The 114525-nt window shown below is 63.9% G+C and carries 106 protein-coding genes, 1 pseudogene and 1 riboswitch (1 of these 108 only partly in view); of the genes and pseudogenes, 63 read left to right on the forward strand and 44 right to left on the reverse strand.

Going from position 1 to position 114525, the window contains the following annotated elements; genetic code table 11:
* Positions 1-262: group II intron maturase-specific domain-containing protein (locus tag IQ26_RS02855; RefSeq protein WP_276316400.1), on the forward strand; the 262-nt coding region annotated here is incomplete at its 5' end.
* An 82-nt stretch (positions 263-344) separates the two neighbouring features.
* Here the strand turns inward: IQ26_RS02855 and IQ26_RS02860 are convergent.
* The 8 genes from IQ26_RS02860 to IQ26_RS02895 all read right to left on the reverse strand — a co-directional run bounded on the left by IQ26_RS02860 (position 345) and on the right by IQ26_RS02895 (position 7682).
* On the reverse strand, positions 345-824 hold the full coding sequence (locus IQ26_RS02860; protein ID WP_145713028.1) for a MaoC/PaaZ C-terminal domain-containing protein: 480 nt from the start codon (positions 822-824) through the stop codon (positions 345-347).
* 1 nt (position 825) lies between these two features.
* Positions 826-1902: a Gfo/Idh/MocA family protein gene (locus tag IQ26_RS02865; RefSeq protein ID WP_145713034.1), complete on the reverse strand. Its 1077-nt coding sequence runs from the start codon at positions 1900-1902 to the stop codon at positions 826-828.
* The gene (locus IQ26_RS02870; protein WP_145713039.1) at positions 1895-2224 is read right to left on the reverse strand and encodes an L-rhamnose mutarotase; all 330 of its coding nucleotides are present in this window, start codon (positions 2222-2224) and stop codon (positions 1895-1897) included. The genes IQ26_RS02865 and IQ26_RS02870 overlap by 8 nt, the downstream gene beginning before the upstream one ends.
* A 10-nt stretch (positions 2225-2234) precedes the next feature.
* Positions 2235-3347 (reverse strand): mandelate racemase/muconate lactonizing enzyme family protein, encoded by a 1113-nt coding sequence (locus IQ26_RS02875; protein WP_145713042.1) that lies wholly within the window; start codon positions 3345-3347, stop codon positions 2235-2237.
* Positions 3348-3351: 4 nt separating this feature from the next.
* Positions 3352-4449 (reverse strand): ABC transporter ATP-binding protein, encoded by a 1098-nt coding sequence (locus tag IQ26_RS02880; protein ID WP_145713045.1) that lies wholly within the window; start codon positions 4447-4449, stop codon positions 3352-3354.
* Position 4450: 1 nt separating this feature from the next.
* A complete protein-coding gene (locus tag IQ26_RS02885) occupies positions 4451-5317 on the reverse strand; it encodes a carbohydrate ABC transporter permease (RefSeq protein WP_145713049.1) in 867 nt (288 codons plus the stop codon).
* 2 nt (positions 5318-5319) lie between these two features.
* Positions 5320-6216, reverse strand: a complete 897-nt coding sequence (locus tag IQ26_RS02890) for a carbohydrate ABC transporter permease (protein WP_145713052.1) — start codon at positions 6214-6216, stop codon at positions 5320-5322.
* A 146-nt stretch (positions 6217-6362) separates the two neighbouring features.
* Entirely contained in the window at positions 6363-7682 is a 1320-nt protein-coding gene (locus IQ26_RS02895) for a type 2 periplasmic-binding domain-containing protein (RefSeq protein ID WP_145713054.1), read from the reverse strand.
* A 163-nt stretch (positions 7683-7845) separates the two neighbouring features.
* Between IQ26_RS02895 and IQ26_RS02900 the strand changes: the two genes are divergently transcribed.
* Positions 7846-8634 carry an IclR family transcriptional regulator gene (locus tag IQ26_RS02900; protein ID WP_145713056.1) on the forward strand — a complete coding sequence of 263 codons (789 nt, stop codon included), beginning with the start codon at positions 7846-7848 and terminating at the stop codon, positions 8632-8634.
* A 68-nt stretch (positions 8635-8702) separates the two neighbouring features.
* On the forward strand, positions 8703-9539 hold the full coding sequence (locus IQ26_RS02905) for an amidohydrolase family protein (protein ID WP_145713058.1): 837 nt from the start codon (positions 8703-8705) through the stop codon (positions 9537-9539).
* Here IQ26_RS02905 and IQ26_RS02910 read toward each other — a convergent pair.
* From IQ26_RS02910 to IQ26_RS02920, 3 genes are read right to left on the reverse strand one after another with little or no spacing between them, the layout of a single operon-like run.
* Positions 9525-10682: an extracellular solute-binding protein gene (locus IQ26_RS02910; protein WP_208760097.1), complete on the reverse strand. Its 1158-nt coding sequence runs from the start codon at positions 10680-10682 to the stop codon at positions 9525-9527. The two genes, IQ26_RS02905 and IQ26_RS02910, sit on opposite strands and share 15 nt — an antisense overlap.
* Before the next feature lie 20 nt (positions 10683-10702).
* Positions 10703-11863: a CaiB/BaiF CoA transferase family protein gene (locus IQ26_RS02915; protein ID WP_145713064.1), complete on the reverse strand. Its 1161-nt coding sequence runs from the start codon at positions 11861-11863 to the stop codon at positions 10703-10705.
* A gap of 3 nt (positions 11864-11866) precedes the next feature.
* Positions 11867-12418: a MaoC family dehydratase gene (locus IQ26_RS02920; protein ID WP_145713067.1), complete on the reverse strand. Its 552-nt coding sequence runs from the start codon at positions 12416-12418 to the stop codon at positions 11867-11869.
* Positions 12419-12609: 191 nt separating this feature from the next.
* On the opposite strand from IQ26_RS02920, the gene IQ26_RS02925 reads away from it, so the two are divergent.
* Complete coding sequence (locus tag IQ26_RS02925) at positions 12610-13707, forward strand: lactonase family protein (protein WP_145713070.1); 1098 nt, start codon at positions 12610-12612, stop codon at positions 13705-13707.
* 70 nt (positions 13708-13777) lie between these two features.
* On the opposite strand, the gene IQ26_RS02930 is transcribed toward IQ26_RS02925, so the two are convergent.
* The 4 genes from IQ26_RS02930 to IQ26_RS02945 form a co-directional block, all read right to left on the reverse strand.
* Entirely contained in the window at positions 13778-15250 is a 1473-nt protein-coding gene (locus IQ26_RS02930; protein ID WP_145713073.1) for an HlyD family type I secretion periplasmic adaptor subunit, read from the reverse strand.
* Between the two features lie 3 nt (positions 15251-15253).
* Positions 15254-16999, reverse strand: a complete 1746-nt coding sequence (locus tag IQ26_RS02935; RefSeq protein WP_240546975.1) for a type I secretion system permease/ATPase — start codon at positions 16997-16999, stop codon at positions 15254-15256.
* Between the two features lie 72 nt (positions 17000-17071).
* Positions 17072-20677 carry a DUF5801 repeats-in-toxin domain-containing protein gene (locus IQ26_RS02940; protein ID WP_145713076.1) on the reverse strand — a complete coding sequence of 1202 codons (3606 nt, stop codon included), beginning with the start codon at positions 20675-20677 and terminating at the stop codon, positions 17072-17074.
* A 340-nt stretch (positions 20678-21017) separates the two neighbouring features.
* Positions 21018-21665 (reverse strand): response regulator transcription factor, encoded by a 648-nt coding sequence (locus IQ26_RS02945; protein ID WP_145713079.1) that lies wholly within the window; start codon positions 21663-21665, stop codon positions 21018-21020.
* Between the two features lie 105 nt (positions 21666-21770).
* Here IQ26_RS02945 and IQ26_RS02950 point away from each other — a divergent pair, with 105 nt between their 5' ends.
* The 6 genes from IQ26_RS02950 (at position 21771) to IQ26_RS02975 (ending at position 28037) form a co-directional block, all read left to right on the forward strand.
* A complete protein-coding gene (locus IQ26_RS02950) occupies positions 21771-22055 on the forward strand; it encodes a beta-propeller fold lactonase family protein (protein WP_145713082.1) in 285 nt (94 codons plus the stop codon).
* Positions 22056-22155: 100 nt separating this feature from the next.
* Positions 22156-23673 carry a S10 family peptidase gene (locus IQ26_RS02955; RefSeq protein ID WP_145713086.1) on the forward strand — a complete coding sequence of 506 codons (1518 nt, stop codon included), beginning with the start codon at positions 22156-22158 and terminating at the stop codon, positions 23671-23673.
* Between the two features lie 121 nt (positions 23674-23794).
* Entirely contained in the window at positions 23795-24376 is a 582-nt protein-coding gene (locus tag IQ26_RS02960) for a DUF1349 domain-containing protein (RefSeq protein ID WP_145713110.1), read from the forward strand.
* The gene (locus IQ26_RS02965) at positions 24369-24674 is read left to right on the forward strand and encodes a TOBE domain-containing protein (protein WP_240546977.1); all 306 of its coding nucleotides are present in this window, start codon (positions 24369-24371) and stop codon (positions 24672-24674) included. Before IQ26_RS02960 ends, IQ26_RS02965 begins: the two co-directional genes overlap by 8 nt.
* A 156-nt stretch (positions 24675-24830) precedes the next feature.
* The gene (locus IQ26_RS02970) at positions 24831-27509 is read left to right on the forward strand and encodes an ATP-binding protein (protein ID WP_145713112.1); all 2679 of its coding nucleotides are present in this window, start codon (positions 24831-24833) and stop codon (positions 27507-27509) included.
* A 147-nt stretch (positions 27510-27656) separates the two neighbouring features.
* Positions 27657-28037: a hypothetical protein gene (locus IQ26_RS02975; protein ID WP_145713113.1), complete on the forward strand. Its 381-nt coding sequence runs from the start codon at positions 27657-27659 to the stop codon at positions 28035-28037.
* Positions 28038-28525: 488 nt separating this feature from the next.
* Here IQ26_RS02975 and IQ26_RS02980 read toward each other — a convergent pair whose 3' ends face one another.
* Positions 28526-28747 carry a nucleoside hydrolase gene (locus IQ26_RS02980; protein ID WP_240546987.1) on the reverse strand — a complete coding sequence of 74 codons (222 nt, stop codon included), beginning with the start codon at positions 28745-28747 and terminating at the stop codon, positions 28526-28528.
* On the opposite strand from IQ26_RS02980, the gene IQ26_RS02985 reads away from it, so the two are divergent.
* Positions 28676-29368, forward strand: a complete 693-nt coding sequence (locus IQ26_RS02985; protein WP_145713114.1) for an SDR family NAD(P)-dependent oxidoreductase — start codon at positions 28676-28678, stop codon at positions 29366-29368. The genes IQ26_RS02980 and IQ26_RS02985 overlap by 72 nt on opposite strands.
* 129 nt (positions 29369-29497) lie before the next feature.
* On the opposite strand, the gene IQ26_RS02990 is transcribed toward IQ26_RS02985, so the two are convergent.
* A complete protein-coding gene (locus IQ26_RS02990) occupies positions 29498-30661 on the reverse strand; it encodes an acetyl-CoA C-acetyltransferase (protein WP_145713116.1) in 1164 nt (387 codons plus the stop codon).
* A 136-nt stretch (positions 30662-30797) separates the two neighbouring features.
* Between IQ26_RS02990 and IQ26_RS02995 the strand changes: the two genes are divergently transcribed.
* The 16 genes from IQ26_RS02995 (at position 30798) to IQ26_RS03075 (ending at position 47806) form a co-directional block, all read left to right on the forward strand.
* Positions 30798-32744 (forward strand): acetoacetate--CoA ligase, encoded by a 1947-nt coding sequence (locus tag IQ26_RS02995; RefSeq protein WP_145713118.1) that lies wholly within the window; start codon positions 30798-30800, stop codon positions 32742-32744.
* The gene (locus tag IQ26_RS03000) at positions 32741-33901 is read left to right on the forward strand and encodes a thiolase family protein (RefSeq protein ID WP_145713120.1); all 1161 of its coding nucleotides are present in this window, start codon (positions 32741-32743) and stop codon (positions 33899-33901) included. Before IQ26_RS02995 ends, IQ26_RS03000 begins: the two co-directional genes overlap by 4 nt.
* On the forward strand, positions 33898-34806 hold the full coding sequence (locus tag IQ26_RS40245; RefSeq protein ID WP_240546978.1) for a MaoC/PaaZ C-terminal domain-containing protein: 909 nt from the start codon (positions 33898-33900) through the stop codon (positions 34804-34806). The genes IQ26_RS03000 and IQ26_RS40245 overlap by 4 nt, the downstream gene beginning before the upstream one ends.
* 9 nt (positions 34807-34815) lie before the next feature.
* Complete coding sequence (locus tag IQ26_RS03015; RefSeq protein ID WP_240546979.1) at positions 34816-36072, forward strand: MFS transporter; 1257 nt, start codon at positions 34816-34818, stop codon at positions 36070-36072.
* Positions 36073-36198: 126 nt separating this feature from the next.
* Positions 36199-37029 carry a GntR family transcriptional regulator gene (locus IQ26_RS03020; protein ID WP_145713122.1) on the forward strand — a complete coding sequence of 277 codons (831 nt, stop codon included), beginning with the start codon at positions 36199-36201 and terminating at the stop codon, positions 37027-37029.
* Between the two features lie 290 nt (positions 37030-37319).
* Positions 37320-38096, forward strand: a complete 777-nt coding sequence (locus tag IQ26_RS03025; protein ID WP_145713124.1) for an SDR family NAD(P)-dependent oxidoreductase — start codon at positions 37320-37322, stop codon at positions 38094-38096.
* Positions 38097-38121: 25 nt separating this feature from the next.
* Positions 38122-38781 carry an L-fuculose-phosphate aldolase gene (locus IQ26_RS03030; protein ID WP_145713126.1) on the forward strand — a complete coding sequence of 220 codons (660 nt, stop codon included), beginning with the start codon at positions 38122-38124 and terminating at the stop codon, positions 38779-38781.
* A 141-nt stretch (positions 38782-38922) separates the two neighbouring features.
* Positions 38923-39936 (forward strand): sugar ABC transporter substrate-binding protein, encoded by a 1014-nt coding sequence (locus tag IQ26_RS03035; RefSeq protein WP_145713128.1) that lies wholly within the window; start codon positions 38923-38925, stop codon positions 39934-39936.
* A gap of 209 nt (positions 39937-40145) precedes the next feature.
* On the forward strand, positions 40146-41678 hold the full coding sequence (locus IQ26_RS03040; RefSeq protein ID WP_240546980.1) for a sugar ABC transporter ATP-binding protein: 1533 nt from the start codon (positions 40146-40148) through the stop codon (positions 41676-41678).
* A gap of 11 nt (positions 41679-41689) precedes the next feature.
* Positions 41690-42724 carry an ABC transporter permease gene (locus IQ26_RS03045; protein ID WP_162457856.1) on the forward strand — a complete coding sequence of 345 codons (1035 nt, stop codon included), beginning with the start codon at positions 41690-41692 and terminating at the stop codon, positions 42722-42724.
* Positions 42721-43710 carry an ABC transporter permease gene (locus IQ26_RS03050; RefSeq protein WP_145713137.1) on the forward strand — a complete coding sequence of 330 codons (990 nt, stop codon included), beginning with the start codon at positions 42721-42723 and terminating at the stop codon, positions 43708-43710. Before IQ26_RS03045 ends, IQ26_RS03050 begins: the two co-directional genes overlap by 4 nt.
* A 33-nt stretch (positions 43711-43743) precedes the next feature.
* A complete protein-coding gene (locus IQ26_RS03055) occupies positions 43744-44715 on the forward strand; it encodes a carbohydrate kinase family protein (RefSeq protein WP_145713140.1) in 972 nt (323 codons plus the stop codon).
* 25 nt (positions 44716-44740) lie between these two features.
* Complete coding sequence (locus IQ26_RS03060) at positions 44741-45502, forward strand: SDR family NAD(P)-dependent oxidoreductase (RefSeq protein ID WP_145713144.1); 762 nt, start codon at positions 44741-44743, stop codon at positions 45500-45502.
* Positions 45503-45594: 92 nt separating this feature from the next.
* Entirely contained in the window at positions 45595-45906 is a 312-nt protein-coding gene (locus tag IQ26_RS03065) for a GFA family protein (protein WP_167522655.1), read from the forward strand.
* A 12-nt stretch (positions 45907-45918) separates the two neighbouring features.
* Positions 45919-46614, forward strand: a complete 696-nt coding sequence (locus IQ26_RS03070; protein ID WP_145713147.1) for an SDR family NAD(P)-dependent oxidoreductase — start codon at positions 45919-45921, stop codon at positions 46612-46614.
* 178 nt (positions 46615-46792) lie between these two features.
* A complete protein-coding gene (locus IQ26_RS03075) occupies positions 46793-47806 on the forward strand; it encodes an isopenicillin N synthase family dioxygenase (RefSeq protein ID WP_145713150.1) in 1014 nt (337 codons plus the stop codon).
* Positions 47807-48127: 321 nt separating this feature from the next.
* On the opposite strand, the gene atzF is transcribed toward IQ26_RS03075, so the two are convergent.
* Genes atzF through IQ26_RS03115 form a run of 8 tightly spaced genes read right to left on the reverse strand, consistent with a single transcriptional unit; the run spans position 48128 to position 56443 of the window.
* Complete coding sequence (atzF, locus tag IQ26_RS03080) at positions 48128-49933, reverse strand: allophanate hydrolase (RefSeq protein WP_145713153.1); 1806 nt, start codon at positions 49931-49933, stop codon at positions 48128-48130.
* Positions 49930-50280, reverse strand: a complete 351-nt coding sequence (locus tag IQ26_RS03085; protein ID WP_145713155.1) for a cupin domain-containing protein — start codon at positions 50278-50280, stop codon at positions 49930-49932. The genes atzF and IQ26_RS03085 overlap by 4 nt, the downstream gene beginning before the upstream one ends.
* Entirely contained in the window at positions 50273-50941 is a 669-nt protein-coding gene (locus tag IQ26_RS03090) for a cysteine hydrolase family protein (RefSeq protein WP_145713158.1), read from the reverse strand. The genes IQ26_RS03085 and IQ26_RS03090 overlap by 8 nt, the downstream gene beginning before the upstream one ends.
* Complete coding sequence (locus tag IQ26_RS03095) at positions 50941-52470, reverse strand: ABC transporter ATP-binding protein (RefSeq protein WP_145713162.1); 1530 nt, start codon at positions 52468-52470, stop codon at positions 50941-50943. The genes IQ26_RS03090 and IQ26_RS03095 overlap by 1 nt, the downstream gene beginning before the upstream one ends.
* 9 nt (positions 52471-52479) lie before the next feature.
* Entirely contained in the window at positions 52480-53181 is a 702-nt protein-coding gene (gene biuH / locus IQ26_RS03100; RefSeq protein ID WP_145713176.1) for a biuret amidohydrolase, read from the reverse strand.
* Positions 53182-53207: 26 nt separating this feature from the next.
* On the reverse strand, positions 53208-54134 hold the full coding sequence (locus tag IQ26_RS03105; protein ID WP_145713189.1) for an ABC transporter permease: 927 nt from the start codon (positions 54132-54134) through the stop codon (positions 53208-53210).
* Positions 54134-55258, reverse strand: a complete 1125-nt coding sequence (locus IQ26_RS03110; RefSeq protein ID WP_240546985.1) for an ABC transporter permease — start codon at positions 55256-55258, stop codon at positions 54134-54136. The genes IQ26_RS03105 and IQ26_RS03110 overlap by 1 nt, the downstream gene beginning before the upstream one ends.
* 57 nt (positions 55259-55315) lie before the next feature.
* Positions 55316-56443 (reverse strand): BMP family ABC transporter substrate-binding protein, encoded by a 1128-nt coding sequence (locus IQ26_RS03115; RefSeq protein ID WP_145713222.1) that lies wholly within the window; start codon positions 56441-56443, stop codon positions 55316-55318.
* Positions 56444-56741: 298 nt separating this feature from the next.
* Here IQ26_RS03115 and IQ26_RS03120 point away from each other — a divergent pair, with 298 nt between their 5' ends.
* From IQ26_RS03120 to IQ26_RS03150, 7 genes are all read left to right on the forward strand, one after another.
* Positions 56742-57428 (forward strand): GntR family transcriptional regulator, encoded by a 687-nt coding sequence (locus IQ26_RS03120; RefSeq protein ID WP_208760094.1) that lies wholly within the window; start codon positions 56742-56744, stop codon positions 57426-57428.
* Between the two features lie 184 nt (positions 57429-57612).
* A riboswitch (guanidine-I (ykkC/yxkD leader) is annotated at positions 57613-57727 on the forward strand.
* Between the two features lie 98 nt (positions 57728-57825).
* Entirely contained in the window at positions 57826-58890 is a 1065-nt protein-coding gene (locus IQ26_RS03125) for a putative urea ABC transporter substrate-binding protein (RefSeq protein WP_145713235.1), read from the forward strand.
* 108 nt (positions 58891-58998) lie between these two features.
* Complete coding sequence (locus IQ26_RS03130; RefSeq protein ID WP_167522656.1) at positions 58999-59811, forward strand: ABC transporter permease; 813 nt, start codon at positions 58999-59001, stop codon at positions 59809-59811.
* Complete coding sequence (locus IQ26_RS03135; RefSeq protein ID WP_145713241.1) at positions 59808-60629, forward strand: ATP-binding cassette domain-containing protein; 822 nt, start codon at positions 59808-59810, stop codon at positions 60627-60629. Before IQ26_RS03130 ends, IQ26_RS03135 begins: the two co-directional genes overlap by 4 nt.
* Positions 60630-61838, forward strand: coding sequence for an agmatinase family protein (locus IQ26_RS03140; protein ID WP_145713244.1), 1209 nt, complete (start codon positions 60630-60632; stop codon positions 61836-61838). It abuts the gene before it with no gap.
* A gap of 2 nt (positions 61839-61840) precedes the next feature.
* On the forward strand, positions 61841-62368 hold the full coding sequence (locus tag IQ26_RS03145) for a hypothetical protein (protein ID WP_145713246.1): 528 nt from the start codon (positions 61841-61843) through the stop codon (positions 62366-62368).
* Positions 62369-62428: 60 nt separating this feature from the next.
* Entirely contained in the window at positions 62429-63013 is a 585-nt protein-coding gene (locus IQ26_RS03150) for a HupE/UreJ family protein (protein ID WP_162457853.1), read from the forward strand.
* 182 nt (positions 63014-63195) lie between these two features.
* Here the strand turns inward: IQ26_RS03150 and IQ26_RS03155 are convergent, their stop codons facing one another.
* A complete protein-coding gene (locus IQ26_RS03155) occupies positions 63196-63909 on the reverse strand; it encodes a GntR family transcriptional regulator (RefSeq protein WP_145713252.1) in 714 nt (237 codons plus the stop codon).
* A gap of 260 nt (positions 63910-64169) precedes the next feature.
* On the opposite strand from IQ26_RS03155, the gene IQ26_RS03160 reads away from it, so the two are divergent.
* The 6 genes from IQ26_RS03160 (at position 64170) to IQ26_RS03185 (ending at position 70112) form a co-directional block, all read left to right on the forward strand.
* A complete protein-coding gene (locus IQ26_RS03160) occupies positions 64170-65258 on the forward strand; it encodes an ABC transporter ATP-binding protein (protein ID WP_145713257.1) in 1089 nt (362 codons plus the stop codon).
* A 32-nt stretch (positions 65259-65290) separates the two neighbouring features.
* Positions 65291-66580: an ABC transporter substrate-binding protein gene (locus IQ26_RS03165; protein WP_145713271.1), complete on the forward strand. Its 1290-nt coding sequence runs from the start codon at positions 65291-65293 to the stop codon at positions 66578-66580.
* A gap of 200 nt (positions 66581-66780) precedes the next feature.
* Positions 66781-67692: an ABC transporter permease gene (locus IQ26_RS03170; protein ID WP_145713284.1), complete on the forward strand. Its 912-nt coding sequence runs from the start codon at positions 66781-66783 to the stop codon at positions 67690-67692.
* Positions 67693-67696: 4 nt separating this feature from the next.
* Positions 67697-68515, forward strand: a complete 819-nt coding sequence (locus IQ26_RS03175) for an ABC transporter permease (protein ID WP_145713305.1) — start codon at positions 67697-67699, stop codon at positions 68513-68515.
* 8 nt (positions 68516-68523) lie between these two features.
* Positions 68524-69270, forward strand: coding sequence for an aspartate/glutamate racemase family protein (locus IQ26_RS03180; RefSeq protein WP_167522657.1), 747 nt, complete (start codon positions 68524-68526; stop codon positions 69268-69270).
* Between the two features lie 5 nt (positions 69271-69275).
* Positions 69276-70112 carry a GNAT family N-acetyltransferase gene (locus IQ26_RS03185; RefSeq protein ID WP_145713326.1) on the forward strand — a complete coding sequence of 279 codons (837 nt, stop codon included), beginning with the start codon at positions 69276-69278 and terminating at the stop codon, positions 70110-70112.
* 67 nt (positions 70113-70179) lie between these two features.
* On the opposite strand, the gene IQ26_RS03190 is transcribed toward IQ26_RS03185, so the two are convergent.
* From IQ26_RS03190 to IQ26_RS03210, 5 genes are read right to left on the reverse strand one after another with little or no spacing between them, the layout of a single operon-like run.
* Positions 70180-71478 carry an NAD(P)/FAD-dependent oxidoreductase gene (locus IQ26_RS03190; protein WP_145713330.1) on the reverse strand — a complete coding sequence of 433 codons (1299 nt, stop codon included), beginning with the start codon at positions 71476-71478 and terminating at the stop codon, positions 70180-70182.
* Positions 71475-72458 (reverse strand): branched-chain amino acid ABC transporter permease, encoded by a 984-nt coding sequence (locus IQ26_RS03195; protein WP_162457857.1) that lies wholly within the window; start codon positions 72456-72458, stop codon positions 71475-71477. The genes IQ26_RS03190 and IQ26_RS03195 overlap by 4 nt, the downstream gene beginning before the upstream one ends.
* Positions 72455-73363 (reverse strand): branched-chain amino acid ABC transporter permease, encoded by a 909-nt coding sequence (locus tag IQ26_RS03200; protein ID WP_145713343.1) that lies wholly within the window; start codon positions 73361-73363, stop codon positions 72455-72457. The genes IQ26_RS03195 and IQ26_RS03200 overlap by 4 nt, the downstream gene beginning before the upstream one ends.
* Positions 73360-74127 carry an ABC transporter ATP-binding protein gene (locus tag IQ26_RS03205; RefSeq protein WP_145713351.1) on the reverse strand — a complete coding sequence of 256 codons (768 nt, stop codon included), beginning with the start codon at positions 74125-74127 and terminating at the stop codon, positions 73360-73362. Before IQ26_RS03205 ends, IQ26_RS03200 begins: the two co-directional genes overlap by 4 nt.
* Positions 74124-74924, reverse strand: a complete 801-nt coding sequence (locus IQ26_RS03210) for an ABC transporter ATP-binding protein (RefSeq protein WP_145713367.1) — start codon at positions 74922-74924, stop codon at positions 74124-74126. Before IQ26_RS03210 ends, IQ26_RS03205 begins: the two co-directional genes overlap by 4 nt.
* Positions 74925-75050: 126 nt before the next feature.
* Here IQ26_RS03210 and IQ26_RS03215 point away from each other — a divergent pair, with 126 nt between their 5' ends.
* Genes IQ26_RS03215 through IQ26_RS03240 form a run of 6 tightly spaced genes read left to right on the forward strand, consistent with a single transcriptional unit; the run spans position 75051 to position 79421 of the window.
* Positions 75051-75779, forward strand: a complete 729-nt coding sequence (locus IQ26_RS03215) for a GntR family transcriptional regulator (protein WP_145713381.1) — start codon at positions 75051-75053, stop codon at positions 75777-75779.
* 4 nt (positions 75780-75783) lie between these two features.
* Positions 75784-76272, forward strand: coding sequence for a DUF3830 family protein (locus IQ26_RS03220; protein ID WP_145713391.1), 489 nt, complete (start codon positions 75784-75786; stop codon positions 76270-76272).
* Positions 76273-76632: a TIGR04076 family protein gene (locus IQ26_RS03225; RefSeq protein ID WP_145713394.1), complete on the forward strand. Its 360-nt coding sequence runs from the start codon at positions 76273-76275 to the stop codon at positions 76630-76632. It abuts the gene before it with no gap.
* The gene (locus tag IQ26_RS03230) at positions 76629-77684 is read left to right on the forward strand and encodes an aldo/keto reductase (RefSeq protein ID WP_145713405.1); all 1056 of its coding nucleotides are present in this window, start codon (positions 76629-76631) and stop codon (positions 77682-77684) included. The genes IQ26_RS03225 and IQ26_RS03230 overlap by 4 nt, the downstream gene beginning before the upstream one ends.
* Positions 77681-78130, forward strand: coding sequence for a DUF4440 domain-containing protein (locus IQ26_RS03235; RefSeq protein ID WP_145713408.1), 450 nt, complete (start codon positions 77681-77683; stop codon positions 78128-78130). The genes IQ26_RS03230 and IQ26_RS03235 overlap by 4 nt, the downstream gene beginning before the upstream one ends.
* Positions 78131-78161: 31 nt before the next feature.
* Entirely contained in the window at positions 78162-79421 is a 1260-nt protein-coding gene (locus IQ26_RS03240) for an ABC transporter substrate-binding protein (RefSeq protein WP_145713411.1), read from the forward strand.
* Positions 79422-79489: 68 nt separating this feature from the next.
* Here IQ26_RS03240 and IQ26_RS03245 read toward each other — a convergent pair whose 3' ends face one another.
* The gene (locus IQ26_RS03245; protein WP_145713414.1) at positions 79490-80029 is read right to left on the reverse strand and encodes an Lrp/AsnC family transcriptional regulator; all 540 of its coding nucleotides are present in this window, start codon (positions 80027-80029) and stop codon (positions 79490-79492) included.
* Between the two features lie 48 nt (positions 80030-80077).
* Here IQ26_RS03245 and IQ26_RS03250 point away from each other — a divergent pair, with 48 nt between their 5' ends.
* Complete coding sequence (locus IQ26_RS03250; protein WP_145713423.1) at positions 80078-81262, forward strand: MFS transporter; 1185 nt, start codon at positions 80078-80080, stop codon at positions 81260-81262.
* 156 nt (positions 81263-81418) lie between these two features.
* The gene (locus IQ26_RS03255; protein WP_145713426.1) at positions 81419-81844 is read left to right on the forward strand and encodes a GNAT family N-acetyltransferase; all 426 of its coding nucleotides are present in this window, start codon (positions 81419-81421) and stop codon (positions 81842-81844) included.
* Between the two features lie 52 nt (positions 81845-81896).
* Here IQ26_RS03255 and IQ26_RS03260 read toward each other — a convergent pair whose 3' ends face one another.
* The 4 genes and pseudogenes from IQ26_RS03260 to IQ26_RS03275 all read right to left on the reverse strand — a co-directional run bounded on the left by IQ26_RS03260 (position 81897) and on the right by IQ26_RS03275 (position 85067).
* Positions 81897-83012 (reverse strand): anhydro-N-acetylmuramic acid kinase, encoded by a 1116-nt coding sequence (locus tag IQ26_RS03260; protein ID WP_145713429.1) that lies wholly within the window; start codon positions 83010-83012, stop codon positions 81897-81899.
* Positions 83013-83022: 10 nt separating this feature from the next.
* Positions 83023-83225: pseudogene (locus IQ26_RS40250) on the reverse strand (esterase); the annotation flags it as partial.
* A 10-nt stretch (positions 83226-83235) separates the two neighbouring features.
* Positions 83236-84159 carry an N-acetylmuramic acid 6-phosphate etherase gene (gene murQ / locus IQ26_RS03270; protein WP_145713432.1) on the reverse strand — a complete coding sequence of 308 codons (924 nt, stop codon included), beginning with the start codon at positions 84157-84159 and terminating at the stop codon, positions 83236-83238.
* 236 nt (positions 84160-84395) lie between these two features.
* Positions 84396-85067: a FadR/GntR family transcriptional regulator gene (locus tag IQ26_RS03275; RefSeq protein WP_145713435.1), complete on the reverse strand. Its 672-nt coding sequence runs from the start codon at positions 85065-85067 to the stop codon at positions 84396-84398.
* Positions 85068-85274: 207 nt separating this feature from the next.
* Here IQ26_RS03275 and IQ26_RS03280 point away from each other — a divergent pair, with 207 nt between their 5' ends.
* The 11 genes from IQ26_RS03280 to IQ26_RS03330 all read left to right on the forward strand — a co-directional run bounded on the left by IQ26_RS03280 (position 85275) and on the right by IQ26_RS03330 (position 99053).
* Positions 85275-86153 carry a fumarylacetoacetate hydrolase family protein gene (locus IQ26_RS03280; protein ID WP_145713438.1) on the forward strand — a complete coding sequence of 293 codons (879 nt, stop codon included), beginning with the start codon at positions 85275-85277 and terminating at the stop codon, positions 86151-86153.
* On the forward strand, positions 86150-86929 hold the full coding sequence (locus IQ26_RS03285; protein ID WP_145713441.1) for an alpha/beta fold hydrolase: 780 nt from the start codon (positions 86150-86152) through the stop codon (positions 86927-86929). Before IQ26_RS03280 ends, IQ26_RS03285 begins: the two co-directional genes overlap by 4 nt.
* Before the next feature lie 54 nt (positions 86930-86983).
* A complete protein-coding gene (locus tag IQ26_RS03290) occupies positions 86984-88324 on the forward strand; it encodes a metal-dependent hydrolase family protein (RefSeq protein WP_145713444.1) in 1341 nt (446 codons plus the stop codon).
* Between the two features lie 47 nt (positions 88325-88371).
* On the forward strand, positions 88372-89388 hold the full coding sequence (locus IQ26_RS03295; protein WP_208760098.1) for a branched-chain amino acid ABC transporter permease: 1017 nt from the start codon (positions 88372-88374) through the stop codon (positions 89386-89388).
* Complete coding sequence (locus tag IQ26_RS03300) at positions 89385-90413, forward strand: branched-chain amino acid ABC transporter permease (RefSeq protein ID WP_145713450.1); 1029 nt, start codon at positions 89385-89387, stop codon at positions 90411-90413. Before IQ26_RS03295 ends, IQ26_RS03300 begins: the two co-directional genes overlap by 4 nt.
* A gap of 53 nt (positions 90414-90466) precedes the next feature.
* Positions 90467-91714 (forward strand): ABC transporter substrate-binding protein, encoded by a 1248-nt coding sequence (locus tag IQ26_RS03305; RefSeq protein ID WP_145713453.1) that lies wholly within the window; start codon positions 90467-90469, stop codon positions 91712-91714.
* A gap of 26 nt (positions 91715-91740) precedes the next feature.
* On the forward strand, positions 91741-92526 hold the full coding sequence (locus IQ26_RS03310) for an ABC transporter ATP-binding protein (protein ID WP_145713456.1): 786 nt from the start codon (positions 91741-91743) through the stop codon (positions 92524-92526).
* Positions 92519-94747 carry an ABC transporter permease gene (locus tag IQ26_RS03315; protein ID WP_145713461.1) on the forward strand — a complete coding sequence of 743 codons (2229 nt, stop codon included), beginning with the start codon at positions 92519-92521 and terminating at the stop codon, positions 94745-94747. The genes IQ26_RS03310 and IQ26_RS03315 overlap by 8 nt, the downstream gene beginning before the upstream one ends.
* Positions 94748-94826: 79 nt before the next feature.
* Complete coding sequence (locus IQ26_RS03320; RefSeq protein ID WP_145713463.1) at positions 94827-97013, forward strand: flotillin family protein; 2187 nt, start codon at positions 94827-94829, stop codon at positions 97011-97013.
* Between the two features lie 78 nt (positions 97014-97091).
* Positions 97092-97529 (forward strand): SRPBCC family protein, encoded by a 438-nt coding sequence (locus IQ26_RS03325; protein WP_145713466.1) that lies wholly within the window; start codon positions 97092-97094, stop codon positions 97527-97529.
* Between the two features lie 9 nt (positions 97530-97538).
* Positions 97539-99053 (forward strand): SRPBCC family protein, encoded by a 1515-nt coding sequence (locus IQ26_RS03330; RefSeq protein ID WP_145713469.1) that lies wholly within the window; start codon positions 97539-97541, stop codon positions 99051-99053.
* Between the two features lie 4 nt (positions 99054-99057).
* Here IQ26_RS03330 and IQ26_RS03335 read toward each other — a convergent pair whose 3' ends face one another.
* The 5 genes from IQ26_RS03335 to IQ26_RS03355 all read right to left on the reverse strand — a co-directional run bounded on the left by IQ26_RS03335 (position 99058) and on the right by IQ26_RS03355 (position 103934).
* Entirely contained in the window at positions 99058-99840 is a 783-nt protein-coding gene (locus IQ26_RS03335) for an ABC transporter permease (protein ID WP_145713473.1), read from the reverse strand.
* Positions 99837-100703, reverse strand: coding sequence for an ABC transporter permease (locus IQ26_RS03340; RefSeq protein ID WP_145713476.1), 867 nt, complete (start codon positions 100701-100703; stop codon positions 99837-99839). Before IQ26_RS03340 ends, IQ26_RS03335 begins: the two co-directional genes overlap by 4 nt.
* Positions 100700-101761, reverse strand: coding sequence for an ABC transporter ATP-binding protein (locus tag IQ26_RS03345; RefSeq protein WP_145713479.1), 1062 nt, complete (start codon positions 101759-101761; stop codon positions 100700-100702). The genes IQ26_RS03340 and IQ26_RS03345 overlap by 4 nt, the downstream gene beginning before the upstream one ends.
* Positions 101762-101865: 104 nt before the next feature.
* Entirely contained in the window at positions 101866-102903 is a 1038-nt protein-coding gene (locus IQ26_RS03350) for an ABC transporter substrate-binding protein (protein ID WP_145713484.1), read from the reverse strand.
* A gap of 65 nt (positions 102904-102968) precedes the next feature.
* Entirely contained in the window at positions 102969-103934 is a 966-nt protein-coding gene (locus IQ26_RS03355) for an isopenicillin N synthase family dioxygenase (protein WP_145713487.1), read from the reverse strand.
* Between the two features lie 109 nt (positions 103935-104043).
* Between IQ26_RS03355 and IQ26_RS03360 the strand changes: the two genes are divergently transcribed.
* Genes IQ26_RS03360 through IQ26_RS03375 form a run of 4 tightly spaced genes read left to right on the forward strand, consistent with a single transcriptional unit; the run spans position 104044 to position 109137 of the window.
* Positions 104044-105204 carry a carbohydrate kinase gene (locus IQ26_RS03360; protein ID WP_240546981.1) on the forward strand — a complete coding sequence of 387 codons (1161 nt, stop codon included), beginning with the start codon at positions 104044-104046 and terminating at the stop codon, positions 105202-105204.
* Positions 105205-105234: 30 nt separating this feature from the next.
* A complete protein-coding gene (locus IQ26_RS03365; RefSeq protein WP_145713490.1) occupies positions 105235-106164 on the forward strand; it encodes a pseudouridine-5'-phosphate glycosidase in 930 nt (309 codons plus the stop codon).
* Positions 106165-106185: 21 nt separating this feature from the next.
* On the forward strand, positions 106186-107007 hold the full coding sequence (locus IQ26_RS03370) for an enoyl-CoA hydratase/isomerase family protein (RefSeq protein WP_145713493.1): 822 nt from the start codon (positions 106186-106188) through the stop codon (positions 107005-107007).
* A 3-nt stretch (positions 107008-107010) separates the two neighbouring features.
* Positions 107011-109137 (forward strand): acetate--CoA ligase family protein, encoded by a 2127-nt coding sequence (locus tag IQ26_RS03375; RefSeq protein WP_145713496.1) that lies wholly within the window; start codon positions 107011-107013, stop codon positions 109135-109137.
* Positions 109138-109434: 297 nt separating this feature from the next.
* On the opposite strand, the gene IQ26_RS03385 is transcribed toward IQ26_RS03375, so the two are convergent.
* From IQ26_RS03385 to IQ26_RS03400, 3 genes are all read right to left on the reverse strand, one after another.
* Positions 109435-112908, reverse strand: a complete 3474-nt coding sequence (locus IQ26_RS03385) for an indolepyruvate ferredoxin oxidoreductase family protein (protein ID WP_145713498.1) — start codon at positions 112906-112908, stop codon at positions 109435-109437.
* A gap of 11 nt (positions 112909-112919) precedes the next feature.
* Positions 112920-114320 (reverse strand): FAD-binding oxidoreductase, encoded by a 1401-nt coding sequence (locus IQ26_RS03390; RefSeq protein ID WP_145713501.1) that lies wholly within the window; start codon positions 114318-114320, stop codon positions 112920-112922.
* Between the two features lie 192 nt (positions 114321-114512).
* Positions 114513-114525 carry the 3' end of a VWA domain-containing protein gene (locus IQ26_RS03400; protein ID WP_145713507.1) on the reverse strand. Its footprint extends 1241 nt past the window's final position, so the window shows 13 of its 1254 coding nt (coding positions 1242-1254); its start codon lies beyond the right edge, outside the window — the gene reads right to left on this strand; its stop codon occupies positions 114513-114515.

Below are 114525 nucleotides of genomic sequence, written 5' to 3' on the forward strand. Positions count from 1 at the left end.
AACCCCGTCGGTGTTGCGCAGCCTCGACCAGTGGATCAGGCGAAGGCTTCGATCCATTGCATGGAAGCAATGGAAGCGCGGGCGCACCCGCTTTGCGGAGCTGCGTCGCCGGGGCGTCGGGCACGAGCTGGCGGCACAAACCGCCGGCAGCGCGCATGGTCCCTGGCGCATCAGCAACAGCCCAGCGCTCGCCATTGCCCTGCCGAACGCTTTCCTCGCAAGCATCGGCCTCGCTTTCCTCGCCCCTGCCAATGCCGCATAACCAACCGAACCGCCTTGTACGGGCCCGTACGCAGGGTGGTGTGGGAGGGGAGGAACCGCAAGGTTCCCCCCTATCCCGATTTTCAGGTTTTGGCGCCATCGGTCGAAGCGCCGCCCGGCTTGTCGCGGCGCTCGACGATGTAGATGTGGTCGGCCGCCAGCACCACATCGCCATGCTGGTTGATCACCTCGCAGCGCTCGATGACGCGGCCGCAATCCGGCCGCTTCGGGTCGTCTTCCTTGGCCGAGATGGTGGTGCGGGTCTTGATCGTATCGCCGATGAACACCGGCTTGATGAAGCGCAGCCTGTCGTAGCCATAGGAGAAGGCGACCGGGTTGATGATGCTCGCCGTCAGCCCGACGCCGACCGAAAACACCAGCGTGCCATGGGCTATGCGCTGGCCGAACGGCGTCGTCTTCATGAACTCGGCGTCCATGTGATGGGGAAAGAAATCACCGGTGTGGCCGGCATGCACGACGAAGTCGGTCTCGGTGATGGTGCGCCCGCTGGTCGTGCGCGACGAGCCGATCTGGTAGTCCTCGAAATAGACGGTCTGCTCCATGTCAGGGCCTCGCCGCGATCGGCGTCGCTGGCGCCGCGCTCGATCGGTAGGCGGCTTCGACCAGCGCCATGGTGTTCCAGGCGTCCTCGACGGAACTGACAAGTTCGGTGTCTTCGCCTGATGCATAGCGCTGGACATTGGCCATACGGCCGACGAAGGCGTCCGGAAACCATTCGCCGACGAGTGGCACCGTAACCCAGTCGGAGCCGCCCTTCGGATGGATTTCTAGAATATCAGGCTCGCCGCGCGGATAGTCGAGATTGAGCCCCAGTTTGAGATAGGCGGCGCCCTCGGTGCCGCAGATGCGGAACTCGCAGGCCTGGTGTTTTCGGCCGAATTTGTGATCGTGGTTGATCGACAGCGCGCAGCGCACCGTGTCGCCATAGTCGAGGATGGCACTGGTGCGAGTCTGCGCAACGTTATGGTTGGGATGGCCGAGCGTCTTGGCGTGAACGCCATGCGGATCGCCAAGCAACTGCCGGATCAGGTCGAGATAATGGATCGAATGCATGGCGATCTCGACGCGCGGCGCCTTCATGAGAAACGCCCACAGCTGCCACGGTGTCGCCAGCGCCAGCCACGCGTCGAAATCGACCACCTCGCCCAGCCAGCCCTTGGCGATCGCATCCTTCAGCGCCAGCATCATCGGCGCGAAACGGAGCTGGAAATTCACTGCCGCCTTCAGGTTTTTGGTACGGCAGATTGCGAGGATATCGGTCGCCTCGGTGAGGTCGCTGCCCATCGGCTTCTGAATCAGCGCCACGGCATTGTCGGGCAGCGCCCTGAGCACGCCGGCATGATGGGCCGGCGGCGTCGCCAGATCGAAGATGACGTCCTCGATTGACGCGGCTTCCTCGACCGATCGGTAAGCGGTGACGCCCCATTTTGCCGCCAGTCTTTGCGCCTTGTCATGATCGGGATCGAAAAGCCCGGCGACCGGAAAGCTGGCTTTCGCATAGGCGGGGAAATGCGCGTCGCTGACGATGGAGCCTGCGCCGAAAATCACGATCGGCCTGGGTTTCGACGGCTGCGCCCAGGCTTGAGAGAGCGAGGCGGGATCGAAAACGCCATCAGTCATGATGGAAGACTTCGTCCATCGACGCCCACCACTCGCCCTCCTTACGGGTCGGCAACGGCTCCTGGCAAGGCATGCAGAGCGCCCACCATTCCTGCGTTTTGGGATCGGCGGCCATCTTGGCCATGTCGGCGGCATAGTCGGTGCCGTGGTACTCGAACGTGCTGAACAAAAGGTGCTCCGGCTCCTTGAGATAGATCGAATAGTTCTTGATGTTGCAGGCGGAGATCATGGCAAGCACATCAGGCCAGACGGCAGCGTGAAGCCGCACATACTCGGCGACCTTTTCCGGCTTGAGGCCGAGCACCATTCCCATCCGCTGCATGTCCGCCTCCCTATTTCGTTATCTCTGTGGTGAACTCCGCGATGCTCTTCGCCTTGACCGCATCCCAATCCCAGTCGATGCCGATGCCGGGTTCGTCCGGCGCCAGCGCATGCCCGTCCTCGATGCGCATTTTCTTGCCGGTCAGATCGTCGAGCTGGGGAATATACTCGACATATCTGCCGTTCTGAACCGCGCAGGTCAGGCTGACATGCAGTTCCATCAGGAAATGCGGGCAGACCAGTATGTCGAACGCCTCGGCCGCATGCGCGACCTTCAGCCAGGGCGTGATGCCGCCGATGCGGCCGACATCGACCTGCACGATCGAGCAGCCGCCCTTTTGCATATATTCGCGGAAATGCCGGATCGAATAGAGCGACTCGCCGATGGCGATCGGCGTCGACGTCGCATTCGACAGCCGCACATGGCCATCAATGTCGTCGGCCGGCAGCGGTTCTTCGATCCAGGCGAGGTCGAGCTCGCGCAGCCGCTCCGCCCGGCGGATCGCCTCGTCGACCGAAAAGCCCTGGTTGCAGTCGGTCATGATCTCGTAGGATGAGCCGACCGCCTGGCGCACCGCCGTCAGCCGGGCGAGATCCTCGGAGCCGTGCGGCTTGCCGATCTTGACCTTCGAGCCGCGAAAACCCTTGGCCTTGGCGGCCAGCGCATCCTCGACCAGCGCCTCGGTCTCGATATGCAGCCAGCCGCCTTCGGTCGTGTAGAGCGGGCAGCGGTCCTTGGCGCCGCCGGCCAGCTTCCACAGCGGCAGGCCCTGCTTCTTTGCCCGCAGATCCCACAGCGCGGTATCGATGGCCGCCAGCGCGATCGCCGTGATCGCGCCGATCGTCGTGGCGTGGGTGGCGAATTCGAGCTCGTGCCAGATCGCCTCGATCATGTCGGCGTCGCGGCCGATCAGCCGCGGCGCGAGATGATCGGCCAACAGCCGCATCACCGACGAGCCGCCGGTGCCGATCGTGTAGCTGTAGCCGGTGCCGACCGCGCCGTCGGCGTCGGTGATGGTGACGATCGGCGTTTCCTGCGACACAAAACTCTGGATCGCATCGGTGCGCTTGACCTTCGGCACCAGGTCGACCATGCGCAGTTCGACTTTTTCAATCCTTGCCATGACGCTAACCTCGCAATGTCTTGCCCGTTTCAGCAGAAAACAGATGGGCCTGCGACAGGTCCAGGCTCATTTTCACCCGGTCGCCGGCCTTGAGCGGCTTTGGATTGAGCATACGCGATACCCAGTCGCTGCCGTTGAATTCGGCGAACACCAGCGTCTCGTTGCCGAGCGGTTCGGTGACCGTCACCGGCAATTCCATCTGGTGCACATCGGCGTCTTCGCCGGAGCTGATGCCGTGACCCGTCGGATAGATATCGTCGGGCCTGAGACCGAACACCACCTTGTCGCCGGTCGCGACATTCGCCTTGAACTGGCTGGGCAAAGGCAATCTCTCGCCGCTTTGGAACAGCAGCTGTCCGTCATCGACGGCCGCCTCATGCAGGTTCATCGGCGGCGAGCCGATGAAGCCCGCCACGAAGCGCGTCTGCGGCCGGCGGAAGACTTCGTCGGGCGTGCCGACCTGCTCGATGAAGCCGTCGCGCATGATGACGATGCGGTCGGCGAGCGTCATCGCCTCGACCTGGTCATGGGTGACGTAGATCACCGTCGACTGGACCTTGGCGTGCAGCTTCTTGATCTCGGTGCGCATCTGCGTCCGAAGCTTCGCATCGAGGTTGGAAAGCGGCTCGTCGAACAGGAAGACATCGGGATCGCGCACGATGGCGCGGCCCATGGCGACGCGCTGGCGCTGTCCGCCCGACAGCTGCGACGGCCGGCGGTCGAGCAACTGGTCGAGGCCGAGAATGCTCGATGCCTCGGCGACGCGGCGGTCCATTTCCTCTTTCTCGGCCCCGGCGATCTTCAACGAGAAGCCGAGGTTCTCGCGCACCGTCATATGCGGGTAGAGCGCATAGGACTGGAACACCATCGAGATGTTGCGCGAGCGCGGCGGCAGGTCGTTGACCTTGCGGCCGCCGATCTCGATGAGGCCGTCGCTGATGTCCTCGAGGCCGGCGATCATGCGCAAGGTGGTCGACTTGCCGCAGCCGGACGGCCCGACCAGCGCGATGAACTCGCGGTCGGCGACCTCGAGGTCGATCCCTTGCACGACCGCGACGGGGCCATAGCTTTTGGTGAGTTTCTTCAGGGATACGGTTGCCATGTCAGCCTTTCACCGCGCCGGAGGTAAGGCCGCCGACGAGGTGTTTCTGGACGATGAAGGTAAGCGTGAGCGCCGGTATGATCATGACCACGGCCAGCGCGCACATGCCGCGCCAGTCGATGGTGAATTCGGCCGTATAGTCGAGCAGGCCGACCGGCAGCGTCTTGGAGTTGATCGAGCGCGTCAGCTGCGAGGCCAGCGCGAACTCGTTCCACGAGGTGAGGAAGGCAAAGATGCCGGCCGAGGCGATGCCGGGCCCGGCGAGCGGGAACTCGACCTGCCAGAAAGCCTGCCAGCGCGTGCAACCGTCGATCTGCGCCGCCTCGGCGAGGTCTTTCGGAACCTGGCGGAAAAAGCCGTCGATCAGCCAGATGGTGAAAGGTACGTTGAGCGCGACATAGACGAGGATCAGCCCGAAATGCGTGTCGATGATGCCGAGCCGCGCAAAGACGAAGAACAGCGGCAGCGACAGCGCGATGCCGGGCACCGTGCGCGTCAGCATCAGGCCGAGGAACATCGCCGACTTGGCGCGGAAGCGATAGCGGGCAAAGGCATAGCCGCCGGCCATGCCGATGACGATGGCGATCACGGTCGAGGTCACCGAGATGATCAGCGAATTGCGGAAATAGTCGAGCACCGGAATGCCGCCCTTGCCGATGCCGCTGAACATGGCGACGTAGGCGTCGAGCGAAAGCTCCCGCGGGATCCACACCGGCGGCTTGGCCATGATCTCGACGGTCGGCCGCAGCGACGACAGCACGATCCAGATGCCGGGCAGGCAGATGACCAGCATGGCCAGGAACAATCCGACGCCGTGGGCGATGCCGAGCGCCCTGTTGCGGGCGCGATGCAGACTGTTCTGGTCCATCCTCACCACTCCGCCGCGATCTGCGTGCGCGCCGCGGCGAGCTTGCGATAGAAATAGACGGTGAACAGGATCGACAGCAGGATCGAGAAATAGGCCATGGCGTTGGCCAGGCCCATCCTGGCGTCGCTGTAGGCGGTGCGAGCGACGAGCGTCCAGACAAGCTCGGTGCGGCCAGCGGGACCGCCGTCAGTCATGATCTTGACGATGTCATAGGCGCGCGCGACGTCGAGCGAGCGGATGGTCATGGCGATGAAGGCAAACGGCATGATGAACGGCCAGGTGACATAGCGGAATGTCTGCCACGGCGTGCAGCCGTCGACGCGCGCCGCCTCGACCGGCTCACGCGGCATGGCCAGCAACCCGGCCAGGATCAGGATCGCGAATACCGAGGTCGATGACCAGATTTCGGCGGTGAGGATGGCGATGAAGGCGAGATTGCCGTCGATCAGCCACGGGATGGCGCGGTCGGTCAGGCCGAGCGCTTGCAAGGCGTTGTTCACCAGGCCGATATTGTCGTTGAACATGAATTTGAACTGGAAGCCGACGAGGATCGGCGAAAACATCATCGGGAACATCATGATGGTGCGCAAGATCCGCTGTCCGCGCGACGCTTTCTCCACCAGCAGCGCCAGCCCGAGCCCGATCAGCATTTCCAGATTGAGCGCCACCGTCAGCAGCACCACGGTGCGGGCGAAGGCGATCCAGAAATCCCCGTTGGTCAGGAGGTTGACGTAGTTGCGCGCGCCGATGAAGACCCAGAGTGTCTCCGGCTTGGTCAACCGGAACGGCGTGAAGCTGGAATAGAGCGAAAGCAGCAGCGGCAAGACCACCACCGCCGCCAGCACGATGACCGCCGGCAGCAGAAGCAGCAATGGCGGCGAGGGTCTCCAGCCTTTCATATCGATCCGGTTCTGGTTGGTGCCCGGATGCCGAAGGCCGCGATCGGCGAACGGTGATCAAGACAAGGCGTATTGCGCATGGTCGGTCTGGAAACGGTTCGGGGACGCCGCTGTTCGATAAGCGCGGCGCCCCCGCCGGGAGGATGTCAAAGCTTGCCGGCGTCCTCGAGGATTTGGGTCGCCTTGGCGGCAGCGTCGTCCAGCGCCTGCTTGGACGTCTTGTCGCCGAGGATGGCGGCCTGCAATTCGGGATAGACGGCGTTGGATATTTCGATCCATTCGGGCGTCTGCGGCACGGCGAAAGCGTGCTTTGCCTCTTCCTGGAAAGCCGCAAGCACTTCCGCCTTGTAAGGATCGCCGGCCGCCTGCTGGATATCCCAGTCCCAAACGGCCGTGCGGGTCGGCAGCGGTCCGCCTGCGGCTTCAAGCTTCTGGCTGTCCTCGTTGGTCAGGAACCAGGCCAGCGACGCGGCTGCTTCCTTGCTGGCGCAGTTTTCGGTGACCGAAAACCCATGATGTCCCGACCAGCCGGTGCGAATGCCGGCCGAGCCCTTCGGCGCCACCTTCACCCCGACATTGCCGGCGACCTTCGACGACTTCGGATCGTTGAAGAACCCTGCCCAGCCCGGCCAGTCGAGGTTGATGGCGACCGTGCCCGAGGCAAAGCCCTGGCCGAGATCGTCCCAGAGATAGTTGGTGGTGCCGGCCGGCACTGCCTTGACCTTGTAGAGATTGACGAACCAGTCGAGCGCGTGCACGCCGGCCTCCGAGTTGAAGGCGGGCTTGCCGTCCTTGTCGAGATACTCGCCGCCGTCGGCAATGAGCATTTCGTAGAAGCGGCCGTTGATCGCCTCTTCCTTGCCTGCGAACTGGGTGCCGTAGAAATCCGGCGGGCTGGCGAAGAATTCCGCCTGCTGGGCGACCTCGTCCCAGGTGTCGGGCGGCACCAGCTCCGTGCCGTACTTGGCCTTGTAGGCGGCCTTCTTGGCCTCGTCCTGATAGAGGCTCTTCTGGTAGTAGAGCGCCGAGACGTCGAACTGCGCGCGCGGCAGCATCACCAGCTTTTCGTCGAGCGTCGAGGCCTTGATCGTCGACGGCACGAAAGCGTCGATCTCCTCCTTGGGCAGCAGCGCGTTGAGATCGGTGTAGATATCAGGATATTGCGGCGCGAAGGACGAGTGGTTCGAGCCGACGCACCAGTTGATGCTGCCGGACGCGATGTCCGACTTGATTTCCTTGTCGAGCTCGAAGTGGTTCTTCTTCGAGATCACGTTGACCTTGGCGCCGGTCAGCTTTTCCCATTCGCCGATGCGCGCGTAGAGCCCTTCATATTGCTGGCCGCCGATCAGCTTGGCGTCGATGGCGACGCCGTCGAACTTGCCTGGCAGTTCGGCAGAAAAAGCAGCGCCCGTGCCAAGTGCAAGCAGCGCCACGCCGGCCGATAGGCCGTAAAACAGTCTGGTCATTTGATTCCTCCCAAAGGCCTGCGTCGGCGAACTCGTATCGCTCCGATTTGCAGCGCTTCATTCATATACAAACAAAACATTTATGCATCCGTCAAGCTTGAATGTTCTTTCCGATGCGGATCATTGTGCGTATATGAAAGCAGAAATTCGCTGGGGAGTGACTATGGCGGAGGACGAGGACGATGACCGTTATCGTGCCCCGGCGCTGGACAAGGGGCTCGACATCCTCGAGCTTCTGGCCGGCGTCGATGGCGGCCTGACGCAGGCGGAAATCGCCAAGAAGCTCGACCGCAGCCCCAATGAATTCTACCGCATGCTGGACCGGCTGGTGCGGCGCGGCTACGTCACGCGGCCCGACGGCGACCGTTATTCGCTGACGCTCAAGCTGTTTGGCCTGGCGCAACTGCACGCGCCGGTGCGGCGGCTGGTTTCCTATGCGACGCCGCTGATGCGGGAGCTTGCTGAAACCTCGCAGCAGGCGAATCAGCTTGTCGTCCTCGACCGCGGTTCCGCCGTGGTGATCGCGCAACAGGAGGCTCCCGACTACTGGGGCATCTCGATTCGCGTCGGCTCGCATATCAGCCTATTCGACACCGGCTCGGGGCATGTGCTGCTGGCTTTCCGCTCGCCGGAAGAGCGGCAGATGATGATCTCCGAGCATCTGCGCAGCACCGACAAGCCACCTCAATCGCCGGAGTTCTTTGCCCGCCTCGACCAGATTCGTGAACGCGGCTACGAGATGATGGCATCGATGCAGACGGCAGGCGTGTTCAACCTTTCGACACCTGTCCTGGGGTCGGACGGCAAGGCGATCGCCGCGCTGTCGATCCCCTACATAACCCTGGTAAACGCACCCAAGGCGCCCGATATCACCAAGACGATAGAACTGTTGCTGGCAGCGACCGAAAAGCTTTCGCAACTGGCGGGATCGGCGGTCAGTCAGTCAAAGTAGAATTCTTATTTGAATAAAGAATTTCTCCGTGAGATGATTTTGTAACGCCGGTGGAGGAACGCGCCGTCATGATCTTCGATACCCATCTGCACCTGATCGACCTTTCAGCGCTGCGCTATCCCTGGCTCTCCGGCGTGCCGGCGCTCAACCGCGATTTTTCCCACGACGACTATGCAGTCCAGGCGCGCCGCGTCGGCATAGAGGGCGCGTTTCACATGGAGGTCGATGTCGATCCGGCCGACATCGAGGCCGAAACCGGGCATGTAAAGGCGCTGTCGCACCGGAAAGACAGTTTGCTGCGCGGCGCCATCGCCTCTTGCCGTCCGGAAGAGCCGAGCTTTGCCGCCTATCTGGAGGCGCAGCGCGCCGATCCTTTCGTAAAAGGGTTTCGCCGTGTGCTTCACGTCATGCCGGACGAGCTTTCGGAAGGCGCGCTGTTTCGCGAAAACATCAAGCGGCTTGCCGGCACCGGCCTGACCTTCGATCTCGTCGTTCTGCCGCATCAGATCCCCAAGGCGATCGCACTCGCCGATCTCTCACCGGACGTGCAGTTCGTCCTCGACCATTGCGGCGTGCCCGACATCAAGGGCGGCAGTGAGCATCCCTGGCGCGAGCACATGGCGGAGATCGCGCGGCGTCCGAACGTCACGGCCAAGATTTCCGGCGTGGTCGCCTATGCGGACGCCGGCTCCTGGACCGTCGACACCCTGCGCCCCTACGTCGAACACACGATCGGCTGTTTCGGTTGGGACCGCGTCGTCTGGGGCAGCGACTGGCCGGTCTGCACGCTTGGCGGCGGGCTGGCGACCTGGGTGGCGGCCACACATACGCTGCTTGAAGGCGTAAGTGCCGACGAACGGACAAGGCTGCTGTCGGCCAATGCCAAGCGGCTATGGAATTTCTGACGCCGCTCCTCCGCCGGCAGCGCCGGCCACCCGCGTCGGGAGACTCTCCAGAAACAGGCGATTGAGATCGGCAACGACGCGACCGGCATCGTGCTTTTCGGCCAGGCCGAGATCGATGCGATCGGACGCGGCCTGTTGGAAGGCCATGTAGCCATCGTGCCGTGGCCTGACCCAGGCGCCTTCGAGCGTGGCGCGCGTGTCCTTGTAGAAATTGCCGGCGGCCGCGTTGACGGCGGCATCGCCCCAAGCTGCGGCGTGGCCGGGCTGGCCGCCGGCCGAGGCATAGGGGCCGCGCTGCACCTCGCCGCCGGCGATCCAATAGGCAAAGTCGATGGCCGCCTGCCTGGCCTTCGAAAAGGCCGAAACGGCAATGCCGGTTCCGCCGAGCGCCGAGCCGACCGGACCGGCATTGCCGGCGACCGGAATATCCGTGAAGGCAAGGCGGTTGGTCCGGAATCCGGCAATGGAATACGAGACATAGCCATAGATCAGCGGCGCGCAGGCGATCCGCGAGCCGGACCTGGCCATTTCCTCCAGCACGTCGATCGGGTCCATGCCGAGGCAGGCCGGATCGACGAGAGCCGCGATCTCGCGCATCATCTCGAACACGCGGCTGCCCATCTCAGGGTTTACGTGGTCGCCAGGCTCTTCGACGGCGGGCCGGCCGAGATTGCCGGCAAGCGTGTAGAACATCATCAGCGAATGCGGCGGCCTGAGCGGCAGTAGCACGCGGCCTCGCCGCGCCAGATCGAGCACGTCGGACCAGTTCGCCGGCGCGGCAGAAAGCATATCAGGCCGCCACGCCTGCACCTGGCTCGCTGTGTCGATCGGAAACGCCCACTGCCTGCCTTGCCATGTGTAGCTCGGATAGGATTGGCCGACGCTGCCCGCAGCCAGCGCCGCGCGTTCCGCTTCCCGGCCCGCGACATCGAGCGGCGCCAGGCAGTTCTCGGCGGTGATCTGGCCGACATGCGGATGATCGATGACGATCAAATCATAGGCACGGGCCAGTTCCTCGACCGGGAAGGATTCGAAATCCTGCAGTGAGCGCTTGTCCCATTCGATAGTGATGCCGGTCCGCTGCTCCCACAGCGCCGAACAGGCGACCATCGGGTCGTAGCCGCGCGGATGGCTCCAGGTCATGCCTTTGAGCATCACGTCGCTCACAGCCCGAATTCCTTGCGGATTTTTGCGCTGTGCTCGCCGATGCGCGGCGCGGCCCGCTCGACCTTGGCGCGGACACCATTAACCCGGAGCGGCGAGCGTGTGGTGAGGATCGAGACGTCATCCTCGCGCGTCACCGTCTGCAGCATGTCGAGAACCTGAAAGCCCTCGCTTGCCATCATTTCCGGCCAGGTCAGCACCTTGGCGCACCAGATGTCGGCAGGCTCGAGGATGGCCAGCCATTCGTCGACCGTCTTCGTCGCGATACGCTGGGCGATGATCGCCTTGATCTCGTCGCGGGCACTGAACCATGTCGACGGCTGGTCGCGATAGGGCGCAAGCTGTTCTAGCCCCAGGAGGTCGGCAAGCTTCGGGATCGGCGTCATGGCGATCGCCAGATAGCCGTCCTTCGCCGGATAGACGCCGTAGGGTGCCGACAGATAAGCATGGGCGCTGCGGAAGCTTGATCGCCGCGGCAGGCGGCGTCCGTCATTGAGATGCGTGGTCAGCACCTCGAACTGAAAATCGACCAGCGCTTCCAGCAAGCTGGTTTCGACATGGCTGCCCTTGCCGGTCACGCCGCGCCGCACCAGCGCGGCAAGGATGCCTTGCGCGGCGGCGGAGCCCGCCAGCATGTCGGCGATCGCCAGCCCGAAGGGCACCGGCCCCTGGTCCTCGTCGCCGTTCAGCCACATGACGCCGGAGCGTGCTTGCGCCAGCAGATCCTGCCCGGGCCGCTTGACCCAGGGACCTTCCTCGCCATAGCCGCTGATCGAGGCATAGACCAGACGCGGATTGATCTTGCGCACCGCCTCGTAGTCGAGGCCCAGGCGCTCGATGACGCCGGGCCGGAAGTTCTGGATCATCACGTCGGCCTTGGCCAGCAGGCCGCGCAGCGCCGCAAGATCCGTCTCGTCTTTGAGGTCGATGGCGAGACTTTCCTTGGCGCGATTGATGGCATGGAAGATGGTGGAATCGCCGCCGATCTCGGTATCGCTGAGATAGAGCCGGCGCGACAGGTCGCCGCCATCCGGCCGCTCGATCTTGATGACGCGGGCGCCGAGGTCGAGCAGCCGCAGCGAGCAGTAGGGCCCGGACAGGAACTGGCTCATGTCGACGACGACGAGCCCGGTCAGCGGCAGTTCGGCAATGGCGGCCATCGCCTATCTCTCCGTCTTGCCGGCGAAGTCGGCCGGATTGCGGTACTTCACCGTCTGCAGGTGCTCGCAATAGAGCACAAGCTCTCCTTCACCCTTGAAGACTTCATAGCTGGCGCGGATCAGCCCCATCTCCTTGTATCGGGGTTTCTTGTCGAGGTTGGAGCGGATCGAATAGATCGTGTCGCCGATGAACACCGGCTTGATGAAGCGCAATTTGTCGTAGCCGTAGGAAAAGGCGTTGACGCAATTGGTGGCGACGAGGCCAAGCCCGGCCGAGAACACGAAGGCGCCGGCGACCAGACGCTTGCCGAAGATGCCTTCCGTTTCGGCGAACATCTGGTCCTGCACGTAAGGATGGATATCGAGCACCAGTGCGTTGAACAGGTGGCTGTCGCTCTCGGCCATGGTCCTGCGCAGCGAGCGGATTTTCTGGCCGACCGGCCAGTCCTCGTAGAACCAGTTCTCCGCGTTCCAGACGGGGAGATCGGCGTGATCCTTCGGCATGTTGGCGGGGTGCGTCGAAGCCACGCCCACGGTCGGCGCGAAACCTGTCATGGCAACATCCATTGGAAGCAAGGATCATCCGTCCGGGTGCGCCGCGGACCAGCGAACTGCATGATCGATCCTCCCGTCAATCTTCTTTTGTGAATACTATTTTCACATATGGGGTTGTGTTGCAAGCGTGAACAGGCGAAATTTTGCTGCGATCCGCGGCGGCCAGAGCCGGCGGAACAAGGGAGGATTTGATGCAGAACGCCTGTCTGGTCTTCGTCGGCAACCTCAACCGTGAGGCGCCTTATTTTCAGGGCGCGCGCGGCGTCGGGCTGGGCGTCTACAGTTTCGACGAAGAGACGCTGGAGACGAGGAAACTGACCGAGACGGGTGAAGTCGACAATCCGACCTTCCTCTCGGTGACGCCGGACGGCTCCCACATCTATGCCAACTCCGAAGTGTTCGCCTGGCGCGAGGGCGTCGTCTCGGCCTATCGTTTCGACAGGCAAACCGCCGCGCTTTCCTACTTCAACATGCAGCCGAGCCTCGGCAGCATCACGGCGCACAATACGATCACGCGCGACGGAACGAAGCTGCTGGTGGCCAATTACGGCATGGGCGAAAGCGGTCCCGATCGCTCGATCGTCGTCTATGGGCTGCGTGAGGATGGCGGCCTGACCGCGCCGCTGTCGAGCGTCGCCCATGCCGGAACGGGTCCCGACGCAGCTCGTCAGGAACGTCCCCATGCTCACAGCGTCACCGAGACGATTGCCGGCGGCGTGGCGATCGTCGCCGATCTCGGCATCGATCGGCTTGTCTCGTATCGCATCGGGCCTGACGGCAGCCTGACCGGACTGGCCGAGTCGGCGCTTGCGCCGGGCGCCGGCCCGCGCCACGTGGCGCTGCATCCGGGCGGTCGCTTCGTGTTCGTCATGAACGAACTGGATTCGACGGTCGTCTCGCTTGCGCTCGACGATACGTCAGGGAAGCTCACCGTCATCGACGCGAAGCCGGCCGTGCCGGCGGAGGCGCGCGACGGCAATCACTGCGCCGACATCCAGATCTCGCCCGACGGCCGCTTCCTTTACGGTTCCAACCGCGGCCACGACAGTGTCGCGGTGTTTTCGGTCGACCAGCAAACCGGCATGCTTGCGCTCGTCGACTATGCGCCGTGCGGCGGCGCCACGCCGCGCAACCTGGCACTGACGCCCTCCGGCGGTCACCTCTTCTCGGCCAACCAGAATGCCGACCGCATCTCGATTTTCGCGCGCGACGCTGCAACGGGCCGGCTGACCGACACCGGACGGTCTATCGACGTCGGCACGCCGATGTGCGTGAAGATCGTGCGTTGACCGCTTGCGGTTGCGCGTTGGCCGAAATAGCAGGAGCGAAGGGCTGCGGCCGCAAATGGAACCCCTCCCGCTAATTCTCCCTGAATCCGCGATTGAGCGAGTCGCGAACCGGCGCGAGCATATAGTCGAGCAACGTGTGCTCGCCGGTTAGTATCATGACTTCTGCTGGCATGCCGGGAGACAGTCGAACCTCATGGAGCTTTCCCAGCTCGGCGGCATCGACTTTGACCTTGGCGAGGAAATAGGGCTCTCCGGTCCTCTCGTCGGTGAGCCGGTCGGCCGATACGGATGTGAGCAAGCCATGGATTTGCGGAAGATGTCGGCTGGGATAGCCGGACAGCACCACGCGTGCCGGCATATCAGGGTGCACCACGTCGATGTCAGTCGGCCTGATCCGCGAATCGATGACCAGGTTAGGCTCGTCCGGAACGATATCGAGAAGGGGCTGGCCGCTGGAAATCACACCGGATTCGGTGGTGACACGCACGTTCATCACCGTTCCTGCAATCGGCGCGAGGATGGCGGTCCTGGCCAGCACATCCTGACGCGAGGGCAACTGGCTGCGCAGTTCGGCCAACTCGCCGCGCACCTTGCCAAGATACTCGTTTGCCGTCTCACCATCCTGCTGTCGCAGATTGAGAAGCTGCAGCTCGGTCTCGCCGATCTGCTGTTCGTTGCGCGCAACCTGCGAGCGGTTCGTTGCCTGGTTTGCCCGGATATCGGCCTGGGCACGCTGCAGCGCCAGGATCCGCGGCAGGCGCTCCAGTCCCTGTTTGTACATCTCCTGCGCCGAAGCGATCTCGAGGTCGATCAGTTCCAGTTGCTCGCCTTGGGCTGCGATCACTTCCCTGGACCCTTGGATTTGCTCCTCTATCTGCCGGATGCGCTTGTGGAGGATCTGCTCGCGCCCCTCGCGGGTTGCAAGGCGGCTGCGCAGCAGTCCCTGCTCTTCGGCGGCCACTTTCTGCGCGGCCTCGTTGCCAGCCGATGTCAATTCCCTGGGAAAAATGATCTGGTCTTCTCCGGCAAGCTCCGCACCCAGGCGTGCTTCGACCGCCAGCAAGCGAATGTAGCGCTCATGCAGCTCGTCGTAGCGGCCCTGTGCATCGGTCGTCTTCATCCTTATCAGAACCTGGCCGGCGGTGACCTTGTCGCCTTCCCGGACATGGATTGTCCCGATGATACCGCCTTCCAGATGTTGGACGGTCTTCCGGTAACCTTCGGGGCTGACGACGCCGTGGGCCACGACGGCGTTTGCCAGGAGGGCCATATTTGCCCAGGCCACGGTACCGCCGACAAAGAACATGGCGGAGAAATAGCCGAGCATGCGCGCTGGCCGCGTCCGGCGTTTCAGGTCGCGTCTGCTCGCGCGGGACGCGCGCGATCGCCGTCGGACAAGCCAGGCGAGTACGAGCAGAAGCAGCGCTGTGGCGGCTGCCGCCAGTGCGGCGCGCACCAGCATGTCCATCATGTCCAGCACGTCGTGCACGTTGGCCACCAGCATGTTCAGCATCCTTGACAGGTCGCCAAATTGATCGCTCATGGCTCACTCCACTGCCTTCAGCGTTGCCGGCGCATTGGCGGCAATCTTGTCCTGGCCCTGTGCCGGCACCGCGATGCGATGACCGGCCAGCGCGCCCAGCACCTCGCCGCGCGTGCCGAACATCTTGACGGCGCCATCGTGTATGAGAACAACATGGTCCGCCGTGCGCAAAAGGTTCGTCTGGTGGCTGACGAGAACGACGGTGCAGCCTCGTTCCTTCAAATGCCGAAGCACATTGAACAGTGCCATTTCACCGTCGCCGTCGAGGCCGGTGTTCGGTTCGTCGAGCACGACAAGCGAGGGATTGCCGAACAGGGCCCGGGCGAGGGCGATGCGCTGACGTTGGCCACGCGAGATTCGTGCCCCGTGCGACCCCACCTCGGTTTGATAACCGTTCGGCATCCGCAATATCATCTCGTGGATACCCGCCGCCTGCGCCGCGGCGATGACCGCGGCACTGTCGACATCGCGCAGGCGCGCAATGTTCTCGGCTATCGTCCCGGGAAACAGCTCGACCTGCTGCGGCAGATAGCCGATGTGCATCCCCAACTGGTCGCAGGGCCAATTGGCGACCTCCGCTTCGTCCAGCCTTACATGGCCGAGCGACGGGCGCAGCGTCCCCACCATGAGGCGGCAGAGCGTGGTTTTGCCGGAGCCCGACGGACCGATCACGCCACAGGTCTCGCCGGCCACGACGTTGAAGGATACTTTGTTCATCAGCGCCTGCTGTGTACCCGGCGCATGGTAGTGCACGTCCTCAAGCTTCAGCCGGCCTTGCGGGCGCGGCAAGGTTACGCCACCGCTCTGCCTGGACCCGGTGTCGGCGAAGAGGCGCATGAGGTTGCGACGCGCAGTGCGAGCGGCAACCAGGCTGCGCCAGGCACCGATCGAGCGTTCTATCGGCGCCAGCGCGCGGCTCAGCAGGATCGATGCCGCGATCATCGATCCAGCCGTCAGTTCGCCACGCAGGACAAAATAGGCGCCAAGCCCCAGCACGGCTACCTGCAGGGCCATGCGGAGCGAGCGCGACAGGTTGCCGATCATGGTCGTGCGGCCGAGAATCTGCGCCTGGATGGTCATGAACGACTGCTGCTTTTCTTCCCAACGCTGCAGCGCCGGCTCCGACATGCCGAGCGAGCGCAGCGTCTCGGCGCCATCGATGTATTGGCCGGCCGCGACCTGGTTACGGCGCAGCCCTGCCGCCGCTTCCTGGCTCTTGCGGCGGGTGAGGAAATCATTGGCGAGCGCGCCGCAGAACAAAAGGATCGCCCCGGCTATTCCAACCAGGCCCAATGCCGGGTGCAAAAGCCATATGAACGCCAGGAAGACGGGCGTCCACGGCGCATCGAGAAAGGTCAGCATGCCGTCACCGGCAACGAAACCGCGCAGGTCCGCCACGTCCTTCAGGCCAGCCTCGAGGCTGCTGTCGCCCGCGAGGCGAGCCTCCATGGCTCGCTCGATCACCGGGACACTCAGCTGGTCGTCGAGCCATTGGCTGATATGGCCGAGGATCATCCGGCGGGCTTGCTCCAGCAGGCCGTAGACGGCGATCGCGCCGATCACCGCCAGGGTGAGCCACATCAGCGTGTCGATCGACCCGCTCGACAGGACCCTGTCGTAGATCTGCAGCATGTAAACTGCGCTGGCGAGCATCAGCAGGTTGGCAAGCAGGCTGAAAATGAGCAGGGCGGGCACTTGGCGCCGCGCCAGATGCATCACCTCCTGGAACTGCGGTCTTGGCTGCGTCACGGATTGCCCCCGTTGCGATGCTTTGGATTGGGCCCGGCCGGGCGCCAAGGCTGGCGCCCGGCCGGTATCGCGTCAGGCTATGACGACGCCGTCTACGAGGCCGTCGTCGAAGATGCCGGTCCCGTCGATGCCAATGGAGAAGCTGTCGCTCGCCGTGTCGCCGTCGGCATCGGCGATCTGCACAGTGAAATCGAGCTTCTCGTCGGGCGCTGGCTGCGTCTGGACGAGGCCGAAGCCGCCGATGTCGAAGGTGTTGTTGTCGTTGCCGGCAACGCTGTCCGCGTTGCTGATGTTTTCGATCAGCACGCGGTCATGGGTTCCGCTGGTCGTCCACTGCACCTTGTCGCCGGTGCTCAGGCCGGTGATTATCAAGTTGCCGTCGGCGTCGATCGAGGCTTCCGGAGTAAATTGCTTGTTGCCTGCCGTGACGACGAAGTCGGTGATCGAAAACGACGTGATGGCGACGTGCTGGTCGTTGGTGAGCCCGTCGACGAAATTCACTCCCGGTTCGGCGGCGGTGCTAAAGGCCGAGATTTTGACGGTGACGGGTCCGACGCCCGGATTGGTCTGGTTGACGGTGAAGGACGCCGTGGTCGTATTGAACACGTTCTGGAAGTCGATGTTGGCTTCGACGTCGGCCTCGTTCTGGTCCAGATTTGGCACCAGGAAGTTCGTGTTCGCGCCCGTGACGTAGGTGATGAACGCGCCCTCATCGGGGTTGATCTGGTTGCCGTTGACGCCGAACGAGGTGGTGCTGCCGGCCTGGCTGATATTGAGCACATCCTTGGTCGTGATGTTTCCGCCCTCGGATTGGTTCAATGGGTCTTCCCCGATCACCACGATCTGGGCGGAGTTGGGATCGCCGAAGGTCATGAACAGGTTGCTGCCGGAGGGTGCCCCGGCGAAACCGAAATTCACCTCCGCGGGCGGAGGATTCTGGAGGACATCGAAGGTATAGTTGCCGCCCGACAGGGTCAGCTTGAAGAAATCGATGTCCCCGGCGGTGTGTGTGCCGCTGCCATCAACATCCTTGTAGTAAGTAGCGACAGTATTGCTGTTCGTAAGGTCCCTGAGCAGGGTTACCTGCGAGGATGTGCCGTCCAATATCGTCAGGGTCGCCGGCGAGCTCGTAATGCTGTAGGTTGCCGGGTCATCCGCCCCGACCACCCCGCTGAGCGTCTTGGTCACGGTGCTGCCAGCAGCGAAGTCCACCAGCCCATCGGCGACGGGTCCGATAGCCGGCCCGTCGTCCTGGAACTGCACGGCATCGCCGATGCCGGTCGAGGCCGTCGCTGTGTCGCCGTCACCGTCGGTGACCGTCGCCACCGCCAGCAACGCGCCGTCGGTGATCGACACCGAATCATCGGGATTGGTGGCGTCCGGGTGCTTCAGCGAGGCGTACTGCGCCATGCTCACGACCCCGGTCGCGCTGTCGATTGCGACGGCGAACGCCGCCGCTCCCGCGGCTGAGCCTATGCGGCCGACCACCAGGTTGCCTTCCTTGAACAGGAAGATGCTGGTGCCGGCGGTCGTGTCGAGGCCGGAATCCACCCCTGCGGCGGACACAGCCAGCGAGAACGCCGTCGTCCCGCCCTCCTGGTCCGCGCCGAACGAGCTTCCCGTCGAGCTCACGACCGGGCTTGCGTCCTGCGCGTAACCGGTGGGGCTCAGGTCGGCACTTTTATTGGCGACCCCGGCGAACAGCGCCACCACCGCTGCCGCCGTGGTGTCGTCGGCATCGGCGTCGACGCCCGCGGTCTCGTCATGCGCCACCGTCGCGGCGCCCTGCACGATCGCCGCTGTCGGCCCGTCGTCCTGGAACTGCACGGCATCGCCGATACCGGTCGAGGCCGTCGCTGTGTCGCCATCGCCGTCGATGACCGTGACCTTCGCCAGCAACGCGCTGTCGGTGATCGACACCGAATCATCGGGATTGGTGGTGCCCGGGTGCTTCAGTGAGGCGTACTGCGCCACGCTCACGACCCCGCTCGTGCCGTTGATCGCGACGGCGAACGCCGCCGCCCCCGCGGCTGAGCCTATGCGGCCGACCACCAGGTCGCCTTCCTTGAACAGGAAGATGCTGGTGCCGCCGGTCGTGTCGAGGCCGGAATCCACCCCTGCGGCGGACACATCCAGCGAGAACGCAATCGTGCCCCCGTCTGTACCCGTAGAACTGCCGGTTGAGCTCACCACCGGGCTCGCGTCCTGTGCGTAGCCGGTGGGGCTCAGATCGGTGCTGACATTGCTGACGCCCGCGAAAAGGCTGATGACTCCTGCGGCAGTGGTGTCGTCGGCATCGGCCTGGTTGCCCGCGGTCTCGTCATGCGCCACCGTCGCAGCGCCCTGGACGATCGCCGCCGTCGGTCCGTCGTCCTCGATGACGATCTGCTGGCCGACGAACGTCGAGGCGCCGCTGGATGTCACGATGCCGAAGCCGCCGATGTCGAAGGTGTTGTTGTCGTTGCCGGCAACGCTGTCCGCGTTGCTGATGTTTTCGATCAGCACGCGGTCATGGGTTCCGCTGGTCGTCCACTGCACCTTGTCGCCGGTGCTCAGGCCGGTGATTATCAAGTTGCCGTCGGCGTCGATCGAGGCTTCCGGAGTAAATTGCTTGTTGCCTGCCTTGACGGCGAAGTCGGTGATCGAGAACGACGTGATAGCGACGTGCGTGTCGTTGGTGAGCCCGTCGACGAAGTCCACCCCCGGTTCCGCGGCGGTGGTGAAGGCCGAGATCTTGACGGTGACGGGTCCGACGCCCGGATTGGTCTGGTTGACGGTGAAGGACGCCGCGGTCGCATTGACGACGTTCGTGAAGTCGATGTTGGCTTCGACGTCGGCTTCGTTCTGGTCCAGATTGGGCACCAGGAAGTTCGTGTTCGCGCCCGTGACGTAGGTGATGAACGCGCCCTCATCGGGGTTGATCTGGTTGCCGTTGACGCCGAACGAGGTCGTGCTGCCGGCCTGGCTGATATTGAGCACATCCTTGGTCGTGATGTTTCCGCCCTCGGACTGATTCAATGGGTCCTTCCCGATCACCACGATCTGGGTGGAGTTTGGATCGCCGAAGGTCATGAACAGGTTGCTGCCGGAGGGCGCCCCGGCAAAGCTGAAGTCGAGCTCCTCGCTCGCCGCGAGCTTGAGGGTGTTGCCGAGATCGACCGCGTCATCCGGGTTGGTGCCGTCGCCATGGAAGATCGGAACGTAGGTGACGATGTTGAAGGTTACCTGGTCGCTGGTCGCGCCGGCGTTGATCACGTCCTGCTTGAAGATGACGAAGGCGATCGCGTCGGCGCTGCCGTTGCCATCGCTGTCATATCTCCCGATCACGGTGTCGTTTGTACCGGCGAAGAGCAGGATATCCTTGCCGTCGACGGTGTTGAGCCCGCTATCATCGCCGTCGAGGGTGCCGCCGCTGCCGTCGGTGAACGTAGTGCCGACGAGCTGGGAGCCGGCGGTGGCGTTGACAGTGACCGAGTTCGTCTTGGTCGCGACGCCGATGCTGGTCGGGAACGCGGAGCTCAACCCGAGAGTCGTCTCGAGATAGGTCCGGAACGAAGCCGGCAGCGAGGAGTACGCAACATCGGTGTCCGTAAAGGCGTCGTCGATATTGTCGCCGGTTTGCAGCCCTGTCGTCTGGTCGTTGACGGCCTCGTCGTTGAGAATGAAGGTGATTGCCATGATCGTTTTCCCCTTCGTTGAGTTTGTTTCTAACGATCCGCACTTCCGGTGACGTCGGAATGCACCTACTCGAGTGCATCCGGTCGCGTACTGAATTGCGGCATTCAATTGTTCATTGTGCCGCCGATGGCGAAGAGGCGTCCATTCGCGGTTCGATAGTGTTATGGTGAATACCCTACCTGATCGAACGATATACATCCTTCGATAGGGTCGAGCCGCGACAGGCACTTGCGGGTAAACCGCGTTGGTATGACGGGTCGATTGTCATGCTGTGGGTTTCCGGCCTGTTGCCGGTATCATGTTGACGCAGGCGGGCTCGACGCTTGGCCGAAGGTGATGATCAAAGCCCGCCTTTGTGACGTGTCCCCGGATGATCGGCGGCTTCGCCAAACGTCGCCCAGGCCAATTCAGTCCTGCTGCCGAGGTGGAGCTTTTCGAAGACATGGTGCACGTGCATTTTCACCGTGCCCTCGGATACGTGCAGCTGGTTGGCAATGCTCTTGTTGCGGAACCCGCGTGCGACGAGGCTGGCGACTTCGGCCTCACGTCCTGTGAGCGTGCGCGCGGAGTAATGCAGCGCGCTCGGCATCACCAGCTGCTGTAGGATATCATGATCGATCCATTTTCGACCGGCCCCCACCGCACTTACACATTCGATAAGGTAGCCGTGGCTGACGCCGTCCAGCAACAAGCCGTCGGCGTCGAGTGCCCGTATCTCATTGACGTCGAATTCGCTCTTTGGCTGCAGGATGAAAATGATGCCCAGGGCGCTGTTGCTGGCCCTTAGCCGGAAAGAGAGAGTGGCTATCTGCCGATCCGCAATGTCCAGGCCTATGATCGCAATATCAGGCCGATGACGCTCCACATGAGGGAGAACGTCAATTGCGCGGTGGCAGTCTGCAACAATGCTGTGTCCGGCCCCCCGCAGAACCCACTCCAGACCGGCGAGATACACCCCCCGCGGGTCCGCAACAACCAACGTTGACATGCGAACACCGTCCGTAAAACACACAACGAACTTTGTTAAATATGTCAGGAAGTCAGGAAACCAGAGCCTCAGGCGCTTGTCAAGTAAGTCCTAATATAACAGCAAATGCCTGGGAAAACGGCTCCAACCCTTAGGGCACACGCAGTGCGGGCATCATCGAATCGGCGCCACGTGGCACTGCATCAGGGCGGGCGCTTCGTGTTCGTCATGAACGAACTGGATTCGACGGTCGTCTCGCTTGCGCTTGACGATACGTCAGGGAAACTCACCATCATCGACACGAAGCCGGCCGTGTCGGCGGAGGCGCGCGACGCCGCCACGGGCTGGCTGGCCGGCACCGGACGGTCCATCGACGTCGGCACGCCGATGTGCGTCAAGATCGTGTGTTGAAGCTACCCGTCTCCGTCAAGCAGCGAGGCATGCACGGTCCTGTGATTTCGGCTGAGCCGTCAGCGTGGTAGTTTCCAGTCGTTTCCGCTCCGGAGTCGTCATGCGTACCAAGCTGCTGGAAGTCACCCTTGCCGTGTTGCTGCTGGGTGGCGGCGTTCCCGCCGGTCATGCGGAAGTGGCCGAGCGGCCGTCACCTTCGGGTGGAGTTCTGTCGCTGCTTCCGCCTCCGCAGATCTCCGATCATTCGATCGTGATTGCGGGACGTACGCTCAACTATCAGGCAAAGGCTGGCACTCTGTCGTTGCCATCCGGCAAGGGCGATGTCACTGCGGAAATTTTTCACGTCGCCTACACGCTGCGTCCCGAAGCGAACCGGGAACCTGACCCCCAGCGCCCGATCACTTTTGTATTCAACGGTGGTCCTGGAGCGGCTTCCGCCTATCTGCATCTTGGCGCGCTCGGTCCGCGCGTCATGGCGACGGCGGCCGATGGGAGTTTTCTGCCTTCGCCACAGCGGCTTTTGAACAACCCGAACACCTGGCTCGACATGACCGACCTGGTCTTTGTCGATCCGGTTGGAACAGGTTACAGCCGTGAAGCGCCCGGCACCGAAGCCCGCAGCTTCTGGGGCGTCAACCAGGACGCCGCCTCGATGGGAGCCTTCATCCGGCTCTATCTGGCACAGGCGGGCCGCACAGCCTCGCCGGTATTTCTTGCCGGCGAAAGCTATGGCGGGTTTCGGGCGGCACTGCTCGCCAAGACGCTTCAGGAAGATATCGGCATCAGTCCGAGCGGCATCGTGCTCATCTCGCCGGCGCTCGAATTCACGCTCGTGCGGCCCGACGAGTTCCAGCCGCTCCACTGGGCGCTCGAACTCCCGTCGCTGGCGGCGGTGCGCCTGCGCAGCGAAGGTGTCACCGGTTCCGCGCTGCGGGAGCAACTGGCCGAAGTCGAACGCTATGCGCTTGGCGATTATCTCGTCGCGCTAGCCAGCGGCCTCGAACAGGGTGGGCGCCTGGCGAGCCAGCGCGTGGCCGAAATCACCGGCCTGCCCCTCGACCTCGTCCAACGAAACTTCGCGCGCATTCCCACCGCGCTCTTCGCCAGGGAATTTGCACGGGCAAGGGGTAATGTTCTCAGCGCCTATGACGGCATGATCGAAACGGCGGACATCGCCCCGGAAAGCCTGAGATATGGCGGCCCTGATCCGGTGCTCGACCGAAGCGTGCCGGCGCTCACATCCGCCTTTGTCAGCTACGTGCGTGACGAATTGAAATTCCGCACCGATCTAAGCTACCGGCTTCTCAACCGTGAAGTCAGCGGCAATTGGGATTACGGGACGAGCCCGACGCGTCAGGGCTATACCGGCGTGATGGATGACCTTCAGCAGGCGCGCGCGTTGAACCCCGGCCTCGGCGTTTTGATCGTCAACGGCTATACCGACCTGGTGACGCCCTATTTGGTGTCACGCTATCTTGTCGGCCAGATTCCCTCGCTTCCTGGTGCAAAACCCATCCGCCTCGACCTGCTGGAAGGCGGCCACATGATGTATTTCAGGCCAGAGAGCCGGCGCGCGCTGAGGGAGGCTGCGTCCGAGCTTTACCAAACGCCGAAATGAAACGGTTGCGGACAAAACGATCCGGATGAGGTCGTAGCGACAGAGTGCATCTCGATGACAAATCCAGCTCTTCGCAAGAGCGACGGATGATGCAACACGAACCGGACAGGCGAGCAAGTCGATGACATCTCAGAATGCAGAACTGACCTGGCTCAACCCGCCACCGCATCATGCTTTCGGCGACAGCAGCGTGCATGTGCGGAGCGGTAAGGAAACCGATTTCTGGCGCGAGACGTTCTACGACTTCTGGCGCGACAACGGCCACTTCCTCTACCGGCAGGTCGAGGGCGACTTCAGCGCCGAGGTCACCGTCAACGGGGACTACAAGGTGCTCTACGACCAGGCCGGTTTGATGATCCGGCTGAGCGAGACGCACTGGGTCAAGGCCGGCATCGAGTTCATCGACGGGCTGATGTATTTTTCCGTCGTCGTCACCAACGATGCCTCCGACTGGTCGCTGGTCAGCATTCCGGCTGGTCCGGACGGCGTCAGGATCCGGCTGACCCGCCATGCCGAGGCGATCCGCGTTCAGTACCTGGATGCCTCCGACCATCACTGGAAGCCGGTGCGGCTCGCCTACTTCCCGCCCTCGAAAACGGTCGATGTCGGCATGATGTGTTGTTCGCCGCAACGTGAAGGTTTCGAAGTCACATTCAGCGATTTTTCAGTCGGCCCGGCGATCTCGAGGAAACTCCATGACTGATGCGTCCTGTCACCGCGTCGGGGCTCCGGCTTCACAGCAGCATCGTTTCGACAGGCACGTTGCGCGGCAAGGTGGTCGTCTCAATCCTTCCGCTTCAACCGGGACAACGCAGTCGGCGACGGGACGGGTCGAGGGTGTCATCTTCATCGGCAGCAGGTCGTTCTACACCATCTGCCTGGCCGACGGCGTTCGCGTCCGTGTCCAGATCCAACGGAGCACCAGCACAAGCTTGCCGCCGGGTGAAAAGACGGAAATTTTCTGGGACGCCGAAAACGTGGTCATCCTTCCGGAAGCCTGATTGCCGGCCGTCGATCGGATCTTCGGGAAAATAAGCCGAAGCAATTCGATCTGCTGAACAGGCGAAGGCCGTCAGTCGGTCAATCCACGTGAAATGTCGTTGTTGCACTCAAGGCTTACTGCTGTACCTTCAAAGGTCATGGAGGCGTGAGCTCTTATGCTGCTTGAGCGAGAGGGGCCGCTTGGAATTCTGTTGGCCAGCGCCGAGAGAGCTGCGGCCGGGCACGGCGGGACCGTGCTGGTGGACGGCGAAGCGGGCGTCGGCAAGACTTCCCTCCTGCGCGAATTCGCGGAGAACGCCGACAGCAATTACCGGATGCTGTGGGGCTGGTGCGAGGCGCTCTTCACCCCCCGCCCGCTCGGTCCTCTTCAGGACATGGCGCACCTGCTGGACCCCCGCGTGGCGGCTCTGCTTGAGGAGACTGCGGCGCCGGAGCGGCTTTTTCCGGCGTTGTTGAATTCACTTCAGCACACCAAAGGCACGACCGTGCTCATCTTCGAAGACATGCATTGGGCCGACAATGCGACACTTGACCTGGTAAGATACCTCGGTCGCCGCGTCTCCCTGCTTCGCACGATGCTTGTGCTCAGCATGCGCAGAGACGAGATAAGTGCCGATCATCCTCTGACCCACGTGCTTGGCGACCTTCCGTCCGCCTCGGTGAGCCGCGTGACGCTGGAACCGCTGTCTTCCCAGGCGGTGACGGTGCTGGCCGAGCAGGCCGGCCGCTCCGCCGAGGGGCTTTATCGCATTACCGAGGGCAATCCCTTCTTCGTCACTGAACTCCTGTCCAGCAGTGAGGCCGAACCGGGGCGCGTGCCCGATTCCATACGCGACGCGGTCTGGTCGCGCCTGTCGCGCCTGACCCCAGGAGAGCGCGAGGTGCTGGAGGTCATGAGCATCATGCCGGGCAGTGTTGAGCCGTGGCTGATCCGGGCACTTCTCGGGGACGAGACCGAAGTTCTCGTCGACCAGTGCGTGGGACGGGGATTGCTGCGGCGGGACGCTCAGGGCGCGCTGACGTTTCGCCACGAGCTTGCCAGGGAAGCGACGCTCGACCGGCTCGCCCCGTCCCTCCAACGGTCGCTGCATGCGAAAGTCGAAGCGGCGCTCTCCGAACTGCCGGCGGCGCAGGCAAGCGCTCTGCTTTCGCGACGGGTGCACCATGCTGGCGGCGCCGACAATGGCGAACGCGTCCTGGAACTCGCACCGCAAGCCGCCGAGCAGGCGGCGCGTCTCGGTGCGCATAGGGAGGCCGCTTCACATCTGGCGACCGCGCTTCGATACGTTTCAGAGGCTCCGTCGGCGCTGGCTGCCCAGCTTTGTGAGGACTGGGCCTACGAGGCGGGCCTGTCACTGTTCGTCTACGATGAGATCATCGAGGCACGGCATCGCGCCATTGCGATCTGGCGGGAGCTTGGGCGCATCGACAAGGTCGGGGCCAATCTGCGCTGGCTGTCGCGTCTCCACTGGCGCCGCGGAGAGGGCCAGGAGGCGGAAGATTATGCGGATCAGGCGGTGCGCGAAGTGGAGAACCTGCCGCCTGGGCCGGAACTGGCGATGGCCTACAGCACGCGCTCGCAGCTACACATGCTGCATTATCGTTTCAACGAGGCGATCGAATGGGGCGAGCGCGCGATCAGCCTGGCGGACCGGTTGGGTGAGGTCGAGACACGCGTCCACGCCCTGAACAATGTCGGCACGGCGCTGATGTTCGCCGACCGTCCGGGCGGGCGTGAGCGGCTGGAGGAAAGCCTCGCCCTGGCGCTCGATCACGGGTTTCACGACCATGCGTCGCGAGCCTATACGAACTTCGCCGAATGCGCGGTGGTGACCAAGGACTTCGCCTTGGCCGAGCGGCTGCTCGCGGAAGGGATTGCCTACTGCGCCAGGCACGATCTCGATTCGGCGGCGCAATACCTGCTCGGCCGGCAGGCACAGCTTCGCACCGAGCAGGGGCGCTTTCGCGAAGCCGAGACGATTGCCCAGGGCGTCATGAATCTGGAACGCCTGCCGATGGTAATGCACCTGCCGGCCCTGACGGAACTCGGGAGGGTGCGGGTCCGGCTGGGTGAGCCTGACGGCGCGGCGCTGCTGGAGCAGGCGCTCCGGGAGGGTCTGACGACCGGCGAGGCTCAACGCGTCATACCGGTTCGCTTGGCGCTGGCCGAGGCCGCCTGGCTTGCCGAGGAGCCCGGCGCCAGCCGCGAGCCGCTGACGGCCCTCGCCGAAATGGACCTCGACAATTTCCGTCCCTGGGACGTCGGCGAACTGGCCGTCTGGTGGCAGCGCTGCGGAATGGCGGGATCGCTGCCGGTGCCGGCCGCCCGCATTCCCTTGCCGCAAGCATTGGAACTCCGCGGCGACCCGATGGCGGCCTCGGCCGAATGGTCCCGCCTGGGTCTTCCCTATGAGTCGGCGCTCGCCCTCATGCAGGTCCGCGGAACCGATGCCGGCGCGGCGCTGGCGCGCGCCGTGACGACATTCGAGGCCGTCGAAGCGCGCCCGGCGGCAGCGCTGGCGCGAAAGCTGGCGCAGCGCATCGGAGCCGCCAGCCAGCTGCCGAAGCAGCGCCGGGGGCCGTACACCGTGGCCAGGCAGCATCCGCTGGGCCTGACGAGGCAAGAACAACAGGTGCTCACAATGATTGCTCAAGGTCTGGGCAACAAGGAGGCGGCACGGCGCCTGTCGCGCTCGCCACGGACAATCGAGCATCAGGTTTCCGCCGTGCTTGGCAAATTCAACGCGGCAAACCGGATGGAGATTCTGCTTCGCCTTCGCGGCGAGCCTTGGCTCTTGCCGCCGACAGACGCGCTGCAAGCCCGTGGAAACTAGGCAAACGCGCGAAAATTGGGAGATCAGCCACCGGGAAACTAGGTGACCGCACCGATGCGCGCGGATGCCGCCGCGCGCAGGATGAGCTCGTGAGTTGGGAAGGGACTGCCAGGCAGTCCTTGAGCTCACCAATCGGAGGAAATAGCCATGATCAGATATTCCACCGCATTCGCAACGGTCTTGCTCGCCACCACGAGCGTGGCCGCAGCCTCGGAACTTGCGCCGGGGAACGGCCACAGCATCCGTCTCGGCCCGGTCACAGGCGCCGTCTATTACACGGTCGAGCCGGACGGCTACCGGGTCGTTGCGACCCTGGCTTCCGGGGCCGATTCGCAGCCGGTGCGGTTCGTCTCCACGCTCGGACCGGGGCAACACATGATGATCTCCTTGCCTCAAGCCGTCGGCCAGCCATCGCTCGATTTCAAGATCATGCGGTACGGCACCACGGTTCTCGTGAGAGAGCCCGCCGCCATTCCGGTGGCCGATCCGATGGAACAGGCATCGATCCAGGACGCTCTTGACCGATGAGCCGGTGATGGTGCGGCGGGTGAGACGATGCGGGTCTGCACCGATGGGACCTCGACCGCGAACGGCCCGGCAGGGCCAAAACCTTGGGCGCCGAGCCGCCGCAGATCGAGTGCTTCCCTAGAGTCCACGAGGTTTCCATGACCAGGATCGCGGGCGCCTATCCGCTGGAACCGCACGAAAATCGGTAATTCCCGCAAAAGCATGAACACGCCCGCGAAAACTGGGAAACCGGCCGCCCAAAAATGGGTGATGGCACCGATTTGCGTAGCCGCCGGGACGCATAGAGTCGGGCTTGCAGCGTGGAAGACTTTCCCAAGATCATTCACGCCTTCCTGATCCGAAGGAAGTGGGCACTAGGGCGAGGCGCAGGAAGCCGCCGACGGCGTCGAAATCGCGCGCCGTGGCGGGTGCGCACCGATCCTTCAGGTCGGTAGCGCCGCCCCTCTGCGATCCACGCAAAGATCAGGAGGGTGCCGTTCGAATTCGCCCTAGTCCCGCAGCAGGTCGAACATCAGTTTGAAGAAACGGTCCGCATCGACCTCGTGCGCGATGCGGGCGTTTTCCTTTTCGCCACGTTCGCGCCAGAAATCGGCGACGGCCGCGCCGAATGCGTAGCTGCCGGAGAGGTCGACGCCGACATGGGCGGGACGCGTGCGCACCAGCGTAGGGTCGATGGCCAGCTCCCTCGGCGCGCACACGGCCACGATCAAAGCCGACGTCACCGACGAAGCGGATCTAGCGCCGTCGAGACCACCGTCGAGACGTTCGGCAGGCTCGATGCCGTGTTCAACAATGCCGGCATTTCCGGCGCCGTCGCTCCGGTTCACGAACTGCCGGTCGAGGACTGGGACACCATCATTCGCATCAATCTGCGCGGCATGTTCCTCGTCCTGCAGGCGTCGCTTCGGGTGATGATCCAGGCAGGGAATGGCGGCTCGATCGTCAACATTGGCTCGTCCATGGCCGGCTGGGACGTGCTCGCGAGTGGCGCCGGCTACGTCGCCTCGAAGCATGGCGTGGTCGGGCTGACGCGGGTCGCGGCGATCGATGCCGCGCCCTACGGCATACGCGTCAACGCCATCTGCCCCGGCGTGATCGAGACAACGCTCGGCGTACCGGCAGCCGGCGGCGGTGATTTCGAAAGCGGCGTCCAGCATTTCGCCGACCGCATCCCGCTGCGCCGCATCGGCCAGCCGGACGACGTCGCGGCCTTCCTGGCTTCCGACGAGGCCAGGCACGTCACCGGCGCGGATTGGCTGATCGACGGCGGCCAGACCTTGCAGAGCTGGGCCAACGCGCCGGCGGGCAGCGCCTTTCCGAAGCTTCGATAAGTCGTCGCACCTCCATTCCATCTGGCCCATGGAGCGATGGCGGCTCGCAGGCGAACTCCGCACAGCCGTCCGAGGAGCCGCAGCGTTCCGAAATTGAATGTGGCTGGCGGCAGCGGATTGGTTTGCCTGTCAGCGCTCCAGGCCAAGGCCACCGCCGATGCACAGCGAGGCCAGGCCGCGCCTGGCGCCGCGCTTGCGCATTTCATGCAGCAGCGTGACGACGATCCGGCAGCCGGATCCGGCCAGCGGGTGTCCGAGCGCGATGGCGCCGCCATTGACGTTGATCAGGCCGCTGTCCCAGCCCATTTCGCGATCGACCGCGATGGCTTGTGCGGCGAAAGCCTCGTTGATTTCCATGAGGTCGAGGTCGGACGCCGTCCAGCCGGCCTTGTCCAGCGCCTTGCGCGATGCCGCCACCGGCCCCAGCCCCATCTCCATCGGTTCGACGCCAGCCGATGCGTAGGAAGCGATGCGCGCCAGCGGCGTCAGGCCGAGTTCGGCCATGCGCTTGTCCGAAACCACCATCACTGCTGCCGCGCCGTCGTTCAATCCGGATGAATTGCCCGCCGTGACGGTGCCGTCGGTGTCGAAGACCGGCCGCAAGCGCGACAGGCCATCCAGCGTCGAGGCCGGATTGGGATGTTCATCGGTTGCAATGACGCGTTCCTCGCGTTTCACCGTGACCGTCACCGGCACGATCTCGCCGGCGAAACGCCCGGCAGCGATCGCGGCGCCGGCTTTCTCCTGTGAAGCCAGCGCGAACCGGTCCTGCTCGTCGCGCGTGACCTGGTAGCGCCGCGCCAGGCCTTCCGCCGTTACCCCCATATGCACCTGGTTGGGCGCGTCCCACAGGCCGTCGACGATCATCGAGTCCTTGATTTCGTGGTCACCCATCCTGATACCGCGGCGCACGCCATGGATCAAATACGGCGCCTCCGTCATCGAGTCCTGGCCGCCGGCAATGACGATGTCGGCGTCGCCGCAGCGTATCGCCTGGGCGGCGAGATGAATCGACTTCTGGCCGGCGCCGCAGACCTTGTTGACGGTCAGCGCCGGCACGCCGACTGGAATGCCGGCCTTGAGCGCCGCTTGCCGGGCCGGGTTCTGTCCAGCGCCCCCGGTCAGCACCTGGCCCATGATGATTTCGGAGATCGCACCGCCTTCGACCTGTGTTTCATCGAGCAGTGCGCGAAGCACGCGCGCGCCGAGCTCGGCGGCGGGAATGCCGGCGAAAGCGCCGTTGAGCTTGCCGATCGGCGTGCGCCTGGCGGCGACGATGAACACGTCCTGCATGCGTTTTTCGCTCCCTTGGCGAGGACGGACAGCGCTCGCCCCTCCTATTCTTGACATTCTGGTTATAACCAATATTCTAGATTCATGTAGGGCGCAACGCCAAGTGTCGGCGCCAGGCAGTTCCCGGGAGGAATCGATGACATCCAGCGTGCTTTGGACGCCGGTGGCAGCCGCGTTCAATAACTCCGGCCTTGCGCGTTTCGCCGTACAAAACGGCTTCGATCCGCATGACTACGAGACGCTGCATCGCTGGTCGATTGGCGAGAAAGGCGCCTTCTGGCGCGCCGTCTGGGATTTCGCCGGCATCATCGGCGAACCGGGCGCGGTGGCGTTTCGGGCCGACCCGTCGGCGCCGATGACCGGCAGCGCCTTCTTCCCTGCGGCCGGCCTCAACCTTGCCGAGAACCTGCTGCGCGGCGACGACGCGGCACTCGCGATCGTCGAAGCCGACGAGACCGGGCATTTCCGCCGCTATAGTCGCGGTGAATTGCGCGCCATGGTCGCCCGCACGGCGCATGGCCTGAAAGCCGCCGGCGTCGAACGCGGCGACAGGGTGGGCGGCATCCTGCCGAACCGCATCGAGGCGCTGGCGGCGCTGCTCGCCACGCTGTCCATCGGTGCGGTGTGGTCGTCCTGCTCGCCCGATTTCGGCGTGTCGGCCATTCTCGACCGGCTCGGCCAGATCGGGCCGAAGGTGCTGTTTGCCGCGCCGCGCTACCGGTATGCCGGCAGGAATCATGCTATAGAAGGCAGGCTGGCGGAGATCGTCGCTGGCATTCCCGAATTGACAACGCTCGTCATCTGCGGCGACCATGCGGTATCACCCCCATCCGGCATTTCCTGCATCGGCTTCGAGGCGTTCGGCAAGGCCGGAGGCCTCACCTTCGAGCGGGTGCCATTCGCGCACCCGGCCTATGTCCTCTACACATCCGGCACGACAGGCGCGCCGAAGGCCATCGTTCATTCCACCGGCGGCGTGCTGCTTCAGCACGTCAAGGAACATCTCCTGCATGGCGATGTCCGGCCCGGCGACGTCATGAGCTGGTACACCAACACCGCCTGGATGATGTATCACTGGCTGATCTCGGGCCTCGCCTGCGATGCGGCGGTCGTGCTTTACGACGGTGCGCCGATCCTGAAATCGGCAGGCGGTCTCGACCCGAGCCCACTGTGGCGCGTCGCCGAAAGAGCCGGCGTTACGCATTTCGGCACCAGCCCCAAATATCTGGCGACGCTGGCCGACGAAGATTATGCGCCGGGCGCCAGGCACGATCTGTCGGCGTTGCGTTCGCTGCTGTCGGCCGGCGCGCCGGTCTCGCCCGGCCAGTTCGACTGGGTCTATGAGAAGGTCAAGCGCGACATGATCTTCGCCTCGATTTCCGGCGGCACCGAGATCATCGGCTGCTTCCTGCTCGGTTCGCCGCTGCATCCGGTGCGCCGCGGCCATCTGACGGTCAAGGGGCTCGGGCTGGCGGTCGCTGTGATGGACGACCGCAACGCGCCGGTCATCGCTGCGCAGGGCGACCTCGTCTGCACCGAGCCGTTCCCGTCGATGCCGCTGACCTTCTGGGGCGAGTGCGGCGACGAGCGCTACCACGCCACCTATTTCGCCGCCCGCCGCGAAATCTGGACCCATGGCGACATCGCCGAAATGACCGTGCACGGCTCGGCGATCGTGCATGGCCGTTCCGACACGACGCTCAAACCCGGCGGCGTCAGGATCGGCACCGCCGAAATCTACGCGGCCTGTGAAAAATTCCCCGAGATCGACTGCCTTGTGTTCGGCGCGCCGGTCACCGGCGACGAGGAGATCCTGCTCTGCCTGAAGCTGAAGGAAGGCCGGGAACTGACGGCAGACCTCGCCCAGCGCATCCGCAAGCATATTCGCGAGCAGGCCTCGCCGCGTCATGTTCCGCATCGCATCCATGCCGTCACGGCCATTCCCTACACGCTGAGCGGCAAGCGGGTGGAGGGCGCCGCCCGCACGGTGATCGAGGGCAAGATGGTGAAGAATCTCGGTTCGCTGGCCAACCCCGAAGCGCTCGACGAATACCGGCGCCTCGACCGGAGCCAGGCGGCATGAGGCTTGCTCGTTCACGCGGCGCCGTTGCCGGCATCGGCGAGTTGAAGCCGACCCGCCGCACAGAAGGACGCACGACGCTGGAGATGATCGCCGAGGTCTCCAGGCTTGCCGTGCTCGACGCCGGGCTCGAACCCGGGCACATCGACGGACTGCTGGTCGGGCCGCAGGTCGGCGAGACGCCGCAGCACGTGCCGGCGACGGTGGCGGAATATCTCGGCCTCAAGCCCGATATGGCCAATGTCGTGGACCTCGGCGGCGCGTCCGGCGCCGGCATGGTCTGGCGGGCGGCGGCGGCGATCGAGGCGGGGATGTGCGACGCGGTGCTGTGCGTGCTGGCCAACGCCCGCGAGGAGGTGCCGTCGCGTTCACCCAACCGCAACCCGATTCGCGAATTCGACGTGCCGTTCGGCGCCTCCGGCGCCAACATTTCCTATGCGCTGCTGATGCAGGCGCATATGGCCGAACACGGTTCGTCGGCCGAGGATTTCGCCGCGATCGCCGCCTGGGCGCGCAGCAATGCGCAGCTCAATCCCGATGCGATCTTTCATGGCAAGCCGGCCGGCATCGATGACGTGCTGGCTTCGCCGATGGTCGCGTCGCCCCTGCATCTCCTGGAGATTGTCATGCCGGTTGCCGGCGGCGAGGCCGTCGTCGTCGTTTCGGCGAAGCGCGCGCGGCAACTGGCCAAGCCCGCCGTGCATCTTCTGGGCGCCGGCGAGAAGGTGACGCACCGCGCCGTCTCGCAGGCGCCGAGCCTGACCTCCGGCCCGCTCAAGCCGGCCATGGCGCGCGCCTTCGCCCAGTCCGGCACACGTGCCGCCGAGATGAACCTGCTGTCGCTCTACGACTGCTACACGATCATGGTGGCGGCGACGATCGAGGATGCCGGCCTCTGCGCTGCGGGGCAGTTCGGCCAATGGGTCCGCGACCACGATCTCGGTCCTTCCGGCGACGCGCCGCTGAATACGCATGGCGGCCAGCTCGGCTTCGGCCAGCCCGACCTTGCCGGCGGCATGACCCATGTCGTGGAGGCAGTGCGGCAATTGCGCGGGCAGGCGACAGGACGGCAGATCGCCAACGCCAAGCTGGCATTGGTCACCGGCAATGGCGCCACGATGAGCGAGGCGACGGCGCTTGTACTCGGAGCAGACCAATGAGCGTCGATCTCGATCTCCTGAAGACGCCGGGACCGACCGTCACCGCGCTGACCGCGCCGTTCTGGCAGGCGGCGGCCGAGGGACGGCTGGTCATCCAGTCCTGCGAAGCCTGCAGCAAGGCGGTGTTCTATCCCCGGCCGATCTGTCCGCATTGCTGGAGTGACCGCCTCGCCTGGCGCGAAGCCTCGGGCCGCGGCCGGCTCAAATCCTTCTCCGCCGTCCACAGGCCCGGCCATCCCGGCTGGCTGCCTGCGGCGCCTTACGTCGTCGGCCTGGTCGAACTGGACGAAGGCCCGACGATGCTCAGCTTCATTGCGGTGGGTGAAGATGCCTGCGCCGTCGGCCAATTGCTTGTGCTTGCGCCGACGCGGATCGGCGGCCGCCTGCTGCCCGCATTCAAACCGTCGGCCATGGCCGGCTCAACCACACCCAACCAAACTGGAGATACGCTCATGAGCACGGAGACGAAGGACGGCTGGATCGGCGTCATCAAGGGGCGGCCGCAAGTTGGCGCGTTTGCCGAACGCTCGCGGCGCACTCGCCCGGAGGACATCGAGGCCTTCACCGAAATGACCGGCGACCGCAACCCGCTGCATTACGACAAGGCGCTGGCCGAGGCATCGGTGTTCGGCAAGTTGATCGTCCAGGGCGGCGTCACGTCAGGCATCCTCAATGCGCTGGTGGCCGAGGATCTTCCGGGGCCGGGCACGGTGTTCCTTGAAGTCGCCTGGAAATTCGTCAAGGCGGTCGGCGTCGACGAGATGATCACCGGCCGCGTCGAGATCAAGGAGGTGCGTCCCGACAAGCCGATCTGCAAGATCGAGACCTCGGTGCGCAACGAAGCCGGCGACATCTGCCTGACCGGCACCGCGACGGTGTTCACCGTTCCGCTGGCCAAGGCTTGAATGGCCGGCATGACACTCTGGCGGGGCACTCAAGGCATGGCACAAGGCGCTCCTGCCGAAGACGCGCACCGCTGGCGCATGCTTTTCCTGCTCTGCCTCGCCCTGGTGCTGTCGCTGACGACCTGGTTTTCGGCAACCGCGATCACGCCCGAGCTGAAGGCGGCGTGGCACCTGTCGGGCGCGATCGAGGCCTGGCTGACCAATGGCGTGCAGATCGGCTTCGTCGCCGGCGCGCTGGCGTCGAGCCTGGTCAACCTGCCCGATATCGTCAGGCTGAACCGGCTGATGGCGGTTTCCGCCCTCCTTGCGGCGGTCGCCAATGCCTGGCTGTTGACGCAACCGGGCCCTGTCGGCCTGGTCGTCGCGCGCATCCTGACGGGCGCAGCATTGGCCGGCGTCTATCCGCCGGCGCTGAAACTTGTCTCGACATGGTTCGTGCGGGGCAGGGGTCTGGCGCTCGGCGCCGTCATCGGGGCGCTGACGCTGGGTTCCTCGCTGCCGCATCTGTTCCGGGCGCTGACCGGCTCGCTCGACTGGCAGCTGGTGGTCGTCGCCGCGACCGTGGCGACGTTCACCGGCGCGGCGATCTTCTGGTTCTTCGCCAGCGAAGGGCCGTATCCGTTCGGCAAGGCGATCTTCGATCCCCGCCAGATCGGCGCGGTCTTCCGAAACAGGTCGTTGACGCTGGTCAATATCGGCTATCTCGGCCACATGTGGGAGCTTTATGCGATGTGGGCTTGGCTGCTCGCCTACGCGCGCGCCGCCCTCGAGGCGCAGCAGCATGCCTCGCCGGCTTTGGCGTCGCTGCTGACCTTCCTGGCAATTGCCGCCGGTCTCGGTGGCTGCCTGCTCGGCGGCGTGCTTTCCGACCGCTTCGGCCGCAGCCTGACCACAGCCGGGCTGATGATCGTGTCGGGCCTTTGCGCGCTGGCCGTCGGCTTCGTCTTCGACGGACCGCTCTGGCTGTTCGTTCTGGTCACTGTCGCCTGGGGTGTTTCGATTGTCGGCGATTCCGCGCAGTTTTCAGCGGCGGTGACCGAGCTTGGCGACCGGCGCTTTGTCGGCACCGCTCTGTCCGTCCAGCTCGGGCTCGGCTTTGCCCTTACCGTGCTGGTGATCTGGTTGATACCGCAGGTCGCAGCCTTGCTTGGCGGCTGGCGCTGGGCGTTCCTGCTGCTGGTGCCCGGACCCTTCATCGGTGCCGCTGCGATGCTCGCCTTGCGGCGTCTGCCTGCCGCCGTGAAGATGGCCGGCGGCAAGCGCTAGGCCAACGGCTTGCAAGGATAGGATCACGGCCGGACTTGATTTCTCGCGCAAAGATGGAGTGTATCAGGCACGGCGATGATGCTGGTGCCCGGTTTGATAACCGAGCCGAGAATTCAGGATGGGTGGATGCTGAAGACCCGGGGAAGACCGCGCTACGACCAGGAAGACGCCGGGGCGGCGGAAACCTTTCGCGGCATCGGCGAGAAGATCCAGCTGAACCGCGACAATGCCGCGCCGCTTTGGGTGCAATTGCGCAACCAGATCGAGGAGGCAATCAACACCGGCGTGCTGGCCGCCAATTCGCGCATCCCGTCCGAACAGGCGCTGTGCGACTTCTTCGGCGTGTCCCGTCCCGTGGTGCGCGCCGCCATCGGCTCGCTGTCCAATGGCGGGCGGGTCATCAAGATGCCACGCAAGGGCATGTTCGTCGCGGCACCCCGCGAGCATGTCGATTTCATGACCTCGAACCTCAGCGTGTTCGGCGACCTGACCGCGAAAGGCCATTTCGTCTCGACCCGCACCTTCGAATTCTACCGTTGCCCGCCCAGCGAAAAGGAAAGCAGCGTCTTCGGCATACCTGAAACCGGCAGCGTCGTTCGCATCGGCCGCGTCTACATGACCGATGGTGCGCCGATCACGCTGACCCATATCAGCCTGCCCGGGCACAAGGTGCCGGGGCTGGAAACCGTAGACATCGAGAACCGGTCGGTCTTCCAGACGATCAGGGAACGCTATGGCCTGACCGTGCTGCGCGCCGAGCGCTGGTTCACCGCCGCAATGCCGACCCTGGAGGAGGCGGAACGCATGGGCGTGGCACCGACCACGCCGCTGATCTCGATCGAATCGATCGCCTATGACGCCGATGGCGCCGCGCTCGAGTATTATCAGGCGCTCTACAACTCGTCGGTGGCACGCATCCACATGTCGATCGAGCAGAGCAGCAGCACGAACGGGTAAGGGCCTTCCACCGCAAGGCAAGACATTGCCTAGCTGCGCCATATGCAGAAATATTATTTCTGGTAATAACCAGATTGACATGAGCAGGGAAGGACCTTAGGGTTCTGCTCATGCCGACATGCCCTGGGTGACGAACTCGTCATCCCCTGGGTGACGGAGACCGTCATCCCCCTAGGGTGGCGGGAGGAGTTTTCGGAATATCGGGTTTGCGAGGCGCCGCCACGACGGTTGGCGGGCGGAAAGCTGTTGCTTTGCGCTAGGCAGACCGTGTCCCGGCGTGGAGGAAGTGCATGGATTACAGGCGTCAACGGGATCTCGATGGCGAAGTCGCCGTGGTCACCGGCGGCGGGCGCGGTATCGGCTTTGAAGCGGCCAGGGCGCTGGGCTCCTGCGGCGCGCATGTCGTGCTGATCGACCTCGACAAGGGCGCGCTCGACGCCGCGGTCGTCGCGCTGTCGGATGCCGGCCTGACCGACGTTTCGACGAGGCAGCTCGACGTCACCGACCCGAGTGCCATGGAAGCGGCCGCCACCGATCTGGCGGTCGCGCTCGGCAGGATCGACATTCTCGTCAACAGCGCCGGCATCGCCCGGCTCAATTCGGCGCTCGACACGCCCGACGAGGAATGGCGGCTGGTCATGGACGTGAATGTCAACGGCGTCTACTGGGCCTCGCGCGCCTTCGGCCGCCACATGGTGGCGAAGGGCAAGGGCAGCATCGTCAATCTCGGCTCGATGTCGGGCCTGATCGTCAACCGCCCGCAGAGTGCGGCGTCCTACATGGTCAGCAAGGGCGCGGTCCACATGCTGACCAAGGCGCTCGCCGTCGAATGGGCGCCGATGGGCGTGCGCGTCAACGCACTGGCGCCCGGCTATGTCGCGACCGATATGACGCTGAAAATGCGCGACCGCCCCGAACTCTTCAACGTGTGGATGGACATGACGCCGATGGCGCGCTGCGGCGAGCCGCAGGAGATCGCCTCGGCGATCCTGTTCCTGGCTTCGCCCGCATCGAGCTACGTCACCGGCGCGATCCTGTCGATCGACGGTGGTTACACCGCCTGGTGAAATCTAGGGGACTCAAGGAATTAGCATGCCAACGACAGACACAGCCAAGCGCCAATCCATCATCGATGCCTGCATCCGGATGAACACGATGGGCATCAACCAGGGAACGTCGGGCAATATCAGCATGCGCCACGGGGACGGAATGCTGATCACGCCGACAAGCGTTGCCTATGACCTTATGCGTCCACAGGACATCGTGTTCATGGGCGCCGACGGTTCGGTCGATGGGGCGCTGACGCCGTCCAGCGAATGGCGCTTCCATCTCGACATCTTGCGGGCACGGCCGGAAGTGCAGGCGATCGTCCACGCCCACCCGCCCTATTGCACGATGATCGCCATCATGGGCCGCGCCATTCCGCCGATCCACTACATGGTCGCCGTCGCCGGCGGCAGCAGCATCCGCTGTGCGCCCTATGCGACCTTCGGCACTGCGGAATTGTCGGCCAGCGCGGTCAAGGCGCTGGAAGGCCGCAAGGCCTGCCTTCTCGCGCATCACGGGATGATTGCCGTCGGCACATCGCTCGACAAGGCGATGTGGCTGGCGGTGGAGGTCGAGACGTTGGCGCGCCAGTATCATGGCTGCCTGCAGATCGGCACGCCGCCGCTTCTGTCGGAAGCGGAAATCCAGAATGTTCTCGGCAGGATGGCGAGCTACGGCCATCGCGACGATGTCGACGCGGCCTAGACCATGATCCCGAAAAGTGGAAACCGGTTTTCGGGAAAGATCATGGTCAGCGAAACCGCGTCGGGCGAATGCCGGATCGAACCGGTGAGGTCCTTCAGAGCGGGTTCTGAGGGTTTTTTGAAGGCAAAGTGGAGGAAATAAATGTCCAACGAACAGAGTAGATCACACAGCATTCTCAAGGCGGCAGCCATCGCCCTGGCGGCTGCCTGCAGTTTTCAGTTCGTCATCTCGGCCGCGCAGGCGGAAGAGCTTTCCCTCAAAGGCAAGCGCATCGGCGTTTCCATCGTCGGCACCGATCACTACTGGGACCTGATGGCGTTCCGCGGCATCCAGGACGAGATCAAGGCGCTTGGCGGCGAGGCGATCGCGCTCGACGCCGGTCGCAAGGACCAGCAGCAGATCGCCCAGTTGCAGACGCTGATTGCGCAGAAGCCCGACGCCATCGTCGAAGTGCTTGGCAATCTCGAAGTGCTGAACCCGTGGCTGGCCAAGATCCGCGAGGCCGAGATTCCGCTGTTCACCGTCGATACGGCCACGCCTCATGCGATCAACAACACGACGTCGAACAACTACAATATCGGTGCCGAGATCGCGCTGCAGATGGTCGCCGACATGGGCGGCAAGGGCAACGTACTGGTCTTTAACGGCTTCTACAGCGTGCCGGTCTGCAAGATTCGCTACGACCAGATGAAATATGTGCTGACCTCGTTCCCGGACGTGAAGATCGTCGAGCCGGAGCTGCGCGACGTCATCCCTAACACCGTGCAGGCCGCCTATTCCAACGTCACCGACATGCTGACCAAGTCGCCGGAAAAGGGCTCGCTGAACGCCGTCTGGGCATGCTGGGACGTGCCGCAGATCGGCGCCACCCAGGCCGCCGAAGCTGCCGGCCGGCCGGAGCTGAAGACCTATGGCATCGACGGCAGCCCGGAAGTCATCAAGATGGTGATGGACGAGAACTCGCCGGCCGCCGCCGTCGCCGCCCAGCAGCCCTACGAGATCGGCAAGACCTCGGTGCAGAACGTGGCAAAATTCCTTGCCGGCCAGAAGGTGCCGCCCTTCACCTTCGTGCCCGCGGTGCTTATCAACAAGGAAAACGCCGCCGTCACCGGCAAGCCGTTCCTCGAGGCGGCCGAAAAAGCGGGCGTGAAATAAGGCCTCCCAAGCCTCGTCGCCAGCCGGTACATCAGACATCGGCTGGTTGAGGCCGCGCTGTTTCGATGGCGCGGCCTCATTAGAGCGCCGCGCGTCCAATTGGACGCGCAAAGGACGCTCTAATAGTTTGAATCTGCGCATGATCCTTTCCGGAAACCGATCCCGGTTTCCGGGGTCATGCGCAACATTTTCCGCGCAAGGAGCAGGGGATGACCGTGCAACCCGCAGCAGCTGAAATCGCAATCTCGATGACCGGTATTTCGAAGCGTTTCGGCCCGGTCCAGGCGCTTCACGATGCCGACCTTCAGGTGGCGCGTGGCACGATCCATGGCCTCGTCGGCCAGAACGGCGCCGGCAAGTCGACGATCATCAAGGTGCTGGCCGGCATATTGAAGCCCGACAGCGGCACCATCGCCGTCAATGGCGAGACCGTCGGCCCGCTGACGCCTTCCTCGGTGGAGCGGCTCGGCGTCCACTTCATCCACCAGGATCGCCTGCTGGTGCCGACGGCGACGGTGGGCGAGGCGGTGTTCCTGCGCCATGAACTCGGCTTCGTTCCCTTCGTCAGCCGCCGTTCGATGAACAAGCGCGCCGCCGAACTCTTGAAACGTTATTTCGATCTCGAACTCCCCGTGGGCATCCTTGTGCAGGATCTGACGACGGCGCAGCAGAAGATCGTCCAGATCACCCGCGCGCTGGCGCAGAAGGCATCGGTGCTGGTGCTCGACGAGCCGACCGCGGCACTGGTCAAGCGCGAGGTCGACAGCCTGTTTGCCGTGCTGCGCCGGCTGCGCGACGACGGCATCGCGGTCATCTTCATCTCGCACTACATGCAGGAGATCGAGCAGCTCTGCGACCGCGTCACCGTGATGCGCAACGGCACCGATGTCGGCACCGTCGATCCGGCCGAGACGCCGATCGACGAGATCATCGCCATGATGATCGCGCGCGATGTCGGCGAGATGTTCCCGAAGCGCTCGGTCGAGATCGGCGCGCCGATGCTCGAAGTCTCGCATCTCGGCATGGCCGGCGGTTTCGAGGACATCTCGTTTTCGGTGCGGCGCGGCGAGATCGTCGGGCTGACCGGCCTGCTCGGCTCCGGCGCCAAGGAAATCGTGCAGTGCCTGTTTGGGTTGGAGCGAGCCGAACGCGGCTCGGTCAAGGTCGAGGGCAAGACACTGTCGCTGTCCTCGCCGGTCCACGCCGTCCAGGGCGGTATCGCCATGCTTCCGGAGGACCGCCGCGCCCATGGCGTGGCGATCGACCTGTCGGTGCGCGAGAACATCAGCCTTGCCAGTCTCGGCCGCTACAGCGGCAACGGCTTCGTCAAGCGAGGGCTGGAGAACCAGGCGATCGACGGCCTGATCCGCGAGCTGTCGATCAAGACGCCCGGCCGCGACACGCTGGTGCGCCAGCTCTCCGGCGGCAACCAGCAGAAGGTGGCGATCGCAAAATGGCTGAGCTGCCAGTCGCGCGTTTATATTCTCGATGAACCGACCGTCGCCGTCGATGTCGGGGCCAAGGTCGAGATCTACAATCTGCTGAACCGGCTGGCCGGCGAGGGGGCAGCCATCCTGCTCCTGTCGTCCGACCTGCTCGAACTGGTCGGTGTCTGCGACCGCGTGCTTGTCGTCTATCGCGGCAGGCTGTCGGGCGAATTCTCCGGCGCCGATCTCGACGGCGACAGGCTGCTTGCCGCCTCGTCAGGCGCCCGCGGGCCTAAAGCGGAGGCCTCCTCATGACCGCAACCACGATGAAGTCCACTGTGAAAGCCGCCGGGGCAGGCGCTGCTCCAGGCGAGAAGCAGCCGCGTGTGCAAAACACGGGCAAGCGCATCGGTACGGTCGCAGTGCGCCTCGGCGCCATCGCCACCTTCACGCTCATCCTGGTCTATTTCGCGCTGTTTGCGCCGGGCTTCCTGTCCTCCTTCAACTTCATCAATGTCGTCGAGCAGTCGGCGATCCTTGGCGTGCTGGCCTTCGGCATGGCTGCGGTCATCATCGGCGGCGGCTCGAATGTCACCGAAGGCGGCATCGACCTGTCGATTGCGGCCAATATGGGCCTGTGCGCCGCGGTCTTCGCGACGATGCTGCAAGCGGGTTATCCGGATACGGTCGCGGTCCTCGCGGGGATCGCCTGCGGCGTTGCGGTCGGAGCTTTGAATGCCGTCGCAGTCGTCGGGCTTGGCATCCTGCCGCTGCTGGCGACGCTGGCGGTGATGAACATCGCCGCCGGCGCCGAACTGACGCTGACGCAGAACACGGTGGTCGGCGCGACCTCGCCGCTGCTGGCTTTCCTGGTGTCGGGCAGTTTCCTCGGCATCTCGACACTTGCCTGGTGCCTGATCCTGTTTTCCCTGGTCATACTGGTCTTCATCCACAAGACGGCGTTTGGGCTCAGGCTCTACGCCGTCGGCGGCCACCCGGAAGCGGCGCGCGCCGCCGGCATCAGCGTGCCGCTGCATGTCAGTTTCACCTATCTGTTCTCAGGCCTTTGCGCGGCCATCGCCGGCATCCTTGCCGTCTCCCGGCTCAGCGCCAGCACGCCCGGTTCCGGCGAGATGCTGCTGTCGGTGCTGGCGGCAGCGCTACTCGGCACCGTCTTTTCCCGGCGCCTGGTGCCCACCATCGGCGGCACTCTGCTCAGCGTGTTGTTCATCGGCTTCCTGGCCAACGGCTTCCAGCTCCTCAACGTATCGAGCTACTGGGTCAACGGCGTGCAGGGCGCGCTGATCCTGCTGGTCGTCGCCGTCACTTCATTCGCCCGCGGACCGGAGGCATCACGATGAGCGTTTCGCAAGACACTCGCGCCACCGGCGCGCAGAAGATCGGCAGCTTCATCGCCAGCTACAGCGTGGTCATCACCTTCCTGGCGATCTGCCTGTTCTTTGCCATGGCCAGCCCGACCTTCCTGACCGGAGCGAACCTCTACAACGTGCTGGTCAACAATGTGGTGATGCTCGCCATCGTCGCGCTTGGGCTCACCATCGTCATCTCGTCGGGCGGCATCGACCTGTCGGTCGGTGTCTCGGTCGACATGGCCTCGATGGTGTTCGTCATGCTGCTCGCCGCCGGCTATGGCGGCGTCTTCGGCGTCACCGTCGGGTTGCTGGCGGCCGTCGCCGTCGGCGTGCTCAACGCGATCCTGATCACCAGGCTGAAGATCAGCCCGTTCCTGGCGACGCTCGGCGTGCTGTTCATCGGCCAGAGCACGCAGCAACTGGCGACCAGCGGCGGCCAGCCGATCTACCTGATAACAGGCTATGCCGGCGCCCAGTTCAACGCCATCGCCAGGACCTCGCTGCTGGGCGTCCCGATGCCGGTGCTGGTGCTGGTCGCCTGCATCGTCGTCGTCTACCTCTTGCTGCACCGTTCGGTCTTCGGCCGCGGCGTGCAGGCGATGGGCGCGCAGCCGGGCGTCGCCTGGTATTCGGGCCTGCGCGTGCCGCGCCAGCTCTCGCTGGTCTATATCGGCTGTGCGCTTTTGTGCGGCATCACCGGCATCCTGCTGTCGGCGACGGTCAAATCCTACGTGCCGCTGTCGGGCAACGCCTTCCTGCTCGACGCCATCGGGGCCACCTTCATCGGCACGACGCTCAGCGCCGAACGCCGACCGACCGTGATCGGCACGCTGCTCGGCGTGCTCTTGCTCGCGGTGGTCAAGAACGGCCTGCTGCTCATCGGCTGGAACTTCTACTGGCAGCAGGTCGGCATCGGCGTTCTCGTCTTCCTGGTCCTCGCCGTGAGCTTCGGCTTGCGCCGCGCGCGCCAGTAACCTCCCAGCCTCTTCGTCAAAGGATCTCTCTCCATGCCCAGTTTTGATGTCAGTTCGGTCGGCTTCTACGTGCTCGACATTCTCGGCCGTCCGGTCTCGCGCATCCCGGAAGGCGGCAGGGCGGACTATATCGAGGAGATCCGCATGACTGTCGCCGGCACCGCCGGCGCGACGGGAATGGATTGCGCCATTCTCGGCCTGAAGACACAGGCGGTGACCACACTCGGAACCGACGACATGGGCGACTGGTTCGTCGCCAAGCTTAAGAAATACGGTCTCGATTGCGGTCTTGTGCGCCGCGACGGCTCCGTGCAGACCTCCTCCACCATCCTGCCGGTTCGCCCCAATGGCGAGCGGCCGGCCTTGCATGTGCCGGGCACCGCAATGGTCTTCCGCGTCGCCGACGAGGACCTTGACGCCGCGCTCGATGCGTCGGTCGTCCATGTCGGCGGCACCGGTCTGCTCAAGAGCTTCGACGGGGAGCCGACGGTGCGCCTGCTCAGGCGTGCGAAGGAGCTCGGCCGCACCACCACGTTCGACCTCATCCAGGCGACGCCCGAAACGATCGCCTTCGTCGAGCCGTGCCTGCCCTATATCGACTATTTCGTGCCGAGCATCGACGAAGCCAGCGAAATGGCGCATGAGCACGATCCTGCGGCGGTGGCCGCCTACTTCAAGTCGAGGGGCGTCAAGAACTGTCTCCTCACGCTTGGCGCCGACGGCGTCTATGTCGCGCCGGAAAATGGCAATCCGTTCCATCTGCCAGCCTTCGATATCGAGGTCGTCGACACCACCGGCTGCGGCGACGGTTTCACCGCAGGCATCATCGTCGGCATCACCGAGGGCTGGGACCTCAAACGCTCGACGCGCTTTGCCTCGGCGGTCGCCGCCAAGGTGGCGATGGGGCTCGGCTCGGACGGCAAACTCGTCTCCTTCGACGACACCGTCGCGGCGATGGATTCCCTTCCGGTCAAGGCGCCGGCGCGTTCTTACGCGCACGCTTGATCGCTGCATTTCGAAAGGACACCCCATGAACAATTCAAAAGTCGGCACTGTCGCGCTGGTAACGGGCGCCAGCCGCGGCATCGGCCGGGCGCTGGCGGTCGGGCTGGCAAATTTCGGCTACGATGTCGCGATCACCGACCTGCCTGGGCAGGCGAAGGAGCTCGACGTCACACGCGCGGAGATCGAAGCCGCTGGGCGCAAGGCCTATGTCTACACGATGGATGTCAGCAGCAAGGCTGAAGTCGATGCGACCGCCGCGGCGCTGCTCAGGGATGCCGGCCGGATCGACGTGCTGGTCAACAATGCCGGCATCTTGAAGCCCAGCCTCTTGCAGGATCTCGACGAAGCCTCCTGGGATGCGCATTTCGACGTCAACGCCAAGGGCGTGCTGCTGATGTGCCAGGCGGTGCTGCCGCATATGCGGGCGCGCAAATCCGGCCGCGTCGTCAACATCGCCTCGATTGCCGGTCGTCAGGGCGTCCCGACGCAGGGCCATTACGCCGCAACCAAGGCAACCGTGATCACCCTGACCCGGGTGCTGGCGCAGGAAGTCGGCATGGACGGCGTCACCGTCAACGCCATCTGCCCAGGCATCATCCTGACCGAAATGGGCAAGAACAATCTCGGCAGCGACGAAGCCATCCGGCACTGGGAAGAGGTCGCGGCATTGAAGCGTCTCGGCTATCCCGAGGACATCGTCGGGCCGGTCTGCTTCTTTGCTTCGGAGCAATCGGCCTTCGTCACCGGACAGGCGCTGAACGTCTGCGGCGGCATCTACTTCCACTAAGGCTCTAAGTGTCGGGCCCAAAGGTCCAAGCGAAAAATAATCGAGCGGCTGCGCGATCGGCAGCAGGAGATTTGTCATGTAACTTCGCCACCATGGCGGCCTGCAAGTCGGCGGATCTCAGGCTTCCGGTCTCTGAGACCCTGAGTTGGTACCAGTCATCGGAAAGTGTCCAGCGCGGCTTCTGCTCACGCTGCGGTGGCGATTTGTTCTGGAAGGCGGCGCCGGGCGTGGAGACCTATGTCACGGTCGGGACCCTCGGTCGGCCGGCCGGCCTTCGCCTGAGCGAACATATTTATGTCGGCTCGAAATCCGACTTTTACGACCTGACCGACTGCTTCAGAAACACGAGTGGTAGCATCCGCCAATCCGCCGCACTAGAATCCGTATCACACCAAGATCCGTAAAGGGGAAGCTCCATGACGTCGGACGTGGCAGTTATCGCGGGAGCAGGGCCGGGGCTGAGCGCCTCGCTTGCACGTCTTCTCGCCAAGGAGGGCTTTCGTGTGGTTCTGGCTGCCCGCGACCTCGGCAAGCTGAGCGCGCTGGTCGACGAGACCGGCGCGCTGGCGGTTGAATCGGACGTTGCCGATGTCGCGTCGGTCGAAAACCTGTTCGACATCGCCGACAAGGCCGGTCCGCTATCGCTTGTGGTGTTCAACGCCAGTGGCCGCGCCCGCGGGCCGATAGCCGACCTCGATCCCGAAGCGGTCAGGCAGGCATTGCTGATCGGTGCCTATGGCGGGTTCCTGGTCGGCCAGCAGGCCGCGCGCCGGCTGCTTTCCCGTGGCTCCGGCTCGATCCTGTTCACCGGCGCCACCGCGAGCGTCAAGGGGTTTGCGGGCTCGGCCGGATTTGCGATGCCAAAGTTCGGCCTGCGTGGGCTGGCGCAATCCATGGCCCGCGAACTTGCCCCGAAGAATATCCATGTTGCGCATTTCATCATCGACGGTGCGATCGCGTCGAACGGGCCTGGACAGGCCGGCGAACCCGACCGGCAGGATCGCCGGCTGTCTCCGGACGCGATCGCCGAAACCTATCTTGCAATTCACCGGCAGCATCGCAGCGCCTGGAGCTCGGAGCTCGAACTCAGGCCATGGGTCGAGACTTTCTGAGCCTCGGCCGCTCATAGGCCAAATAACGTCTGTTCGGACGTTATTTGCCTGCCGGTCGGCAAACGCAGCGCTGACTTTCCTCCATTCGCGTCGAGATTGGGTCGGGCGTTGCTTTGATCGCACTGCCCTGCGTGTCACCGTAAGGCGTGATCCACGCCTGAAGCAGAGGAGCTTGACCATGGCCAGGATTGTACCCGTGCTCGATCTCAGCCGTCTTGAACAGGGGGCATCGGAGCGCTGGACCTTTCTATTCGACCTGCGCACCGCGGCCCGCGATGTCGGGTTCTTTTATCTCAGCGGTCATGGAATTTCGGCTGTGGAGATCGACGAGATGCTCGACGCCTCCCGCCGGTTCTTTGCCTTGCCGGAAGCCGACAAGCTGGCCATCGAAATGGTCAAATCCCCGCAATTCCGCGGCTACACGCGCACCGGTGGCGAACTGACCAAGGGCAGGGCGGATTGGCGCGAACAGCTCGACATCGGCGTCGAGCGCCAACCTATCCCGCAAGGCCCGGGTATTCCTGCCTGGACGCGGCTGCAAGGGCCGAACCAATGGCCTTCGGCCCTGCCGGAACTCAAGCCGGCGCTGCTGGCGTGGCAGACTAGGGCGACGGCGGTGGCGATCCGCCTGCTGAAGGCCTTCGCGCTGTCGCTCGACCAGGCCGAGGACGCTTTCGATCCGATCTATAGCGGTGAGCCCAACCATCGCATGAAGATCGTACGCTATCCCGGGGCAACCGGCGACGGCCAGGGCGTCGGCGCACACAAGGATGGCGGTTTCCTGACGCTCCTACTTCAGGACGAGAACGAGGGGCTGCAGGTCGAATATGACGGAAGCTGGGTCAATGCGGATCCGATCCCCGAAACGCTGGTGGTCAATATCGGCGAGCTGCTCGAACTGGCATCGAACGGTTATCTCAGGGCGACAGTTCATCGTGTCGTGACGCCGCCGGCTGGTGTCGAGCGGATTTCCGTTCCCTTTTTCTTCAGCGCCCGGCTCGATGCGACGATCCCGTTGCTCACCTTGCCTGAAGAGCTGGCTGTCGAGGCGCGCGGGCCGGCGAGCGATCCGGACAACCCGCTGTTTCGCGATGTCGGGACCAATGTGCTGAAAAGTCGCATGCGCTCCCATCCCAACGTGGCGAGCCGGCACTATGCCGATCTCCTCGAAACCGGGGCGTCGCCGGTCTGAAGGCACCAGGGCGAATAGAACAGTTCGTCATTTCGCTGGCCGTTTTGTTCGTCGCCTTGACGGCATCGGGGTTCAGGAGCTTCAGCGCGTGTGCCATACGACAGGGTTCGACCAGGGCACGTATTTCCGCGGCGGGCGCTGCCTCTCCGGCCGCACGCAGCGTCCGTTCGTAGCGGGTATGATCTTCGACAGCGTCTTCGAAATCATGACGCGACAGCCGCTCCTTGATCAGCACCTTGCAGACGCGGACGGGACCGGGTTGCGCGAGGCAGCACCAGTGTGGCGAATCCGAAATTCGCATCACATTGGAGCGGCACGTTGTCATTCCCCGCCGGCTTTTGCGATGAAGCTGCGCCAACCGCCATAGGCCGAAATGTCGATCGCCTCCGACAGCCCGGCGGTTTCGACCAGGAAGCCTTTGGCCGATGTTCCGTCATCGAGCTCGATCGTGCCTATGCCGAGCGGCGGCGGGATCGCGGCCACAAATCGTCCGAACGCGTCCGCAGAAAGCCGCCAAACCTCGACATCGACCGCCGCCCCACTGCCATCGGCAACACGCACGAGCCCCGGCTTCGGCACAGATTGACCGGCGAGCGCATAAAGCTGATAGGAGGCGACCGTCTTGGCGACCCTGCTCAACTGCGCGCCTAGCGCGCAGAGCTGGCCGTTGAGCGGCATTCCCGACAAATGCGCGCCGACGACCACGAGCTCGATCATGTCGTCGTCGAAGTCAGGGGTTTTGGCGGCGCAGGCAGGCATTGCCCAGCCGGTCGCGCCAAGGCCGAGACCGCTGACCGCATGGAGTTCGCGGGCGAGCGCCGCCGTCAGGGCGTCCTTGCCGGCGGCGGCCAGCAAGGTGACGCTCATCGGCAAGCCGTCGTCGCGCTTTCCCGTCGGTACGGCGATGCCGCACATATCGAGCAGATTGACGAAATTGGTGTAGGTACCGAGCCGGCTGTTGGTGGCGATCGGATCGGCCAGAACCGCTTCCAGCGAATAATGTGTCGGGGCGGTCGGCACGCAGAAGAGATCGACCGAGGCGATGACCGGCGCCAGCCTGGCCTTGTAGGCCTGCAGCGCATACAGCCCCTTGAAAGCATCCGCCGCGGAAAGCTTTCGCGCCCCGCCGATGATTGTGCGCGTCACCGGATGCATGATCGCTTCGTTCGCCTCCATAAAATCCGCAATCGCCGCATAGCGTTCGGCCACCCAGGCGCCTTCGTAGAGCAGGTTAGCGGTGGCGTAGAAATCGCCGAACGGGATTTCGACCAACCGGCAGCCAAGCTTTTCCAGCGTCCGCAGCGCCGTTTCGAACCCCGCCTGCATCGACGCATCGCCGAAGAATTTCCGATCGGTCGCGGCGGGTATGCCGACAGACAGCGCCGGTGGACGCAGGCCGAGCGGTGGTGCCGCGATGGAGCGTGAGTAGGGATCGGCGTCATCCCTTGCCGCCGCGGCCCTGAAGACGCTGTAGGCGTCATCGACGGTGAGCGCGAAAACGGAGACGCAGTCGAGCGTGCGGCAGGCCGGCACGACGCCGGCGGCCGACAGCGCGCCGACAGTCGGCTTCAGCCCGACAATGTTGTTGAGGCCAGCGGGAATGCGGCCGGAGCCGGCGGTGTCGGTGCCGAGCGCGAAGGCAACGATGCCGCGTGCCGCCGCCACGGCCGAGCCGCACGAGGAGCCGCCCGGCACCAGTTTCGGATCGATGGCGTTCCTTGGGATCGGCCACGGCGTACGAACGCCGACCAGGCCGGTGGCGAATTGGTCGAGATTGGTTTTTCCGACGACCAGCGCACCGGCCGCCCTCAGACGCGCCACGACGGTGGCGTCTTTCGCCGGCAAATAGGCATATTCCGCGCAGCCGGCCGTGGTCGGCATGCCGACAACATCGATGTTGTCCTTGACCGCGAACGGCACGCCCCAGAGGGGCCTTGCCTCGGGATCGAATCCGCCGAGTGCTTCGGCTTCGGCGAACAGCTCCGCCTTGCTCGCCAGATGGATGAAGATGCCGGGATCGTCCGCCTCGGCAATGCGCGCAAACACGGCTTCAATGACGGCTGCAACCGACATGCCGGAGCCATAGGCTGCGTGCAGGCTCCCGATATCAAAGCGGATGTCGCTCATTTGGCCTCGCCCAGAATGACCACCGGCAGATTCCACTGGATCAGCACGACGCAACCGTCTTTCGTCCAGACCGAATGCTCGGTCCCGACTGGGTTCAGGATCACGCTGCCGGCAGTATAGTCGCCATTCTCGTCGCTCTGTATGCCTTCCAGCACGACGATGGTTTCGAGCCCGACATGGCGGTGGCGCGGCACGCCGGCGCCGGGCCGATAGTTCAGGATCGCGACGGACGGTTCCAGCGGTCCGCCCTTGAGCAGCCAATGTACCGTGATGCCTTCGCGAAAATGCTCGAATACCAGATCACGCCAGCCTCCATGGATGAGAGCCGGGTATGCAATGTTAGGCATCGGCAATTCCCTTGAGCACCTGGTCAGTCGTCGCCGTCCAGCCGACGATCGCGCCCTGCGCCCTGATCATGGCAAGCGTGGCCTCCTTGAACTCCGGAAAATAGCTTTCCGTCGCATCCTCAGCGAGCAGGCATTCATAGCCGCGGTCGTTGGCCTCGCGCATTGTCGTCTGCACGCAGACTTCCGTCGTGACGCCGGCGAAGACGAGTTTCTGCACGCCGAGCCGCTTCAGGTCCTCACCGAAGCTTGTCGCGTAGAACGCACCCTTGCCGGGCTTCTCAATGACGATCTCGCCAGGCAAAGGCGCAAGCTCGTCGAGGATCGCCGTTCCCGGCTCGCCGACGATCAGCACGCGGCCCATCGGACCGACATCGCCGATGCGGATCGACGGATTGCCGCGATTGCGCTTGGCCGGGGGCAGGTCCGAAAGGTCGGGCAAGTGGCACTCCATCGTGTGGATCACCGGCAGGCCGGCTGCGCGAAATCCCTCGATCAGTCTCTTCACCGTCGGCACGATCGCCACGACCCGGCCGACGTCGTTGCCGAGGCTGGCGCCGAAGCCGCCCGGCTCGGCGAAATCGCGCTGCATGTCGATGACGACCAGTGCCATCGTCCCTGGCCTGAAGGCAAACGGAAACGGCAGCGCGTCGATCTCCGCCATCAGTGATGTCCTGCCATGTGTTCGCCGATCGTCTGCACGCTCGCCTGCGCGATCGGGGTCTCATAGACCAGCGCGCCGTCGGACATGACGAAGATGCGGTCGGAGAGCTCCAGCAATTCGTCGAGGTCCTCCGACATCAGCAGCACCGCCGCGCCTGCGTTGCGCGCCTTCATGATTCGGGCGCGGATTTCGGCGACGGCGGAGAAGTCGAGGCCGAAGCACGGGTTCGAAACAATCAGCAGATCGACCTCGCCGGTCAATTCGCGGGCGAGCACAGCGCGCTGGACGTTGCCGCCGGAGAGCGAAGAAATCGGCGAGGCGAGCGAGGCCGTCTTGACCTTGAACTGCTCGACCAGGCGGGCACTGAATGTCCTGATGGCACTCATCTTGATCCAGTTGATCGGCTTGCCGGCCTCGTTCAGGTCGAAGGTCCGGAAAGCCATGTTTTCCGCCACCGTCATCCTCGGCGCGCAGGCATTGCGCAACGGTTCCTCCGGGATGAAGCGAACATTGAACGTGCGTGCCTCGGCACGGCTGGCGCCATAGGGCGACCCCTTCACCAGAACGTCGCCGGCATCGCGCGTGCGCTGCCCGGCAAGGACCTCTAGAAACTCCTTCTGGCCGTTGCCGGATATACCGGCGATGCCGACGATCTCGCCGGAGCGCACGCCGAGATCCTCTATGCGGATCGACTTCAGTCCGGTGCGGTCGGGTGCCTTCAATGCTTTCACCTTGAGCACGATCTCGGCGTCCGGCTTCGGGTCGGCGCGGCTGTCGAGGGCGGCGATCGGCTGGTCGCCGATCATCATCGCCGCCATCTGCCTGTGGTCGAGGTCGGCGACGCGACCGGTGCCGGTCAGCCTACCCTTGCGCAGCACGCTGACATCGTCGGCGAACGCCGTCACCTCGTGGAATTTGTGCGAGATCATCAGCACGGTGAGGTCGCCCGCCTTGGTCATGGCGCGCACCAGGCCGAGCACCTCTTGCGCTTCGCCGGGGGTGAGCACCGATGTCGGTTCGTCCAGCACCAGGAAGGAACGGCCGAGATAGAGCTGCTTGACGATCTCCAGCTTCTGCTTCTCGCCGGCGGCAAGCTCGGCCACCTTGACGTCGAGCGGCAGCTTGAACGGCATCCGCTCCATGAACCTGGCGAGCTCGGCGCGCTCCTTGCGCCAGTCGATGACCCCAGGCACTTTTTCGCGCGAGATCACCAGGTTCTCGGCACCGGTGAGCGACGGGACAAGCGTAAAATGCTGGTAGACCATGCCGAGGCCGAGCGCCGAGGCATCCTTCGGACTGGCGATGGCGACCTCGCGGCCATCGACCAGAATGTCGCCGGCGGTCGGATGATAAAAACCCATCATGCATTTGACCAGCGTCGACTTGCCCGCGCCGTTTTCGCCAAGCAGCGCATGGAACGATCCCGCCGGCGCCTTGATCGAGACATCCTCCAGCGCGGTGAAGGCGCCGAAACGCATGGTCATGCCGATCGTCTCGACGCCGACTGCTTTTTTGCCGCGGTCACTCATGATCGAACCTCACGGCAATTGGGCGACGAAGGACGCCGAGTTCGAGACCGCGCCGAACACGCCGCCTTGCATCGTGATCATCTTGATCGCGGCCAGGTGGTTGCCGTAGTCGGTCGCCCCGCAGCAATCCTCCAGCATCACGCATTCGAAGCCGCGATCGTTGGCCTCGCGCATCGTCGTGTGCACGCAGACATCGGTGGTGATACCGGTGAGCACGATGTTTTCGATGCCGCGCTGGTTGAGGATCAGCTCCAGGTCGGTGGCGCAGAACGAGCCCTTTCCTGGCTTGTCGATGATCGGCTCGCCTTCGGCCGGATAGAGGTCGGGGATGATGTCCCAGCCCGGCTCGCCGCGCACCAGGATGCGCCCGCAAGGTCCGGGGTCGCCGATGCCAGCATTGATGCGGCGCGAGCGCCAGCGCTTGTTGGCCGGCAGGTCGGCGAGATCAGGCCGGTGGCCCTCGCGCGTGTGGATGATGGTGTAGCCTTTCGCCCGCATGGCCGACAGCACTGATTTGATCGGCTCGATCGGCGCCCGCACCAGCGAAAGGTCGTAGCCCATATGATCGACATAGCCGCCCGGACCACAGAAATCGGTCTGCATGTCGATAATGATCAGCGCCGTGTTGTCGGGCCGAAGCTCACCATTGTAGGGCCATGGATAGGGGTCGGCGTCGACGTAGCGCTGCGTGACCTCGGCTCTGGCGTTCATTCAGAAAAACTCCAGTCTGGAAACGGTCATTTGGTGATCGACAGTTCGCCCGGCGCGCCGGCGAGCGAACGGCTCGGCGACGAGGTGGCGATCATGATGAGAAGGGTGAGAACGTAGGGTGCGGCGTAGAACAGATAATAGCCTTGCGTGACGCCGACCGATTGCAGTGCCGGCCCCAGCGCGCCGGCCCCGCCGAACAACAGCGCTGCGGCAAAGCAGCCGAGCGGGTTCCAGCGCGCGAAGATAACCAGCGCCACTGCCATCAGTCCCTGGCCCGACGAAATGCCTTCGGTCCAGCTGCCGGGATAATAGAGCGACAGGTAGGCGCCGCCGATGCCGGCCAGCGCACCGCCGATGCCGGTGGCGAGGAGGCGCACCGTGTTCGGGTTGAGGCCCATGGCGCGCGCGGCGTCGGAACTGTCGCCGACCACACGCACGATCAGGCCGGCGCGGGTGTTGCGGAAGGCCCACCACAGGAACACAGCCAGTGCCGCGCCGATCAGGAACAGCACATTGACGTTGAGCGCCGCCTGCACCTGCGGAATATCGGACCATCCGCCAAAGGGGATGGCTGGCAGGTCGGGCGCCGAAGGCTGGATGAACGGTTTGCCGAAGAAGAAGGCGAGACCCGAGCCGAATAGCATCAGGGCGATGCCGATGGCGATGTCGTTGACCTTCGGGAATTTGCAGATCCAGCCGTGGAAGAGGCCGAAGCAGAGACCGGCGAAGGCGGCGGCGATGAGGCCGAGCCATGGCGAGCCGGTGATCACCGCCACGGCATAGGCGGTCATTGCGCCGAAGACCAGCGTGCCTTCGAGGCCGAGATTGATGCGCCCCGAACGCTCCGTGATGGCTTCGCCCAGCGACACGAAGATGAAGGGCGTCGAAACGCGGATGGCGCCGCCCAGCATGGCGAGCGGAACGCCCCAGAGGCCGATCTCGGTTGCATCCATCAGGCAGTCCCCTTCAACAGATCTGGCCCCTTCAAGAGATCGGGCCTCTGCCAGAGGTCGGGATTGAAGGCCTTGAAGCGGCCGTAGAAGGTTTCGCTGAACAGGATGACGACGAAGAGCATTCCCTGCAGCACCAGCACGGTTGCGTCCGGCAGGTCCATGCGGCGCTGAATCAGGCCGCCGGAGGCGTCGATGCCGCCAAGCAGGAAGGCAACCGGAATGATGGCCAGCGGATTGTGGCGGGCGAGGAAGGCAACCAGGATACCGGTATACCCATAGCCGGCGGCGAGCGAGGCGTTGGCGCTGCCTTGCACGGCGGCAACTTCCAGCATGCCGGCAAGGCCGGCGAAGCCGCCGGCCAGCGCGGTGAAGCCGACGATCAGCGGTCCGACCGCAAGTCCCTGCACCTGGGCTGCCCTGACATTGCCGCCGGCGATGCGGGCGGCGAACCCCCAGCGGGTCTTTTCGATCAGCAGCCAGGACAGAATGCAGGCAATGACGCCGACAACCAGGCCCCAATGCACCTCCATGCCCGGAATGTTGCCGATACGGTAGGCGTCCGCCAGCGGCTCCGTCGACGGTTTGTTGAGCGAGGCGGGATCGCGCAGCGTCCCTTCCACCAGATGGTTCATCAGGGCGATGGCGATATAGGCCATCAAAAGGCTCGATATGGTTTCGTTGACGGCACGATAGTGGCGTAGCGCGCCGACGGCACCGATCCAGATGCCGCCGGCGGCCATGCCCGCCACGCCCATGGCAAGAATAGCAAAAAAGGAGGGCGCGCCGCTGGTGGCCACGCCGGTTGCGGCTGCCGCAACACCGCCCAGAACGATCGCGCCTTCGCCGCCGATGACGACGAGGCCGAGCCGGGCCGGCAGCGCCACGCAGAGCGCCGCGAGCAGCAAGGGTGCGGCCCGCGACAGCGAGTTCTGGATCGAGAACCACGAACCGAAGCCGCCGCGCCACATCGTTTCATAGAGCTGGACCGGAGACTTGCCGACAGCCAAGATGAACAGGCTGAACAGGGCCATGCCGACGATCATCGACGCGACCGGGATGACGAAGGCTTCCGCCCGCCGGGCGATCCATTCGAGCGCCGTCAGATGGCCCTTGGCGCCGAGCATCGCCGGTACGCCCGCACTGCTCACCGTGTCTGCCATGGCCCCGTCTCCGATCCGACTTCAGCTGGTCGAGCCGACGACACCCTCGACGAGATAGTCCATGCTCTCCAACTCGATCGCGGTCTCGACGAAGGCCTGGCCCTCGGTTGCGACGACATCGCCCTTGTTGTTCTTCAACGGCCCCTTGATCACCGAAAAGCCGCCCTTCATCATTTCGGCAAGCGTGCCGTCGAACTGCGTGTGCGCCGCCTCGCTGACGGCGGGGCCGAGCGGGCTCATCTTGACGAAGCCGTCGGCCAGGCCGCCGCGCGTGAAATTGGGCAGCGGCTTGCCGGCCACGAGGTCGTCGACGAACATCTTGTAGACTTTCGCCCAGTTCCACTCGGCGCCGGTCAGATATTTCTCGGGCGCCAGCGGGCTCTGATTGGCATGGTAGCCGCAGATGAAGGCGCCGCGTCCCGCCGCCGTTTCGACCACCACCTTCGGGCTGTCGACATGACAGGTGATGACGTCGGCGCCCTGATCGACCAGTGCATTGGTGGCTTCCGCCTCCTTGACCGCCAGCGACCATTCGCCGGTGAAGATCACCTGGCAGGTGATTGCCGGGTCGACCGAGCGTGCGCCGAGCAGAAAGGAATTGATGTTGAGCAGGACCTGCGGAATGGGTTTTGCGGCGACGAAGCCGAGCTTCTTGGTCTTGGTGGCGTGACCGGCGGCGATGCCGTTGAGATACTGGCCCATGCCGATATAGCCGAAATAGGAACCGGCGTTCATCGGATGTTTGTCCTTGTTCCACATGCCGCCGCAATGGCGGAACTGCACGTCGGGGAATTTCGCGCACATGGCCAGCATGTGCGGATCGAAATAGCCGAACGAGGTCGGGAAGATCAGCGAGGCGCCGTCGAGGTTGATCATCGATTCCATTGTCTTCTGGACATCGACCGTCTCGGGGACGTTCTCCTCCTCGACGACGGAGATGCCCTCGATCGCCTTCAATGTGGCGGCACCCTCGGCATGCGCCTGGTTGTAGCCGTAGTCGTCCTTGGGGCCAACATAGATGAAGCCGACGGTAGCGGCCGCGGCGAACGCCCTGCTGATCGGAAATGACGCCGAGGCCAGACCAAGCGCCGCTCCGGCGGCGGAGGTCTTGAGCAGATCGCGGCGGCTAAGCATGAATCTCTCGGTCATGTGAATGCTCCCTTTTGGACCCTTTTCCGGGTCGTTACTTCCCTTCTCATAAAAGTGCATGCAATCGGCGTGCCAGTTTAAAAACTGAAATTTACTCAATGAAATCAGTTGGTGTGCCAGTTCGTCGTGCTCAAGCGAAAGGCAATTGCATACACTTTTTGCCTTGAAAATAGTCAGTTTGACAGGTAGATTAAAATAAAGGCATAGAGGGGCGCGCCCGAGTCGAACTGGCCGGCGAGCCGCTTGCCGCATAGCAGCGAACAGACTGGACGGAGGAGAATTGTCGGGGAAGCGCAGCTTGATCAGGTCGGGTACGACCGTCGATCAGATGGTGAGAGCGATCGGCGACCGGATCGTCACTGGCTTCCTGCGCCCTGGCGAAAAGCTCGACGAGGCCTCGCTGGCTGCCCGCTTCGATGTATCACGCACCCCTGTCAGGGAGGCGCTCGGCCGGCTCAGCGCCATGGGGCTGGTCGAAAGGCGGCCCAACCGCGGCGCCACCGTCGCCGTGGTCACACAGGAGCATCTCGCCTCGATGTTCGAGAGCATGGCGGAGCTTGAAGCGATCTGCGCGCGGTTTTCAGCCGAGCGCATGACCGCCGGCGAGCGCCGCGCGCTCGAGATCGAGCATCAGGCATCGGCGCGTCTTGTGCAGTTGGCGGCGGAGGAGGACTACGAGTATTTCAACACGGAGTTCCACACCCGGCTCTATCGGGGCGCGCACAGCAAGCACATCTATGAACTGACCGTCATGACGCGCAGCCGGCTGGCGCCGTTCCGGCGCGCGCAATTCATGCTTCCGGGCCGTCTCGCCAAATCCTGGCAGGAGCATGACGTCATCGTTACCGCGATCATGCGCGGCGACAGCGCTGCCGCGGGAAAAGCAGCCAAGGATCACGTTTCCATCGTCAGCGAGGCGAGCGCCGTCTTTGCCGCTGTTGACCCGAGGAAGCCGGCGACGGAAGCGATCGGGATGTCTTCCTAGCAATCTCGACAGGCCTTGTCGTGTTGGCGCGTAGCAGACAGTTCCGCAGGGGCAAACTGCCCAATTCGTTGGCGATGCGATGATTTTCGCGTCACTCTCGCGAATGCTGGAAGCCGCGCTGGCCAGCGAATGCCGGGTATCTGGCATAATTCGGCTTTGGCATGCTCCTTGCTTCGTTGATGGCGTGCAGAGCGTCTAGGGTTCCGGCCGCGACAGAGCGGTGCTGGTCCAAGAGATGCGACCGCCAGGGATGCACTGAGGCATCCGGCGGAACACGGCGGGCCAAAATCCCGGGAGAACCCTGCACGGGTTTGCTGGCGCGAACCTCTCCCGGATGCGCGCTCGTGAACCCCAACAAAAGTCCGGACGCTATCCGGATCGCGAACAGGGGTACGCAATGCTTCGCAAGCTGGCCGCAATCATCCTAGCCGCAACACTCAGCCTTCCCATGGTTTCCGCCGCCGGAGCGGCGCCCAAGAAAGACTTCAAGATATGCTGGTCGATCTATGTCGGCTGGATGCCGTGGGGATATCTTGCCGACAGCGGCATCATGAAGAAATGGGCCGACAAACACGGCATCAATGTCGAGATCACCCGCATCAACGACTATGTCGAGAGCATCAACCAGTACACCGCCGGCGGCTTCGACGGCTGTTCGATGACCAACATGGACGCGCTGTCGATCCCCGCAGGCGGCGGCGTCGACACTACCGCCGTGATCATCGGCGACTTCTCCAACGGCAACGATGCCGTGATCCTCAAGGACAAGGCCGCGCTCGCCGACATTGCCGGCCAGAAGGTCAACCTCGTCGAACTCTCCGTTTCGCATTACCTGCTGGCGCGGGCGCTGGATACGGTCAAGCTCGCCGAGAAGGACATCACCGTCGTCAACACCTCCGACGCCGACATGGTCGCCGCCTATGGCACCAGCGACGTCACCTCGGTCGTCACCTGGAACCCGCTGGTTTCCGAGATTGTCGCCATGCCGGGTGCGCACAAGGTGTTCGACTCCTCGCAGATTCCCGGCGAGATCATCGACATGATGGTCGTCAACACCGAGACGCTGAAGGACAATCCAGCATTGGGCAAGGCGCTTGTCGGCGCGTGGTACGAGGCGATGGACCTGATGACCTCGGACACGCCGCAAGGCAAGGCAGCCAAGGAGGAAATGGCCAAGGCGTCCGGTACGGACCTTGCCGGCTTTGACGCGCAGCTCGCCTCGACGGCTATGTTCTTCGACCCCGCCAAGGCGGTAGAGTTCGCCATCGGCGCCGAACTGCCGAAGACGATGGATCTTGTCCGCAACTTCCTGTTCAGCCACGGCATCCTCGGCACCAATGCGACGAGCGTCGACGTGATCGGCATGAGCTTTCCCGACGGATCCACGCTGGGCGACGCCAAGAATATCAAGCTGCGTTTCGATCCAGCCTTCATGGCCGAGGCTGCAACCGCAACGCCCTGACGCAGGCGCGATATGCTGGTCAAGGGAATGAGCGCCATGAATGCAGTCTCCGAGGCTGGCGGGGAGGGCACGCGCCCTTCCCCGCCAAGGCCGAAAGCGCGCCTTCGCATGATCAATGCGAAGGTTTCGCGAGGCGGCGCCTTGTTCCTCGGCGGTTTGCCGTTCTTGTTCGTGGCGATCGCCTACCTGATCGCTTCGGCGCAAAGATTGGCGGTCAATCCTAGCGACAAGCTGCTGCCTTCGCCGGTACAGATGTGGTCGGCCTTTCTCGACCTTGCCACGGTGCCGGACAAGCGCTCCGGCGATCTCATCCTGTGGGTCGACACCTATGCCAGTCTCCTCAGGTTGTTCGCGGGCGTGGGCGTAGCCACGCTCGCAGCACTTTCGCTTGGCGTCGCCATCGGCTTCATTCCGCGGGTGCGGGCCTTCCTGCTGCCCTTCGTCACCGTCGTCTGCGTCATCCCACCATTGGCGCTGCTGCCGATACTGTTCATCGCGCTTGGCCTTGGCGAAACGGCCAAGATCACGCTGATCGCCATCGGCGTCGCGCCGGTGATGGTGCGCGACATTGCCAACCGGGTGATGGAATTGCCGTCCGAACTGGTGGCCAAGGCGCAGACGCTTGGCGGCAACAGCTGGACCATGATTTTGCGACTGGTGCTGCCGCAAGTCATGCCGCGCCTCATCACCTGCGTGCGGCTGGCGCTCGGGCCTGCCTGGCTTTTCCTGATCGCTGCCGAAGCCATCGCCTCGACCGAGGGGCTGGGTTACCGCATCTTCCTCGTCCGCCGCTATCTGTCGATGGACGTCATCCTTCCCTATGTCGCCTGGATCACTCTGCTTGCCGTCATCACCGACTGGCTGCTGGTGCGGCTTTCCCAGGCGGTGTCTCCCTGGGCGCATCCGGTGGAGGCAAGATGAGCCGCATCGTCGTTCACGGGCTGGAAAAGAGCTACGGCGATGCCCGTGTGCTCGAGCGGGTCAACGTCATCGCCGAGGCCGGCGAATTCCTGTCGCTGGTCGGCGCCAGCGGCTGCGGAAAATCGACGTTCCTGCGCATCCTGCTCGGCCAGGAGCAGCAGAGCAGTGGCGTCGTCATCGTCGGCGACGGCCCGATCGTGCCCGAACCGACGCCGCAGCGCGGCATCGTCTTCCAGCGCTATTCGGTGTTTCCGCATCTGACCGCCATTCAGAACCTGCTGCTGGTCGAAGACTTTCGCTCGGGCGGGCCGTTTGGCCGCGTCTTCGGCGCCAGGCGCAGAAACGCCAGGCAAGAGGCTGAAGCCATGCTGGAGCGGGTTGGCCTTGCCCATGCGCGCGACCTTTATCCGGCATCGCTCTCCGGCGGCATGCAGCAGCGGCTGGCGATTGCGCAGACCTTGCTCGGCCGGCCGCAGATCCTGCTTCTCGACGAGCCGTTCGGTGCGCTCGATCCCGGCATCCGCGTCGAGATGCACGAGCTGCTGACCGAGCTCTGGACCGAGCACGGCATGACGGTGGTGATGGTCACCCACGACATCGGCGAGGCCTTCAAGCTCGGCACCCGCGTGCTGGTCTTCGACAAGGTGCGCCACGACCCGCAGTTCCCGTCGGCCTACGGCGCGACGATCACCTACGATTTGAAGCTCGACCGTAAGAACCGGGCTTCTCCCCAAGACGTGGCCAAGGTGGCCGCGATGGTCGGGACGGCCCGGCCGGATAGCGCGATCGCGACGACGGCGTCGCAACGGAGAGCTTGAATGTCCAGAAATATCCCCGAACGCGGCCACCGCCGTGCAGGGCTCGTCGCCCGAGAGGCCAGGGAATGCTTCCACCACCCCGATTTCGACGCCCGCGGCACGCAGGGCTGGAAGTCGATCGAGGCCGAGGGAAAGCTGCCGGAAAGCGGCTGGCGCAAGGAGCAGCAATGGGCGCTCGACATGGGCCTGCCGGGATCGGAGTCGATCGTCGACAAGTCGATCCCGACATTCGCGCGCGGGGAACTGCCGCATTTCGCCGGCATCAACACCTTTCTCAAGGCGCCCTATGTCGAGAATGTCCGCGATGTCGGCAAATATGATGCAGCCGTCATCGGCATTCCTTTCGACAGCGGCACCACCTATAGGCCGGGAACCCGCTTCGGGCCGCAAGGCATCCGCCGCATCTCGGCGCTCTACACGCCGTACAACTACGAGCTCGGCGTCGACCTGCGCGAGCAGATGACGCTGTGCGACGCCGGCGACGTCTTCACCATTCCCGCCAACCTCGAAAAGAGCTTCGACCAGATCACCAAGGGCGTCAGCCATGTCGCCTCGTCCGGCGCGTTGCCGATCATGCTGGGCGGCGACCACTCGATCGGCTTTCCCTGCGTGCGCGGGATCGCCGACGTGACCTCTAAGCGCATCGGCATCATCCATTTCGACCGCCACATCGACATCCAGGAAAAGGATCTCGACGAGCGCATGCATACCACGCCCTGGTATTGGGCGACCAACCTGCCGAATGTTTCGGCGACCAATCTCGTGCAGCTCGGCATCGGTGGCTGGCAGGTTCCCCGCTACGGCGTCGCCGAGGCGAGGAAGCGCGGCACCAATGTGCTCACCATTGCCGACATCGAGCAGATGGGTCTCGAGAAGGCGGCGGAAATCGCGCTAGAACTCGCCTGGAAAGACACTGACGCCGTCTACATCTCCTTCGACGTCGACAGCCTCGATTGCGGTTTCGTTCCCGGCACGGGCTGGCCGGAGCCGGGCGGCTTTTTGCCGCGCGAGGCGCTCAAGCTGCTTGGGCTGGTGACGGCGCCCGGCATTTGCGGACTGGAGGTGGTCGAGGTCTCGCCGCCCTACGACACGTCGGACATCACGGCGCTGTTCGGCGTGCGCGTCGTCGTCGAGGCGCTCGGCTCGATGGTCGCCCACGGCAATCTCGGCAAGCATAAATCCATCATCGACAAACCGGTGAGCTTTTGACCATGCACGACGATCATCATCACCACAGTCATGACCATGGCCATCATCATCACGGGCCGGACGGTCGTCACGACCGTCATCCTCTCGGCCACAACGGACCCGCAGGCAAGCCGCTGCAATGGCAGACGCCGCACCTGCCGGACCAGGCTCATGAGCCGCCCGCCGATCCGTCGTCGGTCGACCTCGATCTTGTTGAAACCGCCTTCCTCGAGGGCTTTGCGCGGGCGCCGGACCCGTCCAGCTTTCTGCGTCTGGCCGGCATACCCTTTGTCGGCGAAATGGCGGACGGCGTGCGGCTTCATCTGCTGCGCGTCGAGACCGAGGATCTGGTCGATGTCGGCGCGGTCATGCCGCTCGTCGGCGGCACCGGCGTCGCCTATCACCCGTTGCCGGCGCGCCTGACATCGCACCGCCGCCGCCTCGCCTTCATCTATCACGATGGCACTGAGCAAAAGCCTCTCGGCTTCGCCGCGGCGCGCACTCTTGCGGACCGTTCCGCCGCTTCGCAGTTCGCCGTTCCCGGGCGCTGAAACCAGACGCCGAACCGTCATTCTCACCGAACAGGTACAACCATGAAAACATTCGCAAGCATGAAAACATTAGCAAGACTTGGCAGCCTTTCAGCTCTCGCCGCCCTCGCGCCGTCGCTGGCGTTTGCCCATGGCGGCGGCCCTCACGTCCACGGCTTTTTCGCCGGCCTCGAACATCCCCTCTTCGGCCTGGATCATCTGCTCGCCATGGTCGCGGTGGGCATGATTGGCGCCCGCGCCGGCGGGCGCGGCGTTGCCCTTGTGCCGCAGTTCTTTGTCTCGGCCATGGTCGCCGGAGCCTTGCTCGGCATGGCCGGCATCGGCCTGCCTTCGCTTGAAACCGGCATCGCGCTTTCGCTTGTGATCTTCGGCGCCATGGTCGGCCTTGCCAGGCCGCTGCCGCTTGCCACCGCCGCGGCGCTGACGATTCTGTTCGGCCTCTTCCACGGCAATGCTCACGGCCTCGAGATTCCCGACAGCGCCAGCAGCATCGCCTACGCAGCCGGTTTCACGCTCGGCACGTCGATGCTGCATGCGATCGGGGTCTTGTCCGTCGTCAAGCTCGCCCGTTGGCCGACGACGGTCCGCACCGCAGGTGTCGCCACCTCGCTGGTTGGAATGGCCATGGCTGCACAGGCCTTCTGAGTGGCACCTCTTCCGAGTGAAGTAACCGGCGCGCGGCCGGCAAACAGAACTGGAAAGCAGATGAGCCAGAAATGGTCGATGAGCCTGCGGCGCATTCGCGACATGCTGTACCAGATCCTGAAAATCCGGGCCGAGCGGCTTTGAGGGGCGCAGTTTTTCGCGTGCCTCAGTCGGAATGGCATTCAGAATTCGAGGGCCTGCCTGAGTGCCGGGCCACTCCTGACGCGCAGATCGAGGTCGGCCTCGATATGGTCGATATGGTGCAGCATCAGCGCGCTCGCCCGTTCTGCGTTGCCGCTCTCAAGCGCTTCCAGGATATTCATATGCTCGCTATGGCCGCAGCTCGAGACACCGGAGCGGCCGTAAAGCGCGATCACCAGCGATGAACGCGCCACCAATTCCTCCATGAAGCGCTGGAGGATGACGTTTCCCGCAACCGACGCCAGAAGCAGGTGAAAATCGCCCGAAGCTTTGATTTCCGACCGCCTTGCGCTTGGTCCGCGCTCGGCAATGAAGCGGCCCTCTTCGTCGAGCTGCGCTTTGAACGCCACGACATGCGCCGGCGTCATGCGTTCGGCCGCGGCAATCGCGATGCCGGGCTCGATGAGCCGGCGCGAAGCAAAGACCTGGCGTGCTTCCTCCGGCGACGGATTGGCGACGAAGGCGCCGCGGTTGCGCTCGGTCCGCACCAATCCCTCGAAGGAAAGCATCTGCAGCGCCGCGCGCGCCACGGTGCGGCTGACATCGAACAAAGTGCCGACCTCGCCTTCCGACAGCTTGGTTCCGGGCGCCAGCCGACGATCGACGATCGCGTCGCGCAATTGGTCGCGGATTGCCTGAGCGCGATCCTCGTTGGCACTGTCGACGGCAGGGAAAGTCTGGTCGGCTATATTCATGGTGGTGGTCCCTGCGCCTTTCTACCCTGAATCGGGTCGCTTGCACGAGAGCCAAAGTGAATACGATGGGAGAAAAGATTGCATACGATTTTTGCGATGATCCGTAACAATCGCCCATAATTTGTGCATGACACGAGACTGCCGCTTGGGCGGGCATCGGCTTGCGGTGCTGATTTTCACAAGAATTCAATTGGTTGAGGCAGCGGCACGCAACTGGCACGCATGATGCTTTGGTTAATCCCGACCAAAGGGGAAGCTGGATGTCCAAGGCCGCCGAAATCGACATCGTGTCCGTTTCGAAAATCTATGGCGCAACGACTGCGGTCGAAGACATCAGCTTGAAAATCCCCGCGGGAACCTATTGCTGCCTGCTCGGCCCGTCCGGCTGCGGCAAGACCTCGACGCTGCGCATGATCGCCGGGCACGAGACCATATCCAGCGGCGACGTACGTCTGGGCAATACAGTGGTCACCGACCTGCCGCCTGCCAGGCGTGGCACCGCCATGATGTTCCAGTCCTACGCGCTGTTTCCGCATCTCGACCTGGTGGACAATGTCGCGTTCAGCCTGAAGATGAAAGGTGTCGGCAAGGAGGAGCGCCGCGCCAAGGCGCTCGATATGCTGAAGCTGATGCAGATGGAAGCCTATGCCGGCCGCCGACCGGCGCAGCTTTCGGGCGGACAGCAGCAGCGCGTCGCTCTGGCCCGCGCGCTCATCACCGACCCCGAGGCGCTGCTGCTCGACGAGCCGCTGTCGGCACTCGATCCGTTCCTGAAGATTCGCATGCGGGCCGAACTGAAGAAGCTGCAGACGTCTCTCGGCATCACCTTCGTGCACGTCACCCACAGCCAGGAAGAGGCCATGGCGCTGGCCGACCTGATCGTGGTGATGAACGACGGCCGCATCGAGCAGGCGGCGCATCCGCGCACCATCTTCGAGCGGCCGGCCACCGCGTTCGTCGCCCGTTTCATGGGCGATCACAACGTCGTCTCCGGCCGGGTGAGCGGCAGCCGCGACGGCATGGTTGTCTTCAATGTTCCGGGTGGCGCCTCGCTTGCGGCCAGCGGGCAGGGCAGAGCGGTCGGTGAGCCGATCGATATCGCCATTCGCACCGACCATGTGCGGATCGGCGAAGCGCCGGCCACGGGGCTGGGCTTCACCGGCGTCGCCTCCAACGTCGAATACCGCGGCTCGACTGTGAAGCTCTCGGTTAACGGCGCCGGCATCGAGGATTTCACGGTGATCGTCGACGACACCAGCTTCTTCGCCAAGCCGGTTGCCGTCGGCGACGCAGTGCCGATCGCCTGGGATGCCGAGGATGCGATCGTCCTTGGCCGTCTCGATTCCTGAACCAGAACAACCAATCAAAAAGGGGAACTAACATGACCAACACCACCGACAAGAAGACAGGAATTTCCCGCCGCTCGCTGCTCAAGACCGGTGCTGCCGCCGTCGGTTTTGCCGCCGGCTCCGGCGTCATATCAGGCTTCCCGACGATCTGGGCGCAATCCAACATCACGCTGCGCCAGTTCGGCACCGGCGTGTCGAACCTCAACGCCATCGCCGACAAGTGCAAGGCCGATCTCGGCATCACGCTGGAGATGACGGCGACCGATTCCGACGCCGCCGCCCAGCGCGCGGTGACGCAGCCCGACAGCTACGACATTGCCGACATCGAATACTGGATTGCCAAGAAAGTGTATCCGTCCGGCGTGATGCAGCCGATGGATGTCAAGAAGCTGAAATACTACGACAAGATCGTACCGCTTTTCATCAACGGCAAATTGACGCCCGACAGCGTCATCGCCCAAGGCACCGCGCCGCATACGGTCGGCTTCGTCGAGGCGCAGGACGCCAAGACCTTCGCCAAGGAACCGACCCAGTGGATGACGATGGTTCCGACCATCTACAATGCCGATACGCTGGGCATCCGCCCCGACCTCGTCGGTCGCGACATCACCACCTGGGCCGACATCATGGATCCGGCCTTCAAGGGCAAGGCCGCTATCCTCAACATCCCGTCGATCGGCATCATGGATGCGGCGATGATCATGGAAGCCATGGGCAACATCAAATACGCCGACAAGGGCAACATGACCAAGGAGGAGATCGACAAGACGATCGACTTCCTGATCAAGGCCAAGCAGGACGGCCAGTTCCGTGCGTTCTGGAAATCGTTCGACGAGAGCGTCAACCTGATGGCCTCCGGAGAAGTGGTCATCCAGTCGATGTGGTCGCCCGCCGTCGCCGCGGTCCGTTCCAAGGGCATCGCCTGCAAATACCAGCCGCTCAAGGAAGGCTATCGCTCCTGGGGCGGCGGCCTCGGCCTGGCAGCGCATCTCGAGGGCGCCCAACTCGACGCCGCCTACGAGTATATCAACTGGTACCTGTCCGGCTGGGTCGGCGCCTATCTCAACCGCCAAGGCTATTACTCGGCCGCCATGGACACGGCCAAGCAGTTCATGTCCGAGGACGAATGGGGCTACTGGGTCGATGGCAAGCCGGCAATGGGCGATATCATGGCGCCGGACGGCAAGGTCATGGAGAAGGCCGGCGCCGTGCGCGACGGCGGCTCCTTCGTCGAGCGAATGGGCAAGGTCGCCTGCTGGAACTCGGTCATGGACGAGGACCGCTACATGGTGAGGCGCTGGAACGAATTTATCGCGGCGTAGTGCCCTCTTGCCTTCTCCCCTTGTGGGAGAAGGTGACCGAGCGAAGCTCGGTCGGATGAGGAGTGTTGGACGGATCGCCAACGCTGAGTTTCTTCCAACACCCCTCATCCGTCTTGGTGCTGCGCGCCAATCCACCTTCTCCCACAGGGGGAGAAGGGAACGCAGCCTCAGTCGCGTCGCCACCCTAGACCGAGATGTTGATGACCGTAGCGCTCGAACAATCCACGCATGTTGAGTCCGCGAAACCGGCCAGGCGCAGCCTGTCGCTCGGCGCCATCGCGCCCTACCTCCAAGCAACACCTCTGGCCCTGATCCTCGGCGCATTCCTTCTGCTGCCGATCCTGATGATCGCCGTGGTCTCCTTCTGGGATTACGATTTCGCGGCGATGTACCCAGATTTCCTGACCACCAACTACGTCGACACGCTCGGCTCCTGGGTCACCTGGAAAACCTATCTGAACACGCTGAAATACGCTGGTATTGTCTGGGCGCTGACGCTGTTCATCGGCTTCTGGGTCGCCTATTTCCTCGCCTTCCATATCAGGACCACCGTCATGCAGATGGTGCTGTTTCTCGTCTGCACGGTGCCGTTCCTGACCTCCAACATCATCCGAATGATCTCGTGGATTCCGGTGCTTGGCCGCAATGGCCTGGTCAACTCGACGCTGGTTCAGATCGGACTGATCCCGAAGCCGATCGAATGGCTGCTCTATTCGGAATTCGCCGTGGTGCTGGCCATGGTGCATCTCTACACGCTGTTCATGGTGACGCCGATCTTCAATACGCTGATGCGCATCGACAAGTCGCTGGTCGAGGCCGCGCGCGACGCCGGCGCATCCGGCTGGCAGATCCTGTGGAACGTCATCTTCCCGCTCGCCAAGCCCGGTATGGCGATCGGCACCATCTTCGTCGTCACGCTGGTGATGGCCGACTTTTCGACCGTGCAGGTGATGTCCGGCGGGCAAAGCGCCTCCGTCGCGTTGATGATGAAGAACCAGATGTCGCTGCTGCAATATCCGGCGGCCGCCGCCAATGCCGTTGTGCTCCTGGTGCTGGTGCTGCTGATGGTCGCCAGCATCCTGCGCATCGTCGACATCCGCAAGGAGCTGTGAGGCGATGAGCCATGACAAGCGCACCCTCGAATTCTACGTGCTGGCGGCCTTCTTCGCCGTTTTCGTGCTGTTCCTCTACGGCCCGCTTTCGGCGATCCTGATCCTCTCGTTCCAGGGCGAGAATGGTGGGCTGACGTTCCCGCTGAACGGCGTGTCGTTGCATTGGTTCGGCAATCTGTTCGAGCGCCAGGCGGTCGGCGATTTCGGCGGCAGTTTCAAACGTTCCTTCACTCTCGGCCTGATGGTGATGATAGTGACCGTTGTGGTGTCGCTGCTTGCCGGTCTTGCCTTCCGCCGAAAATTTCACGGCGCCACCGCATTGTTCTATCTGGCCGTCGCCAGCCTGGTCGTGCCATCGATCATCATCTCGCTCGGCATCGGCGTCGTCTTCCAGCAGATCGGCTTTCGCCCCGCCTGGTACACGTCAGCCTTTGGCGCACATCTGACCTGGACCTTGCCTTTCGGCGTGCTGATCATGTTCGCCGTCTTCAACCGGTTTTCGCCGGCCTATGAGGAGGCCGCGCGGGACTTGGGCGCGACCTCCTGGCAGACCTTCGCGCATGTCGTCCTGCCGATGATCGCGCCCAGCCTGATCGGTGTCGGCCTGTTCGGTTTCACCCTGTCTTATGACGAGTTCGCCCGCACGCTGATGACCTCAGGCACCTTCAACACGCTGCCGCTCGAAATCTACGGCATGACGACGAATGTCACGACGCCGGTGCTCTATGCGCTGGGCACCGTGACGACGGTATTTTCCTTCCTGGTGATCCTGCTGACGCTCGGTGCGATCGTCTATGTCGGCCGCCGCCGGGCGCATGCATGAGAACCGCATTGCAGATCCTCGTTGTCAATCCGAACACCACCGCCAGCATGACCGAAACCATCGCGGCGGCGGCGCGGTTCGTGGCCGGCGTCCTAACGGAAATCGTCGCCGTCACCTCGTCGATGGGTCCGGTTTCGATCGAAGGCTATTATGACGAGGCGCTTGCCGTGCCGGGCTTGCTGGTCGAGATCGCTGCCGGCGAGCGCTCGGGCGCCCAGGCCGCGGTCATCGCCTGTTTCGACGATACCGGCCTCGACGCCGCGCGCGCCATGGCCAACATTCCGGTCATCGGCATTTGCGAGGCGGCGCTCAGCACGGCCTCGTTCATCGCCCAGCGCTTCACCGTCGTCACCACGACCGAACGCTCGCGCGTGCCGGTCGAAGGGCTGGTGCAGCGCTACGGCATGGCGGGGCGGGCACGCGTGCGCGCAGCCGACATTCCGGTTCTTGCCCTCGAAGATCCGGCCTCCGATGCGGTTCTGAAGCTGCGCGGCGAGATCGCGCGCGCCCTCGAGGAGGACCGCGCCGAGGCCATCGTGCTCGGCTGCGCCGGCATGGCCGACATTGCGGCCGAGCTGCAGCGGGAATTCGGCGTTCCGGTCATCGACGGTGTCGGCGCGGCGGTCAAGCAGGCCGAGGCACTGATCGCGCTTGGCCTGTCGACATCCAAGCGTGGCGCCTATGCAAACCCACTGGCAAAGCCCTATCGTGGCGTATTGAAATCCTTCGCCCCCGGACCTGTTGCCGCCGAGTGATCGCAATGCCCCGAACGATCCGAACGCTCGCACTTGACGAAGTGGAAACCCTTGTCGACTGGGCGGCAGCGGAGGGCTGGAACCCCGGCCTCGGCGATGCCGCAGCGTTCCAGGCAGCGGATCCCCAGGGTTTCATCGGCGCCTTTGTCGATGGCGAGATGGTGGCCGGTATTTCCGCCGTGGCCTATGGTGACGACTTCGGCTTCATCGGCCTCTACATCTGTCGGCCGGACAGGCGCGGCGAGGGCCACGGCAAGGCGGTCTGGGATGCCGGCATGGCGCGGCTCGGCAACCGCACGATCGGCCTCGATGGCGTCGTCGAACAGCAGGCTAACTACCGCAGCATGGGTTTTGCGCCGGCCTATCGGACGATCCGGTTCGCCGGATCGCCGGATGTTCCGGCAGGCGCCGGCAGCGACCTCCGCGCCATAGAACCGCAACTGGTGCCGGATGTCCTGGGCTACGACAGCCGGTTCTTTCCCGCTCCGAGAAGGGTGTTCCTGGAGCACTGGCTGCGCCCGCCGCATATGGCGCTTGCGATCGTCAGGGATGGCGCAATCGAGGGATACGGCGTCGCGCGCCGATGCCGGGACGGCTGCAAGATCGGTCCGCTTTTCTCCGACAGCCTCGACGACGCAAGCCGTCTTTTCGCGGCGCTCGCCAGCGCCTCCGGATCCGGAAACATTCATATCGACGTTCCCGAGACCGGCGGGGACTTTGCAGCCCGGCTGACGTCCGCCGGCCTTCAACCGGGCTTTGAAACGGCGCGGATGTATAAGGGAAAGGCGCCGCAGCTCGCGCAGTTTGGCGTCTTTGCGATAACGACCTTGGAGCTTGGTTGAGGCGCAATCTTTGTTAATGCATGTCGTTGCCCAAAAACCGCTGCGCACTTTTGGGCAACGACATGCATTAGCGCCCCTCATCCAGCCGGTCGCGCAGGATGCTTAGGGGAAGCAACATGTTTGGCGCATGCCGCATCAGACCGTGGAGCGGGATCGGCGACGGTGGCGCGAAGGGAAGTGGCAGGTCCTTGGCATTCGCTCCACCAGCCCAATCCGCAAGCACCTTGCCCATGGCTATCGTCATGGCGATGCCGCGCCCGTTGCAGGCAAAGCCCGCGATCAGGTCGGGCCCGAGATCGACGAGGCGCGGCAGGAAATCGGGTTCGACGGCGGCTATTCCTGACCAGCTATATTCAAGCGGCGGGATTTCCGGGAGATCGAGATGTTTCGCCAGCCGTCGCCAGATTGCCTGCGGCACCCGCGCGTCGGCGCCTTGGCCAATACTATGCATGCCGCCGGTTATCAGCCTGTTTTCGCCATCGAAGCGGAAGGTGAAAAGATTGCGCCTGGTGTCGCCGACGCCTTGCCCGCCCGGAAGCAGGCGGGCGCGTATTTCGCGCGGCAGCGGTGCCGTCGCGATCTGGAATATCTTCAGCGGGAAGTAGGTTCGCTGCAGCGTGCGATGCAGTGGCCCGCCATAGGCGTTGGTGGCAATCAGCACCTTTCCGGCGCGCACCGAGCCCGATGCCGTTTTCAACGTCCAGCCATCCGCCGTGCGATCGATCGATGCAACACGCGTATGCTCGAAGAGGTGTGCGCCGGCCTTCTCCGCCGCGTCAGCGAGCCCGCGCGCATATTCGACCGGATTGAGGACGCCGCCCGACCGATCCATCCAGCCGCCGGGATAGCCACGAACGCCGGTCAGCTCCTCGATCGCCTGCCTGTCCAGCGCAACGGCCGGTTTCCCGCGCCTTGCCCACTGCTCGGCGCGCGATCTCGTCTTTTCCAAAGCGGCCTGCGAATGGGCTGGCTGTATCCATCCGCTCTGGACTGCGTTGCATTCGATGCCGTGCCGCTTGATCAGGTCGAAGACGAGGTCGGCACTGCCGGTTGCGAAATCGACAAGGCCTTCGCCGCGCTCTGGCCCGAGCTGGGCAACGATATCGTCCGGGTCCCTTTTCGCGAAATTCGGCACGACGAAGCCGGCATTCCTGCCGGTTGCACCCCAGGCGGTGATTTCCGCTTCGAGGACGGCGACCGAGTTGCCTTTTTCGACAGCGTGCAGCGCGGTCGAAAGTCCTGAAAATCCGCCGCCAACAATTGCCAGATCGACATCGAGCGCGCCTTCAAGGGCGGGCCGTTCGCGGCGATTGCGGCTGACGGCGTGCCAGAGGGAAAGGCCGGGAGGCCCGGCAACGTCGATCATGACGCTGTTCCGCTCTCGCCCGTAGCCACTTTGGCACGCTTGCCGAACCTTGGACGCCGCGGCCTGTCGCCGAAGAGGCCGTTCGGCCTGACCAGAAGGATGATGCACAGCATCACGCCGATCGCCACGATCTGCAGCGAGGCGGCGCGTGCCTGCTGTTCGGGCGAGAACAGCACACTGGTAAGGGTCCCCGATCCGGCCCATATCGCCCAGACCAGGATGCTGCCGACGACGGCGCCCTTGTTGCTGCCCGAGCCGCCGACAATCAGCATCACCCAGACCTGGAAGGTCAGGATCGGCAGATAGTTGTCAGGCGCGATGAAGCCGGTGAAATGCGCCTGCAGCGCTCCGGCCAGTGCCATGATGGCGCCGCCGACGGCAAAGGCCTGGACGCGGTAGAAACGGGCGCTTTTGCCCAGGGATATCGCGGCCCGCTCATCCTCGCGAAGCGCCTTCAACACGCGTCCCCACGGGCTGCGCGACAGATGCTCCAGCCCGAGATAGACGATCAGCGTCACTAGCGAGACGACGGCCAGGTTCGACAGGTTGAACAGCAACGGCGTCTCGGCGAGGCCGCCGAAGGGCCGCGGAATGAAGCCGATGCCGAACGGGCCGCCGGTCAGCTTCTGGGCGTTGAGCGCCACCAGTTGCACGACGACGGCGACGCCGAAAGTGGTGATCGCCAGATAGTCCGATCTCAGGCGCAGCGTAGCAATGCCGGTGATGGCGGCGGCGACGCCGCCCACCAGTATGGCGCCGAGCCAGCCGGCAAGGATCGGCAGGTCGAAACCGCCGAGGCGCGCGGCATCGTCGGGCGTGGTCAGCAGCGCGGACGTGTAGGCGCCGATGGCGACAAAGCCGGCGAGCCCGACATTGAAAAGGCCGGTCAGCCCCCATTGCAGATTGAGCCCGAGCGTGACGAGCGAAAAGATCAGCGCGTTGGTCAGGAAGAAAGCGCCGTAGCCGAGCAGATCCATCAGCGTTCCCTCACTCCGAAAAGGCCGATAGGCCGCACGAACAGCACGGTCATCAGGATGATGAAGGAGACGGCGGCGCGCCATTCGGCGCCGATCAACTGCACCGCGCCCGCTTCGGCCATGCCGATGATCAATCCGCCGAGGACGGCGCCAGGCACGCTGCCGATGCCGCCGAGGATAGCGGCCGCGAACATCGGCAGCAGCATGTCGAAACCCATGAATGGGCGGACTTGGATGAGAATGCCGATCATGACGCCGGCGACGCAGGCAAGCGCCCCGCCGACGATCCACGTGACGCGCACGACCTTGGCGACGTCGATGCCGACAATACGCGCCAAGGCCGCATTCTGGCTCAGCGCCTGCATCGAGCGGCCGGTCTGGGTGCGCGTCATCAACAGATGCACGCCGAGCACGAGAACGGCGGTCAGCAAAAGCAGCGCGATCTGATCGGGGGTGATGCGGATGCCGAAGCCGACCGGCATAGCGATCTGGATGGCCCGGCTGAAATAGGTCGGGCGCGAGGTGAAGATGAATTCGAGCAGGCTTCTCAGCGCCATCGAGGCGCCGAAGCTCGCCATCACCACGATGATCGCCTGACCCTTGGCCCGCAGCCGCGCGAAAAGCACCATGTCGAGCAGCAATGCCAGCAGGCCGGTGATCGCCATGCCGACGACGACCGCGGCGACCAGCGGCCAGCCGAAGGAGAGGGGAGCCATTGGTGCGACCGTGCCGAACATCGCGCCGATGGCGCCGACGACGGCGAGCGTCGCATAGGCGCCCCAGGCCATGAAGTCGCCATGCGCGAAGTTCGAGAAGCGCAGGATCGAATAGGTGAGCGTCACGCCGATGGCGCCGAGGCCGATCATCGAGCCCGCCAGCAATCCGTCGACGACAAATTGCAGGTTCATGCAGCACCCGCCTTGCCGGAATGGCGGTCTCCTTCAGGATCGAGGCGGCGCTGGCCAAGATAGAGTTCGGCGACGACCGGATCGTTCCACAGCTCGGAGGCGACGCCTTCGTGCCGGTCCTTGCCCTCGACCAGCACATAGGCGCGGTCGCCGATGGCGAGTGCCGCCTTGGCGTTCTGCTCGACCAGGAGAATGGTGACGCCGGGTATGCGTATACCGGCCAGCATCTCGAAGACCATCGACACGAATTTCGGCGACAGGCCGGCCGACGGCTCGTCAAGCACCAGCACCTTGGGATGGACGATCAACGCCCGGGCGACGGCCAGCATCTGCCGCTGTCCGCCCGAGAGGTTGCCGGCGGCGGTCTTGCGCTGACGGGCGAGATCGGGAAAGGCCGCATACATTTCCTCAATGCGGGCAGGGGTCTCGCGCGGCTTCAGGATGCCGCAGGCGACCTTCAGATTGTCCTCGACCGACATCAGCGCGAAGATGTTTTCGGTCTGCGGCACGAAGGCAAGGCCGAGGCGGACCATGGTGTGGGCCGGCGCCGCGGTGATATCCCTGCCGTCCAGCAGGACCGTGCCGCCCGTGATCGGGACAAGGCCGGCGATCGCCTTGATTAGGGTCGACTTGCCGGCGCCATTGGGGCCGAGAACGACAACGATCTCGCCCTTGTCGACGGTGATCGAGGCGCCGCGCACGATCGGCACGCCGGGCTCGTAGCCGGCTTCGAGGTTGCGGACATCGAGAACCGTTTGGCTCATGCCGCGCCTCCGAGATAGGCCTCGATGACGCGCGGGTCGCGTGCCACCTCGTCCGGAGTGCCTTCGCACAGAAGCTGGCCGCTCGCCATGACTAGGACACGGTGGCAGAGCCGCGTCACCATGTCGATATTGTGCTCGATCAGCAGGAAGGTGATGCCGCTTCTGTTGATGTCGCGAATGCGATCGATGATGACTTCGAGCAGCGTCGCGTTGACGCCGGCCGCCGGCTCGTCGAGCAGGATGATCGCCGGGTTGGCCATCATGACGCGGGCGAGTTCGAGCAGCTTGCGCTGGCCGCCGGAAAGTACACGCGCCGGCTCGTGTGCAAGGCGGGCGAGCGTGACGAGCTCGAGCAGCTCGATGGCTCTCGTCTCGGCAGCCCTTTCCTCGGCGGCGACCCGGCGGGGCGTTAGGAAGTTGGCGAGCAGTCTTTCGCCGGCCTGCCCCTGCGCGGCCAGCATGACGTTTTCGATCAGCGTCAGATTGGGCAAAGGCCGGGGGATCTGGAACGTGCGGCCAAGGCCGCGGCCGATACGGCGATGGGCTGCTTCTCCCGATACCGGTGTGCCGTTGAGCAGGATCTCGCCGCTGGTCGGCAGGATGCTGCCGGCCAACAGGTCGAACATCGTCGTCTTGCCGGCGCCGTTGGGGCCGATGAGGCCGAGTATTTCACCCGGCCGAACGTCAAACGAAACATCGTTGACCGCGACGAGGCCGCCGAAGCGCCTGACGATATTTCTGGCCGTCAGCACCGGCGTGCGGGTTTCCGCCCGCTGTCGTGCGGTCGTGTCACTCATAAAGCCCTCTGGCCGAAAGCGATCGTCGCCGCCTTCTGGTTATTGATTTGTGATCACACTTGCTTTGATCACGCTATTCGGCTTTAATTTCTTCCGCAAGCCGAAAACGGCCAAGACCGGGATGCCATGCAAAAAGCCGTCATCGAAAAGAACAATGAGGTGATCGCGGCCCAGCTCACGCCGGTCGGCCGCGAGACCGTGCAGGATCGCGTCTATTCGGAGCTGCGCCGCGCCTTGATCGGCGGCCTTTTCGAGCCGAGCCAGGTTCTGACCATCCGCGGCCTCGCCGACGCGCTGGTCACCAGCACCATGCCGGTGCGCGAGGCACTCGGACGGCTGATCACGGAAAAGGCGCTGGAGGCGCTACCAAACCGCTCCGTGCGCGTACCGCCGATCACGCTGGAGCGTATCGACGATCTCCTGCGCGCCCGCTCCCTGATCGAGGGCGAAGCCATCGCGCTGGCCGCCACCCGCATGAACCCGCGCCAGATTGCTTCGGTCGAAGCCATGCTCGGCGAGTGGGACGAGATGCGGGCGCTGAAGCACAAGAAGGATATCGACCGCGAGGCGACGCTCAACCAGAGCTTCCACTTCGAGATTTACCGTTGCTGCGGTTCCGCCGTGCTGATCCCGATGATCGAGAGCCTCTGGCTGCAATCCGGGCCCTGCATCCGCGTTGCCATCTACGCCTTTTCCGATGCCGGCGAGGTCGATACCGCCCACTATCATCGCAGCATCGTCGCAGCGCTCGCGAGGCAGGATGCGCAAGCCGCGCGCGAAGCGCTGGTGGCCGACATCAGCCGGCCCTTCGCCTTCCTGCGCGACAAGCTCCAATCCGCCAACAGGAAAGATTGAGGGCATGACGACGCCTGCCATCAGCATCACAGAGCCACGCTCAAAACTTTCCGTGACGGCGCTGCTGTTGCCGGAAAAGGCGCCCGACAACGCTGCCTTCCTGCTGGCGTATCTCGAACAGCCGCGCGTCGTTGCCGGCATCCATGCGATGTGGACGGGGCCGGAAATCTCCTGCCCGATTCCCGCCGCGGATTTCGAGGGCCAAACCTATGCCAGGCCCTTGCCGGCGGAGAATGCAACGCTGACGCCGCAGCCGGGTGACATCGTGCTGTCCTACGTGCCGCCCCGCATGTGGGGCGGCAATCCGAATGCGATTTTCGACATCGGCCTGTTCTATGGAGCCGGCGCGCGGCTCTTGTTCCCGATCGGCTGGCTTGCCGGAAGCGTGGTTGCGCAGGTGCGTTCCGAGGAGCGCGACCGGTTCGCCGCCGCCTGCGGGGTGATCCGCCGCAACGGCGCTTGCGAAATCACCTTCACCCGGGTGGAGATCTGAATGGCCGGACCAGACGACAGTTTCGAACTCTTCGACCTTCGTGTCGAGGCGGTCATTCCGGAAGGCAAGCCGGTCTATTGCGGCGCCAAATCAGGCGATTATTTCGAGCTCAAGGGCGAGATGCTGTCGATGCCGGCAGGACAGGGCTTCTCGATCTATTCCATTGCCGCCGTCTTGCCGCTGCTCGCGGCAAAACAGCGCCCGACTCACAAGAACGACTGGATGACGTCGGACGCCGAGATCGCTTGTCCCGATCCCAATTGCGCCAGCCGGCTGAGGATCGTCAGGACGGGCAAACGCCGGTTTAGCCATGCCGAGACCACGGCGGTGCCGTTGCCGAAGGAGAATGACCAGAAATGACCGCCAAGGCTTTCGAGCTCAGCCCCGGCTACACGATCTCGCGCGTCATTCGCGGCGGCTGGCAGCTTGCCGGCGGGCATGGCGCGATCGACCGCGAACAGGCGGTAACCGATCTGATCGCCACCTTCGACGCCGGCATCAGGACCTATGATTGCGCCGATATCTATACCGGTGTCGAAGAGCTGATCGGCGCGGCGCGGCTGCGGCTTGCCAACGAGCGCGGCCTTGACGCCGCCGCCAAAATGAAGGTTCACACCAAGCTGGTGCCTGACCTCGAAAGGCTTTCCAACATCAGCCGCGACTATGTCAGGGGCATCGTCGACCAGTCGCTGCGGCGGCTGAAGACCGAGCGGCTCGATCTCGTGCAGTTCCACTGGTGGGATTATGCGCTGCCAGGCTATGTCGATGCGGTGGGGTGGCTCGATGAGCTTCGCCGGGAAGGCAAGCTACGCAACATCGGTACCACCAATTTCGACACACAACATTTGGCCGAGATCCTGGCCGCCGGCTTGCCGGTGGTCAGCCAGCAACTGCAATACTCCGTACTCGACCAGCGGCCGGCCACCAGCCTTGCGGCACTTGCCAGACAGAACGGCGTCAGGTTCCTGTGCTATGGTTCGGTGGCGGGCGGCTTCCTGAGCGAAAGATGGCTCGATGCTGCCGAGCCGCAGACGCCGCTCGAAAACCGGTCGCTGGTCAAATACAAGCTGATCATCGATGATTTCGGCGGCTGGGAGCTTTTCCAGGAGTTGCTCAGGGCATTGAAGGCGGTTGCCGACCGCCATGGCGTCGATATCGCCACCATCGCCAGTGCCTGGGTGCTGGAGCAGCCGCAAGTGGCGGCCGTCATCGTCGGCGCCCGCAACCAGGCACACGCCCTTGCCAATGCCAAAATCATGGACGTCGCGCTCGACGCCGATGACCGGACGCGGATCGCTGCCGTGATCGCGCAAAGTCGCGGGCCCCTAGGCGACGTCTATACGCTGGAACGCGACCGTCATGGCCGCCATGGCTCGATCATGCACTACAATCTGAACGCAGGCCGGATATGAGCGGCGAGCCTTCTCTGTTTTCCCGCGCCAGCGCCGAGATCGTCGATCTGCATCGCTTCTTCGTCGACTGGTTCGACAGGGCGCGCGCCGACAGGGCGGATTTCAGCCGCTTCGAACGCGTCATGGGCGAAGGCTTCCAGATGATCGCACCGGACGGCCAACTCCTCGATCGTAACGCGGTGCTCGACCATGTCAGGGCAAGCCGGGCCACCTGTGATGGCGATTTCGCCATCGCCATCGAGGATATCCGGACCGGCTGGCAGGCCGGCGACACGATCGTCGTCTGCTACGTCGAAGCACAGCAGCGCGGCGGCAAGCACAGCCGCCGTCGCTCGAGTGCCGTTTTCACCACCAGTTCATCGGCGCCCAACGGCATTGAATGGCGGCATCTGCATGAAACCTGGCTGCAGATGCCGGAGGACCGAACAGGCTCAAGACATGAATGAATCAGAGTCGTGTAACGAAAGGGGAACAACAATGACAAAGACGATACTTCAGATCACCACCGCGCTGGCTCTGCTGACAGCGGCCGGTGCAGCGCAAGCCGCCGATTGCAAGATCACCGTCGGCCTCGTCATGGAACTGACCGGCCCGGCCGGCGAATACGGACAGGCCGGCGCCAAGTCGGTCGAAATGGCCTTCCGCGATATCAACGATGCCGGCGGCGTGCGCGGCTGCGATCTCGCGACCGACACCCGCGACAGCCAGAGCCAGGGCAACATCGCGGTCGATGCCGCGACCCAGCTCGTGCAGGTCAAGAAGGTGCCGGTGATCATCGGCGGCATCATCTCCTCGGTGTCGATTCCGATTCTGACCTCGGTCACCGCTCCGGCCAAGATTGTCCAGGTGTCGCCCGCCTCGTCCTCGCCGACGCTGACGGCGCTCGGGCGCGACGGCAAAACCAACGGCATCTTCTTCCGCACCATCACCTCGGATGCGCTGCAGGGCGTCGCCGCCGCCAAATACGCTATCGACAAGGGCTTCAAGAAGCTGTCGGTCATCCACGTCAACAACGACTTCGGCGTCAACATGGTGGCCGAATTCTCGCGCGCCTATAAGGCGCTCGGCGGCACCATCGTCTCCGACACGCCCTACAATGAAAAGCAGTCGAGCTATGCCTCGGAAGTGACCGCGGCCATGGCCGGCGAGCCGGATGGGCTTTATCTCGTCAGCACGCCTGTCGACGGCGCAACCATCGCCCGCACCTGGATCTCGCAGGGCGGTGTCCAGAAATTCCTGCTCAATGACGGCATGAACAGCCCGGACTTCATCGAATCCGTCGGCGCCGATTACCTGAAGGACGCCTATGGCACCTCGTCGGGCACCAGCCCGACCGCATCGACCGAGTATTTCACCAAGAACTACAAGGAGTTTTCGGGCATCGAACCATCGAACCCGGCGGCCGACCGCTCCTATGATGCCGGCGCCATCGTCGGGCTGGCAATCGCCATTGCCGGATCCGAGGATCCAGCCAAGATCAAGGATGCGATCTACAAGGCCGTCGATCCGGCCGGCACGCCGATCTATGCCGGCAAGGACGAGTTCGCCAAGGCGCTCGGCCTGATCAAGGATGGCAAGCCGATCCGCTACGAAGGCGTCATCGGCCCGGTCGCCTTCGACAAATACGGCGACATCACCGGCCCGTTCCGCCTCTGGAAGATCGTCGACGGCACCGTGACGACCGACGGCGAAATGACGATAGATGATGTCAACGCCCTGCAGGCGAAGCTTCAGTAAGGCGCCTATGCCTGTTCGGCATCAATCTCGTTTCATTGAGGTTGATGCCGGACACCGTACCACTCCGGCTAATAGAGCGGCTTGGCCATGTGCCGGGGCGTCGGCCATTCCGTCGTGACCCCGGGCTGCACCGGCCGCTCGAGATAAGTCGACAGAACCACGTAGCTTCGCGTCGAGGTGACGCCGGGCGTTTCGTAAAGACGCGACAGCAGGCCTTCGAGCGCCCTTGTATCCTCGGTGCGAACCTTGATCAGCATGCATGTGTCGCCGGCCACCGAATGAATCTCCTCGACTTCGGGGTGCTCGGAAATCGCCATCAGTTCGGGGGTCTTTCCCCAGCCCTTGGTGTCGATGTGCACGAAGGCAAGCAGCGGCTTGCGCACCGCCTTGGGATCGATGATTGCAGCGGTGCTGCGGATGGCGCCGCTGCGCCGAAGCCGCTTCACCCGTTCATGGGCTGCCGGCGGCGACAGGCCGACGCGATCGCCGAGCTCGGCATAGCTGACCGTGGCGTCGTCGACCAGAACGCCTAATATCTTTCGGTCGGTGGCGTCGACATCGCGGGCAGCAGGCCTGTTCTGCGGAATGCCATCTGTTTCTTCATCCATATCTGAATTCCTGATTGATGCAGAATTTAATACGGCCATTATTGCCATATGTCGAACAGTGATCAAGTCGCAACATTGGCGGCAACGCCCAGGGCACCTATCCCGGCGCTCGCCTATCTCCTGACCGGATGCATCGCCGTGATCGGCTCGAACTCGCTGGTTCTCGGTCCGATAGCACCGGCGGTGGCCGCGTCGTTTGCGACAAGCGTGCCGGTCGTCATGGTCGCCTCCGCTGCGTTCGGTCTTGGCACGTCGGCAAGTGCCTTGTTCCTGGCGCGCTATATCGATCGGCTTGGCGCCCGCCGCATGCTGCAGGGGGCATTGCTGCTGCTGGCGGTAGCGCTTCTCGCTAGCGCCGCCGCGCCGACTGTGACGGCGCTGGTTGCGGCCCAGCTTCTCGCCGGCGTTGCTGCCGGCGTCGCCATGCCGGCAATCTACGCCAGCGCCGCTGCGATCGCGCCGCCTGGCCGCGAAAGCGGGACGATCGGCGTCGTGCTGACCGGATGGACGCTCAGCATGGTGGCCGGCGTCTCGTTATCGGCGGTGCTTGCCGATCTGCTGCATTGGCGCGCCGTTTTTGCGACGGTCGCGGTCCTTGCGGCGCTCGCGTTGACCGGTCTTACGGTGACGTCGCTGAGCGATGCCAGGAAAAGCGGCCCGGCGCCAACGCCGCTCGGCGCCTTGGCCGTTCCCGGAATAGTGCCGCTTCTGGTCGCCTGCGGCGCCTTCATGACCGCCTTCTACGGCGTCTATGGCTATCTTGGCGATCATCTTCACAATGGCCTGGGACAGCCGGTCAGTGCCAACGGACTGGCCGCGCTCGCCTATGGCGCAGGCTTCGGCATGGCGGCACTTCTCGACGGCGTGATCGATCGCCTAGGGGCGCGGCGCGTCATGCCGTTCGCCTATCTCCTCGTCGCGGTCGTCTATCTTGCGCTTGCCGCATCAAGCGGCAGCTTTGGCCTGACCATCGCGATGGTCGCGGTCTGGGGGCTTGCCAATCATTTTGGACTGAACGTCCTGGTGATGCGCCTCTCGGCGCTCGATCCTGCGCGGCGCGGCACGATCATGGGTTTGAACAGCGCGGTGACCTATCTCGCGGTGTTTGTCGGCACCACGGCCTTCGGACCGCTTTATTCCGGCTTTGGTTTTGCGGCATCGGCGATGGTCGCAGCCTTGCTCATGCTGGTCGCGGCATCGGCGGCGGCGTGGCGTCCGCAGCGGTCCGTGTAGCCGCGGACTGTCGCAAGCGCCGTCTTGAGCCACGCGGCGGGAGAGCTTGCGTCCCGTCCTTGTCCTTCGATAAATGCAAATGAAAGTGCCACAGCGTCCAGACGGGCGCGCGGCGCTGTATACCGATATCCAGCCACGAGCCTGTCTGGACATGCGATGAACACGACGCTTGAAACGACCGCCGACCCTTCGCCCAAGGAAATCGCTTTTCTGGGAGAACGGCTCAGCGCGTTCAACGACGGCGAGGTCGGTGCGGCCGGGAGGAAGCCGCTCGCCGTGTTCGTGCGCGATGAGCACGGTGCGGTTGTCGCCGGCATCTCGGGATACACCGCCTGGGGCTGGCTGTATGTGCAATGGCTCTGGGTCGACGAGCGGCTGCGCGGCCAACACATCGCCGGCAGGATGCTGGATGCGGCCGAACAGGAAGCCGTCGCACGCGGCTGCCACGGCGCCTTGATCGACACGTTCAATCCCAGGGCAGTCAAGGCCTATGAGCGCCAGGGATATCGGCCCTTCGGCATTCTCCCCGACTTTCCCGTCGGCCGCAGCCGCGTCTTCCTGCAGAAGAAATTGTTGGCTTAAAGCGCGTCGCGTCTGAAGGGACCGCTGCGCGCTTTTGGGCGATATGCATCAGTTAGCCGGCAAGGCGTCCGCCGCGCATCGGCTGTGGCACACCGGTGGTGGTCGGGAAGCTGATCGGCAGGCCCCTGAGCACGCGAACCGCAAGGAAGGCGAAGCACTCCGCCTCCACCGCGTCACCCTTCCAGCCGAGCGCCTCCGCCGGCACGGCTTCGACGCCGACGCGGCTGGCAAGCATGGCCATGATCGTCGGATTGTGGCGGCCGCCACCGCTGACCACCAGCCGCTTCGGCCGGCGCGGCAGCAGGTCGAGTGCCTTGCCGACGGCGGCGACAGTGAATGCCGTCAGCAGCGCGGCGCCATCCTCAGCGTTCATCCCGTCCGCCATGGCCGCGCCGAAATCGAACCGGTCCAGCGATTTTGGATAGGGCTTGGCCAGATAGGGATGCTGCAAGAGCTTGGCCAACTTGGCTTCATCAACGGTGCCGGTCCGCGCGAGCGCGCCGTCGCGGTCCATTTCGCCAAGGCCTTTCGACTTGATGAAATCGTTCAGCGGCGCGTTGGCCGGTCCGGTGTCGAAAGCGACGACATTGTCCTTGCCGTCCCACCAGGTGATGTTGGCGACACCGCCGAGATTGAGGACCGCCGTGTCGCCGCTGGCATCGGCGTCGCGCAGCAGCGCGGCGTGATAGGCGGCGGACAGCGGCGCCCCTTGCCCGCCGGCGCGCATGTCGGCCGAGCGGAAGTCGTAGGCAACCTTGGTCCCCAGAATAGAATGCATCAACGCACCATCGCCGAGCTGGCGGGTCTGGCCGAGCCGGCCGACCTGCGGGGCGCGATGCAGCACGGTCTGGCCATGGAAGCCGACGACCCCGATATCGGCCATCGCAAGCCCGTAGCTTTCGACCAGGTTCTTGACGGCTGCCGACTGGGCGCGCGTCAAGCTCTCTTCGGCTTCGCGGAAGATCGCCGGCTCCGGCCCGGTGAAATTCCAGGTTCTTGCCTGGCGCAGCGTTTCCTCAAGCAGGGTCCGGATCGACTGCGGATAAGGCGCCAGCGTGTAGGTGCCGAAATCCTCGATCCGCTCGCCGTCGGTCTTGATCAGCGCGACGTCGATATTGCCGTCGAGGACGGTGCCGGTCATCAGGCCGACGGCCCAGATTGCTTCCATGATCGATTTCCTAGGCTCCATTGACGAGATCGCCGACCGATTGGCGAGGCGCTGCGATCCCGCTGTCGAAATGACGTGTCGGATGGATCCGGCTGATGAGCAAGGTCTCGCCTTGCGTTTGTCGAAGTCGATCCACAGCCCGGTGCCGGTAATGCCGGTATGCCCGATCGTTCGTAGGCTGCATACCCGGCCACCGGAGCAGCCTTCATATGGCTATCCGGCTTCACAGCGTCCTTTCGCCTATCGCCTTTCGCAGGAACCCTCCCGCATTGCCGAGTGCGTTGCGCGCCTCTTCCACGCCCATGCCGGTGAGCGTCACCAGTATTGCCAGCTTCACGTCATTGCCGGTCTGGTTCAGTGCATGTCGTGCCTGTTGTGCTGAACAGCCGGTCGTCTGCATCACGATCCTGACGGCCCTGGCGACGAGCTTCCTGTTGCTGGGGGTAAGGTCAACCATCAGGTTCTGATAGCTCTTGCCGATCCGGATCATGCTGGCAGTCGTCAGCATGTTGAGGACGAGCTTTTGCGCCGTTCCTGACTTCAGCCGGGTCGAGCCGGCGAGAACCTCGGGGCCGACAAGCGGAGAGATGGCGATGTCTGCCATGCCGGCGATGACCGATCTGGGATTGCAGGACAGCGCCACGGTGGTTGCTCCCACCTGCCTTGCATAGGTCAAGCCGCCGACGACATAGGGCGTGCGCCCGCTGACCGCGATGCCGACCGCCACATCGTCCGCAGTCAGCTTGATGTCCTGCAGGGCCTTCATGCCCTGTTTGGGATCATCCTCGGCGCCTTCCGCTGCCCGCACCAGCGCGTCGGGACCGCCAGCGATCAGGCCCACCACCATTCCCTCGGGCACGCCGAAGGTCGGCGGACACTCCGTAGCGTCGAGAACCCCCAGCCGGCCGCTCGTGCCGGCGCCCATATAGACAAGCCGCGCGCCTTTTTGGAAAGCACCCACAATCCGGTCTACGGCGGCGGCGATTTCCGGGATGACCTTCTCGATGGCGGCCGGAACGCCGCTGTCCTCGTCATTGATCTTGCGCAGGACATCGATGGTCGGCAGCAGGTCTATATCCGTCGTCCTTGGGTTCCGGTCCTCGGAAACCAACCGTTCCAGCTCCGACATCAATCCTTGTTCGCTCATCCGCCTGCTTTCAACGTTCTTGCTGTCGGCAATAGATAATGTGATGCCGCGCCAAGCGTCGACCAGTGCCAGCGGTCGGCATTGGTTCGTTCCGGTTATTCCGGTTCTGCATTGTTGATGCTGGACCGTGCCGGTCGCATTCGTCAGGCCGGAGTCGGTACCTCGTCACTCGGCCCGTCGACTTCGGTCGTGGTAAAGCTATCTGGACTTGCGCCGAGAAGGACGGCTTTCAGAAATTACCGGCCAAGAAGGTTGCGTTCGACCGTTTTGAGGTGGGCAAGCATCGCTTGGTTGGCGCTTTCGGGATCACGATGCAGCAATGCGTCCAATATGGTCTGATGCTCGCTGCAATAGGTTTGCCGGCGTTCCTCCGAAAACGAACGTTTCTTCATTTCGAACCAGGGCGACTGGTTGCGGATCGTGCGCATGAGATTGTGAATCTCTTTCAGGAAATCATTGCGGCAGCATGCGAAAACGCGGTGATGGAATTCGGCGTCCCAATGCTCGAAGTTAGGCATGTCCTCGGCCTCGCATGCGGTCTGATGGGCTTCACGCACCGCGTTCAGTTCCGCCATGCTGGCGTTGGTCGCGGCGAAGGCCGCCGCGGCCGGTTCCAGCAACTGCCTGATCTCCATCATGTCGGCAGGACTGGTGCCCTCCATCCGCGCGACTGTCGCGGCGATGGAGTCCGGATTGGTTGCGGTCAGGAAGGTGCCGCGTCCGACATGCCGCACAACCGTGCCGTCGTCCTCCAGGAAGCCGACGGCACGACGCACTGTGTTGCGCGCCACGCCGAATTCGACCGCCAGGTCGCGCTCGGGCGGCATCCGGCCGTCCTCAAGCCATTCCCCGGAGGAAATCCGCTTCTTGAGCATGACGGCGATGTCGTTGGCGACGAGCTTGGGCATTCGGTAACGCTCTTTATCTGATCCAATGTTGGACCAATAATATCAGTCTCTGTACAGTTGGTCTAGCGTCTGAACAGATCCGGGCGGTAAAAACTGTCGACTTTCGCTGGGTTATCTAACAGAATGCTCTTGCAGCCTAAACCAATCGGCAGTAGCGTGTAACGAAAGAGCGATTATTGGCTCACAAAAGGTTCAGGGAGAGACGGGATGAGGGTCGCGACATTTTCGATCGCAGGCGAACGTCGCGTGGGAATTGTCGACCTCGACAGCCACTCGGTTGCTCCTTTCGATATTCCCGTCGAGCAGGCATTGTCGGGAGTGTTGGCGCTGTTGCGGCGGAACGGGGTCGGGATGCCGCGGACGCTTTCGCCGCTGCCGTTGGCGCAGGTCGAGATCGAGGCGCCAATCCCGCTGCCTGCCCGCAACATTTTCTGCGTCGGCAAGAACTATTACGAGCATGCGCATGAATTTGCGCGCAGCGGCTTCGATTCAAGCGCCGGTTCCGGCGCCATTCCACAGCACCCGATCATTTTCTCGAAAGTTCCGGAATCGGTCGTTGCAACGCATGCAAGCGTCCTGATCGACCCATCCGTGTCGACGGCGATCGATTATGAGGCCGAACTGGCCGTCATCATCGGCAAAGGTGGACGCGGCATTTCGAAAGCGGACGCTTACGATCACGTCTGGGGCTATACCATCGTCAACGATGTCACCGCGCGCGACCTGCAGGGAAAATACAGCCAGTGGCTGATCGGCAAGTCGCAGGATACGTTTTGCCCGATGGGGCCGTGGGCGATTACCAAGGACGAGTTCGATCTGGAAAACGCTTCGGTGCGCTGTTTCGTCAATGACGACCTTCGCCAGAACTCCAAAATATCGCTGCTCATCTTCGATATTCCAACGATCATCTCGACGCTGTCGCAAGGCATCACCTTGAAGCCGGGCGACATCATCGCGACCGGTACGCCGGTTGGCGTCGGCATCGGCTTCGATCCGCCGAAATATCTCAAGGCCGGCGACCTTGTCCGGGTCGAGATCGACGGCATCGGCACGCTGGAAAACCGGATCTTGGAGCGGGTCCAATGACGACTGTCACCGTCGGCCAGATTGTTGCCGAAGTCACCGGCGAAGGCCATCCGGTCGTCATGATCCACGGCCTCGGCGGAACGTCGAACATGTTTCAGCCGCAAATGGAGGCGCTCTCGGCCTACCGGGTCATCCGGCTCGACCTGCCGGGTTCCGGGCGCTCGGCTAGGCCGCTCGAACCGCTCACCATCGAGGCGATGAGCAACGCCGTCGTACGGGCGATGGAGGGCGTCGGTGTGACGCGGGCCCATTTCGTCGGCCATTCCATGGGTACCATCGTTTGTCAGCAGATTGCGGCAACGCAGCCGTCGCTGGTGAGTTCGCTGGCGCTGTTCGGCGCACTGGCCGAGCCGGCGGAGGCGACGCGGCAAGGCCTTGCCAGCCGGGCGCGGCTTGCGCGCTCCGGCGGTATCGCCGACATCGCCGACCAGATTGTCGCCAATGCGCTGTCGGCGCATACCAGGCAAACGTCGCCCGCAGCCGTCGCCTTCGTGCGCGAATCCATCACCAGGCAGGATCCGGAATCCTACGCCCGCACCTGCGAAGCCCTGGCCAAGGCGACTGCCGTCGACAGCAGACGGATTTCGGCGCCGACCTTGCTGGTCACCGGCGAGGCCGACACGGTCAACCCGATGAGTGTCGGCCAGGCGCTTGCCGACAGGATCAAGGGGGCCATATTCTCGTCTCTCGATCGGTGCGGACACTGGGCGACAGTGGAGTGCCCCCGCGAAAGCAGCCAGAAGCTCGCCGATTTTTTGAGACGCGTTGATAGGTGAGGATCGGAATTCGGGCGTAAAAACAGTACGCTCTTCAGTTTGGGAGGTTTTCTGATGGCAGACGACGGCTGGAACGGAAACGGTTCGGGCAACACGCTCTTCACCAATGTGCGTGTGCTCGATGCGACCGGGGAATATCCTTACACCGGCGAGGTGCTGGTTCAGGGCAACCGCATCAAGCAGATCACCAAGGGCTCGTCGCGCTTTGGCTCCTCGTCCGCGTCGTTGTCCTACGCTGGCGCGCCCGGGGGTGTCACGACGATCGACGGCATGGGCGCGACGCTGATGCCGGGCATGATCGACGCGCATCTGCATTTGTCCTGGAACAACGCGCCCGGCATCGACCCGATCCAGATGATGGAGCTCGAAGAGCACATGCTGGTCACCATGGAGATGGCCAAGCTGGTGCTCGATGCCGGCTTCACGGCGGGCAGGGGAGCGGCGGCCGCAAAGCCGCGCCTCGACGTGGTCGCCAAGAAATTCATCAATCAAGGCCGTTTCCCGGGGCCGCGTTACCTCGCCGCCGGTCCGGAGATCACCACGGTCGGTGGGCTGGGCGACTCCGCGCCCTCGCACATTCCGCATGAGGGTCTCAACCTTGGCATCGTCGTCTCGGGGCCTGAAGAAATTCGCCGCACGGTGCGCCAACTGATCAAATACGGCGTCGATTCGATCAAGCTCAACCTGTCCGGCGAAAGCATCACCGGCATGGGCGCCGAAGAGACGCCGATGTCGGAGGAAGAGGTCGCCATGGCCGCCTCCGAGGCGCGCTGCCGCAACAAGGTGCTGTCGGCCCATGCCCGCTCTTCCGGCTCGGTCAAGCAGTGCATCCGCCATGGCATCCAGAACATCTACCACGCCTCGTTTGCCGACGAAGAATCGCTCGACATGCTCGAGGCGGCCAAGGACAAGCATTTCGTGGCGCCGGGCATCGCCTGGCTGATCAACACCGCGCGCCATGCCGAGCAATGGGGCATCAAGCCTGGATCGCCGCTGTCGCTCGAATATGAGCGCGAGCTCGAAATGTGCATCGACACGATGAAGAAGATGCACCGGCGCGGCATCCGCGTCTGCATCGGCGGCGACTACGGATTTGCCTGGACGCCGCAAGGCACCAACGCCAAGGACATCCAGACTTTCGTCGAGATGCTCGGCTTCTCGCCGATGGAGGCGATCCAGGCCGCAACCAAATATGGCGGCCAGATCATGGGCATGGGCGACGAGCTCGGGCTGATCAAGGAAGGTTATCTCGCCGACATCCTTTTGATCGACGGCGACCCGATTTCGGACGTGCGCATCCTGCAGGACAAGAACCGCATTCTCGCCATCATGAAGGATGGCAAGTTCCACAAGGCGCCACGCATGAATGAGCAGCGCCGCCGGCTGACCGCATGAGCATCCTCGACCAGCCACCGTCGTCGTCCCAGCTATCCTCCTCGTCAATGGCGGGCGGCGGCATGACGCGCCGGCAGGCATGGGGCCTTTTCTGGCTGCTTGCCGCGGCGCTGGTCGCATGGCTGGTCTTCGCCGTCTGGCCGGATTGGCTGAACGCCATCCTGATCTCGAAGAAGGCGTTCGTCAGCGCGATCCTCAACGGGATCACGCTCGCCGGCCTCTATTTCCTGGTCGCCAGCGGCTTTACGCTGATCTTCGGGCTGATGCGCAACGTCAATCTTGCGCATGGCTCGCTCTATTTGCTCGGCGCCTATATCGGCTACGAAGTGGCGAACCGCACCGGCTATTGGTTGCTGGGTGTCGCCTCCGGCTTCATCGTTCTGGCGGCGGTCGGCGTCGTCATGCAGATCTTCGTCTTCCGTCGCCTGGAAGGCGACGATTTGCGCCAAACCCTGGTCAGCATCGGCATCTCGATCGTCGCGGCCGACCTGATGCTGGCGGTCTGGGCAGGCGGCACCTATCAGATCGCGGTGCCGGAATGGCTGGATGGCGCGCTGACGCTGCCGGTGATCACGGCGGTGCGGTCGAACGGCGCGTCGGTATTCCTCACCTATCCACTCTACCGCCTTGTCGTGCTGGCGGCGGCGATCGTCATCGGCGTCGGTCTCTGGCTGATGCTGAACAAGACGCGCGTCGGCATGATGATCCGCGCCGGCGTCGACGACCGCGCCATGCTCTCGGCCTCCGGCGTCAATGTGCATGCGGTCTTTGCCATCGTCTTTGCCGTCGGCGCCGGGCTTGCCGGCTTTGCCGGCGTCGTCGGTGGTTCGGCGCTCTCGGTCGCGCCGGGCGAAGACGTCCGCTATTTGCTTGCCTCGCTCGTCGTCGTCATCGTCGGTGGCATGGGTTCGATATCAGGCGCCGCCATTGGCGCGCTGCTGATTGGCCTCGCCGAGCAGATCGGCCTCGTCTATTTCCCGACCTACGGCATCGTGCTCACCTTCGTCATCATGGTGGTGGCGCTGGCGGTCCGGCCGCGAGGCATCATGGGGAAAGCGCGATGAGCCTGACCCTCGCCGCTCAAGATGCTGCGCCTCAACAGACATGGCTGGAAAAGCTTGGCCCAGGCCACATCATCCTCGCCGTGGCCCTGGTCCTCTATCCGCTGGTGGCATCGGATTTCTTCCTGACGCAGATCGGCGGCTATTCGTTGATCTTCGGCATGCTCGCTTTGTCGCTGATGATGCTGGCAGGCTATGGCGGCATGGTCAGCCTGGCGCAGATCACCGTCGCCGGCATCGCCGCCTATGCCATCGCCATCCTCGGCAACAACAATTCGAACGTGCTCGGCTTCGGTTGGCCATGGTGGCTCGCGGCACCCTTCGCCGTGCTGGCGGCCGCGGTGGCATCGGCGCTGATCGGCTGGATCTCGGTGCGCACCGAAGGCATCTACACTATCATGATCACGCTGGCGATCGCCACCGCCACCTACTATTTCGCCCAGCAGAACTACGCGATCTTCAATGGCCATTCCGGCTACGCCGGCATCCATGCCCCTTCGTTCTGGGGCGTCAACTGGCGCGATCCGAAAGCCTTCTATTACCTCTGTCTCGGTTTTGCCGTCCTGTCCTATGCGGCCATACTCTACGGCGCCCGCTCCACCTTCGGCTTGACCTTGCAGGCGATTCGCGACAACCCGCGGCGGATGCGCGCGCTTGGCTATGACGTCACCGCGCACAAGGTCTTTGCCTGGTTTCTCGCCGGCATCATCGCCGGCTTGGCTGGCGTGCTCCTGGTCTGGTTCAACGGTCGTGTTTCGCCCGGCACCATCGGCGTGGACGTGGCGATCGACGTGTTGATCATCGCCGTGATCGGCGGTTTGCAGCATCCGATCGGGCCTTTCCTCGGCGCGCTCGTCGTTGTCCTGATGCAGACCTTTGCCATCGATATCGTCGGGGCCGAGCGTTTCAACACGCTGATCGGCCTGGTGTTTCTGGTGATCGTCTTCGTCTCGCCGGATGGAATTCTTGGGTTGTGGGGGAGGATCAAACCGTATCTTGCCCAGGAGTCCTTGCGTTCCGGCCCCTAGCGGCTGGAATGGAATTAACCATTGCAAAAAACGTCAATCAAAGGGAGGAAAACATGAGGATACATCGACGCACACTGCTTGCGCTGGCACTTGCGACCGGGCTGACCGCACCGTCGCTGGCGCTCGCTGCCGACGACGGGATCAAGATCGGCCTGCTTGCCACCTTCGAAGGACCGTTCACGGTGCTCGGCGAGGACGGCGAGCGCGGCGCGATGACCGCGGTCGAGGAAGTCGGTGGCAAGGTCGCCGGCAAGACAATCGAGATCGTCAAGGGTTCGTCCGACGCGTCGCCCGACAGCGCGGTGCGCGCGGCACGCAAGCTGGTCGAGCAGGATGGCGTCAAGGTGCTGGTCGGCCCACTTTCCGGTGACGAGGGTCTGGCCGTCAAGGACTATGCCAAGACCCAGCCGACCGTGACCTTCATCAACGGAACGTCGGCTGCGCAGGATACGACGCTGCGCAATCCGGCGGAAAACTTCTTCCGCTTCTCGACCGACGGCGCGCAGTGGATGGCCGGCCTCGGCACCTATGCGTTCAACGACAAGGGCTACAAGAAGGTCGCCACAGTCGCCGAGGACTATTCCTTTCCTTACACGCAGGTCTTCGGCTTCATGGCCGAATTCTGCAAGGCCGGTGGCAAGGTGCCGTCGAAATCCTGGGTGCCGATCGGCAACAAGGACTATTCCTCCGTCATCGCCGCCATTCCCGACGACGTCGACGCCATTTATGTAGCGCTCGGCGGCGCCGATGCCGTGAATTTCCTGACGCAATACCAGCAGTCCGGCGGCACGGCACCCTTGATTGGCGGCTCCATCACCGTCGACCAGACCGTGCTGACCTCGAAGGGCAAATTGCGCGACGTTCTGATCGGCACGCCGGCCGCCGGCCCGACAGCCGATACCAACGACTCGCCGTCCTGGATGAAGTTCCTTGAGCAATACAAGAAACAGCCTGGCGCCTTCCCATCGCCCTCGCTCTTCGCCCATGGCTACTATGTCAACATGAAGGCGGCCTTGCTTGCCCTCGAACAGGCCGGCGGCGATGTCTCCGACGGCGGCGCGAAGCTGCGCGACGCACTCTCGAAACTGTCCTTCGACACGCCGACCGGCAAGGTGTCGCTCGACAAGAACCGCAATGCGATCGCCGACATCTTCCTGACCGAAGTCACCGAGGGGGCAGACGGCAATCTCCTGAACAAGCTGGTTAAGGTCGTGTCACAGGTCAACCAGACGCTCGGCATTCCGGAAGACGAGTTCATGAAGCTTGGCGCCGTCAATCGCGACAACCCGAGCTGCCCGTAACGCCTGACTTGCGAGTGTATCCCGCAGTGACTGAAAGCTTCGCAGCAGACCGTCTCCAGAGCTCCGGCGCCTATGCGCTGGAGCTCGATGGCGTTGCGCGTCATTTCGGTGCGCTTGTGGCGCTGTCGGGTATCAATATGAGGATCGCGGCCGGCGAACGGCGCGCGGTCCTCGGCTCCAACGGAGCCGGCAAGACCACGCTATTTAATGCCGTGACCGGCGACTTTCTGCCGACCGCCGGCCGCATCCGCTTTTTCGGCGAGGACATCACCGACCTGCCGCCGCATGAACGCATCCGGCGCGGCCTGAGGCGGACCTACCAGATTTCGCAACTGTTCAAGGGCCTGTCGGTCCTCGATTCCATCTTCCTGGCATGCCGGGGTGTGTCGCGCCGGCGGTTCTCGTTGCTTCGGCCAAAAGCCACCGACGTCAACAGGGTGCAGGCGGAATCGATCCTGAACGCCGTGCATCTGGAAACCTGGCGCGACGCTCTGGTGGCGACGCTCAGCCATGGCCAGCAGCGGCAGTTGGAGATTGCACTGGCGCTGGCCGGCGCGCCGCGCTTCATCCTGTTCGACGAACCGGCGGCGGGGCTGTCGCCGACCGAGCGGCGCGATCTGGTGGCGATCCTCAACGGGCTGCCGAAGCACATCGGCTATGTTATCATCGAGCACGACCTAGACGTTGCGCTGCGTGTCTCGGAGTATGTTTCGATGATGCACAATGGCCGCCTGTTCAAGGAAGGCACGCCGCAAGAGATCGAGGCCGACCCGGAGGTCCAGGAAATCTATCTCGGAGGCAAGCATGGCTGAGCGCCCAGCTCCTTCCGGCTCAACATCTCCGTCCGGCAAGGCGGTCCTCAGAATAGAGGATCTGCAGGTCTATTACGGCGAAAGCCATGCGCTGCAGGGCGTATCGCTGACGCTGGACAGCGGCGTCCTGTCGGTCGTCGGCCGCAACGGCATGGGCAAGACGACGCTCTGCAACACCATCGCCGGGCTGAAGCGCGCGCGCTCCGGGTCGATCCGGGTCGGCGGCCGCGAGGTTTCCGCACTCGAACCGCACGAGATCCATCGCCTCGGCGTCGGCTATGTGCCGCAGGGCCGCCGCGTCTGGCCAAGCCTGACGGTCGACGAGCATCTTCGCCTCACCGCCGGCAACCGGCGTGATGCGAATTGGACGGTCGAGCGCGTCTACCAGATTTTTCCGCGTCTCGCCGAGCGCCGGGCCAATGGCGGTTCGCAGCTGTCGGGCGGCGAACAGCAGATGCTGGCGATCTCGCGCGCGCTGTTGAGCGATCCGAAGCTGCTGGTCATGGACGAGCCGACGGAGGGGCTTGCTCCGGTCGTCGTCGAGCAGGTCGAGCGCATGCTGGTAACGCTGGCCGAGGAAGGCGAGATGGCGATCCTCGTCATCGAACAGAATATCGGCGTCGCCACCGCTGTGTCCGATCGCGTCGCCATCATGGTCAACGGGCGCATCAACCGGGTCATGGACGCCACGGCACTTGCCGCCGACCGCGAACTGCAGCAGCGGCTGCTCGGCGTCGGCCGCCATTCCGACGAATCCACAGTCACTCCCGCTGCAGCGGCACAGGCGCAAGAACAACTGGCCGAGGTCTATCGCATCGACCGGAGTGCTTCGCGGGACACTGCTCCGCAGGACGGCGTCTACCGTCCGGTGACCGAATTGCCGAACCGCTGGAATGTGCCGGTGACAGCCATGCGGCAGGCGGCGATCGAGAAGGCCGCGCCGCAGGACGACCTGAAGAATGTCTTCGCCATTCCCTTCGCCGAACGCATCGGAAGGACCGTTCTGGTCGCCGGAACTTTCGATACCAAGGCAAAGGAATTGCGCTTCGTCGCCGACCGCCTGAAGTCCCTGGGCGTGCAGGTGCGTACCGTCGACCTGTCGACGTCCGGAAAGCCGTCGAGCGCCGACGTTCCCCCCATGCAGGTCGCCGGCATGCATGCGCGGGGGTCGTCGGCCGTCTTTACCAACGATCGCGGCGGCTCGGTGAGCGCCATGGCGGAAGCCTTTGCGCGCTGGATCGAGCGCGAGCCGCGCATCGGCGGCGTCATTTCGGCAGGCGGTTCCGGTGGTACAACGCTGGCGACGGCTGGCATGCGCGTACTGCCCGTAGGCATCCCCAAACTGATGGTCTCGACGGTTGCCGCCGGCGACGTTGCCAAATATGTCGGCGGCGCCGACATCATGATGTTCCATTCGGTGGCAGACGTTCAGGGGTTGAACTCGATCACCGAACAGGTGCTGTCGAACGCCGCGCATGCGATGGCGGGCATGGTCGCACAGCTTCCCAATGCCGAGGCGTGGGAAGCCAAACGCAAGCTGGCGCGTCCGGCCGTCGGCATCACCATGTTCGGCGTCACCACGCCGGCCGTGCAGGCGGTGAGCAAGCGTCTTGAAGCGGACTATGACTGTCTCGTTTTCCACGCCACCGGCATCGGCGGGCGCGCCATGGAAAATCTCGGCGATTCCCGACAGCTTTCGGCCTTCCTCGACCTGACCACGACGGAAGTGGCCGACATGATTGTCGGCGGCGTGTTCCCGGCGACCGAAGACCGCTTTGGCGCGGCGATCCGCACCGGCTTGCCCTATGTCGGCTCGACCGGTGCGCTCGACATGGTCAATTTCGGCCCACGCGACAGCGTGCCGGAGAAATTCAAGAGCCGCAGATTCGTCATCCACAATCCCAACGTCACGCTGATGCGGACCACGCGCGACGAAAACCGCGCCTTCGGCGAATGGATCGGCGCGCGGCTCAACGCCATGAACGGTCCGGTGCGGTTCCTGCTGCCGGAAGGCGGTGTGTCGATGCTGGACGCACCGGGCCAGCCGTTTCATGATCCGGAGGCCGACAATGCGCTGTTCGAGGCGATCGAGAAGACCGTTCGCCGGACCGCGCTGCGCCATATCGAGCGCGTTCGATCGAACATCAACGACACGCCTTTCATCGACGCCGCGGTCAATGCGTTCCACGCGATCACGCCGAAACTGCAGAGACGGGCGTGATGGCTTGGAGTGGGCGGGTTTATGGAATTGATGCCGGTCGCCTTTGGCTGACCGCATCCTGTTTGGGAGGGTAGAAAGAATGGCCGCGCAGACCTTTGGCGCTTTCCTTTTGTGGCTGATCATTGCCGCGATCGTCGTGGTGATCGCCGTCTATGTTCTCAGATGGCTTTATCGCCGGTCGACCAAGGAGACGGCCTTCGTGCGCACCGGCTTCATGGGCGAGAAGGTGGTGGTGAATGGCGGCGCCTTCGTCATTCCGGTCCTGCACGAGATCACGCCGGTCAACATGAATGTCTTGCGCATCGAGGTGCGCCGCGAAGACGGTTTTGCGCTGATCACCAAGAACCGGATGCGCGTCGATCTGATCGCCGAGTTCTTCGTCCGTGTCGGGGCGAGCCGCGAGCTCGTCGCGGCCGCCGCCCAGACGCTCGGCCGCCGCACGCTGCAGCCCGACAGCCTCCGCGAACTCTTGGAAGGCAAGTTCGCCGGCGCCATGCGCACGGTCGCGGCGCAGATGACGCTCGAGGAGATGCACGAACTGCGTGGCGACTACGCCGCCAAGGTCCGTCAGCTCGCCTCGGAATCACTCGCTGCCAACGGGCTCGAGCTGGAGAGTGTCGCCATCGTCGACCTCGACCAGACCAGCCTCGAATATTTCGACCCGTCCAACGCCTTCGATGCCGAGGGCCTGACCCAGCTCACCGAGTCGATCGAGACGCGGCGCAGGATGCGCAACGAGATCGAGCAGCGCACGCTGGTCGATATCCGCAACCAGAACCTTGACACCCAGCGCAAGGTGCTGGAGATCGACCGCGATACCGAATATGCCCGCCTCGAACAGGAGCGCGAAGTTGAGATACGCCGCGCCTCGCAACGCTCGGAACTCGCCATCGAGCGCGCCCTGCGCGACCAGGAGTCGGAGCAAGCTCAGCTTTCTTCGCGCGAAGCGGTCGAGAAGTCGCGCCTCAACCAGGAGCGCAACATCACCGAGGAGCGGATCAAGAGCGAGGAGGACACGCAACGCCGCGAGATTGCCCGGCGCCGCGCGCTCGACGAGACGGAAATGAAAATGCGCGAACTGACCGAGCGCGAGCAGATCGCGCTCGAGCTTGCCTTGGAGAAGGCCCGCATAGAGCGCGAAGGCACACAGAGCCAATTGGAAATCGAGCGCAAGAAGGCCCTCGAAATTGCCGAGCTCGAGCGCCAGATCGCCTTGGCGGAAAAAGCGCTCGAGGTCACCAGGGCCGAGGCGGAAAGGCGCCGCGCCGAAATTGTCGAGAACCAGACGACCGAGACGGCCCGTATCGGGCAGGAGCGTGCCATCGACGAAGTGAGGATTGCACGGGAGCGTCACCTCGAAGCGCTGCAGATCGCCAAGCGCCAGGCTTTCGAGGAGGCTGAGCTGTCGGCCAGCGAAGAGGTCGAGCGCGCCCGCATCACCACCGAGCGCGGCATCGAGGAGGCCCGGCTGATCAAGGACCGCGACCTGCGTCAGCTTGGTGTCGACCGCGACCAGAAGATCGAGATCGCCGAAATCCAGAAGGCCATCGACATCGCCAAGAAGACGCAGGAGCGCTCCTCGGCGATCGCGGCGTCGGAAGCGGTCCGCGCCAAGGCCATCCAGGCCGAGGAACAGGCCTTCACCGCCCGCGAGCGCGAGATCGCCGAGCGCCGCAAGCTGACCGACCTGATCGGAGCGGCGCGTGAGGCCGAGCGCGAAGCCTTGCGCATTACAGCGGCGGCCGATGCCGAGATGAAGGCGGCGAAGAGCCTTGCCGAAGCCCAGAAGATCGCCGCCGTTGCCTCGGCCGAGTCCGAAAAGATCCATGCCCTTGCCGCGGCCCAGCGCTACGAGGTCGACGCCGCCGGCCATCGCCAGCTCAACGAGGCGGATAACCTCCTCTCCAACGAGGCCCGCTCCGGGCGCCTGCGCGGCAAATTGCTGGACCATATGGAGGGCATCATCCGCGAAAGCGTCAAGCCGATGGAGAAGATCGAGGGTATCAAGATCCTGCATGTCGACGGCATCAATGGTGGTCCCGGCGGCAACCGCAACGTCACCGACGAAGTGATCGATTCGGCGCTGCGCTACCGGGTACAGGCGCCGATGATCGACAACCTCATGAAGGAGATCGGCATCGAGGGCGGTTCGCTCGGACGGATGACCGATGTGCTGCGCGACGCCAAGGACATTTCGAGCCTGACCCGCGACAAGAAAGGCAAGGGCAAGGTCGCCAAGGATGACGATGACGATCGCGACCGCTGACGTGATCGTGCAGTCCATGCAGCGCGTAGCTGAATCGAGACACCTTGCCCGCTTGTGTCATCCAGGCGGCTGCCTGAAATGACCAAGGTCTATGTTTCCTCGGTCATCCCCGCGCCGGCGGCGGAGGTCTGGAAAGTGGTCCGCGATTTCAACGCGCTGCCGGGCTGGACGCCGTTCGTCACTGAGAGCCGCATCGAGCAAAATGCACAATCCGACCAGATCGGCTGCATCCGCAATTTCGTGCTCAGGGATGGCGGCCGCATTCGCGAACGACTGCTGGCGCTGTCCGATTACGACCTGTCCTGCAGCTACACGATTCTGGAAAGCCCGATGGCGGTGGAGAATTATATCGCCACACTGTCGCTGACGCCGATCACCGACGGCAATCTGACCTTGGCCGAGTGGCAGGCGGAGTTCGACTGCGCCCCCGAACGCGAGGCGGCGCTGACACATCAGATCGGCACCGGCGTGTTCCAGGCGGCGCTCAGCGCGCTCAAGCAGCGCTTTGGGCGCTGACGCCTGCGGATGGTCCAGGTCCGCCAAAGTACCGTCATCGACGCGCCGATCGAGCAGGTTTGGTCGATCCTGCGCGATTTCAACAGCCACGACCGCTGGCACCCGGCCATCGCGTTCAGCGAAATCGATGGCGGCGAACCGGTAGATGCGGTCGGGTCGGTGCGTCATTTTAGGCTGGCTGATGGCGGCGAGCTGCGCGAACAGCTTCTGGCGCTGTCCGACAGGGACTTTCGGCTGGTCTATTGCCTGCTCGAAGCACCGCTGCCGCTGATGAACTATGTCGCATCGATCCGGTTGAAGCCGGTGACCGACGGCAACGCCACCTTCTGGGAATGGCGTTCAGAATTCCATCCACCCGCGCATCGCCGCGAAGAATTGGTCAAGCTTGTCACCGAGGGCATTTATCAGGCTGGCTTTGAAGCCATCCGCAACCTTCTGCGTGAAAGGCCTGTAGCTTCGCCTCTCCAGGCCAGACCGCCGGTCGTCGCTCCGACACCGTCGGCAGCCCTGCCGCGGGTCGTTTCGACCATGTCTTCGGGCCAGACAGCGAAAACCCGGGCGATTCTGGTCGAGCGCTATGGCGGGCCGGAGGTGCTGCAGCTGAAGGACATTGCTTTGCCACCGCCCGCGCCCAACGAGGTGCAGATCCGTCATACGGTGATCGGCATCAATTTCATCGACGTCTACTGCCGCACCGGCTATTTCGACCTTCTGCGGCCGCCGGGCGTGCCTGGCATGGAGGCCGCCGGTGTCATCGAAGCGATTGGTTCGGAGGTTTCGGGCTTTTCAGCCGGCGACCGCGTCGCCTATGCCTGTCCGCCGGTCGGCGCCTATTGCGAGCGGCGCAACATGGCGCCCGACCTGCTGGTTCGCCTCTCTGACGATATTCCCGACGAGACCGCCGCCGCCAGTCTGCTCAAAGGCATCAGCGCAAGTTTTTTGCTGCACGACGTCCATGCGGTGCAGCCGGGCTCCGTCGTCCTCATCCACGCCGCCGCCGGCGGCGTCGGGCAGCTTCTGGTGCAATGGGCCCGCCATTTGGGGGCGATGGTCATCGCAACGGTGTCGAGCGACGACAAGGCGCGTATCGTCGACCGCCTCGGCGCACACCATGTCATCGTCTATTCGCGTGAGAATTTCGCCGAGGCCGTCATGCGCCTGACCGGTGGCGCCGGGGCCGACGTCGCCTATGACGCGGTCGGCAACGACACGTTCGGCGGTTCACTGGCTGCACTCGGCATTCGCGGTCATCTCGTGAGTTTCGGCCAGGCCTCCGGTCCGGTAGGAAATTGGGATATCGGTCGCTTCGCGTCAAAGTCGATCACCATATCGCGTCCCAACTACGCACATTACACCGACACGCCGGCAAAGCTTTCGCCGCATGTAGAGCGTTTCTTTGCAGCGCTACGGCAAGGCGTCGTCAAGATCGAACCGCCCAGGCGCTACAGCCTATCCAATGCCGGCGATGCTCACCGTGACCTCGAATCCAGGCGGACAACGGGTGCATTGGTGCTGGTGCCGTAACCCGTCAGAAGCGGTGGATGCGCAACCCCAGAACCTTCTCCGAGACGATCACCACCACCAGCGTCAGCACGATCGATACGGTCGAGACGGCTGCCGCTTCGGGCGTGAAATTGGTGCGCAGATAGTCGAAGAGTTGGATCGGCAGCGTCGACGTCCCGATCCCCTTCAGCATGAACGAGATGGTAAAGGTGTCGAAGGATATGATGAAGGCAAACAGCGCGCCGCCGATGACGCCGGGCTTGATCAGCGGCAGCATGATGCGCCTGAACCTTGTCAGGCGGTCGGCGCCCAGCGAGCGTGCCGCCATGTCCCAGGACGGGTCGAAGCTTTCCAGCGAGGCCGAAACGTTGATGAAGACGAAGGGCAGCGTGATCAGCACATGGCCGGCGACCATGCCGATCATGGTCGTGGTGCCGATGCCGATCGCATAGACGAAGAACAGCAGCGCGATCGCCGTCAACACCTCGGGCAGCAACAACGGCGCCAGCATGGCGACGCGCACCGTCTCCTTCCAGCGGCCGGCATGCTGGACGTAGTAGAGCGCGGCCATGGTGCCGATCACTCCCGAAATCACCGTCGCCACCGCTGCCACCCACAGTGAGGTGCGGATCGCGCGCATGAACACGTCGTTGTGGAAGAAGGTCACATACCAGCGCAGCGACAGGCCCTGTGGCGGGAACGTCAGGAAATTGCCGGCGTTGAACGAGGCGCCGACGACCACCAGGATCGGCGCCAGCAGAAAAGCATAGACCAGCAGGCAGTAGAGCGTGAGCACAGGCCGCTTCATGGTCGCGCCACTTTCCATTTCATGCGCGTCAGCCGCGCGAAGATGACGACGCAGAGCGCTCCGGTGACGGACAGCATCAGCGCCAGCGCCGAGCCCCACGGCCACTGGAAGGTGTCGATCAGCGCGTCGACGACGGTGACGGCCATGGTCTTGACCCTGAGCCCGCCGATCAGCGACGGCGTCACATAGGCGCTGAGCGACAAGACGAAGACGAGGATGCAGCCGGCCTGGATGCCAGGCGTGCACAGCGGCAGGACGATGCGGCGAAAGGCGGTGAAGCGCGACGCGCCGAGTGAGCGCGCCGCCGATTCCAGCGACGGATCGACTCCCTGGATTCCCGCCATGATCGGCAGGATCATGAAGGGCAGGAAGACATGGACCAGCGCGATGACGATGCCGAGCGCATTGTACATCAGCGGCAGCGGGTGATCGATCAGGCCCATGCCGGTCAGCGTGCGGTTGACGAGGCCGTTATTGCCGAGCAGGATCGTCCAGCCATAGGAACGGATGACGATGCCGACCAGCAGCGGCGACAGCACCAGCCCGTAGGCCAGGGCGCGAAAGCGCATGGCGCCGCGCGCCAATTGCCAGGCGACTGGAAAACCGACGACGAGGCAGATCGCGGTGGTGAGCAAGCCGATCCACAGCGTGTTGGCGACCTGGAAAAGATAGAAACCGTCGGCGAAGAACTTGGTGTAATTGCCGATCGTATAGCCGGGGCCGTAAGGCGTGCCTTGCCCCGGCATGCGAAAGCTCATCACCACGATGTTGAGATAGGGCAGCACCAGGAATACGCCGAGCAGCACCGCCGCCGGCGCGATCAGGATCAGCGGTCCAACGCCCTTGCGGCGCGGTGGCGTCATTTTGCGGCCCCGAGCAGCCAGAACCCATCCGCCGGCGCATGCACGCTGACACGGTCGCCTTCGGCAATCCTGATGTTTGGAAAGGTCTGAACGTGCAGCGTCTCGCCCGAATCCAGCGCAATGCGGTAGTCGATGATGCTGCCGGAATAGTAGCGCGCCGTGACCTTGCCCTGCGCTCCGCCCTGGCCCGCGGGTTTGAGTTCGATCGCCTCCGGGCGCAGCGACAGCGTAACAGAGTTGCCCGGCGCGTGGTTCGCGCGGCTGTCGACGGCGATTTCACCAAAGACGGACGCGACGCGGCACCTCCCGGCTTCCGCCACCCCAGTGACCGTGCCCTTGACCAAATTCACCTGGCCGACGAATTGCGCCACTTCGAGGTTTTCGGGGCGCTCATAGATGTCTGACGGCGCCCCGATCTGGGCGATGCGGCCGCCGAACATGACCACGACCCGGTCGGACATGGTCATCGCCTCGGCCTGGTCATGCGTGACATAGACGGTGGTGATGCCGACGCGCCGCTGCAGGTCGCGAATGAAGACGCGCATTTCCTCGCGCAGCTTGGCATCGAGATTGGCGAGCGGCTCGTCGAGCAGCAGGATCTTCGGTTCGATGACCAGCGCACGCGCCAGCGCCACGCGCTGCTGCTGGCCGCCCGAAAGCTGGTTCGGATAGCGGTCGGAATAGCCGCCGAGCTGCACCATGTCGAGCACCTTGGCGATGCGGCTCAGCATTTCGGGCTTGGCGATCTTGCGCATCTCCAGCCCGAAGGCGAGGTTCTGGTCCACCGTCATATGCGGAAACAGGGCGTAGTTCTGGAACACCATGCCGATGTCGCGTTTTTCGGCCGGCACGTTGACGACGTCCTTGCCGTCGAAGCGGATCGCGCCTTCGCTGGCCTCCTCGAAGCCGGCGATCATCTTCAGCGTCGTCGTCTTGCCGCAGCCCGACGGACCGAGCAGCGAAATGAACTCGCCATCGGCGATGCGGATCGAGATGCCGTCGACCGCGCGTGCGCTGCCGAAGGTCTTGGTCAGCCGCTCGATGCTAACCTCGGTCATGAATGCTCCACTTCACAGGCGATCGACCGCCACCACAGGCGCGGCGCGGCTGGCGGGAGGCGCTTGTCGAAAGCAAGACGCGCCATCCCGGTTCAATGTCAGCCTTAAAGGATCGTCTTGGCCCAGCGCTCGGCGAGCTCACCCTGCTTCTCGTTGACGAAGTCCCAGTCCCAGGTGAGGATCTTGGCCATTGCCTCGCCCGACACCGGCACGTCGGCCTTGAGGTCGTCGGGAATGATCACCTTCGAGTTCGTCGGCGACACGAAGAATTCCCGCGCCATTAGCATCTGGGTTTCCGGCGAGAGCAGGAAGTTCGCATATTGATAGGCGAGCTCCTTTTCCGGTCCATTGGCCAGGATCGACACCGTCTGGTCGAACATGAACATGCCTTCCTCGGGAACGACGCAATCGACCGGCAGGCCCTGCTTGCGCAGCCGCGCGATCTCGCCGAAATCGAACGGCGCGACGACGATTTCGCCCGAGGACAGGGCCGTGGAAAGGTTGAAGTCGACCTGGATCACCTGGCCCAGCTTGGCGAGGGCGTCAAAGCCGGCATCGACATCGTACTGGTCCTTGCCGAAGATCTTCGAGGCCAGCAGCAGCTCCATCTTGCCGGCGCTGTTGGCGAAATTGTAGAGGCCGATCCTGCCCTTGAATTCCTCGTTGTTCCAAAGGTCCTTCCAGGCCTTCGGCGGCGTCTGCACCAGATCGGTGCGGTAGCCGATGCCGATCGGCGAGATGGCGCCAGTCGCGCCGAAACCGTCGGCGATCTTAGCCAGCGGATAAAGGTCGTTGTAGTTCGGCAGCTTTGCCAGGTCGAGCTTTTCGAAGAAGCCTTCCTTGCGCAGACCGGACGCGAAAACTTCGTTCGTCATGATGATGGAGTAGGGCGGTTTGTCGACGCCGGCGGCGCGCAAATTGGCGCCGAAGACGCGGCCATTGCCGACATCGAGCGTCACCTTGGCACCCGAGGCCTTTTCGAAGGCCGGTGCGATGGTCGAACGCCAGAACTGCTCCCAGACCCCGCCGAGCGTCGGCACGATCAGCGTCTTCTCCTGCGCGATGGCGGGCATTCCGATGAGCCCGGCGGCGCCGAGCGCGCCCATTCCGGCAAGCGTCTGTCGTCTGGTCAGTTTCGTCATCACAATTCCCCTTGTTGATTTCTTGAATCACTTCGTTCTTTGGGACGGCCGAAGCCCTCCATCGTTCAGCGGCCGAATGCCTGTCGGGTCTTCAGCTCGATATAGTCTCCATAGGTGATCGGCTCGTATTTGGCCCGCTTGCCGTTGGCGCAGAACGGCTCCAGGCAGGAGATCAGCGTCTCCTTGCTGGGGTTGACGAAGAACGGGATCGACTGGCGGCGCGAGCTGCCTTTCTTATTGCGCGGCGGATTGGCGACGCGATGCGGCGTCGACACCCATTCGTCATTGCTCCAGCGCATGAAGGCGTCAGCGATGTTGACGACATAGGCGCCGTCGATCGACGGCGCATCGAGCCAGCGGCCGTCGCGGGTCTGCACCTGCAAGCCACCGGACGATGCCTCCGAACGCAGGATGGTCATGAAGCCGTAGTCGGTGTGAACGCCGGCGCGAAGCTGCCCTGGCAGGGGATCCACGTCCTGCTCGGGATAGTTGATGACCCGCAGCGCCGACAGATGGTTCTCGAAGGCCGGTTCGAAATAGTCGGGCTCCAAGCCGATCGCCTGGCAAAAGATGCGGCGCAGGTGCCTCGCCAGCGTCTCCATCTCGGAAAAATAATCGCGAAAGGCGCTCTCGATGTTCTCGGGCTGGTCAGGCCATGTGTCGCCGTTGAGGCGCAGGCCGAAATTCAGGCTTTCCTTGTAGTCGCCGGGCGTCTTGATGCCCTTGGTGGCGGCCAGCGCCTCGTCGGCGATCGGCGAGAAGGCCATCCCGCCATTCAGAATGGTTCCGCGCCCATGGCTGCGCTTGTAGTCCTCGGGCAGATCGAAGAAGGCGCGCGCCAGATTGTAGAGCCGCATCGTCCTTTCCGGCGATACGCCATGCCCAGTGACAAGGAAGAAACCGGTATCCCGGCAGGCGGTCTCGATAGCTTTGACGACAGCGCTGGCGCCGGCCTCTCCGCGGATGAAAGGCCCGACATCGATGACGGGAATTCCCTGGTCCGTTGCTTCGGCCTGAGGTGCGGTCTGCATGATCGCGATCACCTTTCTGTTGCCTTGTTCCGCCTAGGGACAGACGGTGGAAACGCCGGTTGAACGAAACGTTATAGCTACAAACGAATGTTGACAAGATCATCTGTTGTTGTCCATATCGAAAATGTTCAGCCACGAATTGGACGGGCCGGGTGAGAAGATGGACGACCTTGGAGCACAGGAACAAGCGGTTCTGGATCTCATTGCGGCGAACCCCTTCGCCGGCCAGCAGGACATAGCGACGGCGCTCGGCATTGCCCGTTCGACCGTCGCGGCCCACATCGTGCAGCTCGTCAACAAGGGCTACATTCTCGGCCGCGGCTACGTCCTGCCGGCCTCCAAGCGCATGATCTGCATCGGCGGCGCGGTCCTCGACCGCAAATACCACGCCAAGAAGGATCTGATCTTCGGGACGTCGAACCCGGTCGACGGCTATCGCAGCTTCGGCGGCGTCGCCCGCAACGTCGCCGAGAACCTTGTCCGCCTCGGCGTCGACGTCAGCTTCGTCTCGATTGTCGGCGATGATGAAACCGGCCGCTCGCTGGTGCGGCATCTGCGCGACCTCGGCGCCGATGTCAGTCAGGTCATCACCACCACGGAGCGGCCGACGGCCGAATATGCGGCCATCCTCGATCTCAACAACGATCTCGTGCTCGGCATTGCAGATATGGAGATCTTCGATCTGTTCTCGCCGTCCTATCTCGACCGCTTCTGGCCGCATCTGGCTTCGGCGACGTGGGTGTTCATCGACTGCAACCTGCCGGCCGCAACGATCGCAGCGCTGATGTCACGCAAGCAGGGCGCGCGCTTCAAGCTCGCCGTCGACACGGTATCGTCGCCGAAATCGGCTCGCCTGCCGAAGGACCTCTCGGGCATCGACCTTTTGTTCACCAATCACGACGAGGCCAATACGATGCTTGGCATCACCGATGCCGACAAGCGGCTGAGGCCGAAGGAGGCTGCAGCGGCGCTGCGCGCTGCCGGCGCCAGCGAGGTGATCGTGACCATGGGCGCGCATGGATTTGCGGTCGCGACCGAGAGCGGCGTGGCGACGATGCGGTCCGTCCCGGCCCGCGCCGTCGACATTACCGGTGCCGGTGACGCGATGATCGCCGGCACCATGTATAAGGTGCTTTCGGGAGATCCCGTGCCCCACGCGGCGCGCACCGGCGCGCTGCTCGCCACGCTGACCACCGAGAGCGAATCCAGCGTTCATCCCGATCTGTCGCCGCGTTTTCTCACCGCCGGCATGTACCGCATTCCCGCTTGAAAGCGAGACGATCCTGAAAGCGAGACGACGATGAAACCTTCCCTTCTCCACCTGAACGACGAAGTCGCGGCAGCACTTCGAGAGGGCCGCGCGGTGGTGGCGCTGGAATCGACGATTATCACCCATGGCATGCCCTATCGGGCCAATCTGGAGACAGCCCGCGGCGTCGAAACCGTGGTGCGCGAGAACGGCGCGGTCCCTGCGACGATCGCGGTGGTCGCGGGCAAGATCAAGGTCGGGCTCGACGACCGCGAACTGGAACAACTCGCAGCGGCAAAGGACGTGGTCAAGGCCTCCGGGCGCGACCTCGCCGCCATCATGGTGCGCGGCGGCTCGGCCGGTACCACGGTCTCGGCGACGATGCGGATCGCCGCACTTGCCGGCATCCGTATTTTCGCGACCGGCGGCGTCGGCGGCGTGCATCGTGGTGCCGAAGCCACTTTCGATATCTCGGCCGACCTGACGGAACTCGGCCAGACCGGCACCACCGTCGTCTGCGCCGGCGTGAAATCGATCCTCGATATGGCAAAGACGCTGGAATATCTGGAGACCCAGCGCGTGCCGGTGATCGCCTATCAGAGCGACGACTTTCCGGCCTTCTATACCCGCTCCAGCGGACTGAAAGCCGATCACCGCCTCGACACGCCGGAGGACATCGCGCAGGCCATGCTGCTGCATGAGCAGATCGGCTCGGGCACCGGCATTCTCGTCGCCAATCCAATTCCGGAAGTAGACGCGCTCGATCCCGCCTTCATCGACGGCACGATCGCGGCCGCGGTGGCGGAAGCGGACAAACGCGGCATCGGGCGCAAGGAACTGACGCCGTTCCTGCTCGCCCGCATCAATGAGCTTTCGCAGGGCCGCAGCCTGAAGGCCAATATCGCGCTGGTCCGCAACAACGCCGCGCTCGCCGCCCGCATCGCCGTGGCGCATGCGCGGCTGAAGCGCGGGGAAGCGTAGATTTTCGAACAGGAGAAACGCATGAGCGAGCAGGCCATCTACGAGACGATCCTTTACGAGAAGGATGCGACCGACAAGTTCGCCACGATCACCATCAATCGTCCCGACAAGCTCAATGCGATGAACAAGACGGTGATCCGCGAGATCGACGCCGCATTGGCTGCGGCCATCGCCGATCCGGACGTCAACGCACTGGTGATCACCGGCGCGGGCCGCGCCTTCTCCTCCGGCTACGACCTGCAGGGCAGCGATTTCGATGTCGACATCGATTTCTGGCGCGAGGACATGGGCGAGAACGCCGAAGCGCTGCTCAACATCTGGAAGGCGCCGATCCCGATCATCGCTTCCGTCAACGGCTACGCGCTGGCCGGCGCGCTCGAAATGATGATGTGCTGCGACCTGGCGATTGCCGCCGACAATGCAAAATTCGGCGAGCCTGAGGTGCGCCACAATTCCGGCCCGCCGGCGCTGATGATGCCCTGGCTGCTCGCCACCCGCGACGTGCGCTGGCTGATGTATACGGGCGACCTTGTCGACGCCGAGGAAGCGCTGCGCATGCATCTGATCAACAGGATCGTGCCGGCCGATCAGTTGAAGGAAAAGACGGAAAACCTCGCCCGCAAGCTGGCCCGCATGCCGGTCCCGGCGCTGAAATTCACCAAGGCGTCGATCAACAACCAGCAGATGGTGGCCGGACTGCTGCCGTCTTTCCAATACAATATCGAGGCGATCGCAGCACTTCACGTCACCAAGCAAGGCCGTGAATGGATGGCCAACCTCGCCAAGATGAGCCTCAAGGAATATCTCGCTTTCCGCGATGGTCCCTTCAAGGGCCTCGACTGAGCCGTGACCGGCTCTGCCGCTTCGCGTGAGGCGATGCGGGCGCTGATGGCGCCGCGTTCGGTCGCCGTCATCGGTGCGACGGAACGCGCCGACGCGTCGTCGAGCTACGTCATGCGCAATTTGATGGCGTTCGGATTCTCCGGCGCCATCATACCGGTGCATCCGAAGGCCGAAACGGTGTTCGGCATTCCGACCATTCCATCGCTCGACCGGCTCGATGCGCCGGCCGACGTGGCGGTGATAGGCATCGGCGCGGCTCACGTGCTGGGCGCGCTCGAAGACGCCGGCAGGGCCGGCGTCAAGGCGGCCGTCGTGCTGGCCAGCGGCTTTGCCGAAACCGACGAAGAGGGCAAGGCGCGGCAGCAGGCGCTGGTCGAGATCGCGCGAAAATACGGCATGGCGATCTGCGGGCCGAACTGCCTGGGTCTGTTCAATCTGCAAAACGGCGCGGCGCTCTATTCTTCGACGCTGTCACCCAACCTTAGGAAGGGCGCGCTGGCCATTCTGTCGCATTCTGGCGCCAGCGCCATCGCGCTAGCCAACACGGGGCGCTTCGGTCTCAGCCACATCGTCTCCTGCGGCAACAGCGCGGCGACCGATCTTCCCGACTATCTCTCTTATCTCGCCGACGACGAGGCGACGCGCGTCATTGGACTTGTCGTGGAAGCGATCCGCGATCCCGCCGCCTTCACCTCCGCTATGCAGGCGGCGCATGCCGCCGAAAAGCAGGTGATTGCCTTGCGCGCCGGCAAGTCCAGCAAAGGCGCGGAAGCCGCCGCCGCGCACACCGGTTCGCTCGCCGCCGCCAACGAGGCCTATGAAGCCTTTTTCCGGCGGACCGGCGTGATCGAGGCCGCCGACATGGACGGGTTCGTCGAGACCGCAGCGCTTTGCCTGTCATTGAAGGCCAGGCCAACGCGCAGGGGCGTCGCGATCGTTGGGGTCAGCGGCGGCGGGGTCGCCCATGTGTCCGACATCGCCGAGCAGGTCGGCATCGATCTGCCGGAATTTTCCAAACAAACCATCGCGCGGCTGCAGGCCTTGCTGCCTTCTTTCGCGACGCCGCAGAATCCGGTCGACACCACGGGCGTGGTTTTCGCCGATGGCGCTATCTATCGCAGCGTGCTCGACATCCTGGCGCAGGATCCCGCCGTCGGCCTGATCGTCGCCGCGCAGGATGCGCCTGTCGGCCTCGATACCGCGGGTGCTGCCGAATATACCGGCATTGCCGAGGCCGTTGCCGCCTACGCAAAGGACGCGACCGTTCCGGTCGCCTTCATCAGCAACCTGTCCTCCGGACACCATCCAGCAGTCAGGGAGCGGCTTGCCGGCGTCCCGGTGCTCAACGGCACGCGCGCTGCGCTCAATGCCGTGCGGCGGGTGCTCGACGCGACCGGAGCCACGATAACGAACGCCTCGGCGATCGAACCAGCTGGGGAGAACGATCCTTGGGCAGAGCGGCTTGCCACCGCCAAGAAGCTGACCGAGCGGGAGGGCAAGCAATGGCTCGCCGAGAACGGTCTGAGAGTGACGCGCGAGCGTCTGGCCGTCACGGCGCAAGAGTCAATCGCGGCGGCCGGCGCGATCGGTTTTCCGGTCGTGCTGAAAATCGAATCGCCTGACATTCTCCACAAGACCGAAGTCGGCGGCGTACGGCTCGGCATAGCCAGCGCCGCCGAAGCGGCCGAAGCCTTCACGGCGATCATGCGAAGCGCCCATGACCATGCGCCGGATGCGAACCTGCATGGCGTGGTGGTGCAGGAGATGACCGGGCGCGGCGTCGAGGCGCTGGTCGGTCTCGTCCGGCACGAGCCGTTTGGCCTGGGCATCGTCGTCGGCGTCGGCGGCGTTCTGGTCGAGCTGGTCAAGGATGCCGCTTTCGATCTGCTGCCGGTCGACCGCGACGCAGCCGAAGCACTGATCGACCGGACGCGATTGGCCGCTCTGCTGAAGGGTTATCGCGGCGCGCCGCCAGCCGACCGGGAAGCGCTCATCGAGACAATCGTAGCGCTGTCGAATTTTGCCGGTCGATACGGCGATCTGATCGAGGCCGTCGACCTCAATCCAGTTGTCGTGTTCGAGAAAGGCGCCTGCGTTCTCGATGCGCTGGTGATCTCCAAAGGCGCTTAGGCCTTTTGATATTCAAGTGGTTCCAGCCTGCATGTAGTTCCCTGCGCCTGCGACCCGCCAATTGTTGATCTCAGCGCCGCCCCTCATCGCCCTGCCGGGCACTTCTCCCCGTATAGTGACGGGGAGAAGGGGCTGGCCGCAGCCTCGGCACGATTCCTGGAACGTTGGAGATTGGCGAAATCATCGATGAGAGCGCCCCTCTCCCCGTGACTATACGGGGAGAGGATGCCGGCAGGCAGGTGAGGGGCAGCGCTAACGCTCGAAAAGGTCTGAGTAAGGTCTGAATATCAACACACCCTAAGCCGCTGTTTCCAGGGGGCTTTCCCTGTCCAGTCTTTCCAGCAGCGCCACCTTCTTCTTTTCGAAGCGTTCGACCGCCGCCAGCTTGACATGGCCGAAGCCGCGCACCTCTTGCGGCAGCCGGGCAAGCTCGGTCGCCACGGCATGATTGCCTTTCGTCAGCCGCGCCGAAAGATCCGATATCAGGCGTTCATACTCCTCGATCAGGCGCCGTTCGATTCGCCGTTCTTGCGTACGCCCAAATGGATCGAAGCGCGTTCCGCGCAGGCCCTTCAATCGCGCCAGCATAGCGAAGACCGGGTTGATCCAGGCGCCGAAGGCGATCTTGCCGGGATGGCCGGTGCGCGGGTCGATGCGCGAGATCATCGGCGGCGCAAGATGATGCCTGATCCTGAAATCGCCCTCGAACTGTTCGGCCAGTTTCTTCCTGAATGATTGGTCGCGATGCAGCCGCGCCACTTCATATTCATCCTTGTAGGCCATCAGCTTGAAGGCGCCGATCGCAACGGCCTTGGTAAAACCTTCAGCACCGGGCGAGACACTGGCTTCGGCCGCGCGTGCGGTGTCGACCAGCTTGCGGTAGCGGTTCGCATAGGCGGCATCCTGGTAGCCGGTCAGGAATGCCATCCGGCGTGCAACCATGGCATCGAGCGTCTCCGGTTGTGGCGCCTCGGTGCTGCCCATCTGTGCCGCATTCAGAACAGCTGCAAGGTCGATCGCCGCACGCCGGCCCCAGCCGAAAGCGGTGCGATTCATCGCGACGCCGGCGCCGTTCATCTCGATCGCCCTGTCGATTGATTCCAGGCTGATCGGCACCAGTCCGCGCTGCCAGGCATTGCCGAGCAGGAACATGTTGGCGGCGATGGCGTCGCCCATCAGCGCGAGGCCAAGCCTGGTTGCCGGGATCAGCGTGATCGCCTCCTTGCCGGCCGCACGCCGCAACTGCTTCAGCGTCGCTTCCTGGCGGAAGTCGATCGCAGTGTTCTGCACGAAGGAGGCAGTTGGCGCGAAATGATCGTCGAGTACGGCTCGTGTGCGGCCATGCGCGAAGGTTGCAAGCGAAGCTGCCGCAGCCGACACGACGATGTCGAAGCCAAGCACAAGATCGGCCTCGCCGGGGCCGATCCTGACCGCATTGAGCAGGTCGAGGTCGCGCGCCAGCCTGATATGCGAGACCACCGCGCCGTTCTTTTGCGCCAGTCCGGTCTGGTCCAGCGTCAGCAGGCCAAGCCCGTCGAGATGCGCTGCCTGGGACAGGATGGCGCTGACCGTGATGACGCCGGTGCCGCCAATGCCGGCCAGCAGCATGTTGTAGGGGCGATCAAGCGCCGCCAGCGCCGGCATCGGCAGGTCGTCGGAACCAGTCGCCACCGCACGCGCCTTCGGCTTGCGGATGGCGCCGCCTTCAACCGTCACGAAGCTCGGACAAAAACCCTTGATGCAGGACAGGTCGGTGTTGCAGCTCGACTGGTTGATCCTGCGCTTGCGGCCGAACTCGGTTTCCTCGGGCTCGATCGAAATGCAGTTGGAAACGGCCGAGCAATCGCCGCAGCCTTCGCAGACCAGTTCGTTGATGAAGGCCCGTCTTGGCGAGACCGGATAGGCGCCGCGCTTGCGGCGGCGGCGTTTTTCGGCGGCGCAGACCTGGTCGAAGACCAGCACCGTCACGCCCTCGATCTCCCTGAGCTCGCGCTGCACGGCGTCGAGCTCGTCGCGATGGTGGATGGTCACGGACCGCGGTAGGACACCAGCCCAGGCCTCGGGTTTTTCGGACACGACGACGACGCGTTTCGCGCCCTCCGCCAGCGTCTGTTCGACGATTGACGGCACGGAAACCTCGCCGTCATGGCGCTGGCCGCCGGTCATGGCGACCGCGTCATTGTAGAGGATCTTGTAGGTGGCGCTGACCCTGGCGGCGATGGCCGCGCGAATGGCCAGATGTCCGGAATGGAAATAGGTGCCGTCGCCCATATTGACGAAAATGTGCCTCTCGTCGGTGAACGGTGACAGGCCGATCCACGAGCCGCCTTCGCCGCCCATCTGGGTGAAGGTGGAGGTCTCGCGCTCCATGCCGATGACCATCATGTGGCAACCGATGCCGGTCGAAGCACGGCTGCCATCGGGCACCACGGTGGAGATCGAATGCGGGCAGCCGGAGCAGAAATAGGGATCGCGCTTCAGTGCGATCACCTCGCCGGGTGCTGAGGCCGCGACGGCCTCGATTGTCTTAATGTGCAGGCCAAGCTCTGTGTCCGGCGCGCCGAGCCGCGAGACGATGGCGCGGGCGACCGAAACGGCGCTGATCTCGCCGATGGAAGGCAGCAGCGGCGCGCCGCGCTCGTCCGTCTTGCCGAAGACGCGCGGGCGACCGGGTGCGTTGAACAGCAATGCCTTGATCTGGTCCTCGATCACCGGCCGCTTTTCCTCGACGACAAGGATTTCCTCCAGCCCTTCGGCGAAAGCCCTGAGCCCTTGCGGCTCGAGCGGCCACACCATGCCTACCTTGTACAGCCGGATGCCGAGTTCGGCCGCGCGGCGCTCGTCGATGCCGAGCGCTGACAGCGCGCCGAGCAGGTCGAGCCATGATTTGCCGGTCGAAACGATGCCGAGCCGCGCCTTGCCGCCGCCATGCACGATGCGGTCGATGCCGTTGGCGCGGGCAAAGGCACGCACCGCCGCCATCTTGTGTTCGATGCGGCGCTCCATCGCATGCGGGCCATCCGGCCAGCGCAGCGACAGGCCGTCGGCGGGCAGCGCCAGCTCCGGCATGACGATGCCGAGTCGTGCCGGGTCGACATCGACGGTCGCCGTGCATTCGACGACCTCGGTCTGGCACTTGAAGCCGATCCAGGCACCGGAATAGCGGCTCATCGCCCAGCCAAGCAGGCCATAGTCGATATATTCGCCGACGCCGCCCGGCGACAGCAGCGGCACCATGGCCGAGATCAGGTTGTGCTCGCTCTGGTGCGGCAGCGTCGAGGAGACGGCGCCGTGGTCGTCGCCGGCCAGAAGCAGCACGCCGCCATGGCGATTGGTGCCGACGGCATTGGCGTGGCGGATGACGTCCATGGTGCGGTCGACGCCGGGGCCTTTGCCGTACCACATGGAAAAGACGTCATCGTAGCGCGAGCCCGCGAACATGCCGGTCTGCTGCGTGCCCCAGACCGCGGTCGCGGCCATGTCCTCGTTCAGGCCGGGATGGAAGACGACATGGTTCGCCCTGAGATATTTGCCGGCACGCTGCATCTCGCGGTCGAAGCCGGCCAGCGGCGAGCCGCGATAGCCCGAGACATAGCCGGCGGTGTTGAGGCCGGCGGTAAGATCGCGCTGGCGCTGGACGAGCGGCAGCCGCACCAGCGCCTGTGTGCCTGAGACCAGGATGCGGCCGCGTTCCAGAGCATAGCGGTCGTCGAGGCTGGCCGAAACCGCATTCGCCTGTCCGGCTTTCGGGAGAGCGGCAGCCATCATCATCAGGGCACTCCTTAACGTGCAACATCCGCCAAGAGGTCGAAGACGCGACCGGCATTGAGGATATTGTTCGGGTCGAAAGCTGCTTTCAAGCGCCGCATGGCGGCGATCTCGGCATCGCTACGCGCCAGGTGCAACCACTGCTTCTTGTCGAGACCGATGCCGTGCTCGGCCGAGACGCCACCACCGGCGGCGGCGACGCCGCGATAGACGATGTCATACGCCGCCGCCGGATCCACGGTGCGGACTTGATAGTGCAGATTGCCATCGCCGAGATGGCCGAAGGCATAGATGTCGGCGCTGCGGTCAACGGCCCGGATAGCGGCTTCCGCTTCGCGCAGGAAAGTCCCCATCTTCGCGAGCGGGATGCTAATGTCGACGCCGATCAGGCCCTTTATCGAAAACAGGAAGCGATTGGCGTCCTCCCGCACCGCCCACAGCGCGCGGAATTCGCGCGGCGACTGCGAGACGACCACGTCGTCGACCACGCCGTCTTCAACCGCCTGCATCAGCACCGCGGCAAAACGGTCGCCGTCGCGGTCGGGCTCGCTGCCCTGGATCTCGGCCAGCACATAGACGGGCGAGCCGACCGGCAGCGGCGCCGGCGCGTCCATGCCGGCAACCATGGCGCCGTAGAGCGGCGCGAGGTTCACTTCATAGGCCGAGAGCAGAGGCCCGAGCTTCTGCCTGAGTAGCCCGAGCAGCGCGATCGCCGCGTCGAGCGACGCAAGTGCGCAGAAGGCGTTGACCTCGGTGGCCGGTTTCGGGTGCAGCCGCAGGCAGGCGCGCGTGACGACGCCGAGCGTTCCTTCGCTGCCGATGAAGAGCTGGTTGAGGTCATAGCCGGAATTGTCCTTGGGCAAGCCCTTGAGCGAGGTCAGGATGCTGCCGTCCGTGAGCACCGCCTCCAGCCCGAGCACCTGCGCGCGATACATGCCGTAGCGCAGCACGCGAATGCCGCCGGCATTGGTGGCGATATTGCCGCCGACGGTGGATGTGCCGCGCGCGCCGATATCGACGCCGAACAGCAGGCCGGCAGCGTCTGCCGCGTCCTGCACCATCTGCAGCGGCGCGCCGGCCTCGGCGATGATCGTCGCCGCCTCGCGGTCGAGAGCCTCGATCGCCGTCATGCGCTCCAGCGACAGCACCGCTTCGCCGGGCTGGATGCGCGCCGCGCCCGCAAGCCCGGTACGGCCACCCTGGACGACGAGCCTCTGCCCGGCCTCGTTGCACACGCGCAATATATCCGACACTTCGCCGGCCGTGCGTGGACGCAGGACGATTGCCGGCGGCGCGCCGTCCTTGCCGTCGGGGTCTTCTTGATAGCGTGGTCCGGCCTCATCGGCCGAGACAATCGCGGATCTGTCCAGCCGTTTTTCCAGCCGCGACAGGAGTTCGGCAAATCTCTGGGACATGTGGCTCAAGGACGTGAATGGGCCGGGCGCGTCGATGCGGCCGGAAGAGCGATGGGCGAGGGCTGCGGTCGGAGCCGATTTTCGCTGCCAAGCAAGCGTACCGAAAACCCGCCGAAAATGCAGCCGGTTGTCTTCGCCATGTGCAGCTCCTGTAACAGGCCGACCATAGGGACGGGCTGCTATTTGTCAAACCTATATGGGAGTT

The organism is Mesorhizobium tianshanense (assembly GCF_007830515.1).
In the GTDB taxonomy this organism is placed as follows: domain Bacteria; phylum Pseudomonadota; class Alphaproteobacteria; order Rhizobiales; family Rhizobiaceae; genus Mesorhizobium; species Mesorhizobium tianshanense.

Coding starts and splice junctions, on each gene's coding strand:
- IQ26_RS02860 (WP_145713028.1), bottom strand. CDS start 824: ATGGAGCAGACCGTCTATTTCGAGGACTACCAGATCGGCTCGTCGCGC.
- IQ26_RS02865 (WP_145713034.1), bottom strand. CDS start 1,902: ATGACTGATGGCGTTTTCGATCCCGCCTCGCTCTCTCAAGCCTGGGCG.
- IQ26_RS02870 (WP_145713039.1), bottom strand. CDS start 2,224: ATGCAGCGGATGGGAATGGTGCTCGGCCTCAAGCCGGAAAAGGTCGCC.
- IQ26_RS02875 (WP_145713042.1), bottom strand. CDS start 3,347: ATGGCAAGGATTGAAAAAGTCGAACTGCGCATGGTCGACCTGGTGCCG.
- IQ26_RS02880 (WP_145713045.1), bottom strand. CDS start 4,449: ATGGCAACCGTATCCCTGAAGAAACTCACCAAAAGCTATGGCCCCGTC.
- IQ26_RS02885 (WP_145713049.1), bottom strand. CDS start 5,317: ATGGACCAGAACAGTCTGCATCGCGCCCGCAACAGGGCGCTCGGCATC.
- IQ26_RS02890 (WP_145713052.1), bottom strand. CDS start 6,216: ATGAAAGGCTGGAGACCCTCGCCGCCATTGCTGCTTCTGCTGCCGGCG.
- IQ26_RS02895 (WP_145713054.1), bottom strand. CDS start 7,682: ATGACCAGACTGTTTTACGGCCTATCGGCCGGCGTGGCGCTGCTTGCA.
- IQ26_RS02900 (WP_145713056.1), top strand. CDS start 7,846: ATGGCGGAGGACGAGGACGATGACCGTTATCGTGCCCCGGCGCTGGAC.
- IQ26_RS02905 (WP_145713058.1), top strand. CDS start 8,703: ATGATCTTCGATACCCATCTGCACCTGATCGACCTTTCAGCGCTGCGC.
- IQ26_RS02910 (WP_208760097.1), bottom strand. CDS start 10,682: ATGACCTGGAGCCATCCGCGCGGCTACGACCCGATGGTCGCCTGTTCG.
- IQ26_RS02915 (WP_145713064.1), bottom strand. CDS start 11,863: ATGGCCGCCATTGCCGAACTGCCGCTGACCGGGCTCGTCGTCGTCGAC.
- IQ26_RS02920 (WP_145713067.1), bottom strand. CDS start 12,418: ATGACAGGTTTCGCGCCGACCGTGGGCGTGGCTTCGACGCACCCCGCC.
- IQ26_RS02925 (WP_145713070.1), top strand. CDS start 12,610: ATGCAGAACGCCTGTCTGGTCTTCGTCGGCAACCTCAACCGTGAGGCG.
- IQ26_RS02930 (WP_145713073.1), bottom strand. CDS start 15,250: ATGAGCGATCAATTTGGCGACCTGTCAAGGATGCTGAACATGCTGGTG.
- IQ26_RS02940 (WP_145713076.1), bottom strand. CDS start 20,677: ATGGCAATCACCTTCATTCTCAACGACGAGGCCGTCAACGACCAGACG.
- IQ26_RS02945 (WP_145713079.1), bottom strand. CDS start 21,665: ATGTCAACGTTGGTTGTTGCGGACCCGCGGGGGGTGTATCTCGCCGGT.
- IQ26_RS02950 (WP_145713082.1), top strand. CDS start 21,771: ATGCCTGGGAAAACGGCTCCAACCCTTAGGGCACACGCAGTGCGGGCA.
- IQ26_RS02955 (WP_145713086.1), top strand. CDS start 22,156: ATGCGTACCAAGCTGCTGGAAGTCACCCTTGCCGTGTTGCTGCTGGGT.
- IQ26_RS02960 (WP_145713110.1), top strand. CDS start 23,795: ATGACATCTCAGAATGCAGAACTGACCTGGCTCAACCCGCCACCGCAT.
- IQ26_RS02965 (WP_240546977.1), top strand. CDS start 24,369: ATGACTGATGCGTCCTGTCACCGCGTCGGGGCTCCGGCTTCACAGCAG.
- IQ26_RS02970 (WP_145713112.1), top strand. CDS start 24,831: ATGCTGCTTGAGCGAGAGGGGCCGCTTGGAATTCTGTTGGCCAGCGCC.
- IQ26_RS02975 (WP_145713113.1), top strand. CDS start 27,657: ATGATCAGATATTCCACCGCATTCGCAACGGTCTTGCTCGCCACCACG.
- IQ26_RS02985 (WP_145713114.1), top strand. CDS start 28,676: ATGGGCGGGACGCGTGCGCACCAGCGTAGGGTCGATGGCCAGCTCCCT.
- IQ26_RS02990 (WP_145713116.1), bottom strand. CDS start 30,661: ATGCAGGACGTGTTCATCGTCGCCGCCAGGCGCACGCCGATCGGCAAG.
- IQ26_RS02995 (WP_145713118.1), top strand. CDS start 30,798: ATGACATCCAGCGTGCTTTGGACGCCGGTGGCAGCCGCGTTCAATAAC.
- IQ26_RS03000 (WP_145713120.1), top strand. CDS start 32,741: ATGAGGCTTGCTCGTTCACGCGGCGCCGTTGCCGGCATCGGCGAGTTG.
- IQ26_RS40245 (WP_240546978.1), top strand. CDS start 33,898: ATGAGCGTCGATCTCGATCTCCTGAAGACGCCGGGACCGACCGTCACC.
- IQ26_RS03015 (WP_240546979.1), top strand. CDS start 34,816: ATGACACTCTGGCGGGGCACTCAAGGCATGGCACAAGGCGCTCCTGCC.
- IQ26_RS03020 (WP_145713122.1), top strand. CDS start 36,199: ATGCTGAAGACCCGGGGAAGACCGCGCTACGACCAGGAAGACGCCGGG.
- IQ26_RS03025 (WP_145713124.1), top strand. CDS start 37,320: ATGGATTACAGGCGTCAACGGGATCTCGATGGCGAAGTCGCCGTGGTC.
- IQ26_RS03030 (WP_145713126.1), top strand. CDS start 38,122: ATGCCAACGACAGACACAGCCAAGCGCCAATCCATCATCGATGCCTGC.
- IQ26_RS03035 (WP_145713128.1), top strand. CDS start 38,923: ATGTCCAACGAACAGAGTAGATCACACAGCATTCTCAAGGCGGCAGCC.
- IQ26_RS03040 (WP_240546980.1), top strand. CDS start 40,146: ATGACCGTGCAACCCGCAGCAGCTGAAATCGCAATCTCGATGACCGGT.
- IQ26_RS03045 (WP_162457856.1), top strand. CDS start 41,690: ATGAAGTCCACTGTGAAAGCCGCCGGGGCAGGCGCTGCTCCAGGCGAG.
- IQ26_RS03050 (WP_145713137.1), top strand. CDS start 42,721: ATGAGCGTTTCGCAAGACACTCGCGCCACCGGCGCGCAGAAGATCGGC.
- IQ26_RS03055 (WP_145713140.1), top strand. CDS start 43,744: ATGCCCAGTTTTGATGTCAGTTCGGTCGGCTTCTACGTGCTCGACATT.
- IQ26_RS03060 (WP_145713144.1), top strand. CDS start 44,741: ATGAACAATTCAAAAGTCGGCACTGTCGCGCTGGTAACGGGCGCCAGC.
- IQ26_RS03065 (WP_167522655.1), top strand. CDS start 45,595: ATGGCGGCCTGCAAGTCGGCGGATCTCAGGCTTCCGGTCTCTGAGACC.
- IQ26_RS03070 (WP_145713147.1), top strand. CDS start 45,919: ATGACGTCGGACGTGGCAGTTATCGCGGGAGCAGGGCCGGGGCTGAGC.
- IQ26_RS03075 (WP_145713150.1), top strand. CDS start 46,793: ATGGCCAGGATTGTACCCGTGCTCGATCTCAGCCGTCTTGAACAGGGG.
- atzF (WP_145713153.1), bottom strand. CDS start 49,933: ATGAGCGACATCCGCTTTGATATCGGGAGCCTGCACGCAGCCTATGGC.
- IQ26_RS03085 (WP_145713155.1), bottom strand. CDS start 50,280: ATGCCTAACATTGCATACCCGGCTCTCATCCATGGAGGCTGGCGTGAT.
- IQ26_RS03090 (WP_145713158.1), bottom strand. CDS start 50,941: ATGGCGGAGATCGACGCGCTGCCGTTTCCGTTTGCCTTCAGGCCAGGG.
- IQ26_RS03095 (WP_145713162.1), bottom strand. CDS start 52,470: ATGAGTGACCGCGGCAAAAAAGCAGTCGGCGTCGAGACGATCGGCATG.
- biuH (WP_145713176.1), bottom strand. CDS start 53,181: ATGAACGCCAGAGCCGAGGTCACGCAGCGCTACGTCGACGCCGACCCC.
- IQ26_RS03105 (WP_145713189.1), bottom strand. CDS start 54,134: ATGGATGCAACCGAGATCGGCCTCTGGGGCGTTCCGCTCGCCATGCTG.
- IQ26_RS03110 (WP_240546985.1), bottom strand. CDS start 55,258: ATGCTCGGCGCCAAGGGCCATCTGACGGCGCTCGAATGGATCGCCCGG.
- IQ26_RS03115 (WP_145713222.1), bottom strand. CDS start 56,443: ATGACCGAGAGATTCATGCTTAGCCGCCGCGATCTGCTCAAGACCTCC.
- IQ26_RS03125 (WP_145713235.1), top strand. CDS start 57,826: ATGCTTCGCAAGCTGGCCGCAATCATCCTAGCCGCAACACTCAGCCTT.
- IQ26_RS03130 (WP_167522656.1), top strand. CDS start 58,999: ATGATCAATGCGAAGGTTTCGCGAGGCGGCGCCTTGTTCCTCGGCGGT.
- IQ26_RS03135 (WP_145713241.1), top strand. CDS start 59,808: ATGAGCCGCATCGTCGTTCACGGGCTGGAAAAGAGCTACGGCGATGCC.
- IQ26_RS03140 (WP_145713244.1), top strand. CDS start 60,630: ATGTCCAGAAATATCCCCGAACGCGGCCACCGCCGTGCAGGGCTCGTC.
- IQ26_RS03145 (WP_145713246.1), top strand. CDS start 61,841: ATGCACGACGATCATCATCACCACAGTCATGACCATGGCCATCATCAT.
- IQ26_RS03150 (WP_162457853.1), top strand. CDS start 62,429: ATGAAAACATTAGCAAGACTTGGCAGCCTTTCAGCTCTCGCCGCCCTC.
- IQ26_RS03155 (WP_145713252.1), bottom strand. CDS start 63,909: ATGAATATAGCCGACCAGACTTTCCCTGCCGTCGACAGTGCCAACGAG.
- IQ26_RS03160 (WP_145713257.1), top strand. CDS start 64,170: ATGTCCAAGGCCGCCGAAATCGACATCGTGTCCGTTTCGAAAATCTAT.
- IQ26_RS03165 (WP_145713271.1), top strand. CDS start 65,291: ATGACCAACACCACCGACAAGAAGACAGGAATTTCCCGCCGCTCGCTG.
- IQ26_RS03170 (WP_145713284.1), top strand. CDS start 66,781: ATGACCGTAGCGCTCGAACAATCCACGCATGTTGAGTCCGCGAAACCG.
- IQ26_RS03175 (WP_145713305.1), top strand. CDS start 67,697: ATGAGCCATGACAAGCGCACCCTCGAATTCTACGTGCTGGCGGCCTTC.
- IQ26_RS03185 (WP_145713326.1), top strand. CDS start 69,276: ATGCCCCGAACGATCCGAACGCTCGCACTTGACGAAGTGGAAACCCTT.
- IQ26_RS03190 (WP_145713330.1), bottom strand. CDS start 71,478: ATGATCGACGTTGCCGGGCCTCCCGGCCTTTCCCTCTGGCACGCCGTC.
- IQ26_RS03200 (WP_145713343.1), bottom strand. CDS start 73,363: ATGAACCTGCAATTTGTCGTCGACGGATTGCTGGCGGGCTCGATGATC.
- IQ26_RS03205 (WP_145713351.1), bottom strand. CDS start 74,127: ATGAGCCAAACGGTTCTCGATGTCCGCAACCTCGAAGCCGGCTACGAG.
- IQ26_RS03210 (WP_145713367.1), bottom strand. CDS start 74,924: ATGAGTGACACGACCGCACGACAGCGGGCGGAAACCCGCACGCCGGTG.
- IQ26_RS03215 (WP_145713381.1), top strand. CDS start 75,051: ATGCAAAAAGCCGTCATCGAAAAGAACAATGAGGTGATCGCGGCCCAG.
- IQ26_RS03220 (WP_145713391.1), top strand. CDS start 75,784: ATGACGACGCCTGCCATCAGCATCACAGAGCCACGCTCAAAACTTTCC.
- IQ26_RS03225 (WP_145713394.1), top strand. CDS start 76,273: ATGGCCGGACCAGACGACAGTTTCGAACTCTTCGACCTTCGTGTCGAG.
- IQ26_RS03230 (WP_145713405.1), top strand. CDS start 76,629: ATGACCGCCAAGGCTTTCGAGCTCAGCCCCGGCTACACGATCTCGCGC.
- IQ26_RS03235 (WP_145713408.1), top strand. CDS start 77,681: ATGAGCGGCGAGCCTTCTCTGTTTTCCCGCGCCAGCGCCGAGATCGTC.
- IQ26_RS03240 (WP_145713411.1), top strand. CDS start 78,162: ATGACAAAGACGATACTTCAGATCACCACCGCGCTGGCTCTGCTGACA.
- IQ26_RS03245 (WP_145713414.1), bottom strand. CDS start 80,029: ATGGATGAAGAAACAGATGGCATTCCGCAGAACAGGCCTGCTGCCCGC.
- IQ26_RS03250 (WP_145713423.1), top strand. CDS start 80,078: ATGTCGAACAGTGATCAAGTCGCAACATTGGCGGCAACGCCCAGGGCA.
- IQ26_RS03255 (WP_145713426.1), top strand. CDS start 81,419: ATGAACACGACGCTTGAAACGACCGCCGACCCTTCGCCCAAGGAAATC.
- IQ26_RS03260 (WP_145713429.1), bottom strand. CDS start 83,012: ATGGAAGCAATCTGGGCCGTCGGCCTGATGACCGGCACCGTCCTCGAC.
- murQ (WP_145713432.1), bottom strand. CDS start 84,159: ATGAGCGAACAAGGATTGATGTCGGAGCTGGAACGGTTGGTTTCCGAG.
- IQ26_RS03275 (WP_145713435.1), bottom strand. CDS start 85,067: ATGCCCAAGCTCGTCGCCAACGACATCGCCGTCATGCTCAAGAAGCGG.
- IQ26_RS03280 (WP_145713438.1), top strand. CDS start 85,275: ATGAGGGTCGCGACATTTTCGATCGCAGGCGAACGTCGCGTGGGAATT.
- IQ26_RS03285 (WP_145713441.1), top strand. CDS start 86,150: ATGACGACTGTCACCGTCGGCCAGATTGTTGCCGAAGTCACCGGCGAA.
- IQ26_RS03290 (WP_145713444.1), top strand. CDS start 86,984: ATGGCAGACGACGGCTGGAACGGAAACGGTTCGGGCAACACGCTCTTC.
- IQ26_RS03295 (WP_208760098.1), top strand. CDS start 88,372: ATGGCGGGCGGCGGCATGACGCGCCGGCAGGCATGGGGCCTTTTCTGG.
- IQ26_RS03300 (WP_145713450.1), top strand. CDS start 89,385: ATGAGCCTGACCCTCGCCGCTCAAGATGCTGCGCCTCAACAGACATGG.
- IQ26_RS03305 (WP_145713453.1), top strand. CDS start 90,467: ATGAGGATACATCGACGCACACTGCTTGCGCTGGCACTTGCGACCGGG.
- IQ26_RS03315 (WP_145713461.1), top strand. CDS start 92,519: ATGGCTGAGCGCCCAGCTCCTTCCGGCTCAACATCTCCGTCCGGCAAG.
- IQ26_RS03320 (WP_145713463.1), top strand. CDS start 94,827: ATGGCCGCGCAGACCTTTGGCGCTTTCCTTTTGTGGCTGATCATTGCC.
- IQ26_RS03325 (WP_145713466.1), top strand. CDS start 97,092: ATGACCAAGGTCTATGTTTCCTCGGTCATCCCCGCGCCGGCGGCGGAG.
- IQ26_RS03330 (WP_145713469.1), top strand. CDS start 97,539: ATGGTCCAGGTCCGCCAAAGTACCGTCATCGACGCGCCGATCGAGCAG.
- IQ26_RS03335 (WP_145713473.1), bottom strand. CDS start 99,840: ATGAAGCGGCCTGTGCTCACGCTCTACTGCCTGCTGGTCTATGCTTTT.
- IQ26_RS03340 (WP_145713476.1), bottom strand. CDS start 100,703: ATGACGCCACCGCGCCGCAAGGGCGTTGGACCGCTGATCCTGATCGCG.
- IQ26_RS03345 (WP_145713479.1), bottom strand. CDS start 101,761: ATGACCGAGGTTAGCATCGAGCGGCTGACCAAGACCTTCGGCAGCGCA.
- IQ26_RS03350 (WP_145713484.1), bottom strand. CDS start 102,903: ATGACGAAACTGACCAGACGACAGACGCTTGCCGGAATGGGCGCGCTC.
- IQ26_RS03355 (WP_145713487.1), bottom strand. CDS start 103,934: ATGCAGACCGCACCTCAGGCCGAAGCAACGGACCAGGGAATTCCCGTC.
- IQ26_RS03365 (WP_145713490.1), top strand. CDS start 105,235: ATGAAACCTTCCCTTCTCCACCTGAACGACGAAGTCGCGGCAGCACTT.
- IQ26_RS03370 (WP_145713493.1), top strand. CDS start 106,186: ATGAGCGAGCAGGCCATCTACGAGACGATCCTTTACGAGAAGGATGCG.
- IQ26_RS03385 (WP_145713498.1), bottom strand. CDS start 112,908: ATGATGATGGCTGCCGCTCTCCCGAAAGCCGGACAGGCGAATGCGGTT.
- IQ26_RS03390 (WP_145713501.1), bottom strand. CDS start 114,320: ATGTCCCAGAGATTTGCCGAACTCCTGTCGCGGCTGGAAAAACGGCTG.